We start from the raw sequence: 112,043 nt of genomic DNA on the forward strand, positions 1-112,043 counted from the left end.
GGCGGCCCCCGCCGGCTTTTGGCTAAATCCTAAAGGATCAAGGCGTTACTTCCCAGTAAATCCGGTGCTCGGCGACTGCCAGCGGGCTTCAAAAAGAGGAGCGGCGGTGTCGATCAGCACCGTGCGAAGCGCCTGGGCGGCTATGGAGAGCTCCTGATGCGTGAGCATGCCCACCTGGCACTCGATCAATCCCTCAGTGAGCGCTACACAGCGCGCGCCCAGCGCGTGCATCTGGGGAATGCACATCGACGGAACCGCGCTCACCCCGAGCCCTCGGGCGACCATACTTCCCACGGTCGAAAGCTGGTGGCTCTCGAAGGCGATGGAGAGCTCGAACCCTTGGCGCGCCAAGCCATCCTCGAGCAGGCGGCGCACCCGTGACGGGCGCTGCAGCGTGATCATGTCCTCTTGCAAGAGCCGCTGCCAGTCAAGCGGTCGACGGCCAAGTGGGCTTTCGGGTGGGACAACGGCGACGAAGTGGTCCTCGAAAAGCGGCGTGAAGGTCAAACTGCCCAGTCCTTCCGGGGCGAACACGATGCCGACCTCGACCTGACGGGCACGCACCATGGCCATGACGTCCTCGTTGATGACATCGTGTACCGTGACGTTGATTTTGGGGTGGCGCTGGCGAAAGCTCGCCAGCGCCTCGGGCAGTAGGCCACAGGCAAAGGAGGGCATGGCCGCCACGCTGAGCCGACCCAGCTGCAGCGTGAAGCGTTCGCGCAGACGCTCCTCGGTGTTTTCCCACTGCGCCAATAAGTGCTTGGCCAGCGGCAGAAGCGATTCACCTTCCGGGGTCAGGCGAACGTGGCGGGTGCTGCGGATCAGAAGTTTGCCTCCGAGCGACTCCTCCAGACCCTTGATCGCCAGAGAGAGCGCCGGCTGTGAAAGGTGCAACCGCTCGCAGGCCTGGGTAAAGCTCAGGGTTTGAGCGACGGCCAGAAACGCACGAAGCTGCTTGACGGTCATGGCGACTCTTCATAAGTTGTTTAAATCAATTCATAAGAAAAACAAACTTAACAAATATATCGCCCGGCACAACACTGGCTCGGGCAGCTATCCTCTTGAATACGCCTGTTCGCCTTTTCAGTGCGAGAGGCTCTACCGACAACAGCGAGGTTACCCATGGCAGGATTCGACAAGCGCGTCGCTTCTTATGAAGAAGCGATGGAAGGTATCGAGAGCGGAATGACCGTGCTGGCGGGCGGCTTCGGGCTCTGCGGCATTCCTGAAAACCTGATTGCCGAGATCCAGCGCCGCGGCGTCAAGGATCTGACCGTGGCTTCCAACAACTGCGGTGTCGACGGCTTCGGCCTCGGCCTTCTGCTCGAAAAGCGTCAGATCAGCAAGATCTACGCCTCTTATGTCGGCGAGAACGCGCTGTTCGAGCAGCAGATGCTCAACGAAGAGATCGACGTCGTACTGACGCCTCAAGGGACGCTAGCCGAAAGAATGCGCGCCGGCGGCGCGGGCATTCCGGCGTTCTATACCGCGACCGGCTACGGCACGCCGATCGCTGAAGGCAAGGAAGTACGTGAGTTCGGCGGCCGCCACTACATTCTCGAAGAGGCACTGGTGGGTGATTTCGCCATCGTCAAGGGCTGGAAGGCGGACCGCTACGGTAACGTGATGTATCGCCACACCGCGCAGAACTTCAACCCCATGGTCGCCACCGCCGGCCGAATCACCGTCGTGGAAGTCGAGGAGATCGTTGAGCCCGGCGAAATGGACCCGAGCCAGATTCACACGCCGGGCATCTACGTCGACCGGATCATTCAGGGCTCGTTCGAAAAGCGCATCGAAAAACGCACGGTTCGAAACTAACCGCCGGACGTCATCGACACCGACGCTATCGACCAATCATCATTGATTTGAGGACATTACCATGGCGCTAACACGTGAGCAGATGGCCCAGCGCGTTGCCCGCGAACTCAAGGACGGCTTCTACGTCAATCTCGGAATCGGCATTCCCACCCTGGTGGCCAACTATGTCCCGGAAGGCATCGACGTGATGCTGCAGTCCGAAAACGGGCTGTTGGGCATGGGGCGCTACCCGACTGACGAAGAGCTCGACCCGGACATGATCAACGCCGGCAAGGAAACGGTCACGGCCCGCCCGGGGGCGGCGATTTTTTCATCCGCAGAGTCATTTGCCATGATTCGCGGCGGCCACGTGGATCTGACCGTTCTGGGCGCTTTCGAGGTGGACCAGAATGGCAACATCGCCTCCTGGATGATTCCCGGCAAGCTGATCAAGGGCATGGGGGGGGCGATGGATCTGGTCGCCGGCGCCGAGAACATCATTTGCACCATGACCCATGCTTCAAAAAACGGTGAATCCAAGCTGTTGGAAAAATGCGAACTGCCGCTGACCGGTGCGGGCTGCATTAGCCGCGTGCTGACCGATCTTGCCTATCTTGAGATCGAGAACGGGGCGTTCGTGTTGAAAGAGCGTGCGCCGGGAGTGAGCGTCGAGGAGATCAAGGAGAAAACTGCCGGCAAACTCATCGTGCCCGATCACGTGCCGGAGATGGAGTTTGCCGAGCCCTGATGTCACGTAAAAGGCGAGATGGTGTGTTCGTCACGCCATCTCGCAGCGGGTGTGGGCCGGTAAAAGCTCTTCGCCCAGGGTGGCGGAGCTTTCGCTCAGCACCTTTTGCGCCAGTGCCAGCCCGCCAAGACAGAGCCGGTGCTCATCGCCCTGGCGAAACACCAGCTTTTGCGGCATGGCGGGATAGAAGCGGTGCTCGAGCGAACTCGAGACGGGGAAAATGCCGTTTTGTCGGTTCGTCGAGCACTGCATACCGGCTTGGCCCAGCGCTTTGTCGAGGGCGGTGATGGGTTCGCCGAGCGCCCGGCAGTCAAAGCCGGCATGGTGCAGTCGTGGGCCCATGGCGGCGAGCCATGCTGCCAGCGGGTGCTCCGCTTCCAGCTGCTGATAGAGCGCCCAGGAGGGCATGGGCCAGGGCCGCCCGCGACACAACAGGTTATGCCCCTTGCAGTCCTGCGGGTGGCTCTGTTCGATCAGCGCCATCAAGGCGTTGCGCGGCGTGGTGCACAGGGCACCAAGCTGAAGCTCTACCAGCACCAGCCAGCTGCTGCCCGGCGCTCCGAGCAAATGAATGATCAGCCCCTTGTCTGCCAGGGCGTATTGAGTAGCGCAAGCGTACCCCATTCGCTGGAGCGTTTGGGTGAGACGCCGTGCGCTGAAGGGGCCGTGATTGAGGGTCAGCAGGGTGAGGTAGTCCGCCTTGACGTCCAGCGGCCAGATGCCCAGCCCGCCAACATCCGGATGGGTATGAATGTAATCGAGCCAAAGCTGGCGTTCGAACTCTTCACGTTGCATGGCGCGTGTCCTTGCCGACTTTTTCGGTCTTGTTAGGGAGGATGCCCTCCCAGTATAGGCAGCAAGGTTCTACACGGGTTCCGCGTGAGAGTGTGAGGGCTATCAACGCATCAGGCGAGCAGGTCGTTGTCACGAACGTAGCGGTCGAACTCGGAGAAGCCGCCGATGTGGTTCTGGTCGATGAATACTTGAGGCACGGTGTGGATCGGTTTGCCGGCGGTTTTGGCGATATCTTCCTTGGTCACGCCTTCCGAGGGCATATCGACGTAGCGATAACCCTCTATTTTATGAGCGTTTTCGAGCTGCTCGGCGAGCTGCTTGGCCATAACGCAGAAAGGGCAGCTCATACGGCCAAAAATTACCACGAACATGAAAATTCCTTGGGTTGGTGAATGGCGTTTCGATCATTGTCGCTCAGGAGGGCTGCGTTGAACAATAACGCGTCGCGTTGGTTCAACGCACGATCACGGTTCTATACTGAGTGGGTTCTCAAGGTAACTGGATGTCTTTTTTATAGGAGATGACTATGTCGGCAGGTGCGGATACAACGCCTCGGGTGGCACTGGTAACGGGTACGAGCAGTGGAATCGGCGCAAGCGTGGTCGAGCACTTTTGCAAGCAAGGGTTTCAGGTGCTGGCGGTGGATTTCAACGAGGCGGGTGAAAAGATCGCCAGCGACCAGGACGCGGCGTTCTACCAGGCCGACCTGACCGACCCCGAGGCGTGTAAAAACGCCGTCAAGGAGGCGATCAAGCGCTTTGGTCGAGTGGATATCCTGGTCAACAACGCGGGTATTCAGCACGTCAGCGATATCGAGTCGTTTCCCGAAGAGAAGTGGCGAGCGATCATGAATTTGATGCTCACCGCGCCGTTCTTGCTTACCCAGGCGGTGTGGCCCTCGATGCGCGAAAACGGCTGGGGCCGCATCATCAATATCGCCTCCATTCACGCCCACGTGGCCTCACCGGGCAAGGCCGCCTACGTGACCGCCAAACACGGTTTGATCGGCATGACCAAAACCGCCGCGCTGGAGGGTGGGGAGCAGGGCATTACCGCCAACGCCGTGTGCCCGGCCTACGTCCAAACGCCCCTGGTCGAAAATCAGATCGCCGATCAGGCGAAGATGCACAAGATGGACGAGCAGGAAGTCATCGAGAAGATCATGCTCAAGGACGCTGCAATCAAGCGCCTGATCGAACCCGCCGAGGTCGCTCAGCTGGTGTGCTATCTGGCCTCCGATGCCGCCGGCTCCGTGACCGGCTCGAGTTTCAATATCGACCTTGGCTGGACGGCGCACTGATTCGGCTGGGTAACTTCGTTTTACCGAATGGCTGCATTAGCGTCGAACCGGACGTTTTTGCAGCTTTCGCTGTAGGGTGCGCCGGTGCATGCCCAGCGCCCGCGCGGTGGCGGAAATGTTGCCGTCGTGCTCCTGCAACACCTTCTGAATATGCTCCCAGGTGATACGGTTAATTGACGGCGGGTTGTCCGCAAGCTCGATGTCCGGGTCGCCGCCGCCGTTTTCAAATGCCGCGATGACATCGTCGGCGTCCACCGGCTTGCACAGGTAGTGCACCGCGCCAAGCTTGATCGCCTCGACGGCGGTGGCGATGCTCGAGTAGCCCGTTAGCACCACGACGCGACAATCCGGCACCACCAATAGAAGCTCCGGCAAAAGCTTGAGCCCGGAGCTGTGCTCGAGTTTGAGATCGAGTGTGGCGATGGTCGGTGAGAACGACGTTGCGATCTCGAGCGCCTGCTCGGCGTCGTGAGCGACCTTCACATCGAAGCCGCGGCGGGTAAGCGCTCGGCTCAACACGTGGCAAAACACGTCGTCGTCATCCACGATCAAAAGGCGCTGGTCATCTGTGTGCATGGTCTTCTCGCTTTCGTTGGGCAGCACTCACGTTTTCTCCGGCGCGTCGCTGCGCGGCAGCGTTACCTCGGTGAGCGTGCCGCCTTCCGGGTGGTTATAAAGGCTTACGCCGCCGCCAAAACGGTTGATGGTGGCATGGGTTAAAAATAGACCAATGCCCATGCCCTTGCTCTTGGTCGACACGAAGGTGTCGCCGAGCTGGTCGGCGATCGACATCGAAACCCCCGGACCGTGATCGCGAATGTCGATGATGACGTTATCGTCGAACCAGTCCAATCGAATGGCGATTTGGTCCGGATGCGCGTCGGCGGCGTTGTTCAAAAGGTTGGTCAGTGCCTGGTCGAGGGTAGCATCGACCAGTAGCCAGGGTCGCCCGCGGCGATTCGGCGTCTCGAGCGTATGGGTGACATCCGGGCGGATGACCAGCCAGCGCTGGATGACGCTGGAAAGCCAGGCCTCGCCATCCTGAACCTCCGGCTCCGCCATGCGTCGACGGTCGGCGCTGGTGACCAGGTGCTGCAGCCGTGATTTGCAGACATCTACCTGCTGGCGCAACAGCGCGATGTCCTCATAAAGCGGCGAGTCGTCAGCGGCTTCCGCCTGCATCTCTTTTAAAAGCACCGCCATGGTGGAAAGCGGTGTGCCGAGTTCGTGAGCGGTGCCCGCTGCCTGGGTGGCCACCGCCAGCACCTGCTCGTTTCGAAGTGCGGCTTCACGGGTGCGCGATAGCGCCTTGTCGCGGCTTCGAAGCGCATGGGCCATTTTGTAAATGAAAAAGGTAACAAGCCCCGCCGAAAGCCCGAAGTTGAGCCACATGCCCACGACATGCAGGTTCAAAAGGCTGTCGCTATCGATATGGCTGAGCTGGGCGATGGGGTGGTAATCCACCATCAGGTAGCTGTAGCCCGCCATGGCGCAACCGGCGATGATCCAGGCGTGGCGCCAGGGCAGCGTTGCCGCGGCAATGGTCACCGGTACCAGGTAGTAGGTAATGAATGGATTGGTCGAACCGCCAGTGAAGTAGAACAGCAGTGTCAGCCCGGCAATGTCCGCCAGCAGGTGGAGAAGATACTCAAGATGGCTGACGGCCCGCGGGCGCCCGAGCCGCCACCAGGTGAGGATGTTCAAAAGGCCCATGGATACCACGACGCTGATGACCGTGGCGGTCTCGAGCTCGAAATCGAGCACCTCGACGCCTATAAGGATCGCCAACAAAAAGCCGGTCCAGGTGATACCTCGAACGATGGTCAGGCGCACCAGGTTGCGGTTGGGGGTCGAAAGCGGCAGCGGCAGGGCGGTTTGCATGAAAGGCTACTTGTCGGTGACGGTCAATGGGAGTGCGCGCGAGACGTCTTGACCGAGTGAATGACGAACTTGATGAAAAGCGTCATCACATAGGTCAGCCAGCCAGCGGTCGCCAGCAGGTTGAAAACCAGAATCTTGGGCGGAAGCCAGGCCCGGCCCACAAGCGCCTCCAATAAAATATGCAAGAGCATGGCCAGCAGAAGCGGCAGCGCCAGGGTGTGAATCCACATATCGGTGCGGCGCTTGCGCACGTGGTAGCGGCGCAGCATGAAACGCATGGGCTTATGCGCCCAGCTAAACAGCACCAGCGTGCCCACCACGAAGAGCATCGCAATCGTTGGTTCGGTACTGCCCCGATGGGTCGATGCGGAAACGGACCAGGCGAGCGCGAGCCACATTAGCCCCTCGATGCTGGTGAGAATGTCAGCGTAGCGCCTCACGTTTTGCATAGGCGGATAATGTCCTGGAAAAGGTCTGAATGTGAGATGACAAAGCGAAGTAAAGCGCTGACATGATACGACACTTGCCAGGCGCTGTGGCCCCCGGCGGAGGATTAAACTGCTGGTCGAACCGTTGCATCGAAGCTCCGGATTCATCCCTGGCTGGCTTCGGGTATACTGGCGGGCGCTTTCTACATACCGCTTGTAAAGGATAGACCGTGGACTCTATTACGTTGACTCGCCCTGATGATTGGCACCTTCACCTGCGCGACGGCGAGGTGCTCGAGGCGGTCGTGAACCACACCGCCGCGCAGATGGGGCGTGCGATCATCATGCCCAATCTGAAGCCGCCGATCACCACGACCGACCAGGCGCTGGCTTACCGCGAGCGCATTTTGAAGGCGCTCGCGCCGGACAGTGCGTTCGAGCCCTTGATGACGCTCTACCTGACCGATTTCACCACCGCTGACGAGATCGAGAAGGCGCATGCCAGCGGTGTGGTCAAGGCGGTCAAGCTCTATCCGGCTGGAGCGACGACCAACTCGGCGTCCGGGGTGACCGATATCGCCCATTGCGACGCCGCGATTACCGCCATGGAGCGGGTCGGCATGCCGCTTTTGATTCACGGTGAGGTGACCGATAGCAATATCGACATCTTCGATCGCGAAGCGGCCTTTATCGAGCGCGTGCTCAAGCCGCTGCTCGAACGCCACCCGACGCTCAAGGTGGTGTCCGAGCACATCACGACCCAGCAGGCCGCCGAGTTCGTGGCCAATGGCCCCGATAACCTGGCCGCCACGATTACCGCGCATCATCTTCTGTTCAACCGGAACCAGATGCTGGCCGGCGGCATTCGCCCGCACTACTACTGCCTGCCGATTCTAAAACGTGAACAGCACCGCCAGGCGCTGCTGAAAGCCGCCACCAGCGGAAGCCCGAAATTCTTTTTGGGTACCGACAGCGCGCCGCACGAGAAGGCCGACAAGGAGTCGAGCTGCGGCTGCGCGGGCGCCTACACCGCGCCGGCAGCGCTCGAGCTTTACGCCACTGCCTTCGATCAAATGGGAGCGCTCGATAAACTCGAGGCCTTCGCGAGCCTCAACGGCCCACGCTTTTACGGGCTGGCGCCGAATGCTGATCGCGTTACCCTCGAGCGTCGTGCGCTGGCGCTGCCCTCCCACTACGCTTACGGCGACGGATGCTCGATCGTACCGCTGCTGGCCGGAGAAGCGCTGGAGTGGTCGATGGTGCGCTAACAGTGCATTGGAAAGTGCTGTTGATATAAACACATCGAGCGCGCCGTTAGGCGCGCTCGATGTGTTTGGACGACGTGCATTTTGAAGAAGCGTCAGGCGCTTTTATTGGCCAGGTCTTTTATTAGCCAGGTCTTTTATTGACCGAGCCGGATCAGCATAGCGTCGACCATGCGCGAGGAGTGATCCGCCGCGATGTCCAGAAACTGCTCGAAGGAGAGGTGGTTGTCGCCGGCGCCGGGAATATCGGAAAGCGCACGGATCACCACGAAGGGGCAGCCGTAGAGATAGCAGGTTTGCGCGATGGCCGCGGCTTCCATTTCGACCGCAAGCATCGCGGGAAACTGCGCGCGGGTGGCGGCAACGCGCGCCGGGTCCGCCATGAAGGCGTCGCCGGTTGCGATCAAACCTTCGCGCACGTTCACTTCACCAAGGTCGATAATTGCCTGACGGGCGACGTCGCAAAGCGCGCTATCGGCCACGTAGGCGGCGGGCATGCCGGGTACCTGACCTATTTCATAGCCGAACACCACCGCATCGACATCGTGATGGCGCACTTCGCTCGAGATGATGATGTCGCCGATATCGAGATCCAGGGCGAAGCCGCCGGCCGAGCCGGTATTGATGATCGCCTCGGGCTGGTAGCGCTCGAGCAGCACCGCCGTACCCACCGCGGCGTTCACCTTACCAATACCTGACTGCAGGATGACGACCTCGAGGCCGTGACGCGTGCCGCTATAGAACACGAACCCGGCATGCTCGAGGCGCTCAACCCCTTCGAGCTGGCCCGCCAGTATGCTTACTTCCTGCGCCATCGCGCCGATGATTCCAATGCGTTGCACTCGGGCGTGCTCCTTGGTCGATTGTAGGTCCAGTGAGGGAGTCGTTCAGGTGATTCAAGTGTCGTGCGCTTCGGCGGCTTCCAGGGTGTTCTCCAAAAGCGTGGCCACGGTCATCGGGCCGACGCCACCGGGTACCGGCGTGATGAAGCTTGCGCGTTCGGCGGCCGCTTCGAAATCCACGTCGCCGGCGAGCTTGCCATCCTCTTGGCGGTTGATGCCGACATCGATGACCACGGCCCCTGGCTTGATCCACTCGCCCTTGACGAGCCCTGGCTTGCCTACGGCGACCACGACCAGATCCGCGCGGCGAACGTGAGCCTCCAGATTCTGGGTGAAGCGATGACACACGGTGGTGGTACAGCCCGCCAGCATCAGCTCCATGGCCATCGGCCGGCCCACGATGTTGGAAGCGCCGACCACCGTGGCGTCCAGGCCGCGCACGTCGATGTCACTCTCTGATAGCAGCGTCATGATCCCCTTGGGCGTGCAGGGGCGTAGCGCGGGAGAGCGCTGAGCCAGCCGGCCCAGGTTATAGGGGTGAAAGCCGTCGACATCCTTGTCCGGGCGAATGCGCTCGAGGATCGGGCGGGCATCCAGATGCTCCGGCAGCGGCAGTTGAACCAGAATGCCGTCGACCTGGGGGTCGTTGTTCAAACGGTCGACCAGTGCTTCGAGCTCGTGCTGGGTAGTGTTGGTCGAGAGCTGATGCTGAAAGGAGAGAATGCCGGCCTGGTCGCAGGCGCGGTGTTTGTTATTGACGTACACATGAGAGGCCGGGTCATCACCTACCACCACCACGGCTAATCCGGGGGCGCGAGCGCCGGCCTGTAAGCGGGCAGCGGTTTTCTCGGCAACGCGATGGCGGACATTAGCGGCGATGGTTTTGCCATCGATGAGTTGGGCGGTCATGTAGTGAAGTCCCTTAGGAGGTGATGAGCGAATCAAAAGCCGACGCAAGGTGGAGACGTCAGCGAATGACCAATTTTCGCATGTTGGGCCTGGTAGGCAAAGCGAACAGCGTCAAAGCCTTTAAGTCTTGACTTTAAAATTAAAAATAGTAGTATGTGCCTCGCTTGAGACGGGCCAAGCGGCAGCGTCAAGGGTAGTCATCGGGATGTAGCGCAGTCTGGTAGCGCGCCTGCTTTGGGAGCAGGATGTCGGGGGTTCGAATCCCTCCATCCCGACCACGTACCTCGCGCTTCAAGTGGCATAGAGCTTCTCCGGGCGTGGGTTGTGGTAGAGTGCTCAGCGGTGTTCGGTTCGAGAATACCTTGTGCGCCCATAGCTCAACCGGATAGAGCAACGGCCTTCTAAGCCGTAGGTTGCGGGTTCAAGTCCTGCTGGGCGTGCCACGAAAGTGGTCGCAGTGCTCGAGCGCAGGCAGTACGTTTTGCTTTAGCGTCAATGGTGGATGTAGCTCAGTGGTAGAGCCCCGGATTGTGGCTCCGGTGGTCGTGGGTTCGATCCCCATCATCCACCCCATTGATGGCAGCCAAAGCAGCGTATGGTCAAGGCAGTACAGGTAACAGGTTGTGGTGGATGTAGCTCAGTGGTAGAGCCCCGGATTGTGGCTCCGGTGGTCGTGGGTTCGATCCCCATCATCCACCCCAGTAACCTTTACTTTTCCCTCCGTTGGTCAATGCTTCCTCCTATCGTATTTTCTCCTACTTCGAGCGCTTTCGCCTCGAAGGTTTTGTGCGTTTTAAACCTTTTCAAATGGCCATTCCTGCTCAATAAAGTCACTTTATTGGCCGTAGTGTTTTTTCCTGTTTATTGGGCTTTAAAGACATTTTCCACCGCGGAATCAGATAAACCAATATTTCAGCCTAAGTAAAACGATTAAAACGGTCGATTCCGCTGTGCATTGCGCCCGCAAGAGGTGGTAATTTTATCCTCATTCAGGATATCCAGTTTTACCACCACACATAATGACAGGGCGGGAGAGAGTCGATGGCCAAGCGGCAGGTAGCGGTACTCGGTGCGGGAATGGTGGGCGTCAGCGTCGCGTGGCATCTTCAAAAGCGGGGGTTCGACGTAACGCTGATCGACCGGCGCCAGCCCGGACGCGAAACCTCCTATGGCAACGCCGGCATCGTTCAGCGAGAAGCCGTTCGCCCTTACGCGTTTCCTCGGGACATGAAAACGATTTTAAGCGTACTGCCCAACAGGCGCGTCGACATTCGCTACCGCCCCAAAGGCATGCTCAACGCTTTTTCGCCACTTCTGAGCTACTGGCACAACTCTTCCACCGGGCGGTATCAGAAAATCGTTCCCGAGTACGCCTCACTCATCGGGCTTTGCCTGGAGGCGCACGGCAAGATGATCGAAGCGGCCGGCGCGGGGCATCTGGTGCGTCGGGATGGCTGGCTGGAAATCTACCGGACTCAGGAAAAACTCGACAAGCGCGTGGTCGAGGCCCAAGAGGCGCTCAAGCTCTATGGCGTTCGCTTCGAGGTGCTGGACCGCGCCGCGCTCATCGAAAAGGAGCCGGATCTGAGTGAGAAGATCATCGGCGCCATCCACTGGCTCGATCCCTGGACGGTGGCCGACCCGGGGGCGCTGGTGGCCGCTTACGCCAATGCGTTCGTTCTGCAAGGCGGTACCATCCTTCAGGCCGATATCGAGGATGTGGAGCCCCAGGGCGAAGGCTATCGGGTAAAGACCGATCAGTGTGAGCTTGCGGTCGACGATGTGGTCATGGCGCTGGGCCCCTGGGCGGGCCAGTGGGCCTCGAAGCTTGGCTATCGCATTCCCACGTTCGTCAAGCGCGGCTACCACATGCACTACGCCACACAGGCGCCGGCGAAGCTCAACTACTGGCTGATGGATGCCGAGGTCGGGTATCTGCTAGCGCCCATGAACGCGGGTGTGCGTCTGACCACCGGCGCCGAGCTCGACCGGCTTGAGTCGCCGGCAGACGAGCACCAGCTCGAGGCTGCTGAAAACGTCGCTCGGGGCGTTTTCCCGCTCGCCGAGCGCAAGGAGCCGGTCGCCTGGAAGGGCGCACGGCCGTGTCTACCGGACATGAAACCGATCATTGGCCCGGCGCCTCGCCATCAAGGGCTATGGTTCGCTTTCGGTCACGGCCATCAGGGCTTTACTCTGGGGCCTGCGACCGGCGAGCTTCTGGCGGATATCATGGAAGGCAAGACACCTGCCATCGATATGTCGCCGTTTCGCGCCGATCGTTTCTAATAAATAGGTTTTAATGAACCGGTTTTTTGAATTGGTAAAATGGCGCTTTGCTGGCGCATTTTTCTAGTGCTTGCTAAGCTTGACGACATTACGGTTTTAATGTGAGGTGAGATAATGGATATCACAGCGAGCAACGCCGTTAGTCAGGCGCTTTACATGAATCAGGCGCAAACCGCTGAACAGGCGCAAATGCAGCTTTTTCGCCAGGCACTCGACATGCAGGCCCAGCAGGTGACCGAAGTACTGGCCAGTGCCAACATGACGGCGCAGCCGGATCTGGCAACCGAAGGGGCGCTGGGAACGCAAATCAACACCTACGCTTGATCGAGCAAACCCCACCTGGTGTAGGCTACAACAAAAAAGAGTCGCTATTGGCGGCTCTTTTTTTTATGCCCCTGTGCAGGCATTCGATAGCACGCTTGAAAGGGCGTGGCACCGTTTGGCCCGGAACGTTACAATTCGCCCCAATCCTACTCACTCAGCCCGCTCAACTTTATTAGCACATGTCTTGAGTACATGGCTGAGTACACATGTTTATTGAGGCACGATGAAAGAGACGCAGTTGGCCCGTGAAGCGGAGCTTAGACGCACCTTCGCTATCATATCGCACCCGGATGCGGGTAAAACCACGATTACCGAGAAGATGCTGCTGTTTGGAAACGCCATTCAGATGGCGGGCTCGGTCAAGAGCAAGCGCAATGACCGCCACGCGACATCCGACTGGATGAAGATGGAGCAGGAGCGCGGCATCTCGGTGACCACCTCGGTGATGCAGTTCCCCTATGGTGGGCGTATCGTCAATCTGCTCGACACCCCCGGTCACGAGGACTTCTCGGAAGATACCTACCGGACGCTGACCGCGGTCGACTCCGCCCTGATGGTGATCGACGGCGCCAAGGGCGTCGAGGACCGTACCATCAAGCTGATGGAAGTGTGCCGACTGCGCACCACGCCGATTCTCACCTTCATCAACAAGATGGACCGTGACATTCGCGACCCGATCGAGGTGATGGACGAGGTCGAAACGGTTCTCAACATTCAGTGTGCGCCGATGACCTGGCCGATCGGTATGGGGCGTCACTTCAAGGGGGTTTATCACCTCTATAACGATGTGATCCATCTCTATACCCAGGGCCAGGGCAATCGTATTTCCGAAGACAAGCGCATCGAAGGGCTGGATAGTCCGGAAGTCGATACGCTGCTCGGTGAAGAGCAGGCTGAAGAGCTTCGCATGGAGATCGAGCTGGTGCGCGGCGCCTCCCACGCTTTCGATCTCGACGCCTACCGGCGCGGCGCGCTGAGCCCGGTCTACTTCGGCACCGCCATGGGCAACTTCGGCGTGCGCGAAATGCTCGATGGCTTCGTCGAATACGCCCCGGCGCCGCAGCCGCGCGAGACCGACACCCGGGAAGTGACCGCCAGTGACGAGCGCTTCACCGGCTTCGTGTTCAAGATTCAGGCGAACATGGACCCGAATCACCGCGACCGCATCGCCTTTTTACGGGTTTGCTCCGGCAAGTACGAGAAGAACATGAAGATGCGCCACGTGCGTATTGGCAAGGACGTCAAGATCGCCGACGCCCTGACCTTCATGGCCTCGGACCGCTCCCAGGTCGAGGAAGCCTGGCCTGGCGATATCATCGGTCTGCATAATCACGGCACGGTACAGATCGGCGATACCTTCACCGTGGGCGAGGACATGCGCTTTACCGGCATCCCACACTTTGCCCCGGAGCTTTTCAAGCGTGTACGCTTGAAAGATCCGCTGAGAATGAAGGCGCTGCAGAAAGGGTTGCAGCAGCTTTCGGAAGAGGGCGCCACCCAGGTCTTCATGCCGATGGACAACAACGACCTGATTCTCGGCGCGGTGGGAACGCTGCAGTTCGACGTAGTCGCGCACCGCCTGAAAGAGGAGTACAAGGTCGACTGTATTTACGAAGGGGTGAACGTGCAGACCGCCCGCTGGATATACTGCGACGATGCGAAGAAGCTTGAGGAGTTCAAGCGCAAGGCGAGTGCGAACCTTGCCATCGATGGCGGCGGCTATCTCACCTATATCGCCCCGACCCGGGTCAACCTGCAGATGACTCAGGAGCGCTGGCCAGACATTCGCTTCCAGCCTACCCGCGAGCACTAAGTCTCTCGTAGCATGTTGAAGTCGTTTATTGCATAACACGGCTTCAGGCAAAACGGCCCGGCGAACTGACGTTCGCCGGGCCGTTTTAGTTAGCGGGCTCGCTCTCGCTAGGTCGACATCAGACTCGCCGAGAGCTGCTCCGGGTCCAGGCGCTCGACGGCGTAGGGCAACGATTCGAGCGTTACGGGCTGCTGGTTCAAATAAAGCGGCAGCGGCTCCTCGATGGCCTTGGTTGCCACCACCGCCAGCAGCTCGACGTGCCCCTGATCACTGAAGGCACTGCTGACCACCTCGCCCAGGCTTTTGTTTTCGTCACTTACCAGCGATTCAGTGGCGGCGGGCAGTGCATCCGCCTTCAGGCTTGCGCGCACCAGGCGCTTCTTGACCTGGCCGCGAAAGTGCGCCCGCGCTACGACTTCCTGGCCGGTGTAGCACCCTTTCTTGAAGCTGATACCCCCCAGCGCTTCCCAGTTGATCATTTGCGGCAGGAAATGATCTTCCTGGACTTCGTCAAGCCAGGCGATGCCGCTTTGAATGTCCGCCAGCCGCCAGGCGTTTTCGAGCGCCGCATCGGCGTCGGGCATATCGTCCTCGATACAAAAGAGGTAGCGCTCTTCAAAAGGCAGACGCAGTACCGATGCCTTCTCGTCGCCACTGTGCAGATAGCCGCTTGCGGGTAGCACGAGCCCCAGTGCCCTGGCGCGCTCGAGGGCCTGGGCTGGTCCGGCACCCACCAGAGCGATGGCGCAATTGAGGCTAAGCTCGGCGCGATAGAACACGGCAAACTTTTTAAGGTGAGTCGCGAGCTTGTCCGCCAGCGTGGTGCTGACCAGCAGGCGATAATGGTGCTCGGCAACCCGGAAAAGCTGACCGTTGGCGATGATGCGCCCCTTGGGCGTGCAGAAGCAGGTGAGCGGGGCGAAAGAACCGTTGGCCAGGCTCACCTGGGCGCTGGTCTGGCCCTGAAGGAACTTCTCGGCGTTCTCGCCCTTGATGTCCAGTATTGATAGGTGATCGAGGCGCACTTCACCATTAAAAGTGGGTAGGTGTTCGGTTGCCATACATGCTCCACGGCAAGGGGATTGAGAATGCGTCTAGCCTAACACTACTCAAGGCAGGTGCGGGCGCCAGGTTGTAATTGCAAGCCTGGCCCGCCGTGCTAGACTTCTCGGTCTGTATCAGTTTTGCATAGGTTCTGCTGCCCGGTTTTGCAGCAAGCCTTTGCACGAGTTTACCGGCGCTGGCGCCGGCTCAAGTAAAGGACGTGTCATGGCTACTCAATCGCTGAGCTTCAAGGGTGTACAAAACGCCGATCAGGTCAACCGAATCACCACCGCGCTAATGATGCTCGACGGCGTGGAGAGTGCGGAGGTCGGCCGCCACGGTGCGGAAGTGGAAGGACGGGCGAGCCACCAGACCCTCGTCAAGGCGGTGAAGGATCTCAAGCTAGGCGTCGAGGTCTCATGATGCGCACCCCCATCACGCTGATCAGCGAACGCAACCGGACGTTTCGCCACCGTATCGAGGTCGAAAGCGTCGAGGCCCTTTACGCCGATGCCCCCAAAGGGCTTGGCGGCGACGGCCAGGACCCGGACCCCCACGACTACTTCGATATGGCGCTGGGCAGCTGCAAGGCGATCACCGTGCAGATGTACGCCAGGCGCAAGGAGTGGCCGCTCGAAGGTATCACGGTGACCATTGCGCGTGACGACCGCAAGGAGCGTGAAGGCGAATATGGGCTGGACGTACGTCTCGACTTCCAAGGGCCGCTGGATGACGCGATGAAACAGAAACTTCTGGACATCAGCAGCCGCTGCCCGGTGCAGCGCTTGATGACCGAGGCCACGGTCACCATCGAGACCCGGCTTGCGAGTGCGACTGACGCCTCGCGCCAATAGTCCTTTTCTAGAACGGGAGTAGTGATGAGCAAAGCGTTCCGGCTAACGTCGAAGTTTCAGCCTGCGGGCGATCAGCCCAATGCCATAAAGGGCCTGATCAACGGGCTCGAGTCGGGGCTTGCCCATCAAACGCTGTTGGGCGTGACCGGCTCGGGCAAGACCTTCACCATGGCCAATATCGTTCAACAGCTTCAGCGCCCGACCATCGTCATGGCGCCGAACAAGACCCTGGCCGCTCAGCTTTATGGCGAGTTCAAGGCGTTCTTTCCGGACAACGCGGTCGAGTACTTCGTTTCCTACTACGACTACTACCAGCCGGAAGCCTACGTGCCGTCCTCGGACACCTTCATCGAGAAGGACGCCTCGATCAACGATCACATCGAGCAGATGCGCCTGTCGGCGACCAAGGCGCTGCTGGAGCGCCGCGACGCGCTGATCGTGGTATCGGTCTCTGCAATTTACGGCCTGGGTGACCCGGACCAGTACCTGAAGATGCGCCTGCACTTTACTCGGGGCGAGTTGATCGATCAGCGCGCGTTCCTGCGCCGCCTCGCCGAACTTCAGTACACGCGCAACGACATGGATTTTCGCCGCGGCACCTACCGGGTACGCGGCGACGTCATCGATATTTTTCCCGCGGACTCCGACGAGGAGGCGGTGCGGGTCGAGCTGTTCGACGATGAGATCGACTCCATCCGCCTGTTCGACCCGCTGACTGGCGACGTGCGCGGTCAGGTGCCGCGCATGACGATCTACCCGAAATCCCACTACGTCACTCCGCGCGAAACGATCCTCGAGGCGATCGAGTCGATCAAGGGTGAACTCAAGGAGCGCCTGGAGTGGCTTAGAAAGCACGAACGCCTGGTGGAAGCGCAGCGTCTCGAGCAGCGCACGCTCTATGATATCGAGATGATGCTGGAGCTTGGCTACTGCAACGGTATCGAGAACTACTCACGCTATCTTTCCGGGCGCGCCCCGGGCCATGCGCCGCCGACGTTCTTCGACTACCTGCCCGACGACGCGCTGCTGTTCATCGACGAATCCCACGTCAGCGTTCCGCAGGTGGGCGGCATGTACAAGGGCGACCGTTCGCGCAAGGAAACGCTGGTCGAATACGGTTTCAGGCTTCCCTCGGCGCTGGACAACCGGCCAATGAAATTCGAGGAGTGGGAGTCGATCTGCCCGCAGACGATCTTCGTTTCCGCCACGCCCGGCAACTACGAAGCCGAACACGCGGGCCAGGTCGTCGAGCAAGTGGTTCGCCCGACAGGCCTGCTGGACCCGGAAATCGAAGTGCGCCCGGCCAGTACCCAGGTCGATGATCTGCTCTCCGAGGTACACAAGCGCACGGCGGTCGGCGAGCGCGTGCTCGTCACCACCCTCACCAAACGCATGGCCGAAGACTTGACCGAGTATCTAGACGACCACGACGTGCGCGTACGCTACCTGCACTCGGATATCGACACCGTCGAGCGGGTCGAGATCATCCGCGATCTTCGCCTGGGCAAATTCGACGTGCTGGTGGGCATCAACCTGCTGCGTGAGGGCCTGGATATTCCCGAGGTGTCGCTGGTGGCGATTCTCGATGCGGACAAGGAGGGCTTTCTGCGCGCCGAGCGCTCGCTCATCCAGACCATCGGCCGTGCCGCGCGTAACGCCCACGGCAAGGCGATTCTCTACGGCGATCGCATCACCGACTCGATGCGCCGCGCGATGGACGAAACCGAGCGGCGTCGCACCAAACAGATGGCGCACAACGAAGAGCACGGCATCACGCCGACCACCGTCACGCGCTCCGTGGCCGACATTCTCGAGGCAGCCCAGGCCCCCGGGGCGAAGAAGACCAACGGCCGTCGCGGGGCAGATCGCAAGAAAAGTGCTACGCCGGACTACGATATCGCCAACATGGGCCAGCACGAGCTGGGTGAGGCGATTGGCAAGCTGGAAGACGCCATGTTCGAGGCGGCCCAGAATCTTGAATTCGAGGAAGCGGCGCGCCTTCGCGATCAGCTCAACCAAATGAAAGAGAAACAGCTGGTACTGGGGTAAACATGCCGGAAGGACCAGAGATCCGCCGCGCAGCAGATCGCATCGAAAAACAGATTGGCGGGCGCGTGCTGGAGCACGCCTGGTTCGCCTTCGAAGAGCTACAAACCCAGGCGGATTCCCTGATCGACACGCGGGTCGAAGCCGTCGAAACCCGCGGCAAGGCGATGCTGATTCGTTTCGATAACCAGCGCGTGCTCTATTCTCATAATCAGCTCTACGGGGTATGGAAACTCCACGCCGCCCACAAGCCGCCTCAGACCAATCGCTCGCTGCGCGTAAGGCTCGTCACCGAGGGCAGGGCGGCGAGTCTCTACAGCGCATCAAGCATCGCGCTACTCGACGCTGATGCGCTTAATGAGCATCCGTTTCTCGCAAGGCTTGGACCGGATCTCTTGAGTCAAAACGTCTCGGCTGCCAGCGTGCTGGCGCGGCTCGACGATTCGCGTTTTCACCGTCGAAGCCTCGGGGCGCTGCTGCTGGATCAGGGGCTCGTGGCGGGGCTCGGCAACTATTTACGCTCGGAAATTTTGTTCTACGCCGGGCTCAACCCCAAAAAGCGCCCGGTCGACCTTGGCGATAACGAGCGAGAGCAGCTGGCGCAGATCATTATCGACACCACGTGGCAGGCTTACCGGCAGGCGGGCGTGACGAACCGCGAGGCGTGGATCGAGCAGGCCAAGGCAGCGGGTGAAACCAGGCGCCAGTGGCGCTTTAGCGTATTCGAGCGCGCCGGGCTCTCATGTCATCGCTGTGGCGACATCATCGAACGACAAATGGTAGGGTCGCGGCGCCTTTACTGGTGCCCGCACTGCCAGCCGGCGACTTAACGATAAATATTTATACCGTTATCTTTTATGCAACATAAAAAATTTATAATTTAGGTCTTTGCAAAAAATTCAGCGACAACAGCAAAGCTGCCGGCGATGCATCGATCAGGTATAATCGATGAATTAGAACGGCTAACGGGTTGAAAAATCCCCTTGATAAATAGCCGCTTGAAATCGATCCACCGAGGAGCCCGTTGTTCATGACCGTGATCAAGCAGGATGACGTTATTCAAAGCGTTGCCGACGCCCTTCAATACATCTCCTATTACCATCCGAAAGACTTCATCGACGCCATGGCGGCCGCCTACGAGCGCGAAGAGAACCCTGCCGCCAAGGACGCCATCGCCCAGATCCTGATCAACTCGCGGATGTGCGCCACCGGCCATCGGCCGATTTGCCAAGATACCGGCATCGTGACCGTGTTTGTTCACGTGGGCATGAACGTGACCTGGGAGGCGGACATGAGCCTCGACGATATGGTCAACGAGGGCGTTCGCCGCGCCTACCTGCTGCCCGACAACGTACTGCGCGCTTCGGTGCTGGCCGACCCGGACGGCAAGCGCCAGAACACCAAAGACAATACGCCCGCCATCATTCACCACAAGCTCGTGCCCGGCGACAAGGTCGATATCCACGTGGCGGCGAAAGGCGGGGGTAGCGAGGCGAAATCCAAGTTCGCGATGCTGAACCCGTCCGATAGCGTCGTCGATTGGGTGCTGGAGCAGCTACCTAAAATGGGCGCTGGCTGGTGCCCGCCGGGCATGCTCGGTATTGGTATCGGCGGCACCGCCGAGAAAGCCATGGAAATCGCCAAGGAAGCGCTGCTCGATCCGATCGACATTCAGGATTTGCAGGCACGTGGGGCGAGTAACCGTGCCGAAGAGCTGCGTTTGGAGCTGTTCGATAAGGTCAACAAGACCGGTATTGGCGCGCAGGGCCTGGGTGGCCTGACTACGGTGCTCGACATCAAGGTCAAGGATTACCCGACCCACGCGGCGAACAAGCCGGTCGCCATCATCCCCAACTGTGCCGCCACCCGTCACGCGCACTTCACCCTCGATGGCTCCGGCGCGGTCGCGCTGCCTGCGCCCAAACTCGAGGACTGGCCGGAGATTACTCGCGAAGTGGGTGAAAACGTCAAGCGGGTCGATCTCGACAGCGTTACACCGGAAGAAGTCAAAACCTGGCAGCCCGGCGATACGCTGCTGCTCAACGGCAAACTCTTGACCGGGCGCGACGCCGCCCATAAACGTATGACCGACATGATCAGCAAGGGCGAGCCGCTGCCTGTCGATATGAAAGGGCGCTTCATTTACTACGTCGGCCCGGTCGACCCGATCGGCGACGAGGTGGTTGGCCCCGCGGGTCCGACCACCGCCACGCGGATGGACAAGTTCACCCGCACCATGCTCGAGGAGACCGGCCTTTTGGGCATGGTCGGCAAGGCAGAGCGGGGCGAGGATGCTATCGAGGCGATTCGCGACAACCAGGCGGTTTATTTGATGGCCGTCGGCGGCTCGGCCTATCTCGTCGCCCAGGCAATCAAGAAGTCGCGCGTGGTCGGGTTCGAGGACCTGGGGATGGAAGCCATCTATGAATTCGAAGTAGAAGACATGCCGGTCACCGTCGCCGTCGACACGAAAGGTACGTCGGTGCACCAGACCGGCCCGGCCAAATGGAAGGCAATCATCGCCGAAACCGCGTAAACTGAACGCCTGCAATTATAGACCGACAAAGCCCCGTATTGCGGGGCTTTTGCACATGCGAAATCACAAGGGAATTCATGTCCATGGCAGGGAGCGTTAGATGACCTCATGGCTTATCGGTACGGCCATTTTACTGATTCATCTCATGGGGGTCGTGTCCGCCGTCATGGCGCTGATGTCGAGCCGTACCTCCCAGGGCGCCGTTGCCTGGATCATGTCACTTCTCACGTTCCCCTACGTTGCGCTGCCCGCTTACTGGCTGTTCGGCCGGCCGCGCTTTTACGGCTACGTGACCGCTCGTGGCGCCAAAGACAACGTGTTGCGCCGCGTGTTGCGCCGCTATCGTAATAACATGAAGCCGCATATTTCGCTGCCCGCCACGCGGGACATTCAGGCGGTCGAGCAACTGGCGATGATGCCGTTGACCAAGGGTAACCACGCCGAGCTCCTGATCGATGGGGAAGCCACTTTCGAAAATCTGTTTCAGGGGATCGACGAGGCGACAGACTACCTGCTGCTGCAATTTTTCATCGTACGTGACGACCGGCTTGGCCAGGCACTAAAAGCGCGCCTGCTCGAGGCGGCCAGGCGCGGCGTACGGGTCTACTTTCTTTATGATGAGCTTGGCAGCCGCAAACTGCGCGACAGCTACTTCAAGGAGCTCGAAAGCGAAGGGGTAGCGGTTAGCCCGTTCGGATCTTCCCGCGGCTTCAAGCACCGGTTTCAGCTCAATTTTCGTAACCATCGCAAGATCATGGTGGTAGACGGTAAAAAGGGGTGGGTCGGGGGCTTCAACGTGGGTATCGAATATCTGGGGGAGAACCCCCGTCACGGCCCCTGGCGAGATACGCACCTGGCGCTTCAGGGGCCGGGCGTACTCGGCCTCCAGGAAGCTTTTTGGGAAGATTGGCACTGGGCGACCGGGGAGGTGATCACGCTGAATTGGCACGCGGAAAATCACGCCCAAATGGATCATCAGGTGGTGATCGTACCCTCCGGGCCGGCAGACAAGCACGATACCGCAAGTCTTCTGGTACAGCAGCTGATTCATAGCGCCAACGACCGACTATGGGTGACCAGCCCCTATTTCGTGCCGGACCAGGGCGTTCAGGATGCGCTGCGCCTGGCGGCCATGCGGGGAGTGGACGTGCGCGTCATGATCCCCGAGCGTCCGGACCATCTTCTGGTGTTTCTTTCGGCTTTTTCATTTTTACCCGACATGCTGCGTGCGGGTGTAAAAATATACCGTTATCTTCCCGGATTTCTACATCAAAAAGTTATGCTTATTGACTCAGAAGCCGCAACGGTTGGCACGGTAAATCTGGATAACCGCTCGTTTCGCCTCAATTTCGAAATTACCGCGTATATGCCGTCTGAATCCTTTGCCTTGAGCGTCGCCCACATGCTGGAAGAGGACTTTACCCACTGTCGTCGCGTGACGATCGATGAAATTCGCAATCGCCCGCTTTGGAAAAAGGTCGTGTCGCGAGCCGCGTATTTAACCGCGCCCATTCAGTAGCGCTAGCATGAAGGCCGAATCGAGGAGAACCGGGTGAATCTGGAAACCAAATGGCTCGAGGATTTCGTCGCGCTCGCCAATACGCGCAGTTTTTCCACCTCTGCACGACAGCGCCACGTCACTCAGCCCGCGTTCAGCCGGCGCATTCGCGCTCTGGAGCAGGCGCTGGGCACCACGCTGGTGGATCGCTCGACCACGCCCATCGGGCTGACTGCGGAGGGCCAACTTTTTTTGGTCACCGCGCGCAACCTGGTCGATCAGCTCAATGAATCGTTGAACCACTTGAGGGGGCTATCGATCGCCAACGAGGCGCTGGATATCGTCGCGGCGCACTCGCTTGCGCTAAGTTTCTACCCCCCCTGGATCTCGCGGCTGCAAAAGGGAGTGGGAGAGCTACCCACCCGATTAGTGGCCATGAACGTCGGCGAAGCGATCCACGTGCTGCGCGAGGGAAACTGTGATCTGATGCTCGCCTACTTCGACCCCTTTGCCACCATGCAGCTCGACACCAAGGTCTTTCCTTCATTTTCGATCGGTAACGTCAACATGCTGCCGGTATCGCTTGCAGACGCACAGGGCAAGCCGCTGTTTACCCTCGACCAACCCGACCCGGTACCATATCTGAGCTATAGCCAAGGGGCTTTTTTGGGTAAAAGCGTGCACATGGTGCTCAAGAACGACCCGCGCCGATTGAATCTGCGTACGGTGTACGAAACCGCAATGGCGGAAGGGCTGAAAGGGATGGTGCTGCAAGGCGTAGGCATGGCCTGGATCCCGGATTTCTGCATTCGCGAAGAGCTTAAAAGTGGCCGGCTGGTACGCGCCGGCGACGAGAGTCTCGATATCCCACTGGAAATTCGTCTTTACCGCTGCTCGTTGGTCCACAAACCGGGCGTCGAGCGGCTGTGGCGCCAGATGATGAAGCTTCCCCGCGACTTTTTGCAGGCCTGATAATCCTCAAAGCCGCTCATTGCGCGCTCAGGGGCAAGTTTTGCCGACATCACGACAACGCTGCGCGGCAGACTATAGTTAGATATGCTGATCAGACCATACAAGCGCTCGATATAAGGCGCACTTATAATGCATTTTGCAAGGGAATCAACATGCAGGTAAAAAGAACGCTGCTTTTTTGGTGGCACGTGGTGCAGGACGCCATCGCGCTCTGGCTCGAGCGAAACGCCTTTAGCTACGCAGGCTCCTTGGCCTTCTATACGCTTTTTTCGCTCGCGCCAACGATCATCATCGCCGTGACGGTCATTGGTATGGTGCTCGGTGAAGAAGCCGCCCAAGGGCAGATCGTGGCTCAGCTTCAGGGAACGCTCGGCCTCGATGCGGCCTCGGCCATCGAGCAGGCGGTCGCCCAATCGCGTATCGAGGAGTCGGGATTGCTGCCAACGCTTTTAGGCTTTGGAGCGCTGCTGATCGGCGCAACGACCGTTTTTGGTCAGATGCAGTTCTCGCTCAACACGATCTGGGATGTAACCGCCAAGCCTACTTCCAACAGCGTATTCATCTTCATCAAGACCCGTCTTTTGTCGCTCACCGTGGTGCTTGCCATCGGGTTCATCCTGCTGGTATCGCTGGTATTGGGCGTCGTGGTGAGGGGCATGCTGCAGGCGGCGAACTATATCGTGCCCTATGTCAGCTTTTTTACCCGCGCGGTCGAGTCGCTGGTATCGCTTGGCATGGTGACGCTTTTGTTCGCAACCATCTTCAAGGTGCTGCCGGACGTTGTGCTGCGCTGGCGAGACGTGTTCATTGGCGGCCTGGTCACGGCGATTCTATTCACCATCGGGCGCAATTTGATCGCCATTTACCTTGCCTATACCGCCACGGCCTCGACCTACGGGGCGGCGGGCTCGGTGGTCATGGTGCTTTTATGGGTCTATTACAGTTCGCTGATTCTGCTGTTCGGCGCGGCGTTTACGCGCTCGCTATTGACCCGCCGTGGTCGGGCGATCATTCCGCGTAACAGCGCCGTTCGCGTCAAGCACGAGTTCGTGAAGGAGTTCAAGGAGGCTGACATGTCGACTAAAAGCGTACGGGCATTTGTGACAGGGAAGGTCCAGGGCGTCAATTTTCGCAGCACCACACGGGAAAAGGCGCTGGCCACCAGTGTCAGCGGCTACGCTAGAAATCTCTCCGACGGCCGCGTCGAGGTACTGATATGCGGGGAAGAGGAGGCGGTCGACTCGCTCGTCGATTGGCTATGGCATGGCCCGGAAGGCGCTCATGTGACTGACGTGAGCCTCGAGCAAGTCAAGGAGGCCCACGTGCCCGAAAGTTTCACCACGGCATGAGGGCCGTGGCAAAACCCGTTTTACAAGAGCGCCTCAGGCGCTCTTTTTGTAGGCGTCGATGTTCTCGGCGGTCAAACGAACGATGTTTTGACGCGCTTCGGGAGTGATCCAGGCGTTGTGCGGGGTGACGATCAGATTGAGCGGCTCAACGGCTGTCAGCGCATCCAGTAGCGCGTGCCCCTCGCGAGGCGGCTCTTCGGGCAGCACATCGACGGCGAGTCCGCCAATCTGACCGTCGCGAAGCGCTTGCAGCGCGGCGTGCTCATCGATGATGCCACCGCGGGCGCAGTTGATCAGTAAAAGCGTGGATTTCGCTTTCTCCAGGCGCGCCTGGTTGATCAGATGCTTCGTCTGTTCGTTGAGCGGGCAGTGCAGACTGATCACGTCGGCTTGGGGCAGCAGCTCATCAAGACTTTGGCGCTCGTCGTTCGCCTCATCGCCGGGGCGGGCCGCAAAACGCACGTTCATGCCAAACGCCTCGGCCAGCCGCGCTACTTCGGAGCCGAGTTCTCCCTGGCCGACCATCACGAGCTGCTTGCCGGCAAGCTCCAGCGTTGGGTAGTCCTGCAGGCAGAAAAACGCACTCTGCTGCCAGGCCCTGGAGGCGACATCCTGCTGATAGCGCGGCAAGCGCGCGGCCAGGGTGAGCATCAGCATCAGCGTGTGTTGCGAGACACTCGCCGTACCGTAGGCGGTGACGTTTTTCACCGCGATGCCGTTGTCCCTGGCGGCGTCCATATCGATATTGTTGACCCCGGTGGCCATCACGCAGATCAGCTTGAGCGAGGGTAGGGCGTCGAGGGCGTCGCGGCTCAGTTTGACCTTATTGACCAGCGCGATATCAGCGTTCTTGAGCCGCTCGACAACCTCGTCCGACGCTGTCTGGTCGAACACCTCGAGCGACGACACGCTGTCGCGAATGGCGGTGAAATCGATACCAGGACCCATGCTTTTCGCATCGAGCATTACCGCGTGGGGCATTTGATGATCTCCATATGGACGGCGAGCCCCGCCAAACCTTGCTTGGCAGGGGGCACAAAAGGGTATAATGGGCGGCTTTGCGGGCCGCTGTCTTGGAATTTATGACCACAGGCCACATATTGTCACGGCCCAGCAACGCTTGGGTCATCGACGTCCTGTCCAGTTGAGCTTTTCAGGAGCCATCAACATGCCCATCTATGAGTATGAGTGCAAGGCCTGCGGTCATCGCATGGAAAAATTACAGAAAATCAGCGCCGACCCGCTGACCCACTGCCCGGCATGTGCCCAGGACGAGCTTTCAAGGCTGGTATCGGCAGCGGGCTTTCGCCTGGCCGGTGGCGGCTGGTACGAAACCGATTTCAAGACCGGTGGTAAGAAAAATCTTGCCGCGGACAGTCAGGGCGCCTCGAGCGGTAAAAATAGCACCAGCGCGAAAAGCGACGCGCCTACGTCGAGCGGCTCTGCAAAGGATGGCTCGTCGAAAAACGGCTCGTCAAAAGGCGGTTCATCAAAGGATAAGGGCGCCGCGGCCTAGCCGCGCCGGTCACGGCGCGATGCCCGCGCCACTTTTATTGCCACGTAACAGAACAGGATGAAACATGCGCAGCCATTATTGCGGCCAGCTTAACGAAACTCTGGTAGATCAAACGGTGACCGTTTGTGGGTGGGTCCACCGTCGCCGTGATCACGGCGGGGTCATTTTCCTCGACATGCGCGACCGTGACGGCATCGCGCAGTTCGTCGTCGACCCGGATACCGCCCAGGCGTTCGAAACCGCCGACCGTGCTCGCAATGAATACGTGCTGCGTATTACCGGTCGCGTCCGTCTGCGCCCGGAAGGTACCCAGAACCCCAACATGCCCACTGGCATGGTGGAAGTGCTGGCCAAGGACGTCGAGGTACTCAACACCGCCGCTACGCCGCCGTTCCAACTCGATGAACACGGCAAGGTCGGTGAAGAAGTGCGCTTGAAGCATCGCTATATCGATCTGCGCCGCCCGGACATGATCGAGAAGCTGCGCCTGCGCTCGCGCATTTCTCACAGCGTACGCGCGTTTCTCGAAAACGAAGGCTTTCTCGACATCGAGACGCCGGTACTGACCCGGGCGACACCGGAAGGCGCGCGCGACTACCTGGTCCCGAGCCGCACCCACGCCGGCGAATTCTTCGCGCTGCCGCAGTCGCCGCAGCTGTTCAAGCAGCTTCTGATGGTCGCCGGCTTCGATCGTTACTACCAGATCGCCAAGTGCTTTCGTGACGAGGACCTGCGCGCCGATCGTCAGCCCGAGTTCACCCAGATCGATATCGAGGCCTCCTTTGTCGAGGAGAGCGATATCATGGGTATCACCGAGTCGATGATCCAAAAGCTCTTCAAGGAAGTGCTCGACGTCACGCTGCCCGACTTTCCGCGCATGACCTGGCAGGAGGCCATGGACCGCTTTGGCTCCGACAAGCCGGATCTGCGCATTCCGCTCGAGCTGACCGACGTCGACGACCTGATGAAGCAGGTCGACTTCAAGGTCTTCTCCGGCCCGGCCAACGCCGACGATGGCCGCGTGGCCGCGCTGAAGGTCAAGGGCGGCGCCAGCCTGTCGCGCAAGGAGATCGACGAGTACACCAAATTCGTGGGTATCTACGGCGCCAAGGGCCTGGCCTGGATCAAGGTCAACGAGCGCGCTAAGGGCCTCGAAGGGCTGCAGTCGCCGATCGTCAAGTTCATGGAGAACGTGGTCGAAGAGCTTCTGGAGCGTGTCGGTGCCGAGGATGGCGACATCATCTTCTTCGGCGCGGACAAGACTCAGATCGTCAACGAAGCGATCGGCGCGCTGCGCGTCAAGCTCGGCGCCGACCTCGAACTCTACACCCAGGAGTGGGCGCCGCTGTGGGTCGTCGACTTCCCGATGTTCGAAACCGATGGCAGCGGCCGCCTGAGCCCGCTGCACCATCCGTTTACCGCACCGTCCTGCTCGCCGGAAGAGCTCAAGGCCAATCCGGCCCAGGCGCTGTCGCGCGCCTACGACATGGTGCTCAACGGTACCGAACTCGGCGGCGGCTCGATCCGTATCCACGATCAAACCATGCAGCGCAGCGTGTTCGAGATCCTGGGCATCGGTGAAGAGGAAGCCCAGGAGAAGTTTGGCTTCCTGCTCGACGCGCTTCAGTACGGCGCGCCGCCCCACGGCGGCTTGGCCTTCGGCCTCGACCGTCTGGTCATGCTGATGGCCGGCGCGAAGACCATTCGTGAAGTGATCGCCTTCCCGAAAACCCAAAGCGCGGCGTGTCTGATGACCGACGCCCCGGGCGAGGTGAGCGCCGAGCAGCTCAAGGAGCTCAACATCCGCCTGCGCCAGAAAGCGAAAGCCGAAGACGCCGCGCAGTAACGTCGTCTCACTATCGAGCAGGCTCAAACACCGGCGTTCGCGCCGGTGTTTTCGTTTCAAGGTGCCTTTCTATTCAGACAAGAGGCCCACCTTTGCCGGCTGGAGACCAGCCGGTTGGAGAGCAGCAACATGAATGAACGGCCCACTGATCCGCCCCGGCGCATTCTGGGCATCGACCCGGGCTCGCGAATCACCGGCTACGGCGTGATCGAGCTGGTCAACGCCCGGCCGGTCTACGTTGCCAGCGGCTGTATTCGTACCGCCGACGGGGCACTCGAGCAGCGCCTGGCGCAAATTTACGCTGGCCTCGCCGAAGTGGTCGGGCTTCACCGGCCTACTGAAGTGTCCGTCGAGCGCGTGTTCATGGCCAAAAACCCGGATTCCGCGCTCAAGCTTGGCCAGGCCCGGGGCGTGGCGCTGGTGTGCATGGCAAACCACGGCTTAAACATCGCCGAATACGCTGCCCGCCAGATCAAGCAGGCGGTGACCGGCCAGGGCGGCGCGGACAAGTCTCAGGTGCAGCACATGGTCACCGCGATTTTGAATCTTTCCGCCACGCCCCAGGCCGACGCCGCCGACGCGTTGGCGATCGCGCTGAGCCACGCCTACGCGGGCCAGGGGCTTCTGGCCACGCCCGCGCGCGGCGCCAGGCGTCGTTCGAGCGGGCGCTGGCGGCTTTGACAGCGCCACAAGGCACCGGCACCACTGGTCATAAGTACAGAGTCGTCATATAGTAACCCCGGTTTCGAGCGCTGCCCGCCAGCGCTTGATCATCTTCTGGTTTGGGAATGAGGTCGTTCATGATTGGTCGTTTAAGCGGCGCGCTGCTGGAAAAACACCCGCCCTGGGTGGTCGTCGACGTGCACGGCGTCGGCTATGAGCTGGAGGCCTCGATGACGACCCTGGTGGCGCTGCCCGCTCCTGGCGAGCCAGTCTCGCTCTACACCCACCTGACGATCCGCGATGACGCGCACCTGCTGTACGGCTTCGCCCGAGAGCACGAACGCGCGCTGTTTCGCGCGTTGATCAAGGTCAACGGCGTGGGGCCGAAGCTTGCACTTGCGATTCTTTCCGGCATGGATGAAGACGCCTTCATGCGCTGCGTGCGCGACGACGACGCCAAGGCGCTGACCAAGCTTCCAGGAGTGGGCAAGAAAACCGCCGAGCGGCTGATTATCGAGATGCGCGACCGGTTCCCGGAATGGGAGCGAGGTGAATACGCGCCGTTGGCGTTGGAAGGCGCCACCGGCGAGGCGCCACCGCGCGACAACACCGCCGACGCCGAAGCCGCGCTGGTGAGTTTGGGTTACAAGCTGACCGAAGCCGCTAAAATGCTTTCCGACCTTGATCCGCATCAGAGCACCGAAGCGCTGATCAAGGCGGCGCTGACGCGGCGCATGGGAGGCTGAGTGAACGCACCCACTCATTCGAGGCCAACCAATTTTACGCCAGCCAGTCATGGGGTTTTATGCTAGAACACGACCGGCTCATCGCCGCCGCGCCGGAACAGGGCGAAGTGCGGCTCGACCACGCCATTCGGCCTAAAAAGCTTCGCGACTATATCGGCCAGCCGCGCGTGCGCGAGCAGCTCGAGATCTTCATCGGCGCGGCGCGCCTGCGCGAAGAGAGCCTGGACCACACCCTGGTGTTCGGCCCGCCAGGGCTTGGCAAAACTACGCTTGCCAACATCATCGCCACCGAAATGGGCGTTGGGCTCAAATCCACGTCAGGCCCGGTGCTCGAGCGCGCCGGCGATCTCGCCGCGATGCTCACCAACCTGGAGCCGGGGGACGTGCTTTTCATCGATGAAATTCACCGGCTCTCGCCAGTCGTCGAGGAAATTCTCTACCCGGCGATGGAGGATTTTCAGCTCGATATCATGATCGGTGAAGGCCCGGCGGCGCGCTCGATCAAGCTCGACCTGCCACGCTTTACCCTGGTCGGCGCCACCACCCGCGCCGGGCTTTTGACCTCGCCGCTGCGCGACCGCTTCGGCATCGTACAGCGCCTCGAGTTTTACAACCTCGAAGAGCTGACCGAAATCGTCTCCCGTTCGGCCAGGCTCTTGAACGTCGAAACCAACGAGGAGGGCGCCATCGAAGTGGCCCGGCGCTCGCGCGGCACGCCGCGAATCGCCAACCGGCTTTTGCGCCGCGTGCGCGACTACGCCGACATCAAGGGCGACGGCGTCGTTAACGCAGCGTTAGCGGACGCCGCGCTCAATATGCTAAACGTGGATCACCACGGGCTCGATCATATGGACCGGCGCTTGCTGCTCGCCATGATCGACAAGTTCGACGGCGGCCCGGTTGGCGTGGATTCACTCTCGGCGGCGATCGGCGAGGAGCGCGATACCATCGAGGACGTGATCGAGCCCTACCTGATCCAGCAGGGCTTGATGATGCGCACGCCGCGCGGTCGCATGGTGACACGCCAGGCGTGGCTGCATTTCGATCGCGTGCCCCACGAGCAGAGCGTCGATGTGGAAGGGGAGCGCCGCCCGTGAGCCAGTCCGAACCAGTTGAGTGCGAACAGCGCCAATGTAAACAAAACCAGGCGTTTCAACTGCCGGTGCGCGTTTACATCGAGGATACCGACGCCGGCGGCATCGTCTACTACGTTAACTATTTGAAGTTCATGGAGCGCGCTCGCAGCGAATGGCTACGAGCATTGGGCTTTTCCCAGCAAACGCTGCTGGACGAAGGCACGCAGCTAGTGGTATACCGCTTGGCTTGTCACTACAGCAAGCCGGCAAGGCTCGACGATGCGCTCAGCGTCGATGCGCACGTCGAGCATATGGGCCGCTGCAGGATGACGTTCGAGCAGCGCGTTTGGCGAAACGAGGAACTCCTTTGCCGCGCGACAGTCGAGATAGCCTGCCTTGATCGCCACACGCTGCGCCCCCGGGCATGGCCCGAAGCGCTCCGAACGGTTTCGGCCGAGTGCCAGACGTCATCGGCTTGACGCTTGAGCGCGGCACTTGCTAAAGGCATTTGAGCGGGGCTTTGTATTCAACCGACGGACCACCCAGGCGCGTTTGCGCTGACTGACCAATGAGGGCCACTGTGAACGATAACACCATGTCCATCCCCCACCTGATAATGAGTGCCAGCACCGTCGTACAGCTGGTCATGCTGCTGCTAGTGGTGGGGTCGATCCTCTCATGGGTGGTGATTTTCCAGCGCAGTATCGCTCTGCGTCGCGCCAAGCGCGAGTACAGCGAGTTCGAAGAGTCGTTCTGGTCCGGGGTAGATCTGAACGAGCTTTACCGCGACATTCCCGCCGACGACCCGCGCCACGGCGCTGAGCACATCTTTCAATCCGGTTTCCGCGAATTCAACCGTTTGATGCCCAAAACGCGCAACCCGGACACCGTTCTGGAAGGCGTTCAGCGCAGCATGCGGGTGGCGTGGTCGCGCGAAGAGGACCGTCTGACACAGCATCTGACGTTTTTGGCCACCGTCGCCTCGGCAAGCCCGTACATCGGTCTTTTTGGTACGGTCTGGGGCATCATGGGCTCGTTTCAAGCGCTGTCGTTTTCCCAGCAGGCTACCCTTGCCACCGTCGCGCCCTGGATCGCCGAGGCGCTGATCGCGACCGCCATGGGCCTTTTTGCGGCCATTCCGGCGGTCATTTTCTATAACCGTCTCTCCAACGATGTCGGCCGGCTGCTGGGCAAGTACGAAGACTTTGCCGAAGAGTTTCACGCCATTTTGCATCGCAATCTTCAGGGTCGCGATAGCACCAAAAGCGTCGGCTAAGGGAGTTCACCATGCACGGGCCATTCAATCGCGGCGGCAAGAAAAAGCCGATGGGCGAGATCAACGTCGTTCCCTTCATCGACGTCATGCTGGTACTGCTGGTGATCTTCATGATCACAACCCCCATGCTGACCCAGGGTGTTCAGGTCGACCTGCCCCAGGTCAGCTCCGAGCCCATCGAGAATCAGGAAGACAATGATCCCATCATCATCTCCGTCGATGACGAGGGGAGCTTCTATATCACGTTGGGCGAAGACACCAGCAGCGTCACCATCGACGAAGTCTCCGAGCGCGTGGTCGCCATTTTGCAGCGCGTGCCCAATACGCCGGTCATGGTTCGGGGCGATCGCAACGTGCCCTACGGTCAGATCGTGGTGCTCATGAGTACGCTTCAGCGTGCGGGCGTGGCCAACGTGGGGCTTCTTTCCGAGCCGCCGCAGGACGGCCAAGGGTAACGCTTTTATGGCCCATGACGCTTTTCGTGACCCACAGGACGTCGGCTACACCTGGCCTCTAGTGCTCGCCGTGGCGGTGCACGCGCTGATTCTTCTTTTCAGCCTTGTGAGCTGGCCATCGTCCACCGAGGAGCCGGATACCACCTCGATCGTTCAGGCGACGTTTGTGAGTACCGAAACCTTCACCGATCAGGCGCAGCAGGCGATCGAGCAACAGGCTGCGCTTGAAAGCGGCGCCAGTAGCGAAACCCAACAGTCGCCGGAGCCGACTCCCGAGCCCGAGCCCGCGCCGGACCCCGAACCGCAGCCCGAGCCTGACCCAGAACCCGAACCTGAACCTGAACCTGAACCCGATCAAAGTACCGCCCAGGCCGAAGCCGCCGCGGCGGAGCGCGCCCGGGCGCTTGAAGAGGCCGTAGCCGAAGCCGCACGCCGCGCTGAAGAAGCCGAGCGGCTTGCCCAAGAGCAGGAAGCTCAAGCCCAGGCACGCGAAGAGGAGGCCCAGCGGCTGGCCGAGGAGCGCGCCGCCGAAGAGCAGGCGCGCGCCGAGGCAGAGGCTGAACAGCAACGGCTGCGTGAAGAGCAGGCCCGCCAGGAGCGAGAAGCGGAAGCCGAGCGTCAGCGTGAAGAGGAAGCCCGCCGTGAAGCCGAAGCTGAGGCCGAGGCCGAGGCCGAACGCCAGCGCCAGGCCGAAGCGGAAGCCGAGCGTCAGCGCGAAGAAGAAGCTCGTCGCGAAGCAGAAGCCCAGGCCGAGCGCGAACGCGAGGAGGCAGCGCGGCGTGAGCGAGAAGCAGAGGAGCAGCGTCAGCGCGAGGCCGAGGCGCAGCGTGAACGCGAAGCCGAAGCACAGCGCCAGCGCGAGGCAGAAGCCGCCATGCAGCGTCAGCTCGAAGGCGAGGCGGCGGCCGCCGCGGCCAACGCCCAGCAAGCGCAGCAGGCGGCGAACAACTTCAGTAACCTGGTGCAGCGTGCCGTGGAGCAGGCCTGGATTATTCCGGGCGGGGCCGACAACCTGCGCGCGGTAATAAGTGCGCGCCTGGGTCCCTCGGGGGAAGTTCTATTGACTAATATAGTAACGTCGAGCGGCAACAGCGCTTTCGATCAATCCGCCGTTCAGGCGGTCGAACAAGCCGCACCGTTTCGTGAGCTTTTACAGCTGACACCGGAACAGCAGCGCGATATACGATCGCGACCGATAAACTTTAACTTCACTCCATCGGGGGTACGTTGATGCAAACCTTGAGTAAAGCCTGGCTATTTTGTGTGCTGCTGCTGATCAGCAGCGTCGCAAGCGCCAACCTGACGATCGAAATCACGCGCGGCAGTGATCAGGCGCTTCCCATTGGCGTCGTGCCCTTCGAAGGCGGCGAGGGCTTGCCGGAAGACGTGGCGCAAATCGTTCAGGACGATCTGGAGCGTAGCGGTATGTTCGCGCCGCTCGCGCGCAGCGCCATGTTCGAACGCCCAAGTCAGGCAAACGACGTTCAGTTCGGCACCTGGCGCTCGCTCGATACGCGCTACCTGGTGGTCGGGCGTGCCCAGCAAACCGGCGGCGGCTATCAGATTCAGTTCGATCTGATGGATATCAGCGGCCAGACGCGCATGATCGGCGAAACCGTCAACGTCAGCGGCAACGACCTGCGCGGTGCGGCCCACTACATCAGTGACCAGGTGTTCGAGGCGATCACCGACATCCGCGGCGCGTTCTCGACCAAAATCGCTTACGTTACCGCTCAGGGGCTGGGCGACAACATGCAGTTCGGCCTGTACGTAGCAGACGCCGACGGTGCCCGCAGCCAACAGGTGCTGACATCAGACCAGCCGATCATGTCGCCGGCCTGGTCTCCGGATGGGCGTAAGCTGGCCTACGTTTCCTTTGAAACCGAGCGCCCGGCGATCTATATTCAGGATGTTTCAAGCGGTCAACGCGTACAGGCAACATCGTTCGAGGGCATCAACGGCGCGCCGGCCTGGTCGCCGGACGGCCGCCGCTTGGCGATGTCGCTTTCCAAGGATGGCCAGCCGGATATCTACGTACTCGATATCGGCAGCCGCTCGCTCAATCGCTTGACCGACAGCAACAGCATCGACACCGAACCGGCTTTTTCGCCCAACGGCGCCAACATTCTTTTCACCTCGGATCGCAGCGGCGGCCCCCAGATCTATCAGATGTCCGCCAACGGTGGAAACGCCAATCGGGTGACCTACACCGGCAACTACAACGCTCGCGGGCGCTACTCACCGGAAGGCGATCAGATCTTTTTGGTCCACCGGTCGGACCGCGGTTATCAAGTGGCACGCCAGGAACTCGACGGCGGTCGTTTGGTGGTCTTGAGCGAGTCAACGCGGGATGAATCTCCTAGTGTTGCACCGAACGGGACCATGGTAATCTTCGCTACCCAACAGGGTGGAAGTGGCTTTTTGAGTGCCGTTTCGGCGGATGGCCGCTCGTCATTCAGACTGCCGGCAGCACAGGGTGAAGTACGCGACCCCGCGTGGTCTCCCTTTTTAAACTGAAGTTCAACCACAGAAACGTTGAACCACAGAAACGTTGAACAACATTGAATTCTGTTTTTCAGGCAAGGAGTCTGATCATGCAACTTAAGCCATTGGCTCGCTCTCTAGCAGTCGCCTTCTCCATTCTGGCCGTTGCGGGCTGTTCGAGCACCGGCGGCACCCAGGACGGTGACGCATACGGTAGCCAAAGCGGCAGCACCGCCGGTACCGGTAACGGTTCCGGTATGGGCACCAACGGTAGCGGCCAGTACGGTTCCACCTCGGGCTCCGGCTACGGCGCTGGCCAGCAGGCCGACTCACGCATTCCCGAAGTGCGTACCATCTACTTCGATTACGACCGCGACACGATCAAAAGCGAGTACGAATCCGTCGTGATGGGCCATGCGCGCTACCTGCAGGCCAACCCCAACGCCCGCGTGACGCTACAGGGTCATACCGACGAGCGCGGTACGCGTGAATACAACATGGCACTTGGCGAGCGTCGCGCCCGCGCCGTTCAGCGCTTTTTGAACATTCAGGGCGTTTCCCCGTCTCAAATGAGCGTTGTCAGCTACGGCGAAGAGCGTCCGGCGGCCAGCGGTCAGGGCGACAGCGCCTACTCGCAAAACCGTCGCGTGGTCTTTAGCTACTAATTCGGCTAATGGGTCAGACGGTTAGACGTTAAGCTATCAAGCGCCCCGGGCAGGACTGCCTTGGGGCGTCTTTGGGAGTCATCATGAATCACAGTCTCAAACGTTTTTTTGGGAGGCTGTGCGGTGCGGGAGCCATTGCGCTCCCGCTGTCCGTATTGCCTCTCGCGGTGCTCGCTCAGCAGCCGCTGGTTCAGGACATGTCCTCCGGTTCCGGCGGGTTCTACTCGCAAACTCAGCGTCAGGAAGCCTCTGGCGGTAACCTGGTACTGTTCAATCAGGTCGAGGAGCATCAGCAGGAGATTCAACGCCTGCGGGGTCAAATCGAGGAGCTTCGCCATCAGATGGAGCAGCTCAAACGCCAGTCGCAGCAGCAGTATCTCGATATCGAGGACCGCTTGATGAACCTGCAAAGTGCCCCCGCGCCCACGCCGTCAGCACCGACCGCACCCCAGGTCGAGCCCGAGGCCGCCGAGGAGGTGGCCGCGTCGTCTTCATCGTCCTCGGCAAGCAATGTCAGCGAAGACGCTCAGGCGGACTATCAGGCCGCCTTCGCCCACGTCCAGGCACGCCGCTTTAGCGAGGCGATCGATGCCTTCAACGATTTCGTCACCGCTCACCCGGATACCAGCCTGACCGCCAACGGCTACTACTGGCTTGGTGAGCTTTACGCTGCTGAAAACGAGCTCTCCGCCTCGGATGACGCGTTTAGCCGCGTCATCAACGATTTTGACTCAAGCTCCAAGGTGCCGGATGCGCTTTATAAGCTGGGATTGGTCAAGGCACGCCAGGGCGAAACCGAGCGCAGCCGCGAGCTGCTCGAGCAGGTGCGAGACGATTACCCGCAAAGCAGCGCCGCCGGCTTGGCCAACGACTTTCTTCGCCAGTCCGCCGGATAATTCACCCCGAGGTTATGCATGACCTGCAAGATCGATTATCAGGCCCGGCCTGACTTGCTCAAGGATCGCGTCATTCTCGTCACCGGCGCCGGTGATGGTATCGGCCGCGTCGCCGCGCTCGACTATGCTCGCCACGGCGCCACCGTCATTTTGCTGGGCCGCACCCTCGAAAAGCTCGAGCGCGTGTACGACGAGATCGAAGCCCAGGGATACCCCCAGCCGGCGATCTTTCCGCTCAATATCGAAGGCGCGCTGCTCGAGGACTACGACGACATGGCAAGCCGGCTGGACCGTGAGTTTGGCCGTCTGGATGGCGTGCTGCATAACGCCGGACTGCTGGGCACCATCACGCCCTTCGAGGAGTATGAGCCGGAGCTCTGGGAGCAGGTGATGCAGGTCAATATCAACGGTCCGATCTGGATGACCCAGTCGCTTTTGCCGCTGCTGGACAGCGCCGACGATGCCTCGCTGATTTTCACCTCATCCAGCGTGGGCCGAAAAGGGCGGGCGCAGTGGGGTGCCTATAGCGTGTCGAAGTTCGCGACCGAAGGCTTCATGGAAGTGCTGGCCGACGAGTTCAAGGCGCACGAGCATCTTCGCATCAATACGCTGAATCCGGGCGCGACTCGCACCGATATGCGGTCCGGCGCCTACCCGGACGAGGACCCGACCACGCTGCGCACCCCGGAGCAAATCATGCCGACCTACCTGTGGCTGATGGGCCCGGATAGCCGCGGCGTGACCGGACAAAAAATCGACGCCCAGCCGCCGAAAGCCTGATGGGCTAACATGGACGAGCGGCGGCCGAGGCGTCAAAACGTTAGAGCGCTAAAACGTGGCCAGCCGCTCGACCAGCGCCTCGCAGGTGTCAAACCAGATATCGGCGGGCCAGCGGCGGTAGTCATCCTGCTCGTTGATATAGCCGTAGCCCACCGCAATGGCGGTCATGCCCGCCGCCTTCGCCGCTTCGATGTCTCGCCGATGATCACCGATGTACCAACAGTGCGCCGGGTCGATCGAGAGGCGCCGCGCCGCCTCCCAGAGCGGCTCGGGTTCCGGCTTTTTCACGCTCAGATCGTCGGCGCACAGAAGCGCGCCGGGCGAAAGCGCCAGCGCCTCCAACAGCGGCAGCGTGTAGCGGCGAGGCTTGTTGGTGACGATCCCCCAGGGCTTTTGTTCGCCGTGCCAGCCGGCAAGCCAGGTGTCCAGCGGTTTGAACACCTGGCTATGGGTGGCGACGGCCTGCTCGTAGGCATCCAGTAGATACTGGCGCGCCTCTGCGTGGCCCTCGGCGTCCGACGTAAGGCCAATCGCCAGCGTCACCAGGGCGCTGCCGCCGTTGGAGACTTCCCGGCGAATCTGCTCGAAGGGCAGGGGCGGCTGGCCGTGAAAGCGGCGCAGTGCGTTGGTGGCATTGGCCAGATCCGGCGCGGTATCGACTAGCGTGCCATCCAGATCGAACAAAATGGCCCTGGGCGCGGGAAGCTCGGCGCTGGCCGAGTTGGTCACGTGATTGGTGGAAGCGAGAGCCATTCAGTGGCCCACCCGGCGGCAGTACATCATGTAGTTGACCGAGACGTCGTTGGCCACCAGCTTGTAGCGCCGAGTGAAAGGGTTGTAGGTCAGCCCGGTCTGCTCGCGCACCTCGAGCCCCGCCTTGCGTGCCCAGCTCGCCATTTCTGATGGCCGAATGAATTTGGCGTAGTCGTGGGTACCGCGGGGCAAGAGGTTCAGCACGTACTCGGCGCCGACGATGGCGAAGGCGTAGGATTTCGGCGTGCGGTTGATCGTCGAGAAGAAGACATAGCCACCGGGGCGTACCAGCGTGCAGCACGCGCGAATGACCGAGGCCGGGTCCGGCACGTGCTCGAGCATCTCCATGCAGGTGACGACGTCGAACGCTCCCGGCGACTCGTCGGCCAGGGTTTCGACGCTGACGTTGCGATACGTAAGCTCGACGTTTTGATGCTCGGCGTGCACCCGTGCCACGCCCAGCGGGGCCTCGCCCAGGTCGATGCCAATCACCTCGGCGCCGCGGCGCGCCATCGACTCACTCAAAATTCCGCCGCCACAGCCCACGTCGAGCACTTTCTTGCCCGCAAGCCCGGCGCGGGCGTCGATGAAATCAAGGCGTAGCGGATTGATCTCATGAAGCGGCTTGAACTCTCCTGTCTCATCCCACCACTGGCTGGCAAGTGCTTCAAATTTCGCCACTTCCGCCTGATCGACGTTACCTTGATAGCGATTGGCGGTGCTATCCTCTGGGGTCGCTTGCATGGGTTTACTCCCTTATCCTGTCAACGCGAGACGTTACCGGCGCCCGTTTACCAAAAAAATTGGTTACATTAAGCTACAAGGTGGCATCCACCCCCCGGTTTTGTATTATTGCATTCTAACCACTCCAGGCGCGAAGCGCATGAAAAGGACGTCGACATGACCCAAAAGGCCCTGTTTATCCGGCAATTGCGCAAGGAGCATGGTTGATGCGCGTACTTCTTTACGGCAGCGAACTCAGTGCCGCCACGGCGGCGGCGGCGCTGGCCTTCGTGGGTCATCGCATCGACTGGCTTTTGCACGAGGACGCCCCCTGGGAGGTGATTTCCACCCTCGACTGGCTGCGCCGTGAGCCCGAACTCATGGCCCATATCGGTCAGGCCTTCGAACAGCAGACGCTTCGCATCGTGACCTCCCTCGACGAGGCAGCGCCGATGGACGTGGTGTGGCTGGCTCTTTCGCCGGAACAGCGCCGGTCAGCGGAGACACTTGTGAGCGCACCGCTCCTTCGCGAGCATCGCGCGGTACTCATCAATAACTCCACGTTCCCCGTTGGCGATACCGAGCGCCTCAATGCTCTGATGGGTGAACAGCACAGTAGCGTTGCGCTGCCGGATACCCTCGAGGAGGGGCGGGCTTGGGAGTCGTTCACGCGCCCGACCCGCTGGCTTTTAGGCTGTGACGATGCCCAGGGCGAACAAATCGCTCGCGAGCTGTTGCGCGCTTTCAATCGCCGCCGCGATGTGTTTCAACTGATGCCAAGGCGCGCCGCGGAACTGACCAAGCTCGCCATCAACGGCATGCTGGCAACCCGTATCAGCTACATGAACGAAATCGCCGGGCTCGCTGACACCCTGGGCGTGGACGTCGAGCACGTGCGCCAGGGGATGGGGGCTGACACGCGTATTGGCTTTGAGTATCTCTACCCGGGGTGTGGCTTCGGCGGGCCCAACTTCTCACGGGATTTGATGCGCCTGGCCGACGTGCAGTCGCAAAGCGGGCGTTACTCCGCGCTGCTCGAGCAGGTCATGGATATCAACGAGCAGAAAAAAGAGACGCTCTTTAGAAAGCTCTGGACGTTTTTCGACGGCGACCTGGCCGGTAAGACCGTGGCGATCTGGGGGGCGGCGTTCAAACCCGGCACCGCACGCATCGACCATGCGCCGGTGCTCACACTGCTGGAGGCGCTCTGGGCTCAAGGCGTGAAGGTGCAGCTTCACGACCCCGCCGCCACCCCGGCGCTTGCCGCGCTGCTCGGTGAGCGCGAGGATCTGACGCTTTATACCGACGATCCTTACCAAGCCTGCGAAGGGGCGGATGCGCTGATGCTGGTCACCGAGTGGAAAAACTACTGGAACCCGGACTGGCACCGTCTGACCGAGCTTTTAAATGCTAAATTGATATTGGATGGACGCAATATTTTCGATCCGGCCTTCGTTGCCAGCTGCGGGCTGCGCTACCGAGGCATCGGCCGACGCGCCGACCCAACGACTCATTGAGGAACTTTAATGTCTGACGCCACCCCGTCCCAGCGTATCGTGCCCGACGTGGACCAGAGCCTGGGCGCCCAGCATCTGCGCCATCGTCGAGGTCCGCGCCTTTGGCCGCTGTGGCTCGTACTACTGCTTGTCATCGCGCTGCTGGCGGCGCTGGCCGCGGGCCTTTGGTACGAGCGCGAGCGCCTGCTGGACGAGGTTCGCCGGGTAAGTGGTGAAGTCTCCAATCTGCACGCACGGCTGGACTCCAGCGACACCGACGTGGTCGACTCGGTCAGCTACATGCAGGCCCAGATGACCACGCTTTTTCAGGAACAGGAACAACTCGCCGTGCGCCTGACCAATACCCGTGAAGAGCTTTACGGGCTTTTGACCGATGGTGAGGACACGGTGTCGCTCGAGGCGATCGACGAGCTTCGCGAAACGCTAACGGCGCAGCGCGAGGCGGCCGAGCTCAACGAGCGCCAGCTCAAAGCCGTACGCAGTTCGGTGAGCGCGCTCGAGCAGGCGGGCACCGCCGGGCGCCAAAACCTGCTCGAAGAGGTGGCCTCTTTAGACCAGAACACCGCCGAGCGGGTCGCCGCGTTGGAAGAGCGGCTGGGCCGCGAGCGCGTGACCCTCGACAACCAACTGATCGAGCTTCGCAATGATCTCGATGAACGTTTGGATGAACTCGCCGAGGCGTCCCAAAACGCTGAAACGGGTATCGACCAGCAGGCGCTCGAGCGCGCTACCGCCTCGCTCAATGAGCGTATCAGGGCACTTGAGAGCGATGTTCGTCAGGTGCGTCAGGCGCAATTAGCGTTTAGTGCTCAAATGGAAATGCTGCGATAATTCAAAAAAGGGTGAAAACGCCGGGGCGAAGGGTATCGCCCGGCCTTCGCCTGTCGCCCGTCTGATCAGGTAAAAGAAGGACACCATGCAACGATACCGTCAGCGATTTACGGCGATGCCCGTAGCGTTCTACCTGGCAGCCCCTTTATTGATGATAAGCCCGCCGCTTTGGGCGCTGGAAGCCACCGTCAGCGGCGTGTCGGGCCCGGTCGAAGAGAACATCGACGCCTACCTGCAAAATATCGACGAAGAGCGCTACACCGACCTGCGCCTGGAAGGCGAAATTCGCCAACGCACTCAGGAAGCGATGCGCGTATTCGGCTACTACGAGCCAGAGGTCGAGGTGACCCTCGCCGAACCCGTTCGAGTAAGTATCGAGCCCGGCCCCCAGGTGCGCATCGAAACGCTTTCGATCAACATCGAAGGCGATGCTCAGGACGACCCGCCGTTTCAAGAGGCGCTGGACGACTTCCCGCTCAAAGAGGGCGATGTGCTCGAACACGAGCCCTGGGATCAGCTCGGCTCCGAGTTTTCCGGGCTTGCCATCGAGCGCGGCTACTTCGACTGGGGCTTTACTGACCGGCGCATGGAAGTGCGCCCTTATCAGGAAAGCGCGCGCCTCTACATGGATTTCGATAGCGGCCCGCGCTACCGGTTTGGCCAAACGCGCATCGTGGGAAGCCATATCCAGCCGGAGCGGCTCAAACAGATGCAGGATTTTGAGCCCGGCGACCCTTATCTTGCCGAGTCGATCGCGCTTTACAACCAGCGCCTGGGCGAGACCCGCTGGTTTCGCTCGGTGACCGTACGTCCGCGCCTGCAAACCGCTCAGGAGCTCGTCATTACGCCGACCGGCGGTGGGGCGGCCTGGTACGACTCCGCCACTGCCTCCCAGCCAAAGCGCCCAAGGCTCTCGAGCGCCGCCTTTGCAAGTGCGTTGAGCGTGGGCCAGCCCAACGACTACCGTCTGCCGATCGATGTCACCGTCGAGCCCGCCGACCGTCATCAGTTCGAAACCGGTATCGGCTACGCCACCGACGTTGGCCCCAGGCTTCGTTTTGGCTGGCAGCAGCCCTGGATCAATAGCCTCGGTCACAGCCTGAACCACGACCTTTATATCTCGGGGCCGGACCAGCGCTTCACCGGGGTTTACAACATTCCGCTCGAAGACCCGATTCGCGACAACTACCGACTGCAGTACGGTATTCGTAAGCGTGAAGACAACGACACCGAGTCGCTCGAGGGCACGGTAGAGTTCGCGCGGCGCTGGGAGTTCGACAACCGCTGGGTGCAAACCCTTTACGTGCGCACCACCTACGAGGATTTCACCCAGGGTAATCTTTCGGATGAAGTGTGGCTCTACTATCCCGGCATTCAGTGGTCGCGCACACGCACGCGGCCCACGCGCTTTCCGCTCTGGGGTGACCGCCAGCAGCTGTCGCTGGAGTATTCCGATACGTTATGGGGCTCGGACGCCACGTTTTTGCGCGTGACCGGCGATACCGAGTGGATTCGCACCCTGGGCGACAGCAACCGCTTTTTGGCGCGCTTGGGCGTCGGCGCCATCGAAACTGACGATTTCGACAAGATTCCGCCGTCGCTGCGCTTTTTCACCGGCGGCGATCAAAGCGTGCGCGGCTACTCCTTCGAGAGCCTGTCGCCTCGCGACGACGATGGGCTTTTGCGTGGCGGCCAGCAGATGTTGACCTCGACGCTCGAGTATCAGCGCCGGGTCACCGGCGACTGGTGGGGCGCGGCCTTCGTCGACAACGGCAACGCCTTCGACGATTGGAGCGCCGACGATCTTAAAACCGGCGCCGGACTTGGCGTGCGCTGGATATCGCCGGTCGGCCCCATTCGCTTCGACGTCGCCCATCCTTTTGATGATGAAGACAACGACTTCCGCATTCACTTCTCTATCGGCCCCGAGTTCTAGGAGCGCATTTTGGCAGACGTTGCAAAGAAAAAGCCGCGAACGAAAAAGCGGCTCTCCTCCGGCGCGCGTACCCGACTGGCCGTTTGGAGTGTGATTCGCCTGGTGATCCTCGTGCCGCTATGGCTGTTTGGCCTGGTCGCACTGGTACTGGGCGCGGCACTGTCGCCCTGGGGGACGGCGCAGCTCTTCTCCCAGGCCGAGAAACGCGGCTACGTCAGTGTTGAGGCGCAGTCCGGCGGTCTGCTCGACGAGTTCACGCTACAGGGCTTTCGCATGAACGTCGCCGGCGTGCAGGTGGCGATCGACGATCTCGAACTTCGCTGGGCCGACGACTGCCTGCTTTCCGGTAGGCTCTGTATCGACACGCTGCGCGCCGAAGGCGCCGACATTCGCCTGGGCGCGAGCCAGAACGAGCCGGAGCCGCCGCCGGACAACCAGCCGCCGCTTCGCATCACGCTGCCGTTTCCCATCGAGCTTCGTGAACTGGTGTTGAACGATACCGCGGTCACGCTCGGTGACGGCACGCGCATCACCGTCGATTCGCTTACCAGCGCCGCGATCGCCGAGGGCCAGAGCGTACGCCTGGCCCCCACGGAGCTTGACCAGCCCCGAGTTTACCTTCCGCCGTCGCCGGGCGTGCGTTTGACTCAGGGGCTCGAGACGCCGCTGGACGCCACCGGAATCGACGGCGCCATTGCCGTGCATACGCCGCCGGCGCCCGAGCCCGCCGAGCAGGAGGACAGCGGGGTGCTGGTCACGGAACAGGGCCGTACCCAGCTTCCCGACATCATGCTGCCGATCGACGTCATCGTCGAAGAGCTCGCCATCAACGACTTCGCCCTGGAAGGTGCGGTCGATTACAGCGTCGAGCGGCTCACCCTGGTGGGCTCGGCGGTCGAGCACGACATCGCGATCGATACCTTCTACGTGCTTACTCCGGACGCCGAGGTGAATCTCGACGGCACGATCCGGCTGGCCGAGGAGTATCCGCTCGATCTGAACCTGGCCACCACGCTCTACCTGCCGGAGCGCTTTCCCGAGCTTTCCGGCAACACGGTGTCGCTTGCACTGTCCGGCTCGCTTGCCGAGCTTGAAGGCGAGCTCGATACCGAGGGGCTGGTCAACGTCGTGCTCGATGCCAGCGTCGACGTACTCGACCCACTGTTCGCGTTCGACATGCGCCTGCAAACCGACGAGCTGCAGTGGCCGCTCACACCGGTGGAGGGCAGTGACGCCGAGCCCATTCGGGTGGAGGATCTCGACCTTCGCGCCAGCGGCAATCTGGAAGCCTTCGCGGTGACCGTCGATGCCGAGGGCATCGATGACACGCGCCTGGATGGGCAGGTGGATCTCGATGATCCGAGCTACCCCTTCGATGTGCGTTTGCAAAGCGAGCGCTTCCAGTGGCCGCTCAACGTGCCGGAAGACGCCGACACCGCCGCCGAGCCCTTCGTGGTGCAGAACCTGGATCTGCACGCCAGTGGAAGTCTCGAAGAATTCACGGTAACGCTGGATGCCGACGGCGTGGAGAACACCCGACTCGAGGCGCGCGCCGATATCGAGGACCCGAACTATCCCTTCACGGCGCGGCTTCAAAGCGACCGACTACAGTGGCCGCTGATCACGCCCGAGGATGCCAACGTCACCCCCTGGGTGGTGCAGAATCTGGATCTGCGCGCCAGCGGCGATATCAATGCCTACACCCTGGCCCTCGACGTCGAGGCCGAAGGCCCGGACGTGCCGCTTCTATCGCTGAACCTGCAGGGTAGCGGCGATACGGGCAGCTTTGGCTGGTCGACGCTTGCGCTTCAAATCGACGAGAGCCGCCTGGCAAGCCAGGGGCGCGTGAACTGGGCCAACGCCATTACGCTGGACACGACGATTCGCCTCGACGAGTTTGATCCGTCCCACTTCGTTGCCGACCTCGACGGCTCGCTCAACGGCGATATCGAACTGGGCGTGCTTCAGCAGGGCGAGCGCTGGCTGATCGATCTCCCTACGCTCGATATCGAGGGCGAGCTTCGCGATTACCCGCTCACGCTGGCGGCGTCTCTGCGCGCCAACTCGGCTCTCGAGGCCGACATCGAGAGCCTGGTCTTCACCCAAGGCAACAACCGCCTGACCGCCCAGGGCCGGGCGAGCCAGCAGGCGCTGTCGATCGATGCCGACATCGCGCTCAATCAGCTGCAAACCATTCACCCGCAGCTTGCCGGGCGTCTGGCCGGCAATGTTCAGGCGCGCGGCAGCATCGAGCAGCCGCAAATCAACGCCGCCCTCGAAGGCAGCGACCTGCGCTTTGCCGACAACGCCGTCGAGCGGCTTTCGCTTGATGCCGATATCAGCGGCATCGACGACCCGCGCCTGGACATCGACCTGCTGCTCGACCGGGTCGTGGCCGGTGGCCAGACGCTGCAACGCCTGGAGCTGACCCTCGAGGGCCTGCTTTCCCAGCACACGCTGTCGCTTGATGTGCAGGGCGATGATACCAGCGCCTTGCAGCGCGCCGAGCTTGCCCTGCGCGGACGTTTCGATCAGGCCAACCAGCTCTATCAGGCCAACGTTACGCCGCTTGAGATCGACTCTGACGCTGGCGATATTCGTCTGGAGAGCCCGCTGGATTTGCGCTACAACCTGGCCAATGGCCAGGCGCGGCTGTCGCCGTTCTGCCTGCGCCGGCTCGAAGGCGGGCTCGTGTGCTCGACAGAAACGGTCAACGCTTCGGCCGATCAGGGCCGGGCGCTTCTGACCGTGCGCGAAGTGCCGATGGAAGCGCTCGAGCCGTTTTTGCCCGAAGAGTGGCGTCTGAACGGCGACACCACCGCGGACCTGGCGCTCTCCTGGAGCCAGGGCGGTGCGCGTTGGCAGGCCGACGTCGAGCTTTTGAGCGAACTGGCGATCACCGCGGTCGACGGCTACGGCCAGCCGGTGCGCCTGCCGGTGATCAATCTGGACGCCCGGATCGACGCCAACCAGGCCAACGCCAACGCGAGCGTGGTGCTGTCGCTGTCCGAGGCGGGGCGTTTGGCGCTGGATCTGAGCGTGAGCGACCCGATCGGCCAGGGCGGGCTCAACGGCGAGCTGCGCGCCAGCAATATCGTGCTCGAACCGTACCTGCCGCTGGTCGCACAGCTCGATGAGCTGCAGGGCGCGCTCAACGGCACCGTTTCGATTGGCGGCACGACCGCCCAGCCGGATTTGCAGGGCACGCTGGCCCTTCGCGGCGTGCGTGCCCGCGGCCCGGACATTCCGATCGACGTTCAGGACGGCGAGCTTGCGCTGCGCTTCGACGGCGGCCAGGGCAGCATCGACGGCTTCATCGCCGCCGAGCGCGGCCGGCTCAACATCTCCGGTGACGCGTACTGGCCGGAGAACGAGCAGTGGCGGGCAGGCGTCGACCTGAACGCGGTTCAGGAGCCGCTTTTGGTCGTGCTGCCCCAGTTCGGTCGCCTCGAGGCGGCGCCAAACATTCGTATCCGCGTCAACCCGGAGCGACTCCAGATTCGCGGCAACGTCGATATTCCCTGGGCGCGGCTGGAAATCGGCAGCCTGCCGGCCTCGGCGATTACCCCAAGCGGCGACGAGATCATCATCACCGAGCGCGACGACCGCGAGGCCGAGCGCATCGCACGGCTGCGCACCGCCAACGGCGAAGGCCCGAGCGCGGCGGATGAACTCGCCGCCGGCGGTATGGAGATCGACATGCTGATCACGCTGAACCTGGGCGACGACATGGAGCTCTCCGCCTATGGGCTGGAATCGAACCTGGCGGGCAGTCTGGAGGTGCGCCAGGACAGCGGGGTGCTGCAACTCTTTGGCGAGGTAAACCTGGTAGACGGGCGCTTCCAGGCCTTCGGTCAGGATCTGCTCATTCGTCGCGGTCAGCTGCTGTTCAGCGGCCCGCCCGGGCTTCCCGTGCTCAATTTCGAGGCGATCCGAAACCCGGAAGTGACTCAGGACGACGTGATCGCGGGCCTCAGAGTCACCGGCACCGCCGAAGAACCGAACGTAGCGATCTTCTCGGAGCCGGCGATGCCGGAGAACAGCGCGCTTTCTTATGTACTTCGCGGGCGCGCCCCGGATTCCTCCGGCGGTGTCGACAGCGCCTTGACCACGGCGCTGATCGGTATGTCGCTCGGGCGCACCGGCGGGGCGGTCGGCTCGATTGGGGAGGCTTTCGGCATCAACGACTTGACTCTGGATACCACCGGCGCCGGTGACGAAAGCCAGGTCGCACTCAGCGGTCAGCTTACCGACGATTTGCGAATTAGCTACGGTGTGGGAATCTTTTCGCCCATCGCTGAACTAACCTTACGCTATACGCTTTGGCGTAATTTCTACGTCCAGGTGGTTACCGGCACGAGTCAGGCGGTCGACTTGATCTACACCTTCTCGCGTCCGGGCTCACCGACGATACTTCCACCGATACTCCCACGGCAATAAGAGGTGGCCATGACACTTTTTTCCAGAACATCGGGATCACTGCCAGGCCGTGATACGCCGATCAAAACAAGCGAGACCCATACCGTCAACGGCAACGCCCTGAAGGGGCCGATCCCTGACGGCTTCGAGGAGATCGTCCTCGGCATGGGCTGCTTTTGGGGCGTCGAGCGTCTCTTCTGGCAAATCCCCGGGGTACACGTGACCGCCGCAGGCTACGCCGGCGGCGAAACCCCCAACCCGACCTATGACGAAACCTGCACCGGGCGCACCGGCCATACCGAGGTGGTGCGAGTGGTCTATGATCCCGACCAGGTCTCGTTGGCCACGCTTTTGCGCACCTTCTGGGAGGAGCACGACCCGACCCAGGGCAACCGGCAGGGCAACGATATCGGTAGCCAGTACCGCTCGGCGATTTTCACCACGACCGACGCCCAGCGCGAGCAGGCCGAGCAGAGCCGTGATGCGTATCAGAAGGCGCTCGATGAGCAGGGCAAGGGGCGCATCACCACCGACATCTATCCGCTGGACAGGTTCTACTATGCCGAGGGCTACCATCAGCAGTACCTGGACAAGAATCCCGGCGGCTACTGCGGTTTGAAGGGCACTGGCGTGACCTGTGCGATTGGCTAAGCTTTATTGATTCACGCAGACCCCATCGGCGGTTTAGCCGGTCGTCTGCGTTTTCCAACCTGTTGGCCTTTTCCGCTCGCTCGAGCCTCTCGAGCGAGCGGCTTACGTTAAAGAAGACGACGGTTCACTACGACAGCTGTTCAATGAGACGGCTCTTCGATTGAACGACGTCGAACTGCAAGGAGTACTTATGTCGATGCAGGCTGATTTTGATTACGATCTCCTGGTCATTGGAGCCGGTTCCGGCGGCGTGCGCGCCGCGCGTACCGCAGCGGCTCGAGGCGCACGGGTGGCCATTGCCGAAGACCGCTACCTGGGCGGCACCTGTGTCAACGTGGGCTGTGTGCCGAAAAAGCTCTACGCCTACGCCTCTCACTTTCGCGACAGCTTCGACGACGCCGCAGGCTACGGCTGGCATCTGCCGGATACGCCGACCTTCGACTGGCCGACGCTCAGAGATAACAAGTCCGGCGAGATCAAGCGGCTAAACGGCATCTATCAGCGCCTGCTGGAAAACGCCGGCGTCACGCTCTATAACGCCCGGGCGACGCTCAAGGATGCCCATACCGTGTCAATGAGCTCTGCCAAGGGCGAAAGCGAGGTGAGCGCGGCCAAAATTCTGCTCGCCACCGGCGGCTGGCCCTGGGTACCCGACTTTCCGGGCAGCGACCTGGCCGTCACCTCCAATGAGGTATTCGATCTCGACACCTTTCCCCAGCGCTTTCTGGTACTGGGCGGGGGCTATATTGCCGTCGAGTTCGCCAGTATCTTCAACGGCCTGGGCAGCGAAACGCATCTGATTTATCGCCGCGAGCTTTTCCTGCGCGGCTTCGATGACGAGGTGCGCGCCTTTACCCGCGACGAAATGAAGAAAAAGGGCGTCAATCTGCACTTTGACACCAACATCGAGCGCATCGAGCGCGGCGACGATGGCCTGAACGTGACGCTCACCAATGGCGATACGCTCACCGTCGATACCGTGCTGGTGGCCACCGGGCGGCGTGCCAACGTCAGCGGGCTGGGGATCGAGGCGCTGGGCATCGAGCTCGACGACAGCGGCAAGATTCCGGTCAACGAGCGCTTCGAGACCAGCGTGCCCTCGATTCTGGCCCTGGGTGATCTGATCGATAGTCCGGAGCTTACGCCGGCGGCGATCGCCGAGGCGATGCAGATCGTCGAGCATCACTTTGGCGAGACTACACCGGAGCCGCTGGACTACGAGCGCGTTCCCACCGCGGTATTTTGCCAGCCCAACATCGGCACCGTTGGCCTGACCGAAGAGGCTGCCCGGGAGCGCTTCGCCAACATTCGTGTTTACCGTACCGACTTCAAACCCATGAAGCACACGCTTTCCGGAAGCGACGAGCGAATGCTGATGAAGCTGGTGGTGGATGATGAAAGCGACGTTGTGGTCGGCGCGCATATCGTGGGTGAAGAGGCGGGCGAGCTGATTCAAAACGTCGGCATTGCCGTACGCGCCGGGCTCACCAAGGCCGATTTCGACCGCACTCTGGGCGTTCACCCGACCGGCTCCGAGGAACTCGTCACCATGCGCGAACCCTCGCGTACCTGACCCGCATGCTGACGTAGTGTAACCGGGGCGATTCATGACAAGCGGGCGAAAGCCCGCTTTTTTTTAACACTTCATCGAAGTTGGACTAAGCTTTTAACGGTCACAGAGAGGATCGATATACCGTACAGCATTGCCCGTCACATATAATTAAAAATTATTGAAAAGGGAGCCAAGGATAATATGAGCTTTGAGTTATACGTCATCAGCTGTTATGATCCTGCTGGAATTCGCAACGGCGAAGTATCAACATGAGCATGCCTACAACGCCTTTTACCCCATCGTTCGACCTGGCGCGGCCGACCGTCGCTGACGCCGTGGTCGGTAATGAACAGACGCCGCTCTATATCCGCAAGCCCAATGCCGACGACGGCTGGGGTATCTTCGAGCTGGTCAAGGCGTGCCCCCCGCTGGACGTCAACTCTGCCTACGCCTATCTGCTGCTCGCTACCCAGTTTCGCGATACTTGCGCCGTGGCGACCAATGAAGAGGGCGAGATCGTCGGCTTCGTTTCCGGCTATGTAAAGGACAACGCACCGGACACGTTTTTTCTGTGGCAGGTCGCGGTAGGAGAGAAAGCGCGCGGTACCGGGTTAGCGCGCAGGCTGATCGAGGCCATCATGTCGCGTGACGAGCTCAGCGCCGTACACCACATGGAAACCACTATCACACCGGACAATCTCGCGTCCTGGGGGCTTTTTCGCCGCTTGGCGGCGCGCTGGCAGGCACCGCTCAACAGCCGCGAATATTTCTCCACCGAACAGCTCGGCGGTGAGCACGACCCGGAAAACCTCGTGCGCATCGGACCTTTTCAAACCGATCACATCGTCTAGCCAGGTCGAGCGCCGCGCGACACCTTGAAAATTCATCGAACCGTCTCAAGGTTTTTTAAGCGCTTGAGACAGGAAATTTTTTGAAAGGGAGGTCATGATGCAGACCCAAACGTTTGAACGGATGGAATCCAACGTACGCACCTATTCGCGTTCGTTTCCCGTAGTATTCACCAAGGCTAAAAACGCCCGTTTGACCGATGAAAACGGCCGCGAATACATCGATTTCCTCGCCGGCGCTGGCACGTTGAACTACGGCCACAATAATGCGCACCTGAAAGAAGCGATGATCGATTACCTCGCCTCGGACGGCGTAGTACATGGGCTGGACATGTGGACGGCGGCCAAGCGTGACTACTTCGATACGCTCAACGAGCTGATCTTCAAGCCGCGTGGGCTCGACTACAAGGTGCACCTGCCGGGGCCGACCGGTACCAACGCCGTCGAAGCCGCCATTCGCCTGGCGCGGGTGGCCAAAGGGCGCCACAACATCGTCACCTTCACCAACGGCTTTCACGGTGTCACCATGGGGGCGCTGGCGACTACTGGTAACCGCAAGTTCCGCGAGGCCACCGGCGGCATCCCGACCCAGGGCGCAAGCTTCTTGCCTTATGACGGCTACATGGGCGAGCACACCGATACCCTTGACTACTTTGAGAAGCTGTTGGCGGACAAGTCCGGCGGGCTCGATATTCCTGCGGCGGTCATCGTCGAAACCGTGCAAGGCGAGGGCGGTATCAACGTGGCGAGCCTCGAATGGTTGAAGCGTCTGGAAGGTATCTGTCACGACCACGATCTGCTATTGATCGTCGATGATATTCAGGCGGGCTGCGGGCGTACTGGCAAGTTCTTTAGCTTCGAGCACGCCGGCATCAAACCGGATATGGTCACCAACTCCAAGTCGCTGTCCGGTTTCGGCCTGCCGTTTGCTCATGTGTTGATGCGTCCGGAGCTCGACCAGTGGAAACCGGGCCAATACAACGGCACGTTCCGCGGCTTCAACCTGGCCATGATCACCGCGACCGCCGCACTGAAAAAATACTGGTCCAACGATACCTTCGAGCGCGATGTTCAACGCAAGGGCCATATCGTCGAGGAGCGCTTCAAAACGCTGGCCAAGCGCCTGTCGGATAACGGCATGCCCGCCACCGAGCGTGGCCGTGGCCTGATGCGCGGTATTGACGTGGTCGATGGCGATATCGCCGATGCGATCACCGGTAAGGCGTTCGAGCACGGTTTGATCATCGAAACCAGCGGTCAGGCCGGCGAAGTCGTCAAGTGCCTGTGCCCGCTGACCATCAGCGATGAAGACCTGATCGAAGGCCTCGATATTCTGGAAAAATGTGTCGACGCCGTGATCAGCGGCCAATAACGGATCCAACGCCAAGCCATCGTTTCGGCGGCCATCGACGGCCGCCTTTCAAGGAGCACACCGATGATCGTTCGCAACCTGGAAGAAGCCCGCAAGACCGACCGCCTGGTAACCGCTGAGAACGGTAACTGGGACAGCACGCGTCTGGTGCTGGCCAGCGACAAGGCCGGTTTCTCGTTTCACATCACCCGGATCTTTCCGGGCACCGAAACCCACATTCACTACAAGAACCACTACGAAGCCGTGTTCTGCTACGAAGGCGAAGGTGAAGTGGAAACCATCGCCGATGGTAAAATCTGGCCGATCAAGGCCGGCGACATCTATATGCTCGACCAGCACGACGAGCACCTGCTGCGTGGCAAGGAACAGGGCATGACCGTGGCGTGTGTCTTCACGCCGGCGCTGACCGGCAAGGAAGTACACCGCGAAGACGGCTCCTACGCGCCGCCGGAAGAGTAAGCGTCGCTCGTGACACCATGATGCAGTATCTCGAAGACAGCCCAAGCGGGCTGTCTTTTTTATGGCCGGGTTCCTGTGACGTTTTAACCTTGCATGGGCAAGCAGATCTCTACACATCAGACCGGCATCTAATAGTTCGCATAATATATATTATGTTAAATCATATGGCAGTCATTGAGTAAAACCCTTAACATCATTGGACAACCGGACGCACTTCTTCATATTATCCCAGCTCTTGTTTGGTAAGGGACTTCCGATCTATGCGCACGAAACTGACCTGGCTGATGGCAGGCATGCCGCTACTGGTAGCCTGCGCTGCTCAACCGCCAGCGCCTCAAGAGCCCCCGCCGCTTGATGATGCCGCGTTCAACGCGCGCATCACAAAGCTCGAGTCCACGCTTTTAGAACAGTGTGACACCCAAGCGCTGGAGTCGCGCCAAACGAGCCAGTACGAAACGCTCAGATCCAACATGCATGAAGTGGGCAACCTACTGCGTGTCTTGCAAAAGGACGTGGCGACTATCGAGGCGCGCGGCGGCGAACCCCTCATCGTGCGTGAAGAGTGCGAAGCTCAGCCGGTACACAACGCCAAAACGGTGCTCGGGCGCAGCGAATGGGTCGGCTTTCCAGCGATCGGTACCTACCTCAAGGCGCGTATCGACTCCGGGGCCTCGACATCGTCGCTGTCGGCGTCCGATATCACGCGCTTCGAGCGTGACGGCGAAGACTGGGTACGCTTCAAGCTCGCGCTCAACGACGAAGACGTGGCGGTCGAGCGCGTTAAAGACGAATGGATCGAAGCGCCGATCCAGCGTCGCGTGCGCATCGTGCAGGCCTCCGGCGAAGAGTCGCGCCCGGTCATTTCGCTGTTGATGACGTTAGGGCCCATTCGCGAAAACGTCGAATTCACGCTCAACGACCGTACCCACCTGGATTTCCCGGTGCTGCTGGGACGGCGCTTCATGATGGATATTGCCACCATCGACGTCGCCCAAACCTACGTTCACGATCGGCCCGAATTCCCCGGCGGCGAACCTGCCGACCAGGCCGCTGACGATGAAGTCTCTGAAGATCAAGACGATACAGAAGAGTAGCCGCTCTACCTCCTAGAGCCACCGCTCTCCCCTGTCGTTTAATGCCGCAAGGAATCAACCTTCATGTCACGCTTGGCGTTTTATTTAATCGTGGGCTTTTTGCTGGTCGTGGGTATCGCGGCCAGTATTCATCGTCACGTTCAGTTCGAAATCCCCTGGACCCCCGGCGAGCAGCGCCAGGTGTGGGAGATCGAGGCGGTGATCACGTTCAACGCCCAGGATGGCCCGGTTCAGGTCGATTTGGCGCTGCCGTCGCATCAGGCGGGCTATCGTGTATTGACCGAAAACACAGCCTCATCGGGCTATGGCCTCGCCTATAGCGCCGACGAGCTGGGCCGCCAGGCGCAGTGGACCATCCGCAACGCCGCCGGTAGCCAGCAGCTTTACTACTCGGTGCAAATGCTGGTATCGCCCGAAGCGCGCGCGCCTATCCAGACGCCGCCCGGGCTATCGACGCCGACGCCCTGGGGGGCGCCCTACGATAGCGCCGCCGAGCAGATCATCGAGCGGGCCTGGGCGCGAAGCGCCGATAACGCCACATTTGCCCGCGAATTGATCCTCGATCTCAACGGCGAACGTCAGGCCGAGAACGCGCGGCTGCTGTTGAGCCAGGAGACGCCGACGGCGCTGATCGTACGGCTATTGAACCAGGCCGGTGTTCAGGCGCGGGAAATTAGCGGCCTCATGCTCGAGGACGCGCGCCGGCGCCAGTCGCTGACCAGCTGGATTCAGGTGTTCGACGAAACCGGCGAGCAGTGGACAGTGTTCAATCCAAGGACCGGTGAGCGTGGCCGCCCGGATAATCTGCTGCTATGGGAAACCGGCGGCCGCGCGGTGCTCGAGGTTCAGGGCGGCACCAATTCCCAGGTCAGCTTCTCGATGCTGACCCACAACCAACCGGCGTCGGCGGCGGTGCGTAACCACCGCTCGGACAGCACGCTCTTGAACTTCTCGATTCACAGCCTACCGCTGGAGGAGCAGGCGCTGTTCCAGACCATTTTGCTGATCCCCATCGGGGCGCTGGTGGTGGTGCTTTTGCGCGTCTTCATCGGGGTGAAAACCTCGGGTACTTTCATGCCGGTTCTGATCGCGCTGGCGTTCATTCAAACCACGCTTTTAACCGGCCTGATCGGCTTTCTGCTCATCGTCGCGGTGGGCCTGGTGATCCGAAACTACCTGTCGCACTTGAATTTGCTGCTGGTGGCGAGGGTGTCGGCGGTCATCATCACGGTCATCGCGATCATCGCCGCCTTCACCGTGCTCGCCTATCGCATGGGCCTCTCGGCGGGGCTCACCGTCACCTTCTTCCCGATGATCATTCTGGCCTGGACCATCGAGCGTATGTCGATTCTTTGGGAGGAAGAAGGCCCGAAGCAGGTGCTGATCCAGGGCGGTGGCAGTCTGGTGACCGCGGTGCTCGCGTATCTGGCCATGAACAACCCCTGGATTCGCCACATCACCTTCAACTTCCTCGGAGTGCAGTTGATTTTGATGGCGTTCATTTTGATGCTGGGTAACTACACCGGTTATCGCCTGCTCGAACTGCGCCGCTTCAAGCCGATTATTGATGACGAGAAGCCCTCATGAGCTGGTTCAAGGACTGGACCTGGCCTTCCAGGCTAAGAGACAAGGGCATCATCGGCATGAACCGGCGCAACATTCGCTACATCGGCCGCTACAATTCGCGCAAGCTCTACCCGCTGGTGGATGACAAGCTCAAGACCAAGCTTCTGGCCCAGCGCTATGACATCACCACGCCCGCGCTGATCGGCACGGTGAGCACCCAGTTCGGCGTCAAGCATATCGGCGCCATGCTCACCGGGCACAAGGGGTTTGTGATCAAGCCCGCCAAGGGCAGTGGCGGCAAGGGGATTCTGGTCATCGAAAACGTTGACGATGACAACGTCTTCATCAAACCCAGCGGCGCGCACTTGACCCTGGTCGACCTCGAGCGTCACGTGTCGAACATCCTTTCCGGGCTCTATTCGCTTGGTGGCTCGCCGGACGTCGCGGTGATCGAGACACTGATCAACTTCGATGAAAGCCTGATGGCTTACACCTACGAAGGCGTGCCGGACATTCGCGTCATCGTTTTCAAGGGCTACCCGGTGATGGCCATGATGCGCCTGTCCACCGCCGCCTCCGATGGCAAGGCCAACCTGCACCAGGGTGCAGTGGGCGTGGGGCTCAACATCGCCACCGGCGCGGCGCTCAGAGGCGTTCAGTTCGACCGCCCCTGCTACAGCCACCCGGATACCGGCCACGACCTGGCGAGCCTGGTCGTGCCACAGTGGGACACGCTCCTGAATTTGGCCGCCGGCTGCTATGAAATGACCGGCCTTGGCTATCTGGGCACCGACATGGTGCTCGACCGGGTACACGGCCCCATGCTGCTGGAGCTCAACGCCCGGCCCGGGCTTGCCATTCAGATGACCAACGGCGAAGGACTTCGCCGACGCCTCGATCTGATCGAACGCCAGCCCGAGGGCGTCAGCGCCAAGGAGCGCGTGGCGTTTGCCCAGCATCACTTCGCGCGCCAAAGTGAGCTCGTCAGCGCCCCTGACACAGAGACGGCGAGCGCGTAAACTAGGCTCACCATGTTGACCCGGTCGCTGATGATGAAAACCAATACGTTACTGCAGCAAGCCGAATCGCAATGCATCAATCGCGGCGTGCGCTTCACCCCGATTCGCAAGCGCGTGCTCGAAATGATCGCCGACAGCGGCGGTGGGCTGAAAGCCTACGACCTGCTCGACCAGCTCTCCAGCGAACACGCCGCCGCGCGTCCGCCGACGGTGTACCGCGCGCTCGAGTTTTTGATCACCGAAGGCTTCGTTCATCGCATCGAGTCTCAAAACGCCTACATCGCCTGCGCCTGCCCCGAGCATACCCACGGCTTTCAGCTGTTGATTTGTCGCCTTTGCGGTCACGTTGAAGAGCTGCACCTGGATGCCATCAGCGACGAGCTGGTGGGTCTTGCGCGAGAAAAAGGCTTCAACGTCGAGCGTCAGACCATCGAATTACAGGGCTACTGCGCTACCTGCCGGGAAAGCGGCCAGGCAAACGCCGCCGCCGACTGACCTTTTTCTTAGCGACCCTTCAAACGAGTATCCGTTATGTCCCGTTTCGACCCGCACGCCTCGCTTTTCAAGGCGCTCGAATCCGCCGGATGCGATGAGACGCTGCCGCCGACCCAAACGCTGTTGGACGCGGCCAGGTTCAATAGCGACGGCCTGATACCCGCCATCGCTCAGCAGCATGACAGCGGCGAAGTACTGATGATGGCCTGGATGAACCGCGAGGCGCTCGAAGAGACCCTCTCGACCCGCCGGGTCTGCTACTATTCCCGCTCGCGCGGCAAACTCTGGCGCAAGGGCGAAAGCTCCGGCCAGCAGCAGGCGCTGGTGTCCGCCGCGTTCGACTGCGACGCCGATACCGTGCTTTTGCAGGTAGACCAAACCGGTCCGGCGTGCCACACCGGCCGGCGCAGCTGCTTTTATATCGCCGTCGACTTTGAGAAAGCCGCCATCACCAGCGCGCCGCTCATCGACCCGGCCACGCTCTACGCCAAGCGCTAACGTGAACGCCTGGCGGGCGGTCAAGAAAGGGATCATCAAAACCCCTGGCGCCCTGATGATCGCGCTGGTTCGGCTCTACCAGCTCATCCTGAGCCCCCTGCTCGGCCCGCGCTGTCGCTTCTGGCCGAGCTGCTCCTCCTACACGATCGAGGCCATCCAGGTACACGGCCCGCTTAAGGGTGGCTGGATGGCCTTGAAACGACTCGTCAAATGCCATCCGGGCCACCCCGGCGGCATGGATCCGGTGCCCGGCGGGCGCAGCGAAGCGCTTTGCCGCGACGACGAAATCGAGTGCGATAAATCCAAAACCGGCAACACACACTGCTGCAACGATCGATCCGATTAGGCGCTTTGCGCAACCTGATAGATGCGTTCGAGCATGGCGTGCAGGCCGTTACTGCGCGTCGGCGAAAGGTGCTTATCGAGACCCAGATCCTGCAAAAAGTGTGGCTGCGTGGCGGTAATCTCGGCCGGAGTGCGCTCGCTGTAGATACGCAGCAGCACGCCGATGAGGCCGGAAACGATGGCCGCGTCTGAGGTCGCCTTGAATACCAGCTTGTCGCCGTCTTGCTCGTGGTTCATCCAGACGTTGGACTGACACCCCTGAATCTTGTACTCCTCGGTTCGCCACTCGGCGGGAAAGTCGGGCAGCTGCTTGCCCATATCGATGATGTACTGGTAGCGATCCATCCAGTTGTCGAACATCTCGAACTCTTCGATCAGTTCCTGCTGGGCGAGCTCGGGGCCTGGCGTGCTCATGGTTTCTCCTTGAAGGCATTAGGCAAATTTGGCCGTCATTATAACGCTCAATCGCGCCGTTTTGTGGGTGAAGCGCCCAGACGATGGCGCTGCTGCTCGGTGTGCCACTGCTCGGCCTCGGTATGCAGATAGCGGCTGGTGGTTTCAAGACGCGCATGGCGCGCGCTTTGGGCCAGGTACCTGAGTTCGATACCCGACTGCGCCTGGTGAGTAATCGACGTATGGCGCAGCCAGTGGGGTGTCGCGTGGCGTAGGGCCTCGATGTGGCCCGGCGCGCCCTGCTCCGCCTCCAGCGCCTCGGCGGCCTGGGCGAAGGTTTTTTTGATCAGCCGGTAGAGCTGGTTGTCGCTGATACCGCGAACACCGTCGAGCGCGCGCAGAAGCGGCGTTGCCTCGTCAAACGCAGGAAGCGATGAGAGCCCCAGCGCCAGGCGCCACTCGGCCAGTGCGCCCAGCATATCCTCGGGCAGAGGAATGCGTGCGGTTTTCTGCCCCTTGCCGGTCACCACCCACCACCAGCGCCCTTCCCTGAAAACGAAATCCTCCATACGGGCGCTGGCCATCTCGCTAATACGCGGGGCCAGCAGATAGGCAAAACTGAAAATGAACCGGCACCGCGCCCGCTCATAGCGCTGACGGGTACTCGCGCCCTCCTCCGTATCTCCATTCAGCCAGCCCCAAAGCCATTGCCAAAGCTCGTACTCCAGGTAACGCTCGACGCCAAGTGTTTGGTTATTGAGCCGACGCGACTTGTCGCGCATCAGCCGAAACGGGTTGTGCGCGACCCACCCGGCCTCGACCAGCCAGCCGTAAAGCCCTTGAAGTATCACCAGACTTTGACGCCGGCTCGCCGGCGACAGCCCCGCACGAAACGGCCGCCAGGCGGGGCTCGAGCGCGGCGCCCCACCCCCCACCCAGCGCGAGGCCGGCTGCGGGTCTTCGAGAAACGCCTCGAATTCACGCAGCCCTTCCCGATCGAGTTCGCCCAAACGCCGCCGTGTGCTCGAGAGCCACAGCAATAGCCGCTGCGCCTCGCGCCGATACGCCTTGAAGGTTTGCGGGCTCTCGCGGTACTCGGCTAGCCATAGTCCGACCGCCTCGGCGTCGCTTGAAGCCGTAATATGGGCAACGCCTTCTGCCCTGCCGACGACGTCAAAAACCCTCGAAATATCATTATCTTGAAGGGTGTAAACCTCGTTACTCACTACGCTTTACCTCTTTAATACCTCACGCCTCACGCCTCACGCCTCACGCCTCACGCCTCACGCCTCACGCCTCACGCCTCACGCCTCACGCCTCACGCCTCACGCCTCACGCCTCACGCCTCACGCCTCACGCCTCACGCCAAATTCTGCTGCCACAGCTACAAAAACTCAAGATAATACGTGTAATCTTGACTTTATTGACAGTATCATAAATAAAATTACATATTACGTTTTACGTAATTATTGTTTTAATCGAAAAGCTGCCGCAAAATGGTGTCTTTACCAGTCATTGGAATCGACATCATGGCGCGTAGCGGTATTCAGTACGGGGACGTTCAACAGGCGATCGATACGCTGTTGAGTCAGGGAGACACTCCCAGCGTTCAGCGTATTCGCGAGGTGCTGGGCACCGGCAGTTTCACCACCATCAGTGAGCACTTTCGTCAGTGGCGCAGTGAGCGCGAGCAAAATCGCGACGTGCCGCCGCCCAGAGGCGTGCCGGAAGTGGTGGCCAACGCGGCCAGCTCGCTTTGGGCGCAGGCTCAGGAGGTCGCCAACGAAGCGCTGGCCCATTATCGGGAGGATGCCAATCGCCAAGTGCTCGAGGCGCGCGAAGCCGCCGAGCAGGCCGACCAGAACGCTCTTGACGCCGAGCAGCGCGAGAAAGCACTGACAGAGCATTTGCGTCACACCGAAGCGAGACTCGAAGCGTTGAGCCGTGATCTGGCCACGCTCGAATCGACCCAGAGTCAGCTCGTCGAGCAGGCCACCCGCGCCGAACAGCAAACCGAACGCTCTCATCGCGCCTTCGAGGCGTTAGAGAAGCGCTATCACGTGCTGGAAGAGAGCGGCCTAAAGGAGCGTCAGGCGCTTCAAAGCGGCTGGGAGCAGCGGCTGAGCCAGGAAGAGGAGCGCAACGAGGCCTCGGAAGGCAAGCTCATGGCGCTACTGGATACGCTCAGACAGGAGCGCGCTCAGCAGGACAAGGCGCACCAAAAGCGTGTGAATCAAATGGAGCAAAAACTGGGCGCTCTGGAAGAGTCGCTGGCAAGCGAAAAGCAGGCGCTGCAGCAAAAAAGTCGCGACGAGCAAAGCGCCCAGGAGTGCCTGGCGCGACTCGAGCAGGAGAATCAGCGCCTCAAGGAGCAAAACGCGACGCTGGCGCGAGAACGCGAAGAGACCGAACAGCGTCTGATAACAACGCGCTCGCAAGCGAGCGAGGCTAACGCTTGGCAGCAGACGCTCAATGAGCAGGTCGAGGCGCTTCATCGCCAGCTCAAGGAGTTGCCTCAAACCCTTGAAGCGGCGCGCCAAAAAGAAGAAACGAAAAAGCCACTCCGCTGACGGAGTGGCCTTCGTAGAGCCCATGTGAGGCGAGCCGATTAAAACCAGACGCTCAGGTTTGCGGTTTTGGCGCCTCGTCCTCGGCTTCATCGGGCAGCTCCCAGCTGCCTTCCTCGCTCCAGGGATCGTTCTCCGGAAACTCCTCGATATTGATCTCGGGATCCGAATAGTCCGGCTGGTAGCGCAGATCGTACTTTGCCGCGCGCACCATCGACATCATCAACAGCACCGCGATCAACAAAAGCGGTACGCCGCTAACGATACTGGCGGTTTGCAGCGTCTCGAGCCCGCCCAAAAACAGCAGCGACATGGGCAGAAACGACAGCGTGAACGCCCAGAACAGGCGGTGGAATTTCCCCGGTTCCTCCTCCAGGTTCTTCTCCGCCGCGGACGAGAGAATGTAGGCAATGGAGTCGAAGGTGGTTGCGGTAAAGATCGACAGCAGTATCACGACCGCCGCCGTTACCAGCCAGGTCAGCGGCAATTCGCCGAGCACCGCGTAGAACGCCGCGTTGGCGGAGCTGTCGTTCATGATCTGAATGACGTCCAGGGTGCCGCTCAACTGCAGGTAGAGCCCGTAGTTACCCAGGATGATGAAAAATAGCGCACAGCCCAGCGACCCGAAAAAGATCGATCCCGCGACCATGGTCTTGATCCGACGCCCCTTGGAAATACGCGCGATGAAAAGCCCGACCGTAGGTGCGAACACCAGCCACCAGGCCCAGTAGAAAATCGTCCAGCTACGTGAGAAGCCTGTCTCCTCGAAACCGCCAAGCGCGCCGAAGGGTTCGGTCCAGGTCGCCATGCGCACCAGATTGCTCAGCATCAGGCCGATCGAGTTGAGCCCGGTCTCCAGAATGAACACCGTGGGGCCGGCCACCAGAACGAACAGCAGCACACCAAGACCCAGCCACATGTTGATGTCGGACAGAAGCTCGATACCGCCCTTGAGGCCGCGCCAGGCGCTGGCGGCAAAGAGCGCCGTGGTACCTATCAGCACCAGAATCTGACTAAAGGCATTGGGCGTGAAATTGAAAAGGTTGCCCAGTCCTTCATTGATCAGTGGTACCAGAATGCCCAATGAAGTCGCGCCGCCGCCCAGCATACCGAAGATGAACAGAATATTGATGACGTTGCCCAGCCAGCTTCGCGCGAGTTTCTCTCCCAGTACCGGGCGAATCGCTTCGCTGATGCGCAGCACCTTGTTCTTGCGCACATGAAGAAAGTACGCCATGGGAAGCGCCGGTACGAGATAGATCGACCAGGCGATCGGCCCCCAGTGGAACATGCCATAAGTGGCCGCCCAAGCGGTCGCCTCCTCGGAAAACGGCTCGAGATGAAACGGCGGCGACTGAAGGTAGTACATCCACTCCACCATGCCCCAGAACACCACCGCCCCGCCGATCCCGGCGGCAAACAGCATCGCCCCCCAGGAGAGCAGCGAAAACTCCGGCTCGGCATCGATATCGCCGAGCTTGATCTGACCGATGTCGCTGAACACGATATAGATCATGAAGCCTAGTGACGCGAGCCCCATTCCCAAGTAGAGCATGCCAAAATTACGCGACACGAACGCCTGCGCCGCCATGACCCACACACGCCCCACTTCTGGAAAGAGAATCAAGGGTAGCGTTACCAGCAGCAAAAGCCCTAGCGAGCCGAAAAAGATCGGCTTGTGAATGTTGGATAACATCGACGACGTTTTAATGATCCTGTCTCCCGAACGTGTTGGTAGAGTTAAGAGTTATTAGTGATTGGGCTCAAGAGAGCGAAACCCAAGTCGCACGTCTCTACTCAACCATACTACCGGGCGCCGTTTTATCAATTTTCTGACGCAGCCAAGCGTTGACTGTCGGTTAAAATCCCGCTGTCGACCGGAGCAGCGTGATCGATACCGGTGACCCAAGCGCTAAAAAAAGCGCCCCGCAATGGCGGGGCGCTTTTCACTGTCAAGCGTGTTCGATAAGGCAGTAAAAACGCCTACAACCTCAGCCGACCATTTACAGACACGTATCAGTAGTAAGCGTTGGTCGTATCCGAGTGGTCGGTCACGTCGCGGATACCGGCGAGTTCCGGAATGCGCTCGATCAGGGTTTTCTCGACGCCGTCTTTCAATGTCAAATCCACCGCCGCGCAGCCCTGGCAGCCGCCGCCGAAGGCGAGAACCGCCACCTTCTTGTCGGTCAGCTCGATCAGTTTGATCTCGCCACCGTGAGCGGCAAGACCCGGGTTGATCTCGCTGTAGAGCACGTAGTTGATGCGATCTTCCAGCGGGCTATCCGCATTCACCTTGGGCATCTTGGCGTTGGGCGCCTTGATGGTGAGCTGTCCACCCATGCGGTCGGCGTTGAAATCCACCACTGCCTCTTCCAAAAACGCCAAGCTGTTCTTGTCGAGATAGACGTTGATCTTCTCGAGCTCGAGCAGCACGTCCGTAGGCTCTTCTTCGCCTGGGCGGCAGTAAGCCAGGCAGGTTTCCGCGTAGGGGGTGCCGGGCTGGGTGATGAAGATACGCACCGCAATGCCATCCACGTTTTGCTTTTCCAGCAGTTCCGCAAGATAGTCCTGGGCGCTATCGGTGATGTCGATGCCGGGCGCTTCGATAGTCGTGGTCATGAGCGGTCTCATCCTCCTGTGGTAGCGGCGGTGCCGCGTCACATGTCATTTGCCTCTATGGTATGCAAAACCGACTGCGGACACAATCCCGACCATTTTAGTAAACTATTAGTTCCTGCAGCTCTTGCCAGCCCTTTTACCATCGATATTGGCGCGAAAGCCTGGCCAGTTGACGCCCCGAGTGCTGCCCCGATCAAGCGCGTTTGATATGATAAGTGCCATTTGCGTCGATGTTCGCGCCGAACTTCCCTGATTGCGCTGTTGGAGACTCCCCTTCGCCATGGCTTTACGAGATATGACCGCATCGCTCACCCAACGTCTTTCCCGAAACATCCTGCTTCTGGATGGCGGTATGGGCACCATGTTGCAAAACGCAGCGCTCAGCGAGGCGGAGTTCCGTGGCGAGCGCTTCAAGGCGTGGCCATCGGATCTCAAGGGCAACAATGACCTGCTGGCGCTGACCCAGCCCGAACTGGTCGCGCGCATCCACCGCGACTACCTCGAGGCCGGCGCGGACATACTCGAAACCAACACCTTCAACAGCACCCGCCTCTCCCAGGCCGATTACGGCATGGAGGAGCTGGTAATCGAGCTCAACCGCGAAGCCGCACGGCTTGCGCGCCAGGTGTGTGACGAGGTGACCGAAGAGACCGGCGTCCCTCGCTTCGTGGCCGGGGTGCTGGGCCCGACCTCGCGCACCGCCTCGCTCTCGCCAGACGTCAATGATCCGGCCAAGCGCAACGTCACCTTCGATGCGCTGTACGAGAACTATTATGAAGCCGCGGCGGCGCTGATCGATGGCGGCAGCGACTTGATCATGATCGAAACGATCTTCGACACGCTCAACGCCAAGGCGGCGATCTACGCGCTCGAAGTGCTGTTCGAGGATCTGGGCAAGCGCCTTCCCGTGATGATCTCCGGCACGATTACCGACGCCTCCGGGCGTACGCTGTCGGGCCAGACCACCGAGGCATTCTGGAACTCGGTGCGCCACGCCAAGCCCTTGACCGTCGGGCTCAACTGCGCCCTTGGCGCCGAGGAGCTGCGCCCCTATCTCGAAGAGCTTTCGACCCGCGCCGACACCTATGTCTCCGCGCACCCCAACGCCGGGCTTCCCAACGAGTTCGGCGAGTACGACCAGACCCCGGAAGAGATGGCCGCCATCGTCGGCGAGTTCGCCCAAAGCGGGCTGGTCAACATCATCGGCGGCTGCTGTGGCTCGACCCCGGAACACATTCGCGCCATTGCTGACGCGGTGCGTGATGTGGCGCCGCGTCAAATCCCGCAGCGCTCGACGGCGTGCCGACTCTCCGGGCTCGAGCCGTTCAACATCGAGGCGGACTCGCTGTTCGTCAACGTCGGCGAGCGCACCAACGTCACGGGCTCAGCGCGCTTCAAGCGCCTGATCGTCGAAGAGGACTTCACCACCGCGCTCGAGGTGGCGCTGGAGCAGGTGGAAAATGGCGCCCAGGTGATCGATATCAACATGGACGAAGGGATGCTCGAATCCCGGGAAGCCATGGAGCGTTTTCTGAACCTGATCGCCGGCGAGCCGGACATCGCGCGCGTGCCGATCATGATCGACTCCTCCAAATGGGAGATCATCGAAACCGGGCTCAAGTGTGTGCAGGGCAAGGCGGTCGTCAACTCGATCTCGTTGAAGGAAGGCGAAGCCGCCTTTCGCGAGCAGGCGACCAAGTGCATGCGCTACGGTGCGGCGATCGTGGTCATGGCCTTCGATGAGGAAGGCCAGGCAGACACCTTCGCGCGCAAGACCGAAATTTGCGAACGAGCGTATCGCCTGCTGGTCGATGAAATCGGCTTTCCCGCCGAGGACATCATCTTCGATCCCAACATCTTCGCCATCGCCACCGGCATCGAGGAGCACAACAACTACGCGGTGGACTTCATCGAAGCGTGCCGCTGGATTCGCGAGAACCTGCCCCACGCCATGATCTCCGGCGGCGTCTCCAACGTGTCGTTCTCCTTTCGCGGCAACAACCCGGTGCGCGAAGCGATCCACTCGGTGTTCTTGTTCCACGCGATCAAGAACGGTCTTTCCATGGGCATCGTCAACGCCGGCCAGCTCGCGGTCTACGACGACCTGCCGGCCAAGCTTCGCGACGCGGTCGAGGACGTGGTGCTCAACCGCCGTGATGACGCCACCGAGCGCCTTCTGGACATTGCCGACGAGTACAAGGGCGACGGCAGCAGCGGCCCGAAAAAGGAGGACCTGGAGTGGCGCGGCCTACCGGTGAACAAGCGCATCGAGCATGCGCTGGTCAAGGGCATCACCGCCCACATCGAAGCCGACACCGAAGAGGCCCGCGCCCAGGCCGCGCGCCCCATCGAGGTGATCGAAGGCCCCCTGATGGACGGCATGAACGTGGTCGGCGATCTGTTCGGCGCCGGCAAGATGTTTTTGCCACAGGTGGTTAAATCCGCCCGCGTCATGAAGCAGGCGGTAGCGTATCTGATTCCCTACATCGAGGCGGAAAAGAGCGAGGACACCCAGGCCAAGGGCAAGATCGTCATGGCCACGGTAAAAGGCGATGTTCACGACATCGGTAAGAACATCGTCGGCGTGGTGCTCCAGTGCAACAACTATGAGGTGATCGACCTGGGCGTGATGGTGCCCGCCGAAAAGATCCTCAAGGCCGCCGAAGAGCACAATGCCGATATCATCGGCCTCTCCGGGCTGATCACGCCGTCGCTGGACGAGATGGTTCACGTGGCCAAGGAGATGCAGCGCCGCGGCATGGATTTGCCGCTTCTGATCGGTGGCGCCACCACGTCGAAAGCGCACACCGCGGTGAAGATCGAGCCGCAGTACGAGCACCCGGTGATCTACGTCACCGACGCCTCGCGGGCCGTCGGCGTGGCCGGGCGGCTGTTGACGCCGAGCCTGAAGGCGGAGTATGTCCAGAGCATTCGCGATGAGTACGTGGTGGTGCGCGAGCGCAACGCCAAGCGCAGACCCAAGGCGGCGGATCTCGACTACACCCAGGCGCGCAAGCGCCGCTTCAAGACCGACTGGAACGAGGTGACGCCCGTCCCCCCTTTGCAGCCCGGCATCACCGTGTTCGAAAACTACGATTTGCGTGAGCTGGTGGAGCGCATCGATTGGACGCCGTTTTTCATGAGCTGGCAGCTCGCCGGCAAGTATCCGAAGATTCTCAACGATGAAGTCGTCGGCGAGGCGGCGCGCAACCTGTTCGAGGATGCCCAGGTGATGCTCGAGAAGTTGCTCTCCGAGGGCCATATCCACGCCCGCGGGGTAATCGGGCTGTGGCCGGCCAACACGGTCGATGACGATGTGATCGAGGTCTACGCCGATGAAAGCCGCGAGCAGGTCGTCGAGCGGCTGCACCATATTCGCCAGCAGACCACCAAGGGCCGCGACGGGCTTTGTTACAGCCTGGCGGACTTCGTCGCGCCCAGGGAGAGCGGCAAACCCGACTGGATCGGCGGCTTTGCGGTCACCACCGGTCATGGCGTCGATGAGCTCTCGAAAGCCTATGAAAAAGCCGGTGACGACTACAGCGCGATCATGGTCCAGGCACTCACCGACCGGCTGGCGGAGGCGTTTGCCGAGCGCATCCACGAGCGCGTGCGTAAGGAGTTCTGGGGCTACGTGAAAGATGAAACGCTCGATAACGACGCGCTGATCGCCGAAAAGTACCAGGGCATTCGCCCGGCGCCGGGGTATCCGGCCTGCCCCGACCACACCGAGAAGGCGACCCTGTTCAGGCTTTTGGATGCCACCGAGAACACCGGGCTGGCGCTGACGGAGAACTTCGCCATGTGGCCAGCCGCGGCGGTGTCCGGCTGGTACTTCGCCCACCCGCAGTCGAAGTACTTCTCCACGGGCAAGATTACTCGCGACCAGGTCGAGGCGCTGGCGGCGCGCAAGGCCATGAGCCTCGAGGAGCTCGAGCGCTGGCTCTCGCCAGTGCTCTCCTACGAGCCGGAACCGGCGGCCAGCGCCGCGGTTTGAAGTGCCGCCACCCGGCGCCGGCTTTACAACCGGTGCCGGCGTGCATACGCTTTATAAATATCATTCAAGAATAAAAAGATAATTATATATTCTTTCATAGAATATGACGATCTGCGTTAAGGTGGCGGTACTCGACCGTCCGTCTCGACGTGACCATTTCGCCATGCAGGACCGTGCACATGTACCGTTACGATATTCACGACCAAACGCTCGTCGATGAGCGGGTCGCTCAGTTCCGCGATCAGATGGAGCGTTACCAGGCCGGCAAGCTCGGAGAAGAGGAATTTCGCCCGCTGCGCCTGCAAAACGGTTTGTATATTCAGCGCCATGCGCCGATGCTGCGCATCGCCATTCCCTACGGCATGCTCGCCGGCCATCAGTTGAAAGCGCTGGCCGAGATCACGCGGCGCTACGACCGTGGCTACGGCCACTTCACCACGCGCCAGAACCTGCAGCTCAACTGGCCGGCGCTGGAAGACGTGCCGGACATTCTGGGCGAGCTCGCCAAGGTGCAGATGCACGCCATCCAGACCAGCGGCAACTGTATTCGTAACACGACCAGCGATCAGTTCGCCGGTATCGCCAACGACGAGGTCGAAGACCCGCGCCCGTGGTGCGAGCTGATTCGCCAGTGGTCCACGCTGCACCCGGAATTCGCCTACCTTCCGCGCAAGTTCAAGATCGCGGTCAGCGGCGCCAGTCACGACCGCGCGGCAATTCAGGTTCACGATATCGGCCTGCGCTTCTGGTACAACGCAGACCGCGAGCTACGCGTGAAGGTACTCGCCGGGGGCGGGCTGGGCCGTACGCCGATGATCGCCGAAACCGTACGCGAGGACCTGCCCTGGCAGCACCTGCTCACCTATCTCGAGGCCTGCGTTCGCGTCTATAACCAGTTCGGCCGCCGCGACAACAAGTTCAAGGCGCGCATCAAGATTCTGGTCAAGGCGCTGGGCGTCGAAGAGTATCGCCGCCGCGTCGAAGAGGAGTGGGCGCATCTGAAAGACGGCCCGCAGACGCTGAACCAGGCCGCGGTGGATGACGCCAAACGCCACTTCCCCGAGCCCGAGCGCCGCGAAGTGGCACAAAGCTCAATCGACGCTTTCGAGGCGTTACGCGGCGAGAACCGCGCCTTTGCGCGCTTTGTCACCAACAACGTGACCGACCACAAGGTGCCGGGCTACAAGGCGGTAACGCTCTCGCTCAAGCGCCGCGAGCACGCCCCGGGCGATGTGACCGCCGATCAGATGGACGCGGTCGCGGATCTGGCCGACCGTTATGGCTTCGGCGAAATTCGCGTGACCCACGAACAGAACCTGGTGCTGTCCGACGTGCCGGTCGACGAGATCGAAACGCTCTGGCACGAGCTCGAGGCGCTCGGCATGGCCAACCCCACCGTCGGCACGCTCAACGACATCATCTGCTGCCCCGGCGGCGATTACTGCTCTTTGGCCAACGCGGTCTCGATCCCGATCGCCCAGTCGCTGCAGGAGCGCTTCGAGGATCTGGATTTCCTCTATGATTTGGGCCCGATCGATCTCAATATTTCGGGCTGCATGAACGCCTGCGGCCACCACCACGTCGGCCACATCGGCATTCTCGGGGTCGATAAAAAAGGCGAGGAGTATTATCAGGTCTCGATCGGCGGTAACTCCACCGACGACGCCTCGCTTGGCAAGATTCTGGGCCCGTCGTTCTTCCGCGAAGACGTGCCTGACGTGGTCGAAAAAGTGCTCGAAGTGTACGTGGCCGAGCGCCACGAGGACGAGCGCTTTCTCGATACCTACCGCCGCATCGGCCTGAAACCCTTCAAGGAGCGCGTGTATGCCCACTGATGCCAAAGACGCCGCGGCACAGGATACCGCCCCGGCGCCGGTTCACGTCGACCATTTGATCAATGACGGCGAGCTCGCCGCCGAGAACGCCTGGTGCGTCTCGTATGACGATGAGGCCCTGCCCGAGCAGCTGCCGGCGTTCGTACCGCTGGCGCTCTGGCGCGAGCACTTGGGTGACACCGACCTCGCCCCGCTGTTGACCAGCGACACCGAGCTTACACCGGCGCTGGGTGAAGAGCTGAAAAAGGCTCACGCGGTGGCGATCGACTTCCCCGCCTTCACCGACGGGCGCGGCTACAGCCTGGCGCGGCTTCTGCGCGAGCGCTACGGCTTTACGGGCGAGCTTCGCGCGGTGGGCGATGTGCTGATCGATCAGCTCAACTACATGGAGCGCTGCGGCTTCAACGCCATGGCGCTGCGCCAAGATCAGGATCCGGAAACCGCCCTGCGCGCGCTCAGTGCGTTCAGCGTGCGCTATCAGACCGATGTCCAGACGCGCTCAGCGCTGTTCGAGCGCCGCCTGGCCGCTGCAGAGTAAACGCTTTATAAAACCGAGCGGCGCGTTTCTGGCCGCTAATCGAAAGGGCAGCCTACGGGCTGCCTTTTTTGTCGTTGCGCATTGAGCGCGTTAGCCGCGGCGCTTTTGCTGGCGCTCGCGGTTGTTGGCCTTGGCGCGGTCACTTTTGCGCAGCATTACCCAGGTCGCCCCGAGCCCCCCGTCGGAAGACTGCGCCGAAACGTATGCCTGCACCTCGTCGAACTGGCAAAGCCACTTGGCCAGATACGAGCGCAGCACGTTGGCGGGGCTGTCGATCTCACGCCCGCGGCCGTGAACGATCATCACCGAGCGCAGATCATGACCAAAAGCGTCCTGGATAAAGGGAAAGAGCATCCGCCGGCACTCGGCGAGCGGGCGCCTGAGCAGGTGGAGCTGCGCCTGAACGGGGTAGCCGCCGTGCTTGAGTTTATCGACCACGCCCTGCTGGATACCCTCGCGGCGGTACTCGAGCGGGTCGAACGGCGGCAATAGATCGACGAAGTCGTCGGACAGAAAGTTGTTCTGATCAATAGCCGCCTCGGCGCTTTCTCGCCGGGCCAGCTGCGCCTCGGAGGGCCTGGAGCGCCGGTCGCCCGTATCCGCCCGGCGGCCCTTCGCCAGGGGTTTCACATCACCGACAAAAGCGCGAAAATCCATGTCTTCACGAAAGTCTTCACGAAAATCATCACGAAGTGGCTGATTCATGGCGGGCTCCTCGGAGTGGGTGCAATCGATATCCTGGCATAAAGCGGCGCCGGGCTTAAGGGCTCTCTTTTCAAGACTCTCTTTTCATGGGCTATCTTGCATGACACGTTTTGCATCATGCAGGGACGGCGGACACTACAAGGATAGAACATGATCTGGATAAAAAGGGGGTTGGCCCTGGGGCTACTCGTCGTGCTGGGCGTGGCGATGTGGCTCTGGATGACCATGCTAAGCCCCTGGTTTTACGAGCGCCCGGCCCATATTGCGCCTATCGAGCAGCGAAGCCACCAGGTGTTCGTTTACGGCACGCTGCGTTTTGCTCCGGTGCGCTGGGTGGTGATGCATACCGGTGGCGAAGCGCAAGCCGACGCACTAAAAGGCTTCACCAAAAATGGCCTCGACCTTTCGCCGGCCCCGCAGGGCACGGTTCAAGGGCTTCTGCTAACCGTTACGCCCCAGCAGCTTTCGCGACTCGACCGCTATGAGCGGCTGGGCGTTCGCTACCGCCGTGAAGAGGTCGAGCTCGAAAGCGGCGAGGTGGCCTGGGTTTACCGGCGCCTGGCCGAACAAGCATCAGCCAACGCAGCTGCGCCCAACGAGCAGGCTCTGGTAGGATATAAGCGAATGGTGCTTGCCGGTTCAGGCGCCCCGGACCTGCCGGGCTACCACTGGCCGGCGGCAAACGACGCAACTGATCCGCGCGCCAAGACTCGGCTTTTCAAGGAAACCTCATGAGCGACAACACCCCCTATATTCTGGTGCTTTACTATTCGCGCTCCGGCGCCACGCGGGAGATGGCGCGCCAGGTCGCGGCGGGGGTCGAAAGCGTGGCGGGTATCAAGGCGCGGCTTCGCACGGTGGCTTCGGTTTCGCCCACGACCGAAGCCGTGGAAAGCGAGGTGCCGGAAGAAGGCGCCATTTACGCCGACCTTGAGGATCTGCGCCACTGCAGCGGCTTGGCACTGGGAAGCCCTACCCGGTTTGGCAACATGGCCGCCCCGCTCAAATACTTTCTCGATACCACGAGCAATCTCTGGATGAACGGCGCGCTGATCGACAAGCCCGCCACCTGCTTCACCTCGACCTCGAGCATGCACGGCGGTCAGGAGAGCACGCTTTTGACCATGCTGGTGCCGCTTTTGCACCACGGCATGGTCTACGCGGGCATCCCCTATAATGAAACCGAATTGATCGAGACCCAAACCGGCGGCACGCCCTATGGGGCGAGCCACGTGGCGGGTGGGCGCAGCGATCGCGTGATCGATGAGCACGAGCGCGCCCTGTGCGTCGCCCAGGGCAGACGTGTGGCGCGGCTGGCGGTGGCGCTAGAGGCGCTTCGCGAGGCGTCCTCATGAGGCAGTGGCTTCTCGATCTGGAGCGCCGTCACGGGCGCGAGGCGCTGAGCCAAAAAACGCGCCGGCTGGTGTTGATCAGCTTCGTGGTACTGCTGGGGCTTGTGATGCTGCGCGGTTTTCAGGTCCAGGGCGACGAGTACAGCTGGCGCCCGGTACTGGCTTTTGTTTTGCCGCTGCTACTCTTTTTGCCGTCGATCATCGGCAAGCGGCCCCGGGGCCATGCCTGGCTCGCCTTCGTCAGCCTTTTGTATATCGCCCAGGGCGTGATGTTTGCCGCGGCCACCGGGCAGTTTCTGCGCGGGGCGCTTGAAATCGCCGCCGCTGCCGCGCTGTTTTTCGGCTCGCTGGGCTATGCCCGGTTTGGCGCGCGAAAGGTGTCGCGCTGACCGGCTCGATGAAAAAACGACGACACCGATCAAAATAACGACACTCAACCACGCTTCAGGGAGCAGCGATCATGAACCGTAATATTGCCGATGTTCGGCGTGACTACGAAGGCGGGCTGTTGGAAGAAGCCGCCATGCCGGACGATCCCTTCACGCTTTTCGACCAGTGGTTTGAAGCCGCTCTCGAAAGCGATGGCCAGGACGCCAACGCCATGACGCTGGCCACCGCCGACAGCCAGGGCCGTCCTCACGCCCGCGTGGTGCTGTTAAAAGGTGTTGATGCCCAAGGGTTGACGTTTTACACCAACTACCACAGCCATAAGGGTAGCGAGCTTGCCAACGTGCCCTTCGCGGCGGCAACGTTCTGGTGGCCGGGGCTTTCTCGCCAGGTACGGGTCGAGGGCGCAGTCGAGCAAGTCGCGCCTGAAGAGTCCGACGCCTACTTTCAGAGCCGGCCGCGAGGTAGTCAGCTGGGCGCCTGGATCGCGACCCAAAGCGTGGTGATCCCGGATCGCAAATGGATCGAGGAGCGCCAGGTACGTTTTGAGCATGCCTACGATGGCCAAACGATACCGCGGCCGATCCACTGGGGCGGCTATCGCATCAAGCCGGACATGATCGAGTTCTGGCAGGGCCAACCCAGCCGCCTGCACGATCGGATACGCTTCGAGCGCCAGGACGACGGCCCCTGGAGCCGCTTTCGCCTCGCGCCTTGATACCCGCATCGACAAACGCCCCTGCCCGCCTTGGGCTGCCAGGGGCGTTTTTGATGCAGCTCAATCCGGCAGGCTTTCAAGGCGATGGCGCTGCCAATCGCTGTCCGGCTCGTTGAGGCGAAGGACGGCGTCGATCACCTGCTCGTCCATGTTGTAGCGGCTGGTGAACCCCAGATGTTTCATCAGCGCGCGCATCGGATGATTATCCATCATGATCTTGCCGATCATTTCGATGGTGCCCACGCTCTTGCAGTAGCTGATCATTTTTTCCATCAATAGCTTACCGATTCCCAGCCCCTGCAGATCGTCACGCACGATGATCGAGAACTCGGTCCGCAGGTTGTCGGCGTCGTTGTAGACCCGTACCACCCCCAGCATCTCCTTGCTACCGTCATCGTGCTGGTGCTCGGCGATGAACGCCATCTGGCGGTCGTAGTTGATGTGCGAAAGGATCGACAGATCTCGCTGGGACAGGTTCGACTTGTTGTGGAAGTAGCGAAACCGGATGCTCTCCTCGGAAAGCCGAGTGTGAAAGCGGGTAATCAGCGGCGCATCCTCGGCGCGAATCGGGCGCACCTCGACCTGCCAACCGTTTTTGAGCGTGACCCACTCACGAAGCTCCTCCGGATACGGCATGATCGCAAAGCGCGCCGGCGGGCCCAGATCCATGGCGAAATCGACCGCGAGCAGCCCATCGCGGTTCAACAAAAGCGGATTGAGCTCGAGCCCGCGCAGATCAACCAGATCCGAAGCCATCTGCGAAAGCTTGACCAGCAACTGGCAGAGCCGCTCGATATCGCGCTCCGCCTCGCCCGAGTGTTCGCGAATCAGCGAGGCGGCGTGGGTGCGCCCCACCATGTCCGCGGCGAGGCTCATGTTGAGCGGCGGCAGCGCCACCTGGCGATCCGCCAACACGTTCACCTTGTAGCCGCCGATACCGAACACGATCAAGGGGCCGAACACCGGATCACGGGTGATGCCCGCACAGATCTGCATCGAGTGTTTGCCGCGCTGCATGGGCTGCAGGCAGTACTCCTGGATGGTGTACTCGGGAAACTTCTCGCGCACCTTGTCGCCCAGACGCTGAACGCCTTCGGCGACCTGGCTTGGGGTGACCAGATCCTGCAGCAGCCCGGCAGAAATCTTGTGCGGGTGGCGGCGGTAACGGTACGGGTGGCAGTTGCCATCGTGTACCACCTTTAGAGCCTTGGGGCCGGCGAAGTGCCCCTGCTCCTTGAGCGCATCGCTCGGGTTTTGCAAATAGACGCTCGGCGCGGTGGGGATACCGTAGGCCTCGAGCACTGTCGCGGTTTCCGAGTGGGTGAGCGTGTAGCGGCGCTGTTCCTTGGCTTTCGCGATCAGTTCCCGGCAGGCCTGACGGTCAGCGGCGCGAGTGTCGAAGGTCAAACTGGGCGGAATCTCGTGCAAAAGCGCCTGTACCCGCTGGTAGTCGACCATGTGCATGAACGCCTTGACCGCTTTTTCCGGCGAAATATAGGTAGGAATACCCGCGGCGCTAAACGTGCTTCTCGCTTTGAGCGCCTCCTTGAGGCCCATCCAACTGGTCAGCAGGTTACGCTTGAAGCGTTTGCGGCTGTCGATCAGCGCCTGGGCGGTTTCGACCGACGGCGCCAGGCGGGTCGGCGCATGGACGACCAGTACCGCGTCCACGTTAGGGTCGGCGGTGACGATCTCCAGTGCCTCGACGAAGCGCCTGGGGGTGGCGTTGCCGCCCAGATCCACCGGGTTCTCGCCGGGCTTGCTGCGATCGACCTTACGCTCGGTCAGCGCGGCCTGGGTTTCATCGCTAAAGCGTGCGAGTGTGCCGCCGGCGCTGATGAGCTTGTCGATGGCGAGCATCGCCGGGCCAAGGCCGTTGGAGACCACCGCAAGGCGGTCGCCGCGCAGCGGGCGCATGCGTGAAAGCGTCTCCAGCGCGTCGAAGAGCTCGTCGGAATCGTTGACGCGCACGACGCCGGCACGGGCGAAGGCAGCATCGAACACCACGTCCCGGTGGGTGATACCCGGCGTCGGCGCCATACCGGAGATATCCGACTCCGGCGTGCGCCCGCTTTTGATCGCCAGCACCAACCGGTTACGCGAGGCGTCGCGTACCGACGTCATGAAGTGCTGCGCGTCCTTGATACGCTCCAGGTGGAGCAAGATGGCCTGGGCCGGCGAGAACTGGTTCACGTAGTCGATCAGATCCGGCAGCAGCACATCGACGCTATCACCCACGCTGATCAGGTGAGAAAAGCCTACTTCGCGCCCCGCCGCCCAGTCGATCATGGCGTTAGCGAGCATCCCGGACTGGCCCAGATACGCCACCCGCCCGGGCTTGACCGGCTGGCTGGCGTAGGAGGCGTTGAGCTTTTTGCTGGGCACGATCAGCCCCATGCACTCCGGGCCCAGCACGCGAATGCCCGAGACACGAGCGGCCTGAAGCATTTGCTCTCGAATCGAGCCTTCGCTGCCCTGCTCGCGATCGAGATACGCCCCGCCCGAGAGTACCAGCGCCGCCTTGACGCCCTTGCGACCGAGCTTTTCGATGAGCCCGGGCGCCCCTTCCACCGGCGAGCAGATCACCGCAAGCCCCGGCGGCTCGGGAAGCTCATCGACGCCTTTGAAACAGGGAACGCCGAAAACCTCGTCGTAGCCTTTTAAATTGACCGCCCAAAGTTTACCTTTGAACCCACCCTCCTGAAGATTGCCGAGCACCAGCCCGCCCAGAGACTCCGGCTTTTCAGAGGCGCCAAAGACGGCGATCGTTTGCGGCTCGAAAAAGTGATGTAAAAAGCGGGTGCTCACGAACGCATCTCCTGGGGGTATTTCATGTACGACTTATGATCAGTGTCGCGCACGCACTCATAGCGATTAAGGTAGCCTGACATTGAATGGAGCGCCTGCATGATTACCGCCTACCTTACCCATCCCGACTGCGTGTTGCACCACATGGGCCCGGACCACCCGGAAAGCCCTGCGCGGCTCGAGGCCATACGGGCGCGCCTGTCGCTGGATGGGCTCTTGCAGCAAACCATGCAGGGCGAAGCCAGGGAAGTCGAGCCGGCAGCGCTTGCGCGGGTTCACGCAAAGCGCCATCTCGAGGCGCTGGAGCGCTGCCTCCCCGAGCAAGGCCTCACATCGCTCGATAGCGACACGCTGATGAACCCGGATACGCTTAGAGCCGCCCGGGTGGCGGCGGGCGCGGTGGTCAAGGGCATCGACCAGGTGTTCAAGCGTCAGGCCGACAACGTGTTCTGCGCCGTGCGCCCGCCGGGCCACCACGCCGAGACCGCCGACGCCATGGGATTTTGCTTTTACAACAACGTCGCCGTTGGCGCGGCCCACGCCCGCGAACATTACGGCGCAAAGCGCGTCGCGATTCTGGATTTCGACGTTCACCAGTGCAACGGCACCATCGATATCTTCAAAAACGACCCAGACGTGTTGATCTGCACAAGCTACCAGTTTCCCTTCTACCCCTGGCGCTATCTCAAAAGCGAGTGGCCGAATGTAGTCAATACGCCGCTGGAGGCAGGGACCAAAAGCGCAGGCTTTCGATCGGCCGTCGAGCAGCAATGGCTGCCCGCGCTTCACGACTTCAAGCCGGATCTGGTACTGCTCTCCACCGGTTTTGATGCCCACCGCGACGACCCCATGGGCGAGCTCGAGCTCGAGGATGAGGATTACTACTGGATCACGTGCCAGGCCATGGAGATTGCAAAACTCTACGCTGAAAACCGACTGGTGTCTGTTCTCGAGGGCGGCTACAACCCGAAGTCGTTGGCCAGCGGCTGCAGCGCGCATCTCAAGGCACTATTGGGTCTGCCTTTCGAGGCCGCCCCCGGGGCTAGCGCATGAAAGACCGTGCATGGAAACGGTATAAAAGGCAATCGTGTTAACATGGCGCCTTGATCATGGTAACGACAGGCAAACAGGACGGCGCTGATTCATGACCGAGACGTATGACGAGCACGCGGCCTTAAGGATCGCATCGGGGCGCAAGGAGTTCGTCGAGCCGCTGCGCCTTGGCGCCAGGCTCAAGGAGATTCGCCTGGCCAATACCTGGACACTCGAAGACGTCAGCCGTCGCACTGGCATCGCCCGCTCGACGCTATCAAAAATCGAAAACGACCAGGTCTCGCCGACGTTTAGCGTCGTCCAGAAACTCACCTCCGGGCTTGCCATCGACCTGCCCCAACTATTCACCCCGCCCAAGCGCGAACATTACACCATGGGCCGGCGTGACTTGACGCCCAAGGGTAAAGGACAGCTTCACCCTACCCCGACTTATGAACACGAGCTTTTGGGCCACCAGTTGGCGCAAAAGCGCATGATACCTTTCAAGACGGTCGTGCGGGCGCGGAGTTTCGAGGCGTACCAGCAGTGGGTACGCCATGACGGTGAAGAGTTTTTGATGGTGCTGGAAGGCGACATACTGCTCTACAGCGAGTTCTACGCCCCGCAGGCGCTCACCGAGGGCGACAGCATCTACTTCGACAGCGACATGGGCCACGCGCTGGTATCGACCAGTGTCGAGGATGCGGTGGTATTGTCCGTATGTACGCGGGGCGACTTGATCTAGCCCCGGCTCTCAAAGGCAGTTGGTCGGTTTGGGGAGCCCGGCCAAGCGCGCCACGCGCCGCGCCGGACTTTCCGGGAACAGCGACATCAAATAAAGCGAATTGCCCTTCTCTTCACCCAGCGCCTGGCGCGTGGCCTTGACCAGCGCACGCATGGCCGGTGCCATCTCAAAACGAGCGTAGAATTCCCGCACGACGGCAATGATTTCCCAATGTGCCGGCGTCAACGCCAACCCTTCATCACGCGCCAACGCCTCGGCAACCTCATTACTCCATGACTCTTGATCTACCAGATATCCCTCAGGATCCAGTTTCAGATTTTCGTTGCAATCAAGATAACGGTATAAATTTTCATCTTTCATATCAATACCAGGTCACACACTGTTCATGGCGCTCCGAGAGCGCTAAAAATCCTGCCATGTCCACTATGGAAAACGTCTGCCGCTTGGCGACATCAATGAGCCCTCGTGACGCCAGGTCTTCCTGGAGTAAATATACCCGGCCCTTGCACTGCTCGAACCCTGTCCACTCAGGCTTCAGGCACGCCTGAACGGCTTTTTCGATCAGCACGACCTCGTCGCTTTTGGCGACCACGCGCAGCATGTTCGTTGCGCAATTCGCATCGACCCGCTGATTCAAGATATGCAGCATGCGTCCTCTTTAATATCGGCAACCATCAGAAATGAAGAACGTCTCGCGCGCGCTGATAAAGCGCGGCCAGCTCGCTTTCAGAAATCACGCGCGCGGCATCGATCAGCAGACCGGCGTCGAGCCCTTGCTCTACCAGGCTGCTTTCGGGCACCAGCAGTTCCTCGATATCGTACATCTCTAACATCTCGAGCGTGGGTAGCACGGCCTTCTGCCCCGGCGCACCGGCCTGTTGCGATTTCAGTAGTGCCAAAGCGCCCTCGCCGGCGAATAAAAGCGTGACCGGCTCACCGAACGCCGCGGCCACCAGCGCCACGTCAAGGCCTTCTCTGAGCGCGTTGGACGCAAAGGGGGCGCTTCTTAGCGTAATCAGGCGGGCGGGGTGCTCGGTCATCGTTTGCCTCGAGTGGAGAGTTCGGGAATCACGCTCGGGGAGTGAAGCGTCAGGCGAAGGTAATGAATCGGTCGCAGCTTTTTTGCAGCGTCAAAAGCTGGCCCAGCCCCGTGAGCTCGAAGGGCGCTTCAAGCGTGTGCTGGGTCAGACCATGGCGTTTGGCCTCGGCTCGGTCGAGCACGCCTCGGCGAAGCGACGCCGCCACGCATACGTCAAGCGCCGTGGCGTGATCACGATTGAGCGCTGCCCACGCCTCTCTTAAATTAAGCTCATCCTGGGGCGGGCTCATTAGCGACGAGGCATTGTGCACGCCATCCTGATAGAAAAACACGCCGATTAGCGTGTGGCCCCTGTCGATTACGGCGTGGGCGAAGCGTAGCGCCGAATGCGGTGCCGGGCTCGTATAGGGTGCGCCGGTCACCAGTAGTCCGTATTTCATTTCGCTCTCGTTGCGGGCATGAACTGCCTATAAAAAAACAGACCCTACCGAAGTAGGGTCTGTTTGGGTAGCGGGTCGACCAAAAAATCAGTCGCTGCTCATGATGCCCAGAATGGAGAGAAGGCTTACGAACAGGTTGTAAATGGAGACATAGAGCGTAACGGTCGCCAGAATGTAGTTGGTTTCGCCCGCGCGGTGAACGATCTCGCTGGTCTGGTACAAAATCGCCGCCGAGGCGAAAAGTACGAAACCGGCAGAAACCATCAATGACAGCGCCGGAATTTGGAAGATCAGTCCAGCCACCATGGCCAGGATCAGCACGATGGCGCCCGCCATCAGGAAGTTGCCAAGGAAGCTGAAGTCCTTTTTGGTCATCAGCGCGACGGCGGAAAGACCGATGAAGGTCAGGCCGGTCATGGCCAGCGCGTTCATGATCAGCGCACCGCCGTTGGGCAGCGTCAGATAGGCCGAGATGATCGGGCCAAGGGTAAAGCCCATGAAACCGGTGAAGGCAAACGTGGCCAGAAGCCCAGCGGCGGAGTTGGCGGTTTTATGCACCAAAAACATCAGCCCATAAGCGCCGATGAAGAAGACGAAAATGTTCATCTGCTGTACGCCGAGCGCGACAGAAGCGCCAGCGGTAACGGCCGAGAACAGCAGCGTCATGGCCAAAAGTGCGTAGGTATTACGCAGTACCTTGTTGGCTCTAGCGCCGCTAACCGCCTGATCCTGCTGCGGTCGTACGGTGTGCGAATCGTTGAACGCCATGGTTATAAACTCCCTGGTAGTCGTACTAACAACGGACAAGCATGCCGTGACGTAGTTCCCGGTGCAAGCCCTTCAAATTCAAAAAAAGCTCATCGTTGGACGAAGATTCAACGCAATGTGTCTATGCTAACTTAATGGATATACCACGCCCCGAATAAATGAGAGTTTATTCGCTCTACTTACACCTGATAAAAGGAGTCACCATGACGCTATCCACTCATCGTATCCTGAAACTCAACGCGCTGACTGTTGCAGTTCTTCTAAGTACCCAGGCATTTGGCTTTGACCCTCAAGGGGAAGACGTTACCTACCAGGTCGGTGACGAGAGCTTCGAAGGTTATTTCGTCGAAGCCCAGGGCGAGTCGAAAGGCAGCGTATTGATCGTGCACGACTGGGACGGCGTCGACGACTACGAGCGCGAGCGCGCCGACATGCTAGCCGAACAGGGCTACGATGCGTTCGCGGTGGATCTCTTCGGTCAGGGTAACCGCCCCCAGGAAGTGGAAGCGAAGCAGGCCGCTACCAGCGCGCTATACGAAGATCGTGAGCGGATGCGCGAACTGACGCTGGCAGGCTTGACGCAGGCGCGCGAGCAGGGTGCGGAAAGCGCAACCGTCATTATGGGCTACTGTTTCGGCGGCACCGTGGCGCTTGAGATGGCACGCTCCGGTGAAGCCGATGACATCGCCGCCTACACGAGTTTTCACGGCGGCCTGGATACGCCCGAGGGTCAGTCCTACGCAAGCGATACGCCGCCGATTTTTATCGCTCACGGCGGCGCTGATGAAATGGTGAGTTTGGACGATGTTGCAACGCTGGCCTCAGAGCTCGAAGAGGCCAACATCACCTATGAGATCGGCATCTACTCTGGAGCCCCCCACGCCTTTAGCGTTTTTGGCAGCGACCGCTATGACGAACGCGCCGATCAACGCTCCTGGGCCACGTTCCAGAAGTGGCTCGAGGAGATGCTTTGAATCCATCGGGTTAGAAACGCCCATTTCTTCGTACCCGCCCCTTTTGAAAAATTGGAGGGGCGGATTTTTTAGCTTTCAACCTCCCGCAAGTCCTCGATCTCGACGCCCTCGGGCAGTTCGTCGGCTTCGGCGGGCAGCCAGACCGGGTGTAGATCGCTATCCTCGCGGCCGTCCTCGAGGGTTTGTCCGGGAACGCGGTATACGATGCGTTCGCGCTTGACATCCCAGGCATAGATTTTATCCATCGGTCCTCCTTGCGGGTTCGTATGCATACAGCCGATGCCCAAAGAGAGGCAGGACTGCTATCATCGCACGGTGTTAAACAAGTCAATGTCAGGAGAAAGTTATGAAGTCCATGTTCGCTCTGGGTCTGGTGGCCATCATGCTGGTAAGCGCCGGCTGCGCCTCTGGCACTAGCTCTTCGCGCTCGGCAGAGTGTCGTAAACAGGCAGAACAGCTCGGTGATACCATGCACTATGGCGACTGCCTGCGCGGCTCACGTACGGAGGCGACCTACTAGGCTACGCATCTAAACGCCTCGACCGCATAAAAAAACGGTTCAGCTTAAGCTGAACCGTTTTTGTTTAATCGTCTGTGTCGGCCTTGTGAGAGGCTTCTCTCAGCGTTTTTTCAAGGCTGTGCTCGCCGCCGTCTTCTTCGTTGCTGTCATCGACCAGAAAGCTCGAATGACGCCCTTTGGGCTTGATGTCGGCGCCGCAGCTACCGCAATTGTCCGGGTCTTCCGGCGCTCCCTTGGGTTCAGAGGGGTCATACTCCTTGCCACACTGCTCGCACTTCTCAAGATGCTTCATTGGTTTCTCCTTTCCTGACCACCTGATGATATTGAACACGCCAAGTGCCAATAGGTTCCTGAAAATACCCTCAATCACCGCTGACGCGGTGTGAGTGGTTCCGGCCATTTTTTATCGCGGTATTCAAGCGAGTGTCGCCCATCATCCATGGTCGCGTCTATTCAACTATCTTTCTAATTCAATCTTATAGATAACCCTCGATGCCACCGCCCGATAAAGTCAGCGGCAACTCAACACCTTTGGTTTTACTCGCCAACATCTCGCTTTTCGAGGTCTATTAGCGCGCTTGGCCACAGGCTTCGATGCTCAAGAATAACCACCTTGCCACGCCTGCAGGACGCGACGTATAGCCGCAGTTTGGAAACAAGGGAGCACCTGCCAAAAAGAGCAAGCCTCGAAAAGAGGCATCCGCTTTAATTGGCCGGGGGTTTGCGTATAATGCGCGGCCCCGGCGCTTGCGCCTATCAGAGGGTTCCCTAACCCCTCCTGCTATTAAAAAGGCCGTTCACATGTTTGCACTGACCGACGCTCAGCACCGCCGCTGCCTTCTGATCATGGTGCTGTTTCATATTGGCGTTATTGCCGCCAGCAACTACCTCGTTCAGCTACCTTTCACGCTTTTCGGGTTTCACACCACCTGGGGGGCGTTTAGCTTCCCATTCATCTTTCTGGCCACCGATCTGACCGTTCGCCTGTTCGGCAAGGGGCCGGCGCGGTCGATCATCTTGCGTGTCATGTTCCCGGCGCTTGCGATCTCCTACGTGGTATCGGTCATTTTCCCTCAAGGAAGCTTCGCCGGCATCGGCGCGCTTGGTGAGTGGAACCTGTTCGTGGCGCGCATCGCACTGGCAAGCTTTCTGGCCTACTTTCTCGGCCAACTGCTCGACGTTCAAGTGTTCGACCGGCTGCGCCAGTGGGCCTGGTGGGTCGCGCCGGTCTTCTCGACGGTACTGGGCAACCTGGCGGACACGTTCGCCTTTTTCTTCACCGCTTTCTACAATAGCCCGGACCCGTTCATGGCGGCCCACTGGGTGGAAATCGCCGCGGTGGACTATGCGATCAAGCTGGCCATCAGCCTGCTGTTCTTTTTGCCGCTGTACGGCCTGCTGCTGGCCTGGCTAACCCGGCGTCTCGTGGTCTGGACAGGACAGCGCGACCGCGCCCCACGAGTCGCCTGATTCAAAAAAACGTGCCCATCAAGGAGGCTCAATGAGCCGCGTTACTCCGGTTGATCTTCATTTCATCGAGGCCCTCGAAGGCGCTGACCCCGACAAAACGCCGCTCGTCGTGCTGCACGGCCTTCTCGGTAGCGCCGACAACTGGCGCTCGCACCTGAAGGTATGGCAACAGCAGCGCCGAGTGCTGGCGGTGGATCTTCGCAACCACGGCCGCTCCCCCCACGCCGACGGCATGGACTACCAGGCGATGAGTCAGGACGTGATTGCGCTGCTCAAAAAGGAGAAGATCGAGCGGGCACACATCCTGGGTCACTCGATGGGCGGCAAAGTCGCCATCAGCCTGGCGCGGCTGGCGCCGGAGCTTACGGCATCATTGATCGTCGGCGACATCGCCCCGGTGCGCTACGACCACGGCCACGACGACGTTTTTAGCGCCTTGAACGCGGTGCGCGAAGCCAAACCTACCGATCGCAAGCGTGCCGATGCGGTCATGGCCGAGCACGTTAGCGCTCGCCCTACTCGACTCTTTCTGGCGACCAATCTGGTGCGCAATGACGACAAACAGATGTCGCTGCGCGTGGGCCTCGACGAGATTCAGGCAGGTTATGACGCCATCATCGGCCTGCCCGCCGGCGAAGAGCCCTACCAGGGCCCAACGCTGGTGCTGCGCGGCGCCGACTCACACTACGTCACCGATGACATGATCCCGGCCTTGAAAGAGATGCTGCCGACCGCGCGAGTGATCACGCTAAAAGAGGCGGGCCACTGGCTGCACGCCGACCAGCCCGAGGCGTTCCAGCAAGCGGTCAGCGCTTTCATGAATGAAGAGGATAAATAAGGCCTAGAGCGGCGTGATGCTTAGCCCATGCTCCTCGGGGCTTCGCAAAAAGCGGTTCAGGATGCGATAGGTATCCACGTCGAACTGAACTGCCTCGAAATCGAGCCGTCTGGCCTTGGCAAGCGACACCGCGCTGCCGAGGTAGCACCAGTGATCCACCGTGTGATAGGCGCTTTTACGGGTATGAACGCTTTTTTCGCGGATGACGATCCTGTTGGGCCAGGGCCAGGCACTCACCTTCAAACGCTCGAGTGCCGCCTGCGCTCTTTGGGTATGTGCCTCGAGCGACTCCTTCTCACAGCACGCGCCGGCGCACTTGCCGAGCTGATTGGCAAAGCAGCGCCCTTTTCCCTTCTCGAGCCCCAGCACCTGCGGGCAGAGTTTGTGCTCCTCGATGATCGTCTTGAGCGCCTGTTTGGCCTCGCGCGCGTGGCGAAAAAGCCCGAAACGCTCGCCCGGCGCCGAGCTGATCAGTACGGCGCTTCCGGCAAGCGTCGGCACGTGATCGCCGTCGGGCCAGAACCAGGTTTTCAGGCCGCCCTGACGGCGTAGCTGGCGATTCATGATCGGCATCAGCTCCTTGATCAGCTGCGCCTCGCGGAGCTGGGCGCCCAAATCGCCGGCGGTCTCCTCCCACTCGATGTGCTGAATCTGCTGGAGCATGCGCATCGCCTTGTCGTCCTGGTGGTCGCGCTGAAAGTGCCCCTTCACCCGATTTTTCAGGTTGATACTTTTACCCACGTAAAGCGGCAGCCGATTGTGGCCATAGAAGAGATACACTCCAGGACGCGGCGGGAGCTCGCTCATCAGAGCGCTGTCGAGATGCGCTGGCAGGTTGCGGTGCTCTCGCTCCTGACCGGTAGCGGCCTGCCACTGCTCGGCGGGAAAGCGCTGCTGCCAGGCCTGCCACAGCCGCCAAAGCGCCTCGGCATCGTCCTCGGCGCGGTGGGCGCGCGCGGTCTGAATATCGAAGCGCGCGAGCAGGCTTTTCAGGTTGTGCTGGCGCTGCTCGGGTTCGAGCCTTCGCGAGATACGCAGGGTACACATCAGCCGGGGGCGATAGTCGAGCCCGGCGCGCTTGAAGGCGTTGCGCAAAAAGCTCGCGTCGAAGCGGGCGTTATGCGCCACCAGACAGCTCTCACCAAGCCACGTTTTGAACGCCTCGGCGATCGTCTCGAAACGCGGGGCGTCGGCGACCATATCGTCGTGAATGCCAGTGAGCTTCGAGATGAACGGGGGAATGCTGGTGCCCGGGTCGATCAGGCTCACCCAGCGATCGACGATCTCCCCTTCAACCACCTTCAGCGCGGCGATTTCGGTGATGCGATCGCGGGTGGCTCTCGTACCGGTGGTTTCCACGTCGATAAACGTCAGGGCGGGTTCGCTCATGGCTCTGCGCCCAGCGTGTGCGGGTCGACCGCCAGCCGCGATACCGGTAACGCCTCCTCGATAAGGCCTCGCTTTTGCAAGTAGGTCTCAAACGCCTGGTAGCGGCGCGTGTTCACCGCTGCCGGGCTCAACGACAGGCGGCGCAGAAGCGACTCCCAGTTCGCCTCATTGATCGCATTATCGAGAATCGGGTGCTGCTCGGCGACCAGCGTCCAGGACGCTTCGGGGTTTTCGATCATCCAGTGGCTCGCCTGCTCGACGGCGCTCATGAAGCGCGCCCAGGTCGCGCCATGGCGACCAAGCGTTTGGCTGTTGGCCACGACGATGACGCCATCGTGACGGGGAATGTCGATCTCCTCAAAACGAATGACGTGGCTCTCGATCCCCTCAGGTGCGAGCTGCTGGGGAAGCGAGGCAAAGTAGCCGTCGGCGATCACGTTGGCGTCACCGCGCACCACGGCAGCGGCGGCATCGAAGTGCACATTGACCGGCGCCTTGAAGCCATCGGTTTGACGCAGCGACTGAGGGATGAGCCGCTCGGCTACGATGGTCTCGCCTTCTCGGGTAGAAAAGCCGTAATCGCGCCCGGCCAGCAAGGCAACGTCGTCCGTTTCGGCAACGCTGCCGGTCACGATCACCGCGTTCAAGGGCGTTTCGATCAGCGTTCCCACCCGCGTAAGAGGCTCGCCCTGATGTGCCTGCAGATGCAGTATGGGCTGGCGAGTCAGCGCCAGGTCCACCTCTTCGGCCACCAATAGCTTGAGCGGAATGGTCGGGTCCGCCGGGCTCAAAAGCTCTACCGCCAGCCCCTGCGCCTTGAACAGTTCCCGCGCCTGGGCGATCAAAAGCATGGCGTGCTGTGGACTCAGGTACCAGTCCAGCATGACCGTCACTTCGGTCAGCGGCGGCGGATCAAGCGGCGGCGGCAGCGCCAGGGTGGCCGAAGGCACCGGCGCGGCTTGAGGCTCGGCGCCGGCGGTGCTTTCATCGCGGGCCAGGGGGGCGGCGTCGGGCCATAGCTCGGGCGGTAGCATGACCTCGCTTTCGAGCGACACAGCCCCAGCATCTTGATCAGACCCCGCCTCCCCCTCTGCGGCCAGCGCCGGCCAGGAAAAAAACAATAGACAAAACGCACCGGCGAACAGCAAGCGCGCTTGCCGGCGGATAGTCAGGTGAGGCATCGCTACACTCCAGGGGCGTGAAGCCGGAGTGTAGCGGGTGGCCGCCGGCCCTGACCAGCCCTGGCCCGCCATAAAGCCTTAAGGCGCAGTAAAATAGCGGGGGGCGTGCAATAATAGAGCGGCATTGATGTAGAGACGGAGAGACATGGACGCACTGTATACCTTTTTTTTGATCGGCGGCATTCTCATGACGCTGAGCATTCTGGCCAGCCGGCTCTCATCAATGTTTGGCGTTCCGCTGCTGCTGATCTTTCTGGGGCTGGGCATGCTCGCCGGCGAAGAGGGGTTGCTTGGCGTCGTATTCGACGACTACAGCATGGCCTTCGTCATCGGCCACCTGGCACTGGCGATGATTCTGCTCGACGGCGGGCTTCGCACTCGCCTCAAAACTTTTAGGGTCGGCTTCAAACCGGCGCTGTCGCTGGCCACCGCCGGGGTGTTCATCACCAGCGCCATCGTCGGCATCATCGCCATGTGGGTGTTTCAGCTCAGCCTGATTCAAGGCCTGTTGGTCGGGGCGATCGTCGGCTCCACCGACGCGGCGGCGGTGTTCTCGATGCTCAGCGGCCGCGGAGTCAGCCTCAACGAGCGGGTCAGCGCCACGCTCGAGATCGAGTCCGGTACCAACGATCCGATGGCGATCTTTCTCACGCTGATGCTGGTCGAGCTGCTCGTCGGCGACATGGGCGGCATCGTCGAAACCCTCGTATTCTTCGTTTCGCAATTTGGCATCGGCCTGGTCGTGGGCCTGGGCGGCGGCTGGCTTTCTGCGAAGCTCTTGCGCTGGCTCGACCTGGCGCCGGGGCTCTACGCCATGCTGGCTCTGGCGCTGGGCTTTAGCGTCTTCGGGTTGACCAGCGTTCTCGGCGGCAGCGGCTTTTTGGCGATCTATCTGGCGGGGCTAATGATCGGCAACCAGCCGGGGCGGCATTTGAACTTCATCCTGCCCGTCCACGACGGCCTGGCCTGGCTTAGCCAGATCGGCCTGTTTTTGGTGCTGGGGCTTTTGGTTACGCCGAGCCAGCTGGTCGAGGTCATCCTGCCGGCGGGGCTGGTGGCGCTGGCGCTGATTTTCATCGCTCGCCCCCTGGCGGTGTTCATCACCATCAAGCCGTTTTTCAAGTTTCGCTGGCGCGAGACGTTCTTCATCGCCTGGGTCGGGCTTCGCGGCGCGGTGCCGATCGTGCTGGCGATCTTTCCGGTGATCGGCGGCGTGGAGAACGCCTCGCTCTACTTCAACGTCGCCTTTGCGGTAGTGCTGATGTCGCTTTTGATCCAAGGGGGGTCGCTCACGCTGGTCGCCCGCTGGCTCAAGATCCAGGTGCCCGCCGGCACGACGCCCAACCGGCGCGGGCCGTTGGGCATTCTGCCGGAGAACGACTTCGAGATGTTCGTCTACGTGGTCGAAAACCAGGATCTCGAGGACGTGCCGATCCGCCTGCTGCGCTTCCCTTCCGGCGCGCTCATCTCGGCGCTGTTTCGTAATCACGTCATGCTCCACCCCAAGGGCAACACCCGGCTGAAACTCGAGGATGTGATCTGCGTCATCGGTCGGTCGGAAGATTTAACCGCGCTCAACCGGCTGTTCAACGGCGACGCCAAGCTCAAGCAGGAGCGCGCTTTCTTCGGTACCTTCACTCTGGAAGGCAGCGCTTACATGCGGGACATCGCCCAGGCCTACGGGCTGACCTTGAGTCCCGGCGAACAGGAAATGAGCCTGGCGGAATTCGTTTCGCTGCGCGTGGGCGGCCACCCGGTGGTCGGCGACGACATCGACTGGCACGGCATCCACTGGGTCGTAAGCGAAATGCAGGGTGGCAATATCACCCGCGTCGGCCTAAGGCTTTACTAATTTGGCCAAAGGCGTTGACTTCCAAGGAAATAGTGGTAGTATACGCACCCATAAGCCGGAGGGATGGCAGAGCGGTTGAATGCACCGGTCTTGAAAACCGGCATAGGTTAATAGCCTATCCAGGGTTCGAATCCCTGTCCCTCCGCCACTTATACTGGGGAATCAGCTACTTAGCTGGTTCCCTTTTTAGTTTCTAGCCCTCCAAGAATGGCGAAAGTATTACGAGGGGAATACCTGCCGTTATAATGCTTGAGCCAGACTCGTGCACAATAGATAAAAATCAGAATAAAGCATGGGTTGTTAAGGCATTTTAGCCCGACCCTTGCCTTATTATTCACCCACGCCCACTTTCGGGTTAATCGCAACGCCATACCCGAACGATGGCGCACTATTCTGAGCCACGCGCCAGCATCGGCCAGGGATAACCAGAGAAAAAAGCCAGGATCTCGCTGGCCGCTGAGGATACTTTCGCTTAAATCCTTGAGCGCGGCGATAGCGAGTCGATAAACGCTTCCATCTTGCCGATTTCGTCGATTTTGCGAAACATCTCGTCGATCCGCGACTCCTTGATGCCGCCGTAGACGTTGTAATCAGCCGTGTTCATTTCCTGGCCGAATTTCAAAAGCCCAGTGGAATAACGGTCGATGTGAAAACCCCTGAACGCTTCGCATTCCGGCGTCATCACCTCATCGGTGCTGGCCTGGCACTCCACTCCTTTAGCGAAGGCTTCGTTCACCGTTTGCTCCATGTCATCGAAGGTGTAGCGATTGTCCTGAGCGTGGGCCGCGCTCATCAGCAACAGCGCCGCGAGCAAGCCTACCGGTTTCATCATCCCATTCACTCCGCATGTGTGCTTAAACGATCCCTATTTGGCTCGCATCCTTTAGCATGCGATTTTACCTGCTCACCGGCCTGCAGGATATTGCTCTTGGCCACTTCAGGGCCGCGCCTGGCTTACTGCTCCGCCAGTCTGGCTTCATCGACACGCCCTACGCCGTGGCGAGCCATGGCGACCTGGGCGTCGTCGAGGCTTGTCGGGTCGTCGATGGTCGAGGGTACGGTATAGGGCTTGCCGTCGGCCAACGTGCGCAGCAGTTTGCGCAAAATCTTGCCCGAGCGGGTCTTGGGCAGGCGGTTGACGATCAGTACCTGCTTGAAAGCGGCTACCGGGCCGATCGTCTCGCGCACCTGCTGAATGAGCGCGGCTTCCAAAGCGGCCTCGTCGCCGTCGAAGCCGTCCTTGGGAATCACAAGCCCCACCGGGCGCTGGCCTTTCAGGTCGTCATGAATACCGATGACCGCGCACTCGGCCACCGCCGGGTGCGCACCGAGCACGCCCTCCATCTTGCCGGTCGAGAGCCGATGGCCAGCCACGTTGATCACATCGTCCGTGCGCCCCATGATGAAGAGATAACCGTCGTCGTCGAAATAGCCGCCGTCGCCGGTCAGGTAGTAGCCGGGAAACGCGGCCATGTAGGCGCTGTGAAAACGCGCCGGGTCGCGCCAGATACCGCTCAAGCAGCCTGGCGGCAGCGGCTGCTTGATCAATACGCTACCCTCCTCCATCGCCGCGCTCTTTTCGCCTTCGCGGCCAATGATCTCGACGTTGAAGCCCGGCACCGGGTAGGTTGCCGAACCCGCTTTGGCCGGGGCGAGCTCGATGCCCGCCAAATTGGCGGCGATGGGCCAGCCGGTTTCGGTTTGCCACCAGTGATCGATGATCGGCACGCTCAACACGTCGCTTAGCCAGTGAAACGTTGGCGGGTCGAGGCGTTCGCCGGCAACGAAGACGTGCTCAAGGCTCGCAAGCGAGTAGCGGCGCCGCTCGAGCGCCTCCGGATCCTCCTTCTTGATAGCGCGAAAGGCGGTGGGCGCGGTGAAAAAGCTTTTCACCCTGTATTCATCGATGATGCGCCAGAAACTGCCGGCGTCGGGCGTTTTTACCGGCTTGCCCTCATACACCACGCTTGCGCAGCCGCGCAAAAGCGGCCCGTAGACGATATAGGAGTGGCCCACCACCCAGCCGACGTCAGAGGCGGTAAAGCATACGTCCCCCGGCGCCAGGCCATACACCGCCTCCATGGAGTAGGCAAGCGCCACGGCGTAGCCGCCGGTATCGCGCACCACGCCCTTGGGCTTGCCGGTAGTGCCGGAGGTGTAAAGGATATAGAGCGGGTGGGTCGCCTCGACCTCGACGCACTCGGCGAACACGCCGCTCTGCTCGAGAGTTTGCCAGTCGTGTTCGCCCTCGTTCAACGGGGCGCGCTCGGCCTCGCGCTGGAACACTACCAGCGCCTCGGGTTTGAAGACGCTCTGGGCAATGGCATGATCGACGATTGGCTTGTAAGGCAGCACCGTGTTCACCTCGATCCCGCAGGAAGCGCTGATCACCACTTTGGGCTCGGCGTCCTCGATACGAAGCGCAAGCTCCCTGGCGGCGAAGCCGCCGAACACCACCGAGTGAACCGCGCCGATCCGCGCGCAGGCCAGCATGGCGATGACCGCCTCCGGCACCATGGGCATATAGATCACGACCCGGTCGCCCTTGCCAACGCCCAGCTTCTCGAGCCCGCCGGCCACGTAGGCCACCCGGTCGCGCAGCGCACGGTAGGTGAGCACTTCCCGGGCGCCGGTGACCGGCGAGTCGTAGTAGAGTGCCACCTGCTCGCCACGGCCTTTTTCAACATGGTGATCGAGCGCGGCGTAACAGATGTTGAGCGTGCCGTCCTCGAACCAGCGGGCGTGGCGCTGTTCGTCCCAGGAAAGAATGGTCTCGGGAAAGCGCTTCCAGGGAATGCGTTGGGCCTGCTCCTGCCAAAACTCGGCGGGCGATTCGATGGAGTATGCGTGGGTAGCGTGATAGCGGCTCATGGTCACCCTGTCTTTATTGTGTTAGCGGTCAACCCCTGTTGTTGACACTTTAACCACAAAACCGGGAGCTTCGCCGTTAAACCATCGGATAATCCGGCACCCTTGGGTGCGAAATGGTGAAAATTGTCGACAGTCAGCTGTATTTACTATCATTGACTCAGCGTTAAACGCCGATTTGGACAAAATTCGCTAATTTACCGACTATTGATTAACAATATTTCAACGAAAGACCGCTGACCGCTACCAAACCGCATCGCCGCGATGGCATTTTGACGGGAACACGCGTTTCCCTCGTCTCGGCAAGGAGAAAACCATGGCTACTCACTCAAGCGCCGCCGCTCGCCTTCTCGAGCATAATGGGCAGGCGTTGGAAGCGGGCACCCTGCTTCTCAAGGCGCTCGCCAATGAAAAACGCTTGCAGATTCTTTGCCTGCTGGCCGAGGCCGAACTTTCGGTCACGCAGATCAACCAGCAGCTTGCGCTAAGCCAGTCCGCGCTTTCCCAGCATCTGGCCATTCTGCGTCGCGATGGGCTGGTACAAACCCGGCGGGAGTCGCAAACCATCTATTACTCGCTCAAAAGCGAAAGCGCCAGGGCGATACTTTCCGCCCTGGCGCTTCACTACGCGGCTTGATTTTCAAAGACCGATATCGACAGGCGCTAACGCCGCTGCCAGCCGGTCGCGTCGATGGCGCCCAGCGCTTTGGTCACGGCCTGCTCGATACCGCTGGATACTGCGATACTAATGCGCCGCCCCAGGGTGTTGGGCGGCTCGAGCTTGACCGTGAACGCTTCAACCTCTTTCATACGCTCGACCAGATACGCTTCGCTGGTGCCGACGCTATCGATTAGCCGCTCGTCCAGCGCTTCGCTGCCGTACCAGATCTCGCCGGTGGCCAAGCGGTCGATATCCATGGCCGGACGATGACGGGCCACGTACTGCTTGAAGAGTTTATGCGTATTTTCAAGATCGTCGATGAACTTGGCCCGGCCCTCTTCGGTGTTTTCACCCAGCACCGTCAGCGTGCGTTTGTAGCGCCCGGCGGTGAGCATCTCGACGTCGATATCATTGCGTTTCAACAAACGATGGATGTTGGGCACCTGGGCGACCACGCCGATCGAGCCGATCACCGCAAAGGGTGCGGCCTTTATATGATGCGCCGTGCACGCCATCATGTAGCCACCGCTGGCGGCGACCTTGTCGATACACACCGTGGTGGTAATACCCGCCTCGCGAAGTCGGTCGAGCTGTGCGGCGGCAAGCCCATAGGCATGCACCAGCCCGCCGCCGGACTCGAGACGGATCACCGCTTCATCCTGAGCGCCCGCCACTTCGATCACCGCCGATACTTCCTCGGCGAACTGCTCGGTGCGAGAGGCCTTGATATCGCCGTGAAAATCGAGCACCCAGAGGCGCGCGGCCGCGCCCTCTTCGCTCTTTTTGGCCGTTTTCTGGCGCTCCTTCTCCTCGCGGCGCAGCTGCTTGATCAGCTTCTTACGCGCGCCCTGAGCGGTGGCGTTCACCTTGAGGCGCCGGTTGCGCGCGCGGCGCTGATCGTTGAGCGACTCGACCTTTAGCGAGGCGCCGCGCTCCCCACCACGTTTTCCGCGCATGAGAAGAAAGCCTGCCAACAGCACCAGCAGGGTAAGAATCACGCTCTGAACCAGAAAGGTGCCTATCTCAGCCGTCCATTCACTCATGTCCCTCTCCTTTGGGTCGATACGCCTCAATGCGCAAGTACGAAGCCAGGATAGCCCAATATACTCGCTTGATTAAAACGCGTGTTTTAAATAGGCTCTTCGCGGGCGCCACGCTAGACTCCTTCTATCCAGTATCCTCCTATCGTGGCGAAACATCGCCCAATTTTTGAAACGACACGCTACAGGAAACCCTCGATGTCCTCGACCACCTTTGAAAAGCTCGAATCGCGCTTCGACCCACAAGCGGCGAAGGGCATGGATGAAATCTTTCAGTTTCACTTCACTGACGAGCAGAGCCACTACCTGCACGTTCAGGACGGCACCCTCGGCATTCACGAAGGCGAGCACGATGACCCGTCGGTGACGTTGACCACCAGCACGGAGACGCTACGCGGCATCATGACCGGCGACATCAGCGGCATGAGCGCGTTCATGAGCGGTAAACTCAAGGCCTCCGGCAACGTCATGCTGGCAACCAAACTGACGAGCCTGTTCCCCAGCCAGTAGAGGCCTATCCAGTCAAGTAGTCGTCGCCGCGCACGCGCGCCAGGTGTGTCTCGATCAACTCGCGGGAAATGGAGTAGGCCGGGGGAAGCGTTGGCAGCTTGCGCGGTGAAAACCAGGCCGCATCGCTGATCTCGACGCCGTCAATGTGGATGCGCCGGGTCGTGGCCTCGGCAAAATAGCCCAGCATCAGCGAGTGCGGAAACGGCCACGCCTGGCTCTTGTGATAGCGCAGATTATCGATGTACACACCCACCTCTTCAAACACCTCGCGGTGAACCGCCTCCTCCGCCGACTCGCCGGGTTCGATGAAGCCGGCAAGCGTGGAGTAGCGCCCGGGCGCAAAGCGCGGGCTGCGTGCCAGCAGCATCGCCTCACCCCGGGTCACCAGCGTGATGATACAAGGCGAAATGCGCGGGTAGTTGCGGTGGCCGCAGGCATCACAGTGCATGGCGAACTCGGCGCCCAGCCGCGTTGCCTGTGCGCCGCAACGCCCGCAGAAACGGTGGTTGTCGAGCCACGCGCTGACCTGCAGCGCCGTCGATAGCAGACTGAACCAGCTCTCCGGCAACAGCGAGAGCCACTCCCGGCCTTCGATCCAGCTCTCCTGCGGCGTCTGCTCGATAGAGAGCGCCACCGGCTCGTCATCCCAATAGCAAAGCGGCTGCATATCGGCGCTCCAGGGCTGCCACGGCTGAAGCGGCGTCAGCGTACCCTCTTGCGTGCTGACGCCGGGCGCCAGCCGCCCACGCGCCAAGCGAATCACATGGCCTTCGCCGGCATTCAGGGGGATGTTGCGTTTAAGCATTGGGGGTAGCGCTCTCAAGCCAGTGAAGCGAATGCGCCTGGCACTTGGCAGCGTGGGCCGCCTCCTCTTCCTCGGTGGGGCGAACCACCTTGAGCGCGCCGGGCTTAAGCGACAGGCGCTGGATCGATAGCCCCTCGCTTGCCGCGGAAGACTCTTCGCGCTCGGCGCCCGCTTCGGCATCGAGGCTAAGCGCGGTCTGGCCGCCGGTCATCGCCAGATAGACGTCGGCGAGAATCTCGGCGTCAAGCAGAGCGCCGTGAAGGACGCGGTGGCCGTTGTCGATATCATAACGCTTGCACAGCGCGTCCAGGCTGTTGCGCTGGCCCGGGTGCATCTGGCGCGCCATGGTCAGCGTATCGAGCACGCGACAGTGATCGCGCACCGGGCCAAGCGCCGGGCCCTGGCGACGCTGATTGGCCAGGTTCAGCTCGTGATCGATAAAGCCTACGTCGAACGGTGCGTTGTGTATGACCAGCTCCGCCCCTTCGATGAACGCCCAGAACTCATCGGCGATCTGGGAAAACACCGGCTCGTTGGCCACCTTCGCGTCGTCAATACCGTGGACCGCCACGACTTCTGCGTCGATGTGGCGTTCCGGGTTGATGTACTGGTGATAGGTGCGTCCGGTCAGGCGGCGGTTGATCATCTCTACCGCGCCGATCTCGACCATGCGGTGGCCGTCTCGGGTTTCGATCCCCGTGGTTTCGGTGTCGAGGATTACTTGCCGCATGCGCTGCTCCTTTTCTGATCGTCGCTGGCCTCATCGATCGCTTCGTTGGCCAAGTCATCAGCTTTTTCGTTGCCCGGGTGACCGCTGTGCCCCTTGATCCAGTGCCACTCGACGCGGTGACGCCTGGTCTCCTCGTGCAGGGTTTTCCAAAGCTCGGCGTTCTTGACCGGCTGCTTCGAGGCAGTTTTCCAGCCGCGCTTGATCCAGTTGTGAATCCACTGGGTAATGCCTTGGCGCACGTACTGGGAGTCGGTCCAGAGCTCGACCTGACAGGCAGTGTTGAGCGTGCGCAGCGCCATGATGGCGGCCATCAGCTCCATACGATTGTTGGTCGTCTGCGGCTCGAATCCCTTGAGGGTCTTTTGGTGCGGGCCGCTTTCAAGTACCACGCCCCAGCCGCCGGGGCCTGGATTGCCACGGCAGGCGCCGTCGGTGTACACCACCACACGGGGCTCTTTCACACCGGGCTCTTTATCTTGCTTGGTCACTGACGTTCCTTTGACATACGAGAGGAGGATTCGCCTGGGGGCGCAAGTCGGGCACCGTGGCGCGAGGCGCCAAGCGATGAGGACGGCGCCCGCGAGGGCAGCTTGAACCGAACCCGCTCGATAGGCGCGCCGCGCTCTCGCCGGCAGGCCTGGATCATGTAGCTTTGCCCCAGCGGCAGGTTATGGCGCCGCCCCCAGGCCTCCCAGCGCTCGCCACAGGCTGCGCTCATACGGGCGCGAAAACAGCAGTAGTCTACGCGTTTCACCTCGAAGTCGACAAACGCCAGCCAGTCGCGCAGCCGGTTCACGCCCTGCCAGTCACCGTTGAAAGGAAACGCCGAGTGGCCCTGGTGCCGTCGCTTCAAAAGCCCGCTGGCGCACAGTGGGTTGAAGCCAAATAGTACCAGTACGCCGTGGTCACTCGTCACCCGGGCGGCTTCCTTGAGTGTGAAGTGGGCATCCGGCAGCTGTTCGAGCCAGTGATGGAGGATCACGGTATCCATGGACCGCTCCGGCAGCGCAAAGCAGTCCGGCGGACACACCAGTGTCGAGTCCGACTCGGCAAGCTCATGAGTCGGCGCCCAGCGCACGCGATGAGGAATTTGAGAAAGCGACATCAGCGAACGGCCCATGCTCATCTCCAGGCAGTGCTGGCCGCGGCGATTTTCGACTACCGGCCCAAGGCAGGCGCGCTGGGCTTCCCAAAGCGAGCGACCCGCCGGGCCCTGCCAATAAGGTTGGCTTTGGACCATACGCCGAGCAAGCTCTGCGGCCATCGGGGAATTTGACATGAAACGCGCTTCCCTCCAAAGTAGCGACTTTTTTGCGCGGCTACGTGCGAATTCTTGCAGACGCGGCAGGCACACGCAGTAGCGTTTTGAAAAACGTTAAAGGATCTCGCCCATGATGAGCGTGACACCGATTCCCGCCCTTAGCGACAACTATATTTGGTTGCTAAGACAGGATACCAGCCCCAACGTTTGTGTCGTGGACCCCGGTGAAGCCGCCCCCGTCATCGAGCTTCTGGAGCGTGAGGGCCTGACGCTCGCCACTATCCTGATCACCCACCACCATCACGACCATACCGGTGGGATCAAGGAGCTCAAAAAACGCTATTCGCCTCACGTCATCGGCCCGAAGGACTCCACCATCGAAGGACTCGATGAGGTGGTCGGTCACGGCGACGAAATTCGCGTCATGGGCCGCATGTTCGAGGTCATCGCCACCCCCGGCCACACCCTGGATCATGTGAGCTACTTTGCCGCGGGCATTCCAGCGCTTCTGTTTTGCGGCGACACGCTCTTTTGCGCCGGGTGCGGGCGGCTGTTCGAAGGCGAGCCCGCGCAGATGCACGCCTCGCTCCAAACGCTTGCCAAACTTCCCGACGATACGCTGGTGTTTGGCGGGCATGAATATACGAAGGCCAACCTCACCTTCGCCCGGGCGGCCGACCCGGACAACAAGGCCATTCCCAACGCACTGGATGAGTGCGAGAAAGCGCGTGCGATGGATCGCCCCACCCTCCCAAGCACCATTGGGCGCGAGCTTGCCATCAATCCCTATCTGCGCGTGGGCACCGACAGCGTGCGCCGCGCCGCCGGGGAACAGGGCCCAAATGGTGACGACCTCGCGACGTTTACCACGCTTCGCGAGTGGAAAAACCGTTTCTAACGCCTTTACCCGACAAGATTTGCTATGACCTATCAAACGATTCGCCAGCGCTTTGTGCTAAGCGCTGGCAGCACCGTCATCATGGGCCTTTTGATGGCCGCTGCGACGAACTCCGAAGCCTCTGCCAACCGCCCGACTTTCACGCCGGCCCCAACCGCGCCGAGCGTTTCACAGCGCGCCGCCGAGCGCCCGGCCAGACTCGATGCCTATCACGCTCACTTTTGGGATTCACTCACTCTGGAGCCGCAAAGCGTCTGGACCACGCTTCGCACCTCCTTTCAGTGGCAGGACAAAACACTGCGCCCGGACGCCCAGGCCCGTGTCGACGAGTGGATCGAACACTACCGCGCGCGCCCGGAAAACATCGTCGCCATTATCGAGCGGGCAACGCCTTGGCTTGCCTATATCACCGAGCAGGTCAGCGAACGCGGCTTGCCCGGCGAGCTTGCGCTGATTCCTTTTGTGGAAAGCTCGTTTGACCCCAGCGCGAAAAGCCACATGGGCGCGGCGGGGCTCTGGCAGTTCATGCCACGGACCGGCGACGCGCTGGGCTTGACCCGCAACAGCCGCTACGACGGCCGGCTGGACGTGCTAACCTCGACCCAGGCGGCGCTCGACTATCTCGAATCCCAGGCCGAGCAGTGGTACCACGGCGACATGATGCTCTCGCTTGCCGCCTATAATGCTGGCGCCGGTACGGTGAACAAGGCGGTGCGCCGCGCCCAGGGACAAGGGCTGGAAGGCAGCTACTGGGATCTCAGTCTGCCTTCGGAGACGCTGCAGTACGTGCCCAAGCTCAAGGCGATTTCGACCATCATTCAGGATCCTGAGCGCTACGGCGTGACGCTGCCCGACATTCACGCCTCGCCGGCCTTCGCCAAGGTGCAGCTGGCAACGCCCTTGAGCCTGGCCGAGGCGTCGGCCCTTTTGGACGTCAGCCAGCAGCGTCTGGTGGAGCTGAACCCGGGGCTTCTGGCGGCACAGGCCGGCCCGCGCAGCGCCCAGACGCTGCTGGTTCCCGAGGAGGCCGACACCGCGCTAATCGCCGAGCTTTCGCAAAACAGCGCCCCGGTGCTCGCCTCGACGCAGACGCCGTCGGTGCACCGCGTTGAAAGCGGCGATAGCCTTTCTGCCATCGCTGCGCGCTATAATCTTGACCAGCGCGACCTGATTCGCTGGAATGCACTCGAGCGGCCGAGTGCGATCCAGCCGGGCCAGCTTTTGGCACTGTCGGCGCGTCAGGAGAGCAACACATAACGCTTTCAGGCTGCTGCGTCGTGACTTTTTAACCCCAAGGACATCCTCGATGCGAAGCGGTGTGGCCTTTGTAAAGAGCTTTTGGATAAAGAGCTTACGGGTAACGAGCTTGCGCGCGCTGGCGCTTACCGCCTGGGCGCTAGCGCTACCGGCGCTGGCGCAGAGCGAGCACGTGCCCCAGGCACTTCTGGACGAACCCGAAAGCGCGATGGTCGAAACCACTCATGCGCTCTCGCTCTATGATAGCCCGGAGCTTGACGACGGCTTCGCCTACTTTCCCCACGTCAATCCCCAGGCGCCGAAGGGCGGCTCCATCGTGCACACCGCGGTGGGTTCGAGCTTCGATTCGACCAACCCGTTCATCATTCGCGGCACCCCTGCCACTGGGGTGAGCAGCTACGTCTATGATACCCTCATGGCGAGCAACCCGAACGAGCCCTTCAGCCTCTACGGGCTTCTCGCCGAAGGCGTGCGCCTGGACCCGGAGCGCGAGTGGATCGAGTTCGACCTGCGCCCGGAGGCGCGCTTTCAGGACAACGAGCCGGTCACCGCCTACGACGTGGTGTTTACGTTCAACCTGTTGCGCGAAGAAGGTAACCCGTTTTTTGCCAGCTACTACGCGGGGGTCTCGAACGTGATCGCCCAGAGCGAGCACCAGGTACGCTTCGAGTTCAGCGACACCACCTCCCGAGAGCTTCCGCTGATCGTGGCGCAGCTGCCGATCCTGCCGCGCCACTACTGGGAGCCCAGGGATTTCACCTCGCCCACCCTCGCCGCCCACCCGGGCTCCGGGCCCTACCGCATCGGCGAGGTCGACCCGGGCCGGCGTATCGTGTTCGAGCGCGACGAGAACTATTGGGGCAAGGACCTGCCGGTCAATATCGGCCGCTACAATTTCGATCGCATCGTCTACGACTACTATCGCGACCGCGATATCGCCTGGGAGGCGTTCAAGGCGGGACTGATCGATTTTCGCGAAGACGCCCGCGCAGCGACCTGGGCGATCGGCTACGACTTTCCCGCCTACAACGAAGGGCTGATCAAGCGTATCACCGTGCCGGACGTCAACCCGGCCATGATGCAGGCCTTCGTTTTCAACCTGAAAAAAGAGAAATTCCAGGACCCGCGGGTACGCGAGGCGCTCTCTCTCACCTTCGATTTCCCCTGGCTCAATACCAATATTTTCTACAACGCCTACCAGCGCACCGAAAGCTACTTCCAGGACTCGGAGATGGAAGCGACCGGGCTGCCCTCGCAAGCCGAGCTTGCGCTTCTCGAGCCGCACCGTGAGGAACTGCTGGCCTCCCACGGCTCGGATCGGCTTTTCACCGAGCCGCTGCCCATTGATGAGCCTACCGCGCTTCGCGAACGCCTGCGCCGGGCGCTCACGCTTTTGCGCGAGGCCGGCTACGAGGTGGAGGACGGCGAGCTGATCCACCGTGAAACGGGCAGGCCGCTGCGGCTGGAAGTGCTGATGTATGACGCCGCGCTCGAGCGCGTGGTGCAGCCGATGCTCCGGAACATGGCGCGCCTCGGTATCGAGACCTCGATGCGCATCGTCGATATCAACCAGTACCTGAACCGGGTGCGCAACTACGACTACGATATCGTCATCAGCCACTATCCGCAGTCGAACAACCCGGGCAACGAGCAGCGCGACTATTGGACGAGCGCCGCCGCCGAGGCGCCGCAAAGCCGCAACCGCATGGCGCTGGCCCATCCGGCGGTGGACGATCTGGTCGACCACATCATCTCGGCCTCCGACCGTGAGGAGCTCGACACCGCGACAAGAGCGCTGGATCGCGTGCTGCGCTGGGGCTTTTATGCCATCCCGCACTACTACTCCGGCGAGACGCGTATCGCCGTGTGGGACAAGTTCGGCTATCCGGAGCCGTTTCCCGCCTACGCCATGGACCTCGACGCCTGGTGGGTGGACCGCGAACGCGAAGCCCGGCTCGAGCGCCACCGCTAGGGCTTTTTCGACCATCGCCAGGAGCGCACCGTGGCCCGCTACACTCTTCGCCGACTGCTGCTGATGATCCCCACGCTGCTGGGGATCATGCTGCTCAACTTCATCATCGTGCAGGCCGCGCCAGGCGGGCCGATCGATCAGATGCTGGCGCGCTTCGAAGGCGCGAACGCCATGGCCAGCACGCGACTGGACATGGGCGGCGCCGACATCCAGGTCAACGACGACTCCCGCGGGGCGCGAGGGATCGACCCGCGCTTCATCGAACAGCTCGAGCAGCAGTTCGGCTTCGACAAGCCCGCTCACGAGCGCTTTTTCACCATGCTGTGGGACTACGCGCGGCTGGATTTCGGCACCAGCTTCTTTCGCGACCGCCCGGTGATCGACCTGATGATCGAGCGCCTGCCGGTGTCGATTTCGCTCGGGCTCTGGTCGACGCTGCTGGTCTATGTGATCTCGATCCCACTGGGCATTCGCAAGGCGCTGCATCACGGCTCGCGCTTTGACGTGTGGAGTTCGGGGCTTGTCATTGTGGGCTATGCGATCCCCGCCTTTCTATTCGCGATCCTGCTGATCGTGGTGTTCGCCGGCGGCAGCTACCTGGACTGGTTTCCGCTCAGAGGCCTCACCTCGCCCAATTTCGACGAGCTCTCGACGCTTGGCAAAATCAAGGACTACTTCTGGCACATTGCACTGCCGGTCGCGGCCACCGCGATTGGCAGCTTCGCCACGCTCACTATGCTGACCAAGAACAGCTTTCTCGACGAGATCCACAAGCAGTACGTGCTCACCGCCCGCGCCAAGGGCGCAAGCGAAAATCGCATTCTCTACGGCCACGTGTTTCGTAATGCGATGCTGATCATCATCGCGGGGCTTCCCGCGGCGCTGATCGGCATTTTCTTCACCGGGGCGCTCTTGATCGAGGTCATCTTCTCGCTCGACGGGCTGGGCCTGCTCGGGTTCGAGGCGGTGATGCAGCGCGACTACCCGGTGATTTTCGGCACGCTGTTTCTCTATACCGTCATCGGGCTGCTATTGAAGCTGCTGTCCGATTTGACCTACGTCTGGGTCGATCCGCGCATCGACTTTGCGACCAGGGAGTCCTGACCATGGCCGCTGCTCACCGCCTCTCGCCCATTACCCGACGCCGCCTGGCGGCGTTTCGCGCCAACCGCCGCGCCCGGGTCTCGCTCTGGATCTTTGGCGTACTGTTCGTCGTAAGCTTAGCCTCCGAGCTGATCGCCAACGATAAGCCGCTGGTCATGCACTTCGATGGCCAATGGTACGCCCCGCTTCTCATCGACTACCCGGAAACCGAGTTCGGCGGCTTCTTACCGACCCGCACCGACTATCTCGACCCCTTCATTCGCGAGCAGATCGCGGACAACGGCTGGGCGCTGTGGCCGCTGATTCCGTTCTCCTATCAAACGCTCGACATGCAGATGAGCCGGCCCTCGCCGGCACCGCCGGATTCGCGCCATTGGCTGGGCACCGACGACCAGGGCCGCGACGTGCTGGCCCGGGTCATTTATGGCTTTCGTTTGTCGGTGGCGTTCGCCCTGGTGCTCACCGCCGGGTCGATCGTGATGGGCGTACTCGCCGGCGGCGTGCAGGGCTATTTTGGCGGCAAGGTGGACCTGATCGGCCAGCGCATTACCGAGATCTGGTCGGGGCTTCCGGTGCTGTTTCTACTGATCATTCTGGCAAGCTTCGTGCAACCCGGATTCTGGTGGCTGTTGGGCATCATGCTGCTCTTCTCCTGGCTGGGGCTCGTCGATATCGTGCGCGCCGAGTTTCTGCGCGCGCGTAATTTGGAGTACGTGCGCGCGGCCAAAGCCATGGGGCTACCCTCACGGCTGATCATGTGGCGCCACGTGCTCCCCAACGCCATGGTCGCCACGCTCACCTTCATCCCGTTTCTGTTCACTGGTGCCATCGGCACGCTAACCGCGCTGGACTTTCTCGGCTTTGGCCTGCCGCCGGGCGCGCCCTCGCTTGGTGAGCTGGCGGCCCAGGGCAAGAACAACCTGCACGCGCCCTGGCTTGGCATCACGGCCTTCATGACGCTTGCCATCATGCTCTCGCTGCTGGTGTTCATCGGCGAGGGTTTGAGAGACGCTTTCGATCCTCGCCACGTCAGCCACGGCGCCACGCCTGCGCCGGGAGCCTCGCATGCCTGAACCGCTTTTTCGCCTCGACCATTTTAGCGTTGCCTTCGACGGTCAGCCGGTGGTGGACGGGCTTTCACTCGAGGTTCATCGCGGCGAAACGCTGGCGATCGTGGGGGAATCCGGCTCGGGCAAGTCGGTGTCGGCGCTGGGAGCGATCGATCTGCTGCCCGCCAGCGCCCGGGTGAGCGGCGAGCGCTGGCTGGAGGGCACCGACCTCAACCGTCAAAGCAAGGCGCAGTGGAGCGGACTTCGCGGCAGCCGCGTGGGCTTCGTGTTTCAGGAGCCCATGACCTCACTGAATCCGCTACACCGCATCGGCAAGCAGTTGTTTGAGGCGCTGCGCTTGCATCAGGGATTGAGAGGTCAGGCCGCCCACCGGCGGGCGAAGGAGCTACTGGAGCAGGTCAAACTGCCCCGCGCCGACGAGCTTTTGAGTGCCTGGCCGCACCAGCTCTCCGGCGGGCAGCGCCAGCGGGTGATGATCGCCATGGCGATCGCCAACAACCCGGCCCTCTTGATCGCCGACGAACCCACCACCGCGCTCGACGTTACCGTGCAGCAGGAGATTCTGGCGCTGTTGAAAGCACTTCGCGACGAGTACGGCATGGGCATGCTGTTCATCACCCACGACTTGAACCTGGTACGCCGCTTCGCCGAGCGGGTGTGTGTCATGAAGGCGGGCCGCGTTGAGGAGACCGGCCGGGTCGAGGAGGTGTTTCGCCACCCACAAAGCGCCTATACCCAAGCGCTGATCGATGCCGAGCCTACCGGGCAGCCAGCGCCGGTCAGCGCCACCAAGCCGCTTTTGCGTGCCCGCGGGCTCAGCGTGCGCTTCGAGCGCCCCGCCGCCGGGCTATTCAAACGCAAGCGCCCCGCGTTCGAGGCAGTCAAAACGGTAGACCTCGACATCGCCCCGGGGGAAACCCTGGGCGTGGTGGGCGAATCCGGCTCTGGCAAAACGACACTGGCCTCGGCGATCATGCGTTTGGTGCCTTCTCGGGGTGAAATCACCCTGGGCGAGACGCCGCTGGGTAGGCTGGGCGGTCGCGCCTTGAGAGCCGAGCGCCACCGCCTGCAGATGGTGTTTCAGGACCCTTACGGCGCACTGTCACCGCGTATGTCGGTGTTCGATATTGTCAGCGAAGGGCTGCGCTTTCACTACCCAAAACTCTCAAGCGAAGAGGTCGCGCGCCGCGTGACGCACACGCTCAAGGAGGTGGGTTTGCCCGAAAGCTGTGCGGCGCGCTACCCGCATGAGTTCTCCGGCGGCCAGCGCCAGCGCATCGCGGTGGCCCGGGCGATCATTCTGGAGCCCGAGCTTCTGGTGCTGGACGAGCCGACCTCGGCGCTGGACCGCACGGTGCAAAAGCAGCTCATCGCCCTTCTGCGCGAGCTGCAGGCCAAGCGCCAGCTCAGCTACCTGTTCATCAGCCACGACCTGGCCGTGGTCCGCGCCATGGCGCACCGCGTACTGGTATTAAAGGATGGTGAAGTCGTCGAACAGGGACCTACACACGAGGTGCTGGCAAACCCGCAGCACGCCTACACCCGCGCGCTGCTCGACGCCGCTCAGCTCGCTGCCGTAGAACCCTAGCAGGCGCGACTAAAACGGGTTTCAGCCCAAAACGGGCATTGCGTCGACTCAAATGCACCGGTTTTCATGACCGGTGCATAGCACTGCTCGAAAACTCTGTTTAACGATTTCCAATTTCGCCACTACTTTGCAGCTTGTAGCCAGCGGGCAAGATAACGGTATAAATTGAGCTTGTGAGTACGCAGTTATGGGTGGCCTCTGAAATACTCAGAAACGCGCTATCTCCTCCGCCGTCAGTTCGCGCCACTCGCCCGGGGCGAGTTCGTCGGGTAGCGCGATCGGCCCGATCGATTGACGATGAAGCGACACCACGCGGTTGCCGAGCGCGGCGAACATCCGCTTGACCTGGTGATAGCGCCCCTCGGTGATCACAAGCGATGCCCGCATCGGGCTCAGAAATTCGAGTGTCGCCGGTGCGGTAGGCGTATCGTCGTCATCGAGCAGCACGCCTTCGGCTATTTGCGCAACGGCGCGCTCTGCTGCGGCCCCTTCGACGGGCTCGGCAAGGTCAGCAATGTAAACCTTGGCACAGCGGTGCTTCGGTGAGGTGATGCGGTGAGACCACTGTCCGTCATCGGTCAACAGCAAAAGCCCGGTGGTATCCACATCGAGGCGTCCGACCGGCTGTAGCCGCTCCGCCCTGGGCAGATCGATCAAATCTATCGCGCGCGGGTAGAGCCCGCGCCGTGCGGTGCACTCCACGTCTTCGGGCTTGTGGAGCATCACGTAACGAAGCCCAACGAGCGCCAGCCGTTCACCGCTTAACTCGATGACATCCTGGGCGGTATCGACGTGAATGGATGCCTGCTTGACCGGTTCGCCGTTGAGTGTCACTTCGCCATTTTTGAGCGCGCGCTTGGCCAGGCTTCGCGTGAGTTCGGTGGTTTCACTAAGAAAACGATCCAGACGCATTACTGGCCCACTCCTGGCAAAAGCTCGAAGCGGTCCGCGTCCTGCCAGGCGGGAAACTTCTCACGAAATTCATCGAGGGCGGTTTTATCGAGCGTGCCGGTTTCAATGAAGGCGCTATGCGCGGGCCGGTCAATGAGCGGCTCGCCCTTGAAGTCGACCAGCATCGAATCGCCGCTGTAGGCGAGCCCCTTGGCGTCTTCGCCCACGCGGTTGACGCCGATGACGTAGCTCAGGTTCTCGACGGCCCGCGCCTGAAGCAGCGTACGCCAAGGATTGCGCCGCGGCGACGGCCAGTTGGCCACGCACAAAAGCGCGTCGTACTCGAAGTGCTCGCCCTCGCCCGGCTGCTGGCGCGACCAGACTGGAAAGCGCAGGTCGTAGCAGACGCTGAGCAGGATTTTGAAGCCCTTGAGTTCGACGAGTTTGCGCTCGCGGCCCATACCGTAACGCTCGTGCTCGCCGGCCATGCGAAACAGATGGCGCTTGTCGTAATAGTCGATCTTGCCGTCCGGAGTGGCCCAGATCATGCGGTTGTAGTACTCACCGTCATCGACGATTGCCACGCTCCCGGTGATCACGCAGTCGCGCGCCTTCGCCTGGTCCAAGAGCCAGGCCACGCTCTCGCTCTGCGCCATGGGCTGGGCCATGTCTCGGGAGTTCATGGTAAAGCCGGTGGCAAACATTTCCGGCAGCACGATCAGGTCGGTATCGCGGCCGTCGAGCTCGCCAAGTAGCGTTTGAAGATGCGTGTGATTGGCCCTGGGGTCTTCCCAGCGCAGGTCGCACTGCACCAGGCTCGTTTTCAACTCGGCCATACCGGGTCTCCTTGTTGCTCTACCGATGAATGATGACATTGTGTGCTAGATTAGCATTTTTTGATGATGAGGCCGTCATGCTATCGCCCCCTACTCGCGACCCGGAAGCCGTCAAGGGCGTTACCTTTGGACTGACCGCCTATGTGATGTGGGGCTGTTTTCCGCTCTATTTCGCACTGTTTAGCGGCGTGCCCGCTTTTGAGGTGCTGCTTCACCGCATCGTCTGGTCCTGCGTGTTTTTGATCGCGGTGATTACGCTGCTCAAGCGCTGGGCGCCGGTGACGAGTGCATTGAGAGCGCCCAGGCGGCTGGGGCGGGTATTGATCTGCGCGGTGCTGATCGGCGCCAACTGGGGGCTCTATATCTACGCGGTGGAAAGCCACCAGGTGCTTCAGGCGAGCCTTGGCTACTTTTTGACGCCGCTAATCAACGTCGCCCTTGGGGTGATCGTGCTGCGTGAAACGATGGGCAAAACGCAGCTCGCCGCCCTCGGGCTTGCGAGCAGCGCGATCGTCATTCAGCTCGTCACGCTTGGCGAGCTGCCCTGGATCAGCCTGATGCTGGCACTGAGTTTCGGAAGCTACGGGCTCTTTCGCAAGCAGGTGCCTTTGGACGGCCTTTCGGGGCTGTTCGTCGAAACGCTATTGCTGTTGCCACTGGCACTGCTCGCGCTGGCCTGGCTCAGCGCCCAGGGCGCCTCGCATTTCCTAATGGATGCGCCGACCAGCGCGCTTTTGATCAGCTGTGGTGTCGCAACGGCGCTTCCGCTTTTGGCCTTTGCTGGCGCCGCCCGACGGCTGCGCCTGTCGACCATCGGCTTTTTGATGTACATCAACCCGAGCATGCAGTTTCTGATTGCGTTGACCGTGTTCGACGAGCCGCTCGGCACCATCCAACTCATCACGTTCATCATGATCTGGCTGGGGCTTGCGCTCTACTCCTGGTCCTCCTGGCGGTCACGTCCGCGCGCCGGCGCTTAGCGAGGCAAGCGCCGGGGGCCTGAGCTTCTCGCCTTGCTCGCGCTCGATGCGTTCGGGCGGGTAGCCCACGCGAAAACCACCCCAATGTTTGCCGTTGATGAAAATCGGCACCGACAGATCGTGCATGATCTCGCCGGTGTCGCGCCGGTACGTTTGCAGCAGAAGTGGCTGGGTGTGCGCGCCGCAGCGCTTTCCCGTCGGGTCGTCGAAAATTCGCTTGCTGCGGCAATACTTCAGATCGTGGGCCGGGTCGCCGGTGGGCGCGCGGCTCACCGCCGCGTTATGAGTGGGTACGTATCCCTGACGGTCGCAGGCGATGGCGTAGTTCACCCCCAGCGACATCAGCAGCGGCTCCTGAAGCGTGGGTAGATGCGCATCGGTGAAGGCATCGAAACCGGTTCGATAAAGCGGTGGGTCGGTATTCGGCACGGGCTGATAATTCTGGGCAAACAGCGCCTCTTGAGTGAGTTCGCCGCGGGCGATCGCTTTTTCAAACAGGGCCTGGATGCGATCGGCACTTTCGCGCGCGGCGGCGAAAACCGTTTGATGGCGGCCGTGCAGGCGCTGTTGAGCAAGTTCACCATCCACGCCTTCGGCGGCGGCCATGAGCTCTCGCGCCTGAACCGCCAGGTCGTGCATGTCGCGATTGCCCTCGTCTACATCGCGCTCGAGCTGGGAGAGCGTTCGGGTCACCGTCTCGCTGTGAGCCTTCGTATTCTCCATTGCCTTTGCCACCCCGCCGATCTCCTCACCGACATCATCGAATTCGCGGGTCGTGTCATCAAGCCCAGCCCCGACCGCCTGCATGCCTCTGGAGCGCTCGCGAACCCGTACCATCAGTTCGTTCATGGTCGACATGACGCGTTGACCGCTCTGGTGCATGTCACGCACCAGCTCGTCGACCCGCTGAGTCGCTTCAGAGCTTTTCTGTGCCAGACTTCGCACTTCGCCGGCCACCACGGCAAAGCCACGGCCGTGCTCACCGGCGCGGGCCGCCTCGATCGACGCATTGAGCGAAAGAAGATGTGTTTGCTCGGAAATGGCTTCGATCATCGACGTCACGCTGCGCACTCGCTCGATTCTATCGTTGAGTGCGGCCAGCTCATCGAGGGCCTCGACGGATTGCTTCGCCACGTCGTTCATGTCGTCCACGATCGCCGTTAGGCTCGACTGATGATGATGGCTTGCATGGCGTGCCTTTTCGGCGAGCTCGGCGACCCGCGTCGCACTGGCGCTGACCTGTAGAATCGTCGCGTTGATCGACGCCATGCTCGATGCCGCCTCGCTTGCCATGCGCTCCTGATTGACAAGCCGCTGATCCATCAGATCGGCGGTGTGCGACACCTGTGCCGAGGCGATCGCCGTGCTGCTGGCCCGCCCCATCAACCGGTAGGCCATCGCCTTGAGCGAGGCGTAGTCGGCAAGTGGCTTGAAGTGCCCCGCGCGGGCCGCCCCCTGATCCCGTGAATCGTACACACGCTGTAAAAAAGCGGCGAGCGCCAGCGCGCCTGCCAGCACGCCTAGAAGCTGGGCAAGATAGCCAAAATGCCCCCCAAGCGTCACCAGCCAAAAAGCAAGCATTAAAAGCACAGCTGGCATCAGCCATCGGAGTAAAAACATAAAATTCCCTTTTCAACATGATTATTATGGTTATAAAGGTGGCGTATATTAAAACGTGTGGCAGTACTTTTTACTGACAGTGCACCCTCGAAAAGCCTGGTACTTGCCATCGAGATTACCCCGTAATGCGCGGTCTGAAAGTAGCACTTTGGGAGAATGGCGCTCTTTTTTTATCGATAAGCTCTAAGGTTAGATCGAACGCGCTACTATAGAGGCGTAATGCAACGTTTCAGAGGCCGACTCCTTTTTTATGCTCAAGCGTTACTTCCCCATCCTTACCTGGCTGCCCCACTACCACCGGGGGCTTTTTAGCGCGGACCTTCTGGCCGGACTCATCGTGACGGTCATGGTGATTCCGCAATCACTCGCCTACGCGCTGCTGGCGGGTCTGCCTGCGGTGGTGGGGCTTTACGCCAGCATTCTGCCGCAGCTTTTCTATACCTTGATGGGCACCAGCCGCACGCTGGCGGTCGGGCCAGTGGCGATCATCGCGCTGATGACCGGCGCGGCGCTGAGCGCAGTCGCCGAGCCCGGCTCCGCACTGTACCTAGAGGCGGCGCTGGTGCTGTCGCTACTTTCCGGGCTGATACTCGTGGGTATGGGCATCGCCCGCATGGGCTTTTTTAGCAACTTTTTGAGCCATCCGGTGATTTCCGGCTTTTTGACCGCCTCGGGCATTTTGATCGCCGCCAGTCAGCTTGGAAGCCTGCTGGGCATCCAGAGCAGCGGCTTCACCCTCGTCGAGCGCGTCGTAACGCTTGCGCCCAACCTGATGTCCATCAATGTTTTCACGGTCGTGATCGGCGTGGGCACGCTGCTCTTTTTGGTCGGCATGCGTCGATTTGGCAAACGGGCGTTTGCGAAGATTGGCGTTCCAGCGGGGCTTGCGGATCTTCTGACCAAAGCGGGGCCGGTATTCGCAGTGATCGTGACTACGCTCGTCTGCTGGCATTGGGATCTGGCGTCACAAGGTGTGGCCGTGGTCGGCGACGTACCCGGCGGCCTTCCCGCGTTCAGCTTTCCGCTAAGCGACATTACGCTGTGGAAGGCGCTGTTTATTCCCGCACTACTGATCAGCCTGGTGGGCTTTGTAGAGTCGGTCTCGATGGGACAGATGCTCGCCGCCAAACGGCGCCAGCGCATTTCACCCAATCAGGAGCTGGTGGGTTTGGGTGCGGCGAACCTGGCCGCTGGGGTGACCAGCGGCATGCCGGTGACCGGTGGGCTCTCGCGCACGGTAATCAATTTCGATGCCGGCGCGCAAACGCCCGCGGCCGGCGCTTTTACTGCCCTCGGCATTGCGCTGGTCACGCTGGCGTTCACCGGCTGGCTGTTTTATCTCCCTATCGCGACGCTGTCCGCGACCATCACGGTGTCGATTTTGACCCTCGTCGACATCCCCATGTTGCGTCAGACCTGGCGCTACTCCCGCAGTGACTTTGCCGCCATGGCGCTCACCATCGTGCTGACCCTGGTGGAAGGCGTCGAGGCGGGGATTATCGGCGGCGTAACGCTCTCGCTTGCGCTGTTTCTCTACCGTACCAGCCGGCCGCATAGTGCGCTGGTCGGGCGGGTGCCGGACACCGAGCACTTTCGCAATATCCAGCGCCACGATGTGCAGGCGCCGAAGAGCGCCGCGCTCTTGCGTATCGACGAAAGCCTCTATTTCGCCAACGCGCGCTACCTGGAAGATACCGTCTACAATCTGGTGGCCAGCCGCCCGGAAATCGAGCACGTGGTGTTGATCTGCTCGGCGGTCAACCTGATCGACGCCTCGGCACTCGAAAGTCTGGATGCGATCAACGCACGTCTAAAAGACTCAAACGTGAAGCTCCACCTTTCCGAAGTAAAGGGGCCGGTCATGGACCGGCTCAAGCAGAGCGACTTTCTGGATGCGCTCACCGGACGGGTGTTTCTGAGTACTTACACCGCTTGGCGCGAATTTTTCTGACACCTCCTGAACACTGAATAGCCGGGTAACACTCGGCTTTTTTACGTCTTCTTCACCTTACCCGCCCCTACAAACGTTGGCGTTGACATTGTCCGCCGGATATCTCTACTATCAATTGAAATATGCAAAACCAAGTACCGCTAAGCGGAATAAAAAGTAAACAAATGTAACTAATTAATCGCCATAGCGGCCTATAACCACAATAAAGGAGCTCTCCATGCGCTCGCTCACTCAACGCCTGCTCATCGCTACTCTGCCTCTTTCGTTCGTCGGCCCTGTGCTCGCCAATGAGATCGATCTTCCGAGTACCATGGCTTGGACGGCCTATGGCACCAACTCCAGTGGCTACGCCCAAGCGGTAGCCATTGGCAATATGCTACAGAACGAGTACGGCTCGTCGGTTCGCGTGCTGCCTGGTGAAAACGATGTGTCGCGGATGACACCGCTCAAACAGGGGCGCGTCGATCTTTGCGCCTGTGGTATCGCAAGCTACTACGGCGCCGAAGGCGTATTGATGTTCGCTGACCGCGACTGGGGCCCGCAGCCGATTCGCGTGATCACCACATCGACCGCTTCCTTTGGGCTATCGCTTGCAGTGGCCGGGGATCTGGACGTCGAGACGCCTGCGGATCTCGCCGGCAAGCGTATCGCCTATATCCGCGGCGACGATGCGCTCAACAAGGGCACCGAAGCATATTTGGCCTTTGGTGGTCTCACGTGGGATGACGTAGAGCGGGTGGATTACCCCGGCTACGCGCGTTCCTTCGATGGCATCATCGCCGGCGACGTGGATGCCTCTTTCACCACGACCGTCACGCCGCCTGCCCAGCAGCTAGCCAGCAGCCCACGCGGCATCAGTTGGCCGGTACTGGATCCAAACGACGAAGCGGGCTGGGAACGCATGGCCGCCGTCGCCCCTTATTTCCGTCCTCATGAAGTTACTGCCGGCGCCGGCGATATTAGCCCGGAGAATCCGCTGGCCAGCGCCAGCTATCCCTACCCGATCGTGGTCGCCAATGAGGATTTGGAGGACAACGTCGCTTACGGACTGATCCGCGCGCTTCAGGAGCATTACGACGACTACAAGGATAACGCCCCTGGTGCCAACGGCTACGCGTTGGAATTCCAGGACCTGGAGTGGGTGGTGCCGTTTCACGATGCGGTAGTCGAGTACTATAAGGAAACCGGCGTCTGGAACGATGAGCTGCAAGCGCACCAGAACCAATTGGTCGAGCGCCAGCAAGTATTGATGCAAGCCTGGCAGACGTTCATGCAGGATGCACCCGACGATGACGATGCCTTCACCTCAGAGTGGATGGCTGCACGTGCGACCGCGCTAAGCGACGCCGGCTTCGAACCGGTTTTTGAGTGACTCGCCCGGGGCGGCGCCCGCCGCCCCTGCTGATGGACGACCCCCTATGACTACCCATACGCCACCTGCCCACCAGAATGGGCAGGTAAAAGAGAAGATCAGCCAGATTCGCGAGCTGCCCGCTGCGCTTCGTTGGATCCCCGCCGCGGTCACCGTCGCTCTGATGCTGATGACCTTGGACTACCTGTTCAATATGGGGCTTCTGACCTTCGTCACCGGCCTCGAGACCCAGTTTTACTACGCCGTGGTGGCGCTACTGCTGCCGCTGGTGTTTCTGCTTTGGCCCTTGAGCGCGAGCCGACAGGAGCAGCCAATACCGTGGTACGACTATCTGCTCAGCGCCGTTACCCTGATCGTGGGCGGCTACTTCGTCTATAACGCCGTCCCTATTCTGGAGCGCGGCTGGGCATTCTCGGCCCCAGAGACCGCCATCTACGCAAGCTACGCCTATTGGGTATTGATCATCGAGGCGGCGCGCCGGGCCGGGGGCTTGCCGATCGCTATCATCGCCGGGGTCTTTTCGCTCTACCCCCTGGTGGCGGATAAAGTGCCCGGTCCGATTCAGGCGTTTCCCTCGACGCTCGAACAGACCGCGATGTACCACACCATGAGCAACGAGAGCATCATGGGCGTGCCGCTCCAAGCCTTCGCGGGGCTGGTCATCGGCTTTTTGGTATTTGGCGTCGTACTGCAGAAAAGCGGCGGCGGCAAGTTTTTTATCAACCTCGCCTTCGCGCTTCTGGGCCACGTGCGCGGTGGGCCGGCTAAAGTCTCCATTTTTTCGAGCGGTTTGATGGGATCGATGAGCGGCAGTGTGATCAGTAATGTCCTAACCACTGGCGTACTGTCGATTCCAGCGATGCGGCGTATCGGCATGAGCCGGTCGTTTGCCGGCGGTGTCGAGGCCTGCGCCTCGACCGGTGGTGTGCTGATGCCCCCGGTGATGGGCGCGACCGCCTTCGTCATGGCGATGTTTCTGGATATTCCTTACTCGGCGGTGGCGCTAGCGGCGGTAATTCCCTCCATCCTCTACTTTTTGGGGCTATTCATCCAGATCGATGCTTACGCCGCGCGCAACGATATTCAAGGCCTGCCCGAGATCGAGCTGCCTTCGCTAAAACAGACGCTGAAAGAGGGCTGGTACTTTGTCTTCGTTTTCGCCCTACTGGTCTGGATGCTGCTGGTGATGCAGCGTGAAGCCGTCGCGCCCTTCTACGCCACCGCGCTGCTTTTAGTACTCAACCAGCTCTCCAAACACAACCGTTGGGGCTGGTCGGATGTGAGCGAT

At 61.0% G+C, this 112,043-nt stretch carries 106 protein-coding genes, 5 tRNA genes and 2 pseudogenes (1 of these 113 running past the window's edge); 76 read left to right on the plus strand and 37 right to left on the minus strand.

Features of this window, described 5'->3' with window-relative positions:
- Positions 1 to 45: 45 nt before the first annotated feature.
- Positions 46 to 969 (minus strand): LysR family transcriptional regulator, encoded by a 924-nt coding sequence (locus OCT39_RS08715; RefSeq protein WP_263587252.1) that lies wholly within the window; start codon positions 967 to 969, stop codon positions 46 to 48.
- A 156-nt stretch (positions 970 to 1,125) separates the two neighbouring features.
- On the opposite strand from OCT39_RS08715, the gene OCT39_RS08720 reads away from it, so the two are divergent.
- Positions 1,126 to 1,824, plus strand: a complete 699-nt coding sequence (locus tag OCT39_RS08720) for a CoA transferase subunit A (protein WP_263587253.1) — start codon at positions 1,126 to 1,128, stop codon at positions 1,822 to 1,824.
- A gap of 61 nt (positions 1,825 to 1,885) precedes the next feature.
- Complete coding sequence (locus OCT39_RS08725) at positions 1,886 to 2,551, plus strand: CoA transferase subunit B (RefSeq protein WP_263587254.1); 666 nt, start codon at positions 1,886 to 1,888, stop codon at positions 2,549 to 2,551.
- A gap of 30 nt (positions 2,552 to 2,581) precedes the next feature.
- Here the strand turns inward: OCT39_RS08725 and OCT39_RS08730 are convergent, their stop codons facing one another.
- Positions 2,582 to 3,346: a DUF1338 domain-containing protein gene (locus tag OCT39_RS08730; protein ID WP_263587255.1), complete on the minus strand. Its 765-nt coding sequence runs from the start codon at positions 3,344 to 3,346 to the stop codon at positions 2,582 to 2,584.
- Between the two features lie 110 nt (positions 3,347 to 3,456).
- Positions 3,457 to 3,717: a GrxA family glutaredoxin gene (locus tag OCT39_RS08735; protein WP_263587256.1), complete on the minus strand. Its 261-nt coding sequence runs from the start codon at positions 3,715 to 3,717 to the stop codon at positions 3,457 to 3,459.
- A gap of 155 nt (positions 3,718 to 3,872) precedes the next feature.
- On the opposite strand from OCT39_RS08735, the gene OCT39_RS08740 reads away from it, so the two are divergent.
- On the plus strand, positions 3,873 to 4,646 hold the full coding sequence (locus OCT39_RS08740) for a 3-hydroxybutyrate dehydrogenase (RefSeq protein WP_263587257.1): 774 nt from the start codon (positions 3,873 to 3,875) through the stop codon (positions 4,644 to 4,646).
- A gap of 36 nt (positions 4,647 to 4,682) precedes the next feature.
- On the opposite strand, the gene OCT39_RS08745 is transcribed toward OCT39_RS08740, so the two are convergent.
- From OCT39_RS08745 to OCT39_RS08755, 3 genes are read right to left on the minus strand one after another with little or no spacing between them, the layout of a single operon-like run.
- Positions 4,683 to 5,222 (minus strand): response regulator transcription factor, encoded by a 540-nt coding sequence (locus tag OCT39_RS08745; protein WP_263587258.1) that lies wholly within the window; start codon positions 5,220 to 5,222, stop codon positions 4,683 to 4,685.
- A 27-nt stretch (positions 5,223 to 5,249) separates the two neighbouring features.
- Complete coding sequence (locus OCT39_RS08750; RefSeq protein WP_263587259.1) at positions 5,250 to 6,527, minus strand: ATP-binding protein; 1,278 nt, start codon at positions 6,525 to 6,527, stop codon at positions 5,250 to 5,252.
- Positions 6,528 to 6,550: 23 nt separating this feature from the next.
- On the minus strand, positions 6,551 to 6,976 hold the full coding sequence (locus OCT39_RS08755) for a hypothetical protein (RefSeq protein ID WP_263587260.1): 426 nt from the start codon (positions 6,974 to 6,976) through the stop codon (positions 6,551 to 6,553).
- A 209-nt stretch (positions 6,977 to 7,185) separates the two neighbouring features.
- Between OCT39_RS08755 and pyrC the strand changes: the two genes are divergently transcribed.
- Positions 7,186 to 8,223 carry a dihydroorotase gene (pyrC, locus tag OCT39_RS08760; protein WP_263587261.1) on the plus strand — a complete coding sequence of 346 codons (1,038 nt, stop codon included), beginning with the start codon at positions 7,186 to 7,188 and terminating at the stop codon, positions 8,221 to 8,223.
- A 134-nt stretch (positions 8,224 to 8,357) separates the two neighbouring features.
- On the opposite strand, the gene mtnN is transcribed toward pyrC, so the two are convergent.
- Together mtnN and folD are read right to left on the minus strand one after the other, a co-directional pair.
- On the minus strand, positions 8,358 to 9,062 hold the full coding sequence (gene mtnN, locus OCT39_RS08765) for a 5'-methylthioadenosine/S-adenosylhomocysteine nucleosidase (RefSeq protein WP_263587262.1): 705 nt from the start codon (positions 9,060 to 9,062) through the stop codon (positions 8,358 to 8,360).
- 54 nt (positions 9,063 to 9,116) lie between these two features.
- Positions 9,117 to 9,971 (minus strand): bifunctional methylenetetrahydrofolate dehydrogenase/methenyltetrahydrofolate cyclohydrolase FolD, encoded by an 855-nt coding sequence (folD, locus tag OCT39_RS08770; RefSeq protein ID WP_263587263.1) that lies wholly within the window; start codon positions 9,969 to 9,971, stop codon positions 9,117 to 9,119.
- A gap of 201 nt (positions 9,972 to 10,172) precedes the next feature.
- Here folD and OCT39_RS08775 point away from each other — a divergent pair.
- The 7 genes from OCT39_RS08775 to OCT39_RS08805 all read left to right on the plus strand — a co-directional run bounded on the left by OCT39_RS08775 (position 10,173) and on the right by OCT39_RS08805 (position 14,394).
- Positions 10,173 to 10,249, plus strand: a tRNA-Pro gene (locus tag OCT39_RS08775).
- A gap of 88 nt (positions 10,250 to 10,337) precedes the next feature.
- Positions 10,338 to 10,414 (plus strand) — tRNA-Arg (locus tag OCT39_RS08780).
- Positions 10,415 to 10,469: 55 nt separating this feature from the next.
- Positions 10,470 to 10,544, plus strand: a tRNA-His gene (locus OCT39_RS08785).
- 53 nt (positions 10,545 to 10,597) lie between these two features.
- A tRNA-His gene (locus tag OCT39_RS08790) sits at positions 10,598 to 10,672 on the plus strand.
- 340 nt (positions 10,673 to 11,012) lie between these two features.
- The gene (locus OCT39_RS08795) at positions 11,013 to 12,257 is read left to right on the plus strand and encodes an NAD(P)/FAD-dependent oxidoreductase (protein ID WP_263587264.1); all 1,245 of its coding nucleotides are present in this window, start codon (positions 11,013 to 11,015) and stop codon (positions 12,255 to 12,257) included.
- Positions 12,258 to 12,371: 114 nt separating this feature from the next.
- Complete coding sequence (locus tag OCT39_RS08800) at positions 12,372 to 12,581, plus strand: putative motility protein (RefSeq protein WP_263587265.1); 210 nt, start codon at positions 12,372 to 12,374, stop codon at positions 12,579 to 12,581.
- Positions 12,582 to 12,804: 223 nt separating this feature from the next.
- Positions 12,805 to 14,394, plus strand: coding sequence for a peptide chain release factor 3 (locus OCT39_RS08805; RefSeq protein WP_263587266.1), 1,590 nt, complete (start codon positions 12,805 to 12,807; stop codon positions 14,392 to 14,394).
- 107 nt (positions 14,395 to 14,501) lie between these two features.
- Here the strand turns inward: OCT39_RS08805 and OCT39_RS08810 are convergent, their stop codons facing one another.
- On the minus strand, positions 14,502 to 15,455 hold the full coding sequence (locus OCT39_RS08810) for a YgfZ/GcvT domain-containing protein (RefSeq protein WP_263587267.1): 954 nt from the start codon (positions 15,453 to 15,455) through the stop codon (positions 14,502 to 14,504).
- A 208-nt stretch (positions 15,456 to 15,663) separates the two neighbouring features.
- Here OCT39_RS08810 and OCT39_RS08815 point away from each other — a divergent pair, with 208 nt between their 5' ends.
- The 9 genes and pseudogenes from OCT39_RS08815 to OCT39_RS08855 all read left to right on the plus strand — a co-directional run bounded on the left by OCT39_RS08815 (position 15,664) and on the right by OCT39_RS08855 (position 24,693).
- The gene (locus OCT39_RS08815) at positions 15,664 to 15,861 is read left to right on the plus strand and encodes a hypothetical protein (protein ID WP_263587268.1); all 198 of its coding nucleotides are present in this window, start codon (positions 15,664 to 15,666) and stop codon (positions 15,859 to 15,861) included.
- Positions 15,858 to 16,292 carry an OsmC family protein gene (locus OCT39_RS08820; RefSeq protein WP_318152983.1) on the plus strand — a complete coding sequence of 145 codons (435 nt, stop codon included), beginning with the start codon at positions 15,858 to 15,860 and terminating at the stop codon, positions 16,290 to 16,292. Before OCT39_RS08815 ends, OCT39_RS08820 begins: the two co-directional genes overlap by 4 nt.
- A gap of 24 nt (positions 16,293 to 16,316) precedes the next feature.
- Positions 16,317 to 18,341, plus strand: coding sequence for an excinuclease ABC subunit UvrB (gene uvrB, locus OCT39_RS08825; protein ID WP_263587269.1), 2,025 nt, complete (start codon positions 16,317 to 16,319; stop codon positions 18,339 to 18,341).
- 2 nt (positions 18,342 to 18,343) lie between these two features.
- Positions 18,344 to 19,168 carry an endonuclease VIII gene (gene nei, locus OCT39_RS08830; RefSeq protein ID WP_263584121.1) on the plus strand — a complete coding sequence of 275 codons (825 nt, stop codon included), beginning with the start codon at positions 18,344 to 18,346 and terminating at the stop codon, positions 19,166 to 19,168.
- Positions 19,169 to 19,368: 200 nt separating this feature from the next.
- Entirely contained in the window at positions 19,369 to 20,874 is a 1,506-nt protein-coding gene (locus OCT39_RS08835) for a fumarate hydratase (RefSeq protein ID WP_263584122.1), read from the plus strand.
- A gap of 100 nt (positions 20,875 to 20,974) precedes the next feature.
- The gene (gene cls, locus OCT39_RS08840) at positions 20,975 to 22,393 is read left to right on the plus strand and encodes a cardiolipin synthase (RefSeq protein WP_263584123.1); all 1,419 of its coding nucleotides are present in this window, start codon (positions 20,975 to 20,977) and stop codon (positions 22,391 to 22,393) included.
- Positions 22,394 to 22,426: 33 nt separating this feature from the next.
- Positions 22,427 to 23,344, plus strand: a complete 918-nt coding sequence (locus OCT39_RS08845) for a LysR substrate-binding domain-containing protein (protein WP_263584124.1) — start codon at positions 22,427 to 22,429, stop codon at positions 23,342 to 23,344.
- A gap of 152 nt (positions 23,345 to 23,496) precedes the next feature.
- Positions 23,497 to 24,396: pseudogene (locus tag OCT39_RS08850) on the plus strand (YihY/virulence factor BrkB family protein); the annotation flags it as partial.
- Between the two features lie 21 nt (positions 24,397 to 24,417).
- The gene (locus tag OCT39_RS08855; RefSeq protein ID WP_263587314.1) at positions 24,418 to 24,693 is read left to right on the plus strand and encodes an acylphosphatase; all 276 of its coding nucleotides are present in this window, start codon (positions 24,418 to 24,420) and stop codon (positions 24,691 to 24,693) included.
- A 33-nt stretch (positions 24,694 to 24,726) separates the two neighbouring features.
- Here OCT39_RS08855 and OCT39_RS08860 read toward each other — a convergent pair whose 3' ends face one another.
- Positions 24,727 to 25,674 carry a D-2-hydroxyacid dehydrogenase gene (locus OCT39_RS08860; protein WP_263584125.1) on the minus strand — a complete coding sequence of 316 codons (948 nt, stop codon included), beginning with the start codon at positions 25,672 to 25,674 and terminating at the stop codon, positions 24,727 to 24,729.
- Positions 25,675 to 25,861: 187 nt separating this feature from the next.
- Between OCT39_RS08860 and OCT39_RS08865 the strand changes: the two are divergent.
- The 13 genes and pseudogenes from OCT39_RS08865 to OCT39_RS08925 all read left to right on the plus strand — a co-directional run.
- A pseudogene (locus OCT39_RS08865) lies at positions 25,862 to 26,140 on the plus strand (FmdB family zinc ribbon protein); the annotation flags it as partial.
- A 133-nt stretch (positions 26,141 to 26,273) separates the two neighbouring features.
- The gene (aspS, locus tag OCT39_RS08870; protein WP_263584126.1) at positions 26,274 to 28,055 is read left to right on the plus strand and encodes an aspartate--tRNA ligase; all 1,782 of its coding nucleotides are present in this window, start codon (positions 26,274 to 26,276) and stop codon (positions 28,053 to 28,055) included.
- A 129-nt stretch (positions 28,056 to 28,184) separates the two neighbouring features.
- On the plus strand, positions 28,185 to 28,736 hold the full coding sequence (gene ruvC, locus OCT39_RS08875) for a crossover junction endodeoxyribonuclease RuvC (protein WP_263584127.1): 552 nt from the start codon (positions 28,185 to 28,187) through the stop codon (positions 28,734 to 28,736).
- A gap of 119 nt (positions 28,737 to 28,855) precedes the next feature.
- Positions 28,856 to 29,464, plus strand: a complete 609-nt coding sequence (ruvA, locus tag OCT39_RS08880) for a Holliday junction branch migration protein RuvA (protein WP_263584128.1) — start codon at positions 28,856 to 28,858, stop codon at positions 29,462 to 29,464.
- A 59-nt stretch (positions 29,465 to 29,523) separates the two neighbouring features.
- Positions 29,524 to 30,561, plus strand: coding sequence for a Holliday junction branch migration DNA helicase RuvB (gene ruvB / locus OCT39_RS08885; RefSeq protein ID WP_263584129.1), 1,038 nt, complete (start codon positions 29,524 to 29,526; stop codon positions 30,559 to 30,561).
- A 59-nt stretch (positions 30,562 to 30,620) separates the two neighbouring features.
- Complete coding sequence (gene ybgC / locus OCT39_RS08890) at positions 30,621 to 31,019, plus strand: tol-pal system-associated acyl-CoA thioesterase (RefSeq protein WP_263587315.1); 399 nt, start codon at positions 30,621 to 30,623, stop codon at positions 31,017 to 31,019.
- 116 nt (positions 31,020 to 31,135) lie between these two features.
- Positions 31,136 to 31,816 carry a protein TolQ gene (tolQ, locus tag OCT39_RS08895; protein WP_263584130.1) on the plus strand — a complete coding sequence of 227 codons (681 nt, stop codon included), beginning with the start codon at positions 31,136 to 31,138 and terminating at the stop codon, positions 31,814 to 31,816.
- A gap of 11 nt (positions 31,817 to 31,827) precedes the next feature.
- Entirely contained in the window at positions 31,828 to 32,271 is a 444-nt protein-coding gene (gene tolR, locus OCT39_RS08900; protein ID WP_263584131.1) for a protein TolR, read from the plus strand.
- 7 nt (positions 32,272 to 32,278) lie between these two features.
- Positions 32,279 to 33,502 (plus strand): cell envelope integrity protein TolA, encoded by a 1,224-nt coding sequence (tolA, locus tag OCT39_RS08905; protein ID WP_263584132.1) that lies wholly within the window; start codon positions 32,279 to 32,281, stop codon positions 33,500 to 33,502.
- Positions 33,502 to 34,788: a Tol-Pal system beta propeller repeat protein TolB gene (gene tolB / locus OCT39_RS08910; protein ID WP_263584133.1), complete on the plus strand. Its 1,287-nt coding sequence runs from the start codon at positions 33,502 to 33,504 to the stop codon at positions 34,786 to 34,788. Before tolA ends, tolB begins: the two co-directional genes overlap by 1 nt.
- A 77-nt stretch (positions 34,789 to 34,865) precedes the next feature.
- A complete protein-coding gene (gene pal, locus OCT39_RS08915) occupies positions 34,866 to 35,420 on the plus strand; it encodes a peptidoglycan-associated lipoprotein Pal (RefSeq protein ID WP_263584134.1) in 555 nt (184 codons plus the stop codon).
- 83 nt (positions 35,421 to 35,503) lie between these two features.
- The gene (ybgF, locus tag OCT39_RS08920) at positions 35,504 to 36,316 is read left to right on the plus strand and encodes a tol-pal system protein YbgF (protein ID WP_263584135.1); all 813 of its coding nucleotides are present in this window, start codon (positions 35,504 to 35,506) and stop codon (positions 36,314 to 36,316) included.
- A gap of 18 nt (positions 36,317 to 36,334) precedes the next feature.
- Positions 36,335 to 37,096 (plus strand): YciK family oxidoreductase, encoded by a 762-nt coding sequence (locus OCT39_RS08925; RefSeq protein WP_263584136.1) that lies wholly within the window; start codon positions 36,335 to 36,337, stop codon positions 37,094 to 37,096.
- Between the two features lie 48 nt (positions 37,097 to 37,144).
- Here OCT39_RS08925 and OCT39_RS08930 read toward each other — a convergent pair whose 3' ends face one another.
- Positions 37,145 to 37,849 (minus strand): HAD-IA family hydrolase, encoded by a 705-nt coding sequence (locus OCT39_RS08930; protein WP_263584137.1) that lies wholly within the window; start codon positions 37,847 to 37,849, stop codon positions 37,145 to 37,147.
- Positions 37,850 to 38,593, minus strand: a complete 744-nt coding sequence (ubiG, locus tag OCT39_RS08935) for a bifunctional 2-polyprenyl-6-hydroxyphenol methylase/3-demethylubiquinol 3-O-methyltransferase UbiG (protein WP_263584138.1) — start codon at positions 38,591 to 38,593, stop codon at positions 37,850 to 37,852. It lies immediately after the preceding gene.
- 206 nt (positions 38,594 to 38,799) lie between these two features.
- On the opposite strand from ubiG, the gene OCT39_RS08940 reads away from it, so the two are divergent.
- From OCT39_RS08940 to yidD, 15 genes are all read left to right on the plus strand, one after another.
- Positions 38,800 to 40,089 (plus strand): nucleotide sugar dehydrogenase, encoded by a 1,290-nt coding sequence (locus tag OCT39_RS08940; RefSeq protein WP_263584139.1) that lies wholly within the window; start codon positions 38,800 to 38,802, stop codon positions 40,087 to 40,089.
- Positions 40,090 to 40,098: 9 nt separating this feature from the next.
- The gene (locus OCT39_RS08945) at positions 40,099 to 40,920 is read left to right on the plus strand and encodes a hypothetical protein (RefSeq protein ID WP_263584140.1); all 822 of its coding nucleotides are present in this window, start codon (positions 40,099 to 40,101) and stop codon (positions 40,918 to 40,920) included.
- 85 nt (positions 40,921 to 41,005) lie between these two features.
- Positions 41,006 to 42,856 (plus strand): autotransporter assembly complex protein TamA, encoded by a 1,851-nt coding sequence (locus OCT39_RS08950; protein ID WP_412031115.1) that lies wholly within the window; start codon positions 41,006 to 41,008, stop codon positions 42,854 to 42,856.
- Between the two features lie 9 nt (positions 42,857 to 42,865).
- Complete coding sequence (locus OCT39_RS08955; protein WP_263584141.1) at positions 42,866 to 47,296, plus strand: translocation/assembly module TamB domain-containing protein; 4,431 nt, start codon at positions 42,866 to 42,868, stop codon at positions 47,294 to 47,296.
- 9 nt (positions 47,297 to 47,305) lie between these two features.
- Positions 47,306 to 47,926, plus strand: coding sequence for a peptide-methionine (S)-S-oxide reductase MsrA (msrA, locus tag OCT39_RS08960; RefSeq protein ID WP_263584142.1), 621 nt, complete (start codon positions 47,306 to 47,308; stop codon positions 47,924 to 47,926).
- A gap of 196 nt (positions 47,927 to 48,122) precedes the next feature.
- Positions 48,123 to 49,499, plus strand: coding sequence for a glutathione-disulfide reductase (gene gorA / locus OCT39_RS08965; RefSeq protein WP_412031116.1), 1,377 nt, complete (start codon positions 48,123 to 48,125; stop codon positions 49,497 to 49,499).
- Between the two features lie 248 nt (positions 49,500 to 49,747).
- Positions 49,748 to 50,329, plus strand: a complete 582-nt coding sequence (ectA, locus tag OCT39_RS08970) for a diaminobutyrate acetyltransferase (RefSeq protein WP_263584144.1) — start codon at positions 49,748 to 49,750, stop codon at positions 50,327 to 50,329.
- A gap of 97 nt (positions 50,330 to 50,426) precedes the next feature.
- Positions 50,427 to 51,698 carry a diaminobutyrate--2-oxoglutarate transaminase gene (gene ectB, locus OCT39_RS08975; protein ID WP_263584145.1) on the plus strand — a complete coding sequence of 424 codons (1,272 nt, stop codon included), beginning with the start codon at positions 50,427 to 50,429 and terminating at the stop codon, positions 51,696 to 51,698.
- 63 nt (positions 51,699 to 51,761) lie between these two features.
- Complete coding sequence (locus OCT39_RS08980; protein WP_263584146.1) at positions 51,762 to 52,157, plus strand: ectoine synthase; 396 nt, start codon at positions 51,762 to 51,764, stop codon at positions 52,155 to 52,157.
- A 260-nt stretch (positions 52,158 to 52,417) separates the two neighbouring features.
- Positions 52,418 to 53,251: an ATP-dependent zinc protease gene (locus tag OCT39_RS08985; RefSeq protein WP_263584147.1), complete on the plus strand. Its 834-nt coding sequence runs from the start codon at positions 52,418 to 52,420 to the stop codon at positions 53,249 to 53,251.
- Positions 53,252 to 53,314: 63 nt separating this feature from the next.
- Positions 53,315 to 54,838: an inactive transglutaminase family protein gene (locus OCT39_RS08990; RefSeq protein ID WP_263584148.1), complete on the plus strand. Its 1,524-nt coding sequence runs from the start codon at positions 53,315 to 53,317 to the stop codon at positions 54,836 to 54,838.
- A complete protein-coding gene (locus tag OCT39_RS08995; protein WP_263584149.1) occupies positions 54,835 to 55,836 on the plus strand; it encodes an alpha-L-glutamate ligase-like protein in 1,002 nt (333 codons plus the stop codon). The genes OCT39_RS08990 and OCT39_RS08995 overlap by 4 nt, the downstream gene beginning before the upstream one ends.
- Positions 55,837 to 55,866: 30 nt before the next feature.
- Positions 55,867 to 56,331 (plus strand): transcriptional repressor, encoded by a 465-nt coding sequence (locus OCT39_RS09000; protein WP_263587317.1) that lies wholly within the window; start codon positions 55,867 to 55,869, stop codon positions 56,329 to 56,331.
- A gap of 36 nt (positions 56,332 to 56,367) precedes the next feature.
- A complete protein-coding gene (hisI, locus tag OCT39_RS09005; protein WP_263584150.1) occupies positions 56,368 to 56,829 on the plus strand; it encodes a phosphoribosyl-AMP cyclohydrolase in 462 nt (153 codons plus the stop codon).
- Between the two features lie 55 nt (positions 56,830 to 56,884).
- Positions 56,885 to 57,175, plus strand: coding sequence for a membrane protein insertion efficiency factor YidD (gene yidD, locus OCT39_RS09010; RefSeq protein WP_263587318.1), 291 nt, complete (start codon positions 56,885 to 56,887; stop codon positions 57,173 to 57,175).
- Here the strand turns inward: yidD and OCT39_RS09015 are convergent.
- Complete coding sequence (locus OCT39_RS09015; protein WP_263584151.1) at positions 57,172 to 57,588, minus strand: SufE family protein; 417 nt, start codon at positions 57,586 to 57,588, stop codon at positions 57,172 to 57,174. The two genes, yidD and OCT39_RS09015, sit on opposite strands and share 4 nt — an antisense overlap.
- A 47-nt stretch (positions 57,589 to 57,635) precedes the next feature.
- Positions 57,636 to 58,757: a tyrosine-type recombinase/integrase gene (locus tag OCT39_RS09020; protein WP_263587319.1), complete on the minus strand. Its 1,122-nt coding sequence runs from the start codon at positions 58,755 to 58,757 to the stop codon at positions 57,636 to 57,638.
- Between the two features lie 306 nt (positions 58,758 to 59,063).
- Here OCT39_RS09020 and OCT39_RS09025 point away from each other — a divergent pair, with 306 nt between their 5' ends.
- Positions 59,064 to 60,137 carry a DNA-binding protein gene (locus OCT39_RS09025; RefSeq protein ID WP_263584152.1) on the plus strand — a complete coding sequence of 358 codons (1,074 nt, stop codon included), beginning with the start codon at positions 59,064 to 59,066 and terminating at the stop codon, positions 60,135 to 60,137.
- Positions 60,138 to 60,189: 52 nt separating this feature from the next.
- Here the strand turns inward: OCT39_RS09025 and OCT39_RS09030 are convergent, their stop codons facing one another.
- Positions 60,190 to 61,830, minus strand: coding sequence for a BCCT family transporter (locus tag OCT39_RS09030; RefSeq protein ID WP_263584153.1), 1,641 nt, complete (start codon positions 61,828 to 61,830; stop codon positions 60,190 to 60,192).
- Between the two features lie 320 nt (positions 61,831 to 62,150).
- Complete coding sequence (gene nfuA / locus OCT39_RS09035; protein WP_263584154.1) at positions 62,151 to 62,753, minus strand: Fe-S biogenesis protein NfuA; 603 nt, start codon at positions 62,751 to 62,753, stop codon at positions 62,151 to 62,153.
- A 280-nt stretch (positions 62,754 to 63,033) separates the two neighbouring features.
- Here nfuA and metH point away from each other — a divergent pair, with 280 nt between their 5' ends.
- The 3 genes from metH to OCT39_RS09050 all read left to right on the plus strand — a co-directional run bounded on the left by metH (position 63,034) and on the right by OCT39_RS09050 (position 69,123).
- Positions 63,034 to 66,750: a methionine synthase gene (gene metH / locus OCT39_RS09040; protein ID WP_263584155.1), complete on the plus strand. Its 3,717-nt coding sequence runs from the start codon at positions 63,034 to 63,036 to the stop codon at positions 66,748 to 66,750.
- A gap of 179 nt (positions 66,751 to 66,929) precedes the next feature.
- The gene (locus OCT39_RS09045; protein ID WP_263584156.1) at positions 66,930 to 68,585 is read left to right on the plus strand and encodes a nitrite/sulfite reductase; all 1,656 of its coding nucleotides are present in this window, start codon (positions 66,930 to 66,932) and stop codon (positions 68,583 to 68,585) included.
- Complete coding sequence (locus OCT39_RS09050) at positions 68,575 to 69,123, plus strand: DUF934 domain-containing protein (RefSeq protein WP_263584157.1); 549 nt, start codon at positions 68,575 to 68,577, stop codon at positions 69,121 to 69,123. The genes OCT39_RS09045 and OCT39_RS09050 overlap by 11 nt, the downstream gene beginning before the upstream one ends.
- A 90-nt stretch (positions 69,124 to 69,213) precedes the next feature.
- Here the strand turns inward: OCT39_RS09050 and smrA are convergent, their stop codons facing one another.
- Positions 69,214 to 69,828 (minus strand): DNA endonuclease SmrA, encoded by a 615-nt coding sequence (gene smrA / locus OCT39_RS09055; protein WP_263584158.1) that lies wholly within the window; start codon positions 69,826 to 69,828, stop codon positions 69,214 to 69,216.
- A 150-nt stretch (positions 69,829 to 69,978) separates the two neighbouring features.
- On the opposite strand from smrA, the gene OCT39_RS09060 reads away from it, so the two are divergent.
- The 4 genes from OCT39_RS09060 (at position 69,979) to pdxH (ending at position 72,285) form a co-directional block, all read left to right on the plus strand.
- Entirely contained in the window at positions 69,979 to 70,563 is a 585-nt protein-coding gene (locus tag OCT39_RS09060; RefSeq protein ID WP_263584159.1) for a gamma-glutamylcyclotransferase family protein, read from the plus strand.
- Positions 70,560 to 71,183, plus strand: coding sequence for an NAD(P)H:quinone oxidoreductase (wrbA, locus tag OCT39_RS09065; RefSeq protein WP_263584160.1), 624 nt, complete (start codon positions 70,560 to 70,562; stop codon positions 71,181 to 71,183). The genes OCT39_RS09060 and wrbA overlap by 4 nt, the downstream gene beginning before the upstream one ends.
- The gene (locus tag OCT39_RS09070) at positions 71,180 to 71,569 is read left to right on the plus strand and encodes a DUF2069 domain-containing protein (RefSeq protein WP_263584161.1); all 390 of its coding nucleotides are present in this window, start codon (positions 71,180 to 71,182) and stop codon (positions 71,567 to 71,569) included. Before wrbA ends, OCT39_RS09070 begins: the two co-directional genes overlap by 4 nt.
- Before the next feature lie 71 nt (positions 71,570 to 71,640).
- On the plus strand, positions 71,641 to 72,285 hold the full coding sequence (gene pdxH, locus OCT39_RS09075; protein WP_263584162.1) for a pyridoxamine 5'-phosphate oxidase: 645 nt from the start codon (positions 71,641 to 71,643) through the stop codon (positions 72,283 to 72,285).
- A 60-nt stretch (positions 72,286 to 72,345) separates the two neighbouring features.
- Here the strand turns inward: pdxH and OCT39_RS09080 are convergent, their stop codons facing one another.
- A complete protein-coding gene (locus OCT39_RS09080) occupies positions 72,346 to 75,093 on the minus strand; it encodes a bifunctional acetate--CoA ligase family protein/GNAT family N-acetyltransferase (protein WP_263584163.1) in 2,748 nt (915 codons plus the stop codon).
- A gap of 99 nt (positions 75,094 to 75,192) precedes the next feature.
- On the opposite strand from OCT39_RS09080, the gene OCT39_RS09085 reads away from it, so the two are divergent.
- Both OCT39_RS09085 and OCT39_RS09090 read left to right on the plus strand, forming a co-directional pair.
- The gene (locus OCT39_RS09085) at positions 75,193 to 76,146 is read left to right on the plus strand and encodes a histone deacetylase family protein (protein ID WP_263584164.1); all 954 of its coding nucleotides are present in this window, start codon (positions 75,193 to 75,195) and stop codon (positions 76,144 to 76,146) included.
- A gap of 91 nt (positions 76,147 to 76,237) precedes the next feature.
- Positions 76,238 to 76,870: a helix-turn-helix domain-containing protein gene (locus OCT39_RS09090; RefSeq protein WP_263584165.1), complete on the plus strand. Its 633-nt coding sequence runs from the start codon at positions 76,238 to 76,240 to the stop codon at positions 76,868 to 76,870.
- 9 nt (positions 76,871 to 76,879) lie between these two features.
- On the opposite strand, the gene OCT39_RS09095 is transcribed toward OCT39_RS09090, so the two are convergent.
- From OCT39_RS09095 to OCT39_RS09115, 5 genes are all read right to left on the minus strand, one after another.
- Positions 76,880 to 77,230, minus strand: coding sequence for a TusE/DsrC/DsvC family sulfur relay protein (locus tag OCT39_RS09095; RefSeq protein WP_263584166.1), 351 nt, complete (start codon positions 77,228 to 77,230; stop codon positions 76,880 to 76,882).
- Between the two features lies 1 nt (position 77,231).
- A complete protein-coding gene (gene tusB, locus OCT39_RS09100; protein ID WP_263584167.1) occupies positions 77,232 to 77,519 on the minus strand; it encodes a sulfurtransferase complex subunit TusB in 288 nt (95 codons plus the stop codon).
- Between the two features lie 25 nt (positions 77,520 to 77,544).
- Positions 77,545 to 77,910, minus strand: coding sequence for a DsrE family protein (locus tag OCT39_RS09105; protein WP_263584168.1), 366 nt, complete (start codon positions 77,908 to 77,910; stop codon positions 77,545 to 77,547).
- A 49-nt stretch (positions 77,911 to 77,959) separates the two neighbouring features.
- A complete protein-coding gene (gene tusD / locus OCT39_RS09110; protein WP_263584169.1) occupies positions 77,960 to 78,349 on the minus strand; it encodes a sulfurtransferase complex subunit TusD in 390 nt (129 codons plus the stop codon).
- 87 nt (positions 78,350 to 78,436) lie between these two features.
- The gene (locus OCT39_RS09115) at positions 78,437 to 79,117 is read right to left on the minus strand and encodes a Bax inhibitor-1/YccA family protein (RefSeq protein ID WP_263584170.1); all 681 of its coding nucleotides are present in this window, start codon (positions 79,115 to 79,117) and stop codon (positions 78,437 to 78,439) included.
- Positions 79,118 to 79,320: 203 nt separating this feature from the next.
- Between OCT39_RS09115 and OCT39_RS09120 the strand changes: the two genes are divergently transcribed.
- Positions 79,321 to 80,091, plus strand: coding sequence for a dienelactone hydrolase family protein (locus OCT39_RS09120; protein ID WP_263584171.1), 771 nt, complete (start codon positions 79,321 to 79,323; stop codon positions 80,089 to 80,091).
- A 68-nt stretch (positions 80,092 to 80,159) separates the two neighbouring features.
- Here the strand turns inward: OCT39_RS09120 and OCT39_RS09125 are convergent, their stop codons facing one another.
- Entirely contained in the window at positions 80,160 to 80,336 is a 177-nt protein-coding gene (locus tag OCT39_RS09125) for a hypothetical protein (protein WP_263584172.1), read from the minus strand.
- Positions 80,337 to 80,437: 101 nt separating this feature from the next.
- On the opposite strand from OCT39_RS09125, the gene OCT39_RS09130 reads away from it, so the two are divergent.
- Positions 80,438 to 80,611, plus strand: a complete 174-nt coding sequence (locus OCT39_RS09130; protein ID WP_263584173.1) for a hypothetical protein — start codon at positions 80,438 to 80,440, stop codon at positions 80,609 to 80,611.
- A gap of 64 nt (positions 80,612 to 80,675) precedes the next feature.
- On the opposite strand, the gene OCT39_RS09135 is transcribed toward OCT39_RS09130, so the two are convergent.
- Positions 80,676 to 80,903, minus strand: a complete 228-nt coding sequence (locus OCT39_RS09135; protein ID WP_263584174.1) for a hypothetical protein — start codon at positions 80,901 to 80,903, stop codon at positions 80,676 to 80,678.
- 509 nt (positions 80,904 to 81,412) lie between these two features.
- Here OCT39_RS09135 and OCT39_RS09140 point away from each other — a divergent pair.
- Together OCT39_RS09140 and OCT39_RS09145 are read left to right on the plus strand one after the other, a co-directional pair.
- A complete protein-coding gene (locus OCT39_RS09140) occupies positions 81,413 to 82,081 on the plus strand; it encodes a 7-cyano-7-deazaguanine/7-aminomethyl-7-deazaguanine transporter (RefSeq protein ID WP_263584175.1) in 669 nt (222 codons plus the stop codon).
- A 31-nt stretch (positions 82,082 to 82,112) separates the two neighbouring features.
- Positions 82,113 to 82,919: an alpha/beta fold hydrolase gene (locus tag OCT39_RS09145; protein WP_263584176.1), complete on the plus strand. Its 807-nt coding sequence runs from the start codon at positions 82,113 to 82,115 to the stop codon at positions 82,917 to 82,919.
- Between the two features lie 3 nt (positions 82,920 to 82,922).
- Here the strand turns inward: OCT39_RS09145 and OCT39_RS09150 are convergent, their stop codons facing one another.
- Together OCT39_RS09150 and OCT39_RS09155 are read right to left on the minus strand one after the other, a co-directional pair.
- Positions 82,923 to 84,308: a 3'-5' exonuclease family protein gene (locus OCT39_RS09150; RefSeq protein WP_263584177.1), complete on the minus strand. Its 1,386-nt coding sequence runs from the start codon at positions 84,306 to 84,308 to the stop codon at positions 82,923 to 82,925.
- Complete coding sequence (locus tag OCT39_RS09155) at positions 84,305 to 85,489, minus strand: ABC transporter substrate-binding protein (protein ID WP_263584178.1); 1,185 nt, start codon at positions 85,487 to 85,489, stop codon at positions 84,305 to 84,307. The genes OCT39_RS09150 and OCT39_RS09155 overlap by 4 nt, the downstream gene beginning before the upstream one ends.
- Before the next feature lie 145 nt (positions 85,490 to 85,634).
- Here OCT39_RS09155 and OCT39_RS09160 point away from each other — a divergent pair, with 145 nt between their 5' ends.
- A complete protein-coding gene (locus OCT39_RS09160) occupies positions 85,635 to 87,341 on the plus strand; it encodes a potassium/proton antiporter (protein WP_263584179.1) in 1,707 nt (568 codons plus the stop codon).
- A gap of 57 nt (positions 87,342 to 87,398) precedes the next feature.
- Positions 87,399 to 87,489: transfer RNA gene (locus tag OCT39_RS09165), tRNA-Ser, on the plus strand.
- Positions 87,490 to 87,813: 324 nt separating this feature from the next.
- Here the strand turns inward: OCT39_RS09165 and OCT39_RS09170 are convergent.
- Together OCT39_RS09170 and OCT39_RS09175 are read right to left on the minus strand one after the other, a co-directional pair.
- Complete coding sequence (locus OCT39_RS09170) at positions 87,814 to 88,173, minus strand: hypothetical protein (protein ID WP_263584180.1); 360 nt, start codon at positions 88,171 to 88,173, stop codon at positions 87,814 to 87,816.
- Positions 88,174 to 88,295: 122 nt separating this feature from the next.
- A complete protein-coding gene (locus OCT39_RS09175; protein WP_263584181.1) occupies positions 88,296 to 90,212 on the minus strand; it encodes an AMP-binding protein in 1,917 nt (638 codons plus the stop codon).
- Between the two features lie 313 nt (positions 90,213 to 90,525).
- On the opposite strand from OCT39_RS09175, the gene OCT39_RS09180 reads away from it, so the two are divergent.
- Positions 90,526 to 90,846: an ArsR/SmtB family transcription factor gene (locus tag OCT39_RS09180; protein ID WP_263584182.1), complete on the plus strand. Its 321-nt coding sequence runs from the start codon at positions 90,526 to 90,528 to the stop codon at positions 90,844 to 90,846.
- A gap of 26 nt (positions 90,847 to 90,872) precedes the next feature.
- Here the strand turns inward: OCT39_RS09180 and sohB are convergent, their stop codons facing one another.
- The gene (gene sohB, locus OCT39_RS09185; protein ID WP_263584183.1) at positions 90,873 to 91,913 is read right to left on the minus strand and encodes a protease SohB; all 1,041 of its coding nucleotides are present in this window, start codon (positions 91,911 to 91,913) and stop codon (positions 90,873 to 90,875) included.
- Positions 91,914 to 92,108: 195 nt separating this feature from the next.
- On the opposite strand from sohB, the gene OCT39_RS09190 reads away from it, so the two are divergent.
- Positions 92,109 to 92,420 (plus strand): SCP2 sterol-binding domain-containing protein, encoded by a 312-nt coding sequence (locus tag OCT39_RS09190; protein WP_263584184.1) that lies wholly within the window; start codon positions 92,109 to 92,111, stop codon positions 92,418 to 92,420.
- 4 nt (positions 92,421 to 92,424) lie between these two features.
- On the opposite strand, the gene nudC is transcribed toward OCT39_RS09190, so the two are convergent.
- Genes nudC through OCT39_RS09210 form a run of 4 tightly spaced genes read right to left on the minus strand, consistent with a single transcriptional unit; the run spans position 92,425 to position 95,234 of the window.
- Positions 92,425 to 93,225, minus strand: a complete 801-nt coding sequence (nudC, locus tag OCT39_RS09195; RefSeq protein WP_263584185.1) for an NAD(+) diphosphatase — start codon at positions 93,223 to 93,225, stop codon at positions 92,425 to 92,427.
- Positions 93,218 to 93,955 carry a DNA polymerase III subunit epsilon gene (dnaQ, locus tag OCT39_RS09200; protein ID WP_263584186.1) on the minus strand — a complete coding sequence of 246 codons (738 nt, stop codon included), beginning with the start codon at positions 93,953 to 93,955 and terminating at the stop codon, positions 93,218 to 93,220. Before dnaQ ends, nudC begins: the two co-directional genes overlap by 8 nt.
- Entirely contained in the window at positions 93,943 to 94,443 is a 501-nt protein-coding gene (gene rnhA, locus OCT39_RS09205) for a ribonuclease HI (RefSeq protein ID WP_263584187.1), read from the minus strand. The genes dnaQ and rnhA overlap by 13 nt, the downstream gene beginning before the upstream one ends.
- On the minus strand, positions 94,440 to 95,234 hold the full coding sequence (locus tag OCT39_RS09210; RefSeq protein WP_263584188.1) for a methyltransferase domain-containing protein: 795 nt from the start codon (positions 95,232 to 95,234) through the stop codon (positions 94,440 to 94,442). Before OCT39_RS09210 ends, rnhA begins: the two co-directional genes overlap by 4 nt.
- Before the next feature lie 112 nt (positions 95,235 to 95,346).
- Here OCT39_RS09210 and gloB point away from each other — a divergent pair, with 112 nt between their 5' ends.
- The 6 genes from gloB to OCT39_RS09240 all read left to right on the plus strand — a co-directional run bounded on the left by gloB (position 95,347) and on the right by OCT39_RS09240 (position 103,105).
- Positions 95,347 to 96,114: a hydroxyacylglutathione hydrolase gene (gene gloB / locus OCT39_RS09215; RefSeq protein WP_263584189.1), complete on the plus strand. Its 768-nt coding sequence runs from the start codon at positions 95,347 to 95,349 to the stop codon at positions 96,112 to 96,114.
- 24 nt (positions 96,115 to 96,138) lie between these two features.
- Complete coding sequence (locus tag OCT39_RS09220) at positions 96,139 to 97,371, plus strand: transglycosylase SLT domain-containing protein (RefSeq protein ID WP_263584190.1); 1,233 nt, start codon at positions 96,139 to 96,141, stop codon at positions 97,369 to 97,371.
- Positions 97,372 to 97,525: 154 nt separating this feature from the next.
- A complete protein-coding gene (locus OCT39_RS09225) occupies positions 97,526 to 99,343 on the plus strand; it encodes an extracellular solute-binding protein (RefSeq protein WP_412031142.1) in 1,818 nt (605 codons plus the stop codon).
- Between the two features lie 30 nt (positions 99,344 to 99,373).
- Positions 99,374 to 100,447, plus strand: coding sequence for a microcin C ABC transporter permease YejB (locus tag OCT39_RS09230; RefSeq protein WP_263584192.1), 1,074 nt, complete (start codon positions 99,374 to 99,376; stop codon positions 100,445 to 100,447).
- A 2-nt stretch (positions 100,448 to 100,449) separates the two neighbouring features.
- Positions 100,450 to 101,520, plus strand: coding sequence for an ABC transporter permease (locus OCT39_RS09235; protein WP_263584193.1), 1,071 nt, complete (start codon positions 100,450 to 100,452; stop codon positions 101,518 to 101,520).
- Positions 101,513 to 103,105, plus strand: coding sequence for an ABC transporter ATP-binding protein (locus tag OCT39_RS09240; protein WP_263584194.1), 1,593 nt, complete (start codon positions 101,513 to 101,515; stop codon positions 103,103 to 103,105). The genes OCT39_RS09235 and OCT39_RS09240 overlap by 8 nt, the downstream gene beginning before the upstream one ends.
- 207 nt (positions 103,106 to 103,312) lie before the next feature.
- Here OCT39_RS09240 and OCT39_RS09245 read toward each other — a convergent pair whose 3' ends face one another.
- Positions 103,313 to 104,017, minus strand: a complete 705-nt coding sequence (locus tag OCT39_RS09245) for a pseudouridine synthase (protein WP_263584195.1) — start codon at positions 104,015 to 104,017, stop codon at positions 103,313 to 103,315.
- Entirely contained in the window at positions 104,017 to 104,832 is an 816-nt protein-coding gene (locus tag OCT39_RS09250) for an amidohydrolase (protein WP_263584196.1), read from the minus strand. Before OCT39_RS09250 ends, OCT39_RS09245 begins: the two co-directional genes overlap by 1 nt.
- Before the next feature lie 77 nt (positions 104,833 to 104,909).
- On the opposite strand from OCT39_RS09250, the gene rarD reads away from it, so the two are divergent.
- Positions 104,910 to 105,812 (plus strand): EamA family transporter RarD, encoded by a 903-nt coding sequence (gene rarD / locus OCT39_RS09255; protein ID WP_263584197.1) that lies wholly within the window; start codon positions 104,910 to 104,912, stop codon positions 105,810 to 105,812.
- Here the strand turns inward: rarD and OCT39_RS09260 are convergent.
- Positions 105,789 to 107,432 carry a methyl-accepting chemotaxis protein gene (locus OCT39_RS09260; RefSeq protein WP_263584198.1) on the minus strand — a complete coding sequence of 548 codons (1,644 nt, stop codon included), beginning with the start codon at positions 107,430 to 107,432 and terminating at the stop codon, positions 105,789 to 105,791. The genes rarD and OCT39_RS09260 overlap by 24 nt on opposite strands.
- A 250-nt stretch (positions 107,433 to 107,682) precedes the next feature.
- Here OCT39_RS09260 and OCT39_RS09265 point away from each other — a divergent pair, with 250 nt between their 5' ends.
- The 3 genes from OCT39_RS09265 to OCT39_RS09275 all read left to right on the plus strand — a co-directional run.
- The gene (locus OCT39_RS09265; RefSeq protein WP_263584199.1) at positions 107,683 to 109,383 is read left to right on the plus strand and encodes a SulP family inorganic anion transporter; all 1,701 of its coding nucleotides are present in this window, start codon (positions 107,683 to 107,685) and stop codon (positions 109,381 to 109,383) included.
- Positions 109,384 to 109,600: 217 nt separating this feature from the next.
- Positions 109,601 to 110,755 (plus strand): TAXI family TRAP transporter solute-binding subunit, encoded by a 1,155-nt coding sequence (locus tag OCT39_RS09270; protein ID WP_263584200.1) that lies wholly within the window; start codon positions 109,601 to 109,603, stop codon positions 110,753 to 110,755.
- Between the two features lie 46 nt (positions 110,756 to 110,801).
- On the plus strand, positions 110,802 to 112,043 hold the 5' portion of the coding sequence (locus OCT39_RS09275; RefSeq protein ID WP_263584201.1) for a TRAP transporter permease. 765 nt of this gene lie beyond the right edge of the window; only the first 1,242 of its 2,007 coding nucleotides appear in the window; the start codon lies at positions 110,802 to 110,804; its stop codon lies off the right edge, out of view.

Source organism: Halomonas sp. GD1P12 (assembly GCF_025725645.1).
Lineage (GTDB): Bacteria > Pseudomonadota > Gammaproteobacteria > Pseudomonadales > Halomonadaceae > Vreelandella.

What these genes read in the sequence shown, in the direction of transcription:
- OCT39_RS08715 (WP_263587252.1), bottom strand. Translation starts at nt 969, where the DNA reads ATGACCGTCAAGCAGCTTCGTGCGTTTCTGGCCGTCGCTCAAACCCTG.
- OCT39_RS08720 (WP_263587253.1), top strand. Translation starts at nt 1,126, where the DNA reads ATGGCAGGATTCGACAAGCGCGTCGCTTCTTATGAAGAAGCGATGGAA.
- OCT39_RS08725 (WP_263587254.1), top strand. Translation starts at nt 1,886, where the DNA reads ATGGCGCTAACACGTGAGCAGATGGCCCAGCGCGTTGCCCGCGAACTC.
- OCT39_RS08730 (WP_263587255.1), bottom strand. Translation starts at nt 3,346, where the DNA reads ATGCAACGTGAAGAGTTCGAACGCCAGCTTTGGCTCGATTACATTCAT.
- OCT39_RS08735 (WP_263587256.1), bottom strand. Translation starts at nt 3,717, where the DNA reads ATGTTCGTGGTAATTTTTGGCCGTATGAGCTGCCCTTTCTGCGTTATG.
- OCT39_RS08740 (WP_263587257.1), top strand. Translation starts at nt 3,873, where the DNA reads ATGTCGGCAGGTGCGGATACAACGCCTCGGGTGGCACTGGTAACGGGT.
- OCT39_RS08745 (WP_263587258.1), bottom strand. Translation starts at nt 5,222, where the DNA reads ATGCACACAGATGACCAGCGCCTTTTGATCGTGGATGACGACGACGTG.
- OCT39_RS08750 (WP_263587259.1), bottom strand. Translation starts at nt 6,527, where the DNA reads ATGCAAACCGCCCTGCCGCTGCCGCTTTCGACCCCCAACCGCAACCTG.
- OCT39_RS08755 (WP_263587260.1), bottom strand. Translation starts at nt 6,976, where the DNA reads ATGCAAAACGTGAGGCGCTACGCTGACATTCTCACCAGCATCGAGGGG.
- folD (WP_263587263.1), bottom strand. Translation starts at nt 9,971, where the DNA reads ATGACCGCCCAACTCATCGATGGCAAAACCATCGCCGCTAATGTCCGC.
- OCT39_RS08795 (WP_263587264.1), top strand. Translation starts at nt 11,013, where the DNA reads ATGGCCAAGCGGCAGGTAGCGGTACTCGGTGCGGGAATGGTGGGCGTC.
- OCT39_RS08800 (WP_263587265.1), top strand. Translation starts at nt 12,372, where the DNA reads ATGGATATCACAGCGAGCAACGCCGTTAGTCAGGCGCTTTACATGAAT.
- OCT39_RS08805 (WP_263587266.1), top strand. Translation starts at nt 12,805, where the DNA reads ATGAAAGAGACGCAGTTGGCCCGTGAAGCGGAGCTTAGACGCACCTTC.
- OCT39_RS08810 (WP_263587267.1), bottom strand. Translation starts at nt 15,455, where the DNA reads ATGGCAACCGAACACCTACCCACTTTTAATGGTGAAGTGCGCCTCGAT.
- OCT39_RS08815 (WP_263587268.1), top strand. Translation starts at nt 15,664, where the DNA reads ATGGCTACTCAATCGCTGAGCTTCAAGGGTGTACAAAACGCCGATCAG.
- OCT39_RS08820 (WP_318152983.1), top strand. Translation starts at nt 15,858, where the DNA reads ATGATGCGCACCCCCATCACGCTGATCAGCGAACGCAACCGGACGTTT.
- uvrB (WP_263587269.1), top strand. Translation starts at nt 16,317, where the DNA reads ATGAGCAAAGCGTTCCGGCTAACGTCGAAGTTTCAGCCTGCGGGCGAT.
- nei (WP_263584121.1), top strand. Translation starts at nt 18,344, where the DNA reads ATGCCGGAAGGACCAGAGATCCGCCGCGCAGCAGATCGCATCGAAAAA.
- OCT39_RS08835 (WP_263584122.1), top strand. Translation starts at nt 19,369, where the DNA reads ATGACCGTGATCAAGCAGGATGACGTTATTCAAAGCGTTGCCGACGCC.
- cls (WP_263584123.1), top strand. Translation starts at nt 20,975, where the DNA reads ATGACCTCATGGCTTATCGGTACGGCCATTTTACTGATTCATCTCATG.
- OCT39_RS08855 (WP_263587314.1), top strand. Translation starts at nt 24,418, where the DNA reads ATGTCGACTAAAAGCGTACGGGCATTTGTGACAGGGAAGGTCCAGGGC.
- OCT39_RS08860 (WP_263584125.1), bottom strand. Translation starts at nt 25,674, where the DNA reads ATGCCCCACGCGGTAATGCTCGATGCGAAAAGCATGGGTCCTGGTATC.
- aspS (WP_263584126.1), top strand. Translation starts at nt 26,274, where the DNA reads ATGCGCAGCCATTATTGCGGCCAGCTTAACGAAACTCTGGTAGATCAA.
- ruvC (WP_263584127.1), top strand. Translation starts at nt 28,185, where the DNA reads ATGAATGAACGGCCCACTGATCCGCCCCGGCGCATTCTGGGCATCGAC.
- ruvA (WP_263584128.1), top strand. Translation starts at nt 28,856, where the DNA reads ATGATTGGTCGTTTAAGCGGCGCGCTGCTGGAAAAACACCCGCCCTGG.
- ruvB (WP_263584129.1), top strand. Translation starts at nt 29,524, where the DNA reads ATGCTAGAACACGACCGGCTCATCGCCGCCGCGCCGGAACAGGGCGAA.
- tolQ (WP_263584130.1), top strand. Translation starts at nt 31,136, where the DNA reads ATGTCCATCCCCCACCTGATAATGAGTGCCAGCACCGTCGTACAGCTG.
- tolR (WP_263584131.1), top strand. Translation starts at nt 31,828, where the DNA reads ATGCACGGGCCATTCAATCGCGGCGGCAAGAAAAAGCCGATGGGCGAG.
- tolA (WP_263584132.1), top strand. Translation starts at nt 32,279, where the DNA reads ATGGCCCATGACGCTTTTCGTGACCCACAGGACGTCGGCTACACCTGG.
- tolB (WP_263584133.1), top strand. Translation starts at nt 33,502, where the DNA reads ATGCAAACCTTGAGTAAAGCCTGGCTATTTTGTGTGCTGCTGCTGATC.
- pal (WP_263584134.1), top strand. Translation starts at nt 34,866, where the DNA reads ATGCAACTTAAGCCATTGGCTCGCTCTCTAGCAGTCGCCTTCTCCATT.
- ybgF (WP_263584135.1), top strand. Translation starts at nt 35,504, where the DNA reads ATGAATCACAGTCTCAAACGTTTTTTTGGGAGGCTGTGCGGTGCGGGA.
- OCT39_RS08925 (WP_263584136.1), top strand. Translation starts at nt 36,335, where the DNA reads ATGACCTGCAAGATCGATTATCAGGCCCGGCCTGACTTGCTCAAGGAT.
- OCT39_RS08930 (WP_263584137.1), bottom strand. Translation starts at nt 37,849, where the DNA reads ATGGCTCTCGCTTCCACCAATCACGTGACCAACTCGGCCAGCGCCGAG.
- ubiG (WP_263584138.1), bottom strand. Translation starts at nt 38,593, where the DNA reads ATGCAAGCGACCCCAGAGGATAGCACCGCCAATCGCTATCAAGGTAAC.
- OCT39_RS08940 (WP_263584139.1), top strand. Translation starts at nt 38,800, where the DNA reads ATGCGCGTACTTCTTTACGGCAGCGAACTCAGTGCCGCCACGGCGGCG.
- OCT39_RS08945 (WP_263584140.1), top strand. Translation starts at nt 40,099, where the DNA reads ATGTCTGACGCCACCCCGTCCCAGCGTATCGTGCCCGACGTGGACCAG.
- OCT39_RS08950 (WP_412031115.1), top strand. Translation starts at nt 41,006, where the DNA reads ATGCAACGATACCGTCAGCGATTTACGGCGATGCCCGTAGCGTTCTAC.
- msrA (WP_263584142.1), top strand. Translation starts at nt 47,306, where the DNA reads ATGACACTTTTTTCCAGAACATCGGGATCACTGCCAGGCCGTGATACG.
- gorA (WP_412031116.1), top strand. Translation starts at nt 48,123, where the DNA reads ATGCAGGCTGATTTTGATTACGATCTCCTGGTCATTGGAGCCGGTTCC.
- ectA (WP_263584144.1), top strand. Translation starts at nt 49,748, where the DNA reads ATGAGCATGCCTACAACGCCTTTTACCCCATCGTTCGACCTGGCGCGG.
- ectB (WP_263584145.1), top strand. Translation starts at nt 50,427, where the DNA reads ATGCAGACCCAAACGTTTGAACGGATGGAATCCAACGTACGCACCTAT.
- OCT39_RS08980 (WP_263584146.1), top strand. Translation starts at nt 51,762, where the DNA reads ATGATCGTTCGCAACCTGGAAGAAGCCCGCAAGACCGACCGCCTGGTA.
- OCT39_RS08985 (WP_263584147.1), top strand. Translation starts at nt 52,418, where the DNA reads ATGCGCACGAAACTGACCTGGCTGATGGCAGGCATGCCGCTACTGGTA.
- OCT39_RS08990 (WP_263584148.1), top strand. Translation starts at nt 53,315, where the DNA reads ATGTCACGCTTGGCGTTTTATTTAATCGTGGGCTTTTTGCTGGTCGTG.
- OCT39_RS08995 (WP_263584149.1), top strand. Translation starts at nt 54,835, where the DNA reads ATGAGCTGGTTCAAGGACTGGACCTGGCCTTCCAGGCTAAGAGACAAG.
- OCT39_RS09000 (WP_263587317.1), top strand. Translation starts at nt 55,867, where the DNA reads ATGATGAAAACCAATACGTTACTGCAGCAAGCCGAATCGCAATGCATC.
- hisI (WP_263584150.1), top strand. Translation starts at nt 56,368, where the DNA reads ATGTCCCGTTTCGACCCGCACGCCTCGCTTTTCAAGGCGCTCGAATCC.
- yidD (WP_263587318.1), top strand. Translation starts at nt 56,885, where the DNA reads ATGATCGCGCTGGTTCGGCTCTACCAGCTCATCCTGAGCCCCCTGCTC.
- OCT39_RS09015 (WP_263584151.1), bottom strand. Translation starts at nt 57,588, where the DNA reads ATGAGCACGCCAGGCCCCGAGCTCGCCCAGCAGGAACTGATCGAAGAG.
- OCT39_RS09025 (WP_263584152.1), top strand. Translation starts at nt 59,064, where the DNA reads ATGGTGTCTTTACCAGTCATTGGAATCGACATCATGGCGCGTAGCGGT.
- OCT39_RS09030 (WP_263584153.1), bottom strand. Translation starts at nt 61,830, where the DNA reads ATGTTATCCAACATTCACAAGCCGATCTTTTTCGGCTCGCTAGGGCTT.
- nfuA (WP_263584154.1), bottom strand. Translation starts at nt 62,753, where the DNA reads ATGACCACGACTATCGAAGCGCCCGGCATCGACATCACCGATAGCGCC.
- metH (WP_263584155.1), top strand. Translation starts at nt 63,034, where the DNA reads ATGGCTTTACGAGATATGACCGCATCGCTCACCCAACGTCTTTCCCGA.
- OCT39_RS09045 (WP_263584156.1), top strand. Translation starts at nt 66,930, where the DNA reads ATGTACCGTTACGATATTCACGACCAAACGCTCGTCGATGAGCGGGTC.
- OCT39_RS09050 (WP_263584157.1), top strand. Translation starts at nt 68,575, where the DNA reads ATGCCCACTGATGCCAAAGACGCCGCGGCACAGGATACCGCCCCGGCG.
- smrA (WP_263584158.1), bottom strand. Translation starts at nt 69,828, where the DNA reads ATGAATCAGCCACTTCGTGATGATTTTCGTGAAGACTTTCGTGAAGAC.
- OCT39_RS09060 (WP_263584159.1), top strand. Translation starts at nt 69,979, where the DNA reads ATGATCTGGATAAAAAGGGGGTTGGCCCTGGGGCTACTCGTCGTGCTG.
- wrbA (WP_263584160.1), top strand. Translation starts at nt 70,560, where the DNA reads ATGAGCGACAACACCCCCTATATTCTGGTGCTTTACTATTCGCGCTCC.
- OCT39_RS09070 (WP_263584161.1), top strand. Translation starts at nt 71,180, where the DNA reads ATGAGGCAGTGGCTTCTCGATCTGGAGCGCCGTCACGGGCGCGAGGCG.
- pdxH (WP_263584162.1), top strand. Translation starts at nt 71,641, where the DNA reads ATGAACCGTAATATTGCCGATGTTCGGCGTGACTACGAAGGCGGGCTG.
- OCT39_RS09085 (WP_263584164.1), top strand. Translation starts at nt 75,193, where the DNA reads ATGATTACCGCCTACCTTACCCATCCCGACTGCGTGTTGCACCACATG.
- OCT39_RS09090 (WP_263584165.1), top strand. Translation starts at nt 76,238, where the DNA reads ATGACCGAGACGTATGACGAGCACGCGGCCTTAAGGATCGCATCGGGG.
- OCT39_RS09095 (WP_263584166.1), bottom strand. Translation starts at nt 77,230, where the DNA reads ATGAAAGATGAAAATTTATACCGTTATCTTGATTGCAACGAAAATCTG.
- tusB (WP_263584167.1), bottom strand. Translation starts at nt 77,519, where the DNA reads ATGCTGCATATCTTGAATCAGCGGGTCGATGCGAATTGCGCAACGAAC.
- OCT39_RS09105 (WP_263584168.1), bottom strand. Translation starts at nt 77,910, where the DNA reads ATGACCGAGCACCCCGCCCGCCTGATTACGCTAAGAAGCGCCCCCTTT.
- tusD (WP_263584169.1), bottom strand. Translation starts at nt 78,349, where the DNA reads ATGAAATACGGACTACTGGTGACCGGCGCACCCTATACGAGCCCGGCA.
- OCT39_RS09115 (WP_263584170.1), bottom strand. Translation starts at nt 79,117, where the DNA reads ATGGCGTTCAACGATTCGCACACCGTACGACCGCAGCAGGATCAGGCG.
- OCT39_RS09120 (WP_263584171.1), top strand. Translation starts at nt 79,321, where the DNA reads ATGACGCTATCCACTCATCGTATCCTGAAACTCAACGCGCTGACTGTT.
- OCT39_RS09125 (WP_263584172.1), bottom strand. Translation starts at nt 80,336, where the DNA reads ATGGATAAAATCTATGCCTGGGATGTCAAGCGCGAACGCATCGTATAC.
- OCT39_RS09130 (WP_263584173.1), top strand. Translation starts at nt 80,438, where the DNA reads ATGAAGTCCATGTTCGCTCTGGGTCTGGTGGCCATCATGCTGGTAAGC.
- OCT39_RS09135 (WP_263584174.1), bottom strand. Translation starts at nt 80,903, where the DNA reads ATGAAGCATCTTGAGAAGTGCGAGCAGTGTGGCAAGGAGTATGACCCC.
- OCT39_RS09140 (WP_263584175.1), top strand. Translation starts at nt 81,413, where the DNA reads ATGTTTGCACTGACCGACGCTCAGCACCGCCGCTGCCTTCTGATCATG.
- OCT39_RS09145 (WP_263584176.1), top strand. Translation starts at nt 82,113, where the DNA reads ATGAGCCGCGTTACTCCGGTTGATCTTCATTTCATCGAGGCCCTCGAA.
- OCT39_RS09150 (WP_263584177.1), bottom strand. Translation starts at nt 84,308, where the DNA reads ATGAGCGAACCCGCCCTGACGTTTATCGACGTGGAAACCACCGGTACG.
- OCT39_RS09155 (WP_263584178.1), bottom strand. Translation starts at nt 85,489, where the DNA reads ATGCCTCACCTGACTATCCGCCGGCAAGCGCGCTTGCTGTTCGCCGGT.
- OCT39_RS09160 (WP_263584179.1), top strand. Translation starts at nt 85,635, where the DNA reads ATGGACGCACTGTATACCTTTTTTTTGATCGGCGGCATTCTCATGACG.
- OCT39_RS09170 (WP_263584180.1), bottom strand. Translation starts at nt 88,173, where the DNA reads ATGATGAAACCGGTAGGCTTGCTCGCGGCGCTGTTGCTGATGAGCGCG.
- OCT39_RS09175 (WP_263584181.1), bottom strand. Translation starts at nt 90,212, where the DNA reads ATGAGCCGCTATCACGCTACCCACGCATACTCCATCGAATCGCCCGCC.
- OCT39_RS09180 (WP_263584182.1), top strand. Translation starts at nt 90,526, where the DNA reads ATGGCTACTCACTCAAGCGCCGCCGCTCGCCTTCTCGAGCATAATGGG.
- sohB (WP_263584183.1), bottom strand. Translation starts at nt 91,913, where the DNA reads ATGAGTGAATGGACGGCTGAGATAGGCACCTTTCTGGTTCAGAGCGTG.
- OCT39_RS09190 (WP_263584184.1), top strand. Translation starts at nt 92,109, where the DNA reads ATGTCCTCGACCACCTTTGAAAAGCTCGAATCGCGCTTCGACCCACAA.
- nudC (WP_263584185.1), bottom strand. Translation starts at nt 93,225, where the DNA reads ATGCTTAAACGCAACATCCCCCTGAATGCCGGCGAAGGCCATGTGATT.
- dnaQ (WP_263584186.1), bottom strand. Translation starts at nt 93,955, where the DNA reads ATGCGGCAAGTAATCCTCGACACCGAAACCACGGGGATCGAAACCCGA.
- OCT39_RS09210 (WP_263584188.1), bottom strand. Translation starts at nt 95,234, where the DNA reads ATGTCAAATTCCCCGATGGCCGCAGAGCTTGCTCGGCGTATGGTCCAA.
- gloB (WP_263584189.1), top strand. Translation starts at nt 95,347, where the DNA reads ATGATGAGCGTGACACCGATTCCCGCCCTTAGCGACAACTATATTTGG.
- OCT39_RS09220 (WP_263584190.1), top strand. Translation starts at nt 96,139, where the DNA reads ATGACCTATCAAACGATTCGCCAGCGCTTTGTGCTAAGCGCTGGCAGC.
- OCT39_RS09235 (WP_263584193.1), top strand. Translation starts at nt 100,450, where the DNA reads ATGGCCGCTGCTCACCGCCTCTCGCCCATTACCCGACGCCGCCTGGCG.
- OCT39_RS09240 (WP_263584194.1), top strand. Translation starts at nt 101,513, where the DNA reads ATGCCTGAACCGCTTTTTCGCCTCGACCATTTTAGCGTTGCCTTCGAC.
- OCT39_RS09245 (WP_263584195.1), bottom strand. Translation starts at nt 104,017, where the DNA reads ATGCGTCTGGATCGTTTTCTTAGTGAAACCACCGAACTCACGCGAAGC.
- OCT39_RS09250 (WP_263584196.1), bottom strand. Translation starts at nt 104,832, where the DNA reads ATGGCCGAGTTGAAAACGAGCCTGGTGCAGTGCGACCTGCGCTGGGAA.
- rarD (WP_263584197.1), top strand. Translation starts at nt 104,910, where the DNA reads ATGCTATCGCCCCCTACTCGCGACCCGGAAGCCGTCAAGGGCGTTACC.
- OCT39_RS09260 (WP_263584198.1), bottom strand. Translation starts at nt 107,432, where the DNA reads ATGTTTTTACTCCGATGGCTGATGCCAGCTGTGCTTTTAATGCTTGCT.
- OCT39_RS09265 (WP_263584199.1), top strand. Translation starts at nt 107,683, where the DNA reads ATGCTCAAGCGTTACTTCCCCATCCTTACCTGGCTGCCCCACTACCAC.
- OCT39_RS09270 (WP_263584200.1), top strand. Translation starts at nt 109,601, where the DNA reads ATGCGCTCGCTCACTCAACGCCTGCTCATCGCTACTCTGCCTCTTTCG.